The sequence below is a fragment of the Chitinilyticum aquatile DSM 21506 genome (assembly GCF_000430805.1).
In the GTDB taxonomy this organism is placed as follows: domain Bacteria; phylum Pseudomonadota; class Gammaproteobacteria; order Burkholderiales; family Chitinibacteraceae; genus Chitinilyticum; species Chitinilyticum aquatile.
Genome location: NZ_AUMS01000004.1, coordinates 168,169 through 279,984, shown reverse-complemented (window position 1 = coordinate 279,984; position 111,816 = coordinate 168,169). Strand labels below are relative to the sequence as shown.

At 61.4% G+C, this 111,816-nt stretch carries 112 protein-coding genes and 1 other RNA gene (2 of these 113 cut by a window edge); 64 read left to right on the top strand and 49 right to left on the bottom strand.

Going from position 1 to position 111,816, the window contains the following annotated elements; genetic code table 11:
• A protein-coding gene (locus tag H559_RS0104100) for a helix-turn-helix domain-containing protein (protein ID WP_028451642.1) crosses the window boundary here: on the bottom strand, positions 1-26 show its 5' portion. The gene continues 352 nt to the left of window position 1, outside the view; the window shows 26 of its 378 coding nt (coding positions 1-26); the start codon lies at positions 24-26; its stop codon lies off the left edge, out of view.
• A gap of 194 nt (positions 27-220) precedes the next feature.
• Between H559_RS0104100 and H559_RS0104095 the strand changes: the two genes are divergently transcribed.
• The 4 genes from H559_RS0104095 (at position 221) to H559_RS0104080 (ending at position 3,855) form a co-directional block, all read left to right on the top strand.
• A complete protein-coding gene (locus tag H559_RS0104095; RefSeq protein ID WP_028451641.1) occupies positions 221-916 on the top strand; it encodes a response regulator in 696 nt (231 codons plus the stop codon).
• Positions 916-2,208, top strand: a complete 1,293-nt coding sequence (locus H559_RS18865; RefSeq protein ID WP_051278913.1) for an ATP-binding protein — start codon at positions 916-918, stop codon at positions 2,206-2,208. The genes H559_RS0104095 and H559_RS18865 overlap by 1 nt, the downstream gene beginning before the upstream one ends.
• A gap of 156 nt (positions 2,209-2,364) precedes the next feature.
• Positions 2,365-3,213, top strand: coding sequence for a MipA/OmpV family protein (locus tag H559_RS0104085; RefSeq protein ID WP_028451640.1), 849 nt, complete (start codon positions 2,365-2,367; stop codon positions 3,211-3,213).
• 18 nt (positions 3,214-3,231) lie between these two features.
• Positions 3,232-3,855: a hypothetical protein gene (locus H559_RS0104080; protein ID WP_155845283.1), complete on the top strand. Its 624-nt coding sequence runs from the start codon at positions 3,232-3,234 to the stop codon at positions 3,853-3,855.
• A gap of 43 nt (positions 3,856-3,898) precedes the next feature.
• On the opposite strand, the gene queE is transcribed toward H559_RS0104080, so the two are convergent.
• The 11 genes from queE to H559_RS0104025 all read right to left on the bottom strand — a co-directional run bounded on the left by queE (position 3,899) and on the right by H559_RS0104025 (position 13,091).
• On the bottom strand, positions 3,899-4,543 hold the full coding sequence (queE, locus tag H559_RS0104075; protein ID WP_034639616.1) for a 7-carboxy-7-deazaguanine synthase QueE: 645 nt from the start codon (positions 4,541-4,543) through the stop codon (positions 3,899-3,901).
• Positions 4,544-4,677: 134 nt separating this feature from the next.
• Complete coding sequence (gene ybgF, locus H559_RS18860) at positions 4,678-5,403, bottom strand: tol-pal system protein YbgF (RefSeq protein ID WP_051278912.1); 726 nt, start codon at positions 5,401-5,403, stop codon at positions 4,678-4,680.
• A 221-nt stretch (positions 5,404-5,624) separates the two neighbouring features.
• Positions 5,625-6,164, bottom strand: a complete 540-nt coding sequence (gene pal / locus H559_RS0104065) for a peptidoglycan-associated lipoprotein Pal (protein ID WP_028451637.1) — start codon at positions 6,162-6,164, stop codon at positions 5,625-5,627.
• Between the two features lie 125 nt (positions 6,165-6,289).
• Positions 6,290-7,558, bottom strand: coding sequence for a Tol-Pal system beta propeller repeat protein TolB (tolB, locus tag H559_RS0104060; RefSeq protein ID WP_028451636.1), 1,269 nt, complete (start codon positions 7,556-7,558; stop codon positions 6,290-6,292).
• 20 nt (positions 7,559-7,578) lie between these two features.
• Positions 7,579-8,460, bottom strand: a complete 882-nt coding sequence (locus H559_RS21405) for an energy transducer TonB (RefSeq protein WP_051278911.1) — start codon at positions 8,458-8,460, stop codon at positions 7,579-7,581.
• Between the two features lie 3 nt (positions 8,461-8,463).
• On the bottom strand, positions 8,464-8,886 hold the full coding sequence (tolR, locus tag H559_RS0104050; RefSeq protein WP_028451635.1) for a protein TolR: 423 nt from the start codon (positions 8,884-8,886) through the stop codon (positions 8,464-8,466).
• A 12-nt stretch (positions 8,887-8,898) separates the two neighbouring features.
• Positions 8,899-9,576, bottom strand: a complete 678-nt coding sequence (tolQ, locus tag H559_RS0104045; protein WP_028451634.1) for a protein TolQ — start codon at positions 9,574-9,576, stop codon at positions 8,899-8,901.
• A 130-nt stretch (positions 9,577-9,706) separates the two neighbouring features.
• The gene (gene ruvB / locus H559_RS0104040; protein ID WP_028451633.1) at positions 9,707-10,753 is read right to left on the bottom strand and encodes a Holliday junction branch migration DNA helicase RuvB; all 1,047 of its coding nucleotides are present in this window, start codon (positions 10,751-10,753) and stop codon (positions 9,707-9,709) included.
• A 53-nt stretch (positions 10,754-10,806) separates the two neighbouring features.
• Positions 10,807-11,421 (bottom strand): phosphatase PAP2 family protein, encoded by a 615-nt coding sequence (locus H559_RS21400; protein WP_051278910.1) that lies wholly within the window; start codon positions 11,419-11,421, stop codon positions 10,807-10,809.
• Between the two features lie 381 nt (positions 11,422-11,802).
• Positions 11,803-12,399, bottom strand: coding sequence for a Holliday junction branch migration protein RuvA (ruvA, locus tag H559_RS0104030; RefSeq protein ID WP_028451632.1), 597 nt, complete (start codon positions 12,397-12,399; stop codon positions 11,803-11,805).
• Positions 12,400-12,596: 197 nt separating this feature from the next.
• Positions 12,597-13,091, bottom strand: a complete 495-nt coding sequence (locus H559_RS0104025; protein WP_028451631.1) for a TlpA family protein disulfide reductase — start codon at positions 13,089-13,091, stop codon at positions 12,597-12,599.
• 355 nt (positions 13,092-13,446) lie between these two features.
• Here H559_RS0104025 and ylqF point away from each other — a divergent pair, with 355 nt between their 5' ends.
• From ylqF to H559_RS18840, 10 genes are all read left to right on the top strand, one after another.
• Positions 13,447-14,358 carry a ribosome biogenesis GTPase YlqF gene (gene ylqF, locus H559_RS0104020; protein ID WP_028451630.1) on the top strand — a complete coding sequence of 304 codons (912 nt, stop codon included), beginning with the start codon at positions 13,447-13,449 and terminating at the stop codon, positions 14,356-14,358.
• Positions 14,359-14,448: 90 nt separating this feature from the next.
• Complete coding sequence (locus H559_RS0104015) at positions 14,449-14,652, top strand: hypothetical protein (RefSeq protein ID WP_028451629.1); 204 nt, start codon at positions 14,449-14,451, stop codon at positions 14,650-14,652.
• Positions 14,645-14,959, top strand: a complete 315-nt coding sequence (locus H559_RS0104010) for a cell division protein ZapA (protein ID WP_028451628.1) — start codon at positions 14,645-14,647, stop codon at positions 14,957-14,959. The genes H559_RS0104015 and H559_RS0104010 overlap by 8 nt, the downstream gene beginning before the upstream one ends.
• A 21-nt stretch (positions 14,960-14,980) precedes the next feature.
• Positions 14,981-15,159, top strand: a non-coding RNA gene (gene ssrS, locus H559_RS22120) — 6S RNA.
• 31 nt (positions 15,160-15,190) lie between these two features.
• Positions 15,191-15,802 (top strand): 5-formyltetrahydrofolate cyclo-ligase, encoded by a 612-nt coding sequence (locus H559_RS0104005; protein ID WP_028451627.1) that lies wholly within the window; start codon positions 15,191-15,193, stop codon positions 15,800-15,802.
• A 166-nt stretch (positions 15,803-15,968) separates the two neighbouring features.
• Entirely contained in the window at positions 15,969-16,241 is a 273-nt protein-coding gene (locus H559_RS0104000) for an HPr family phosphocarrier protein (RefSeq protein ID WP_028451626.1), read from the top strand.
• Between the two features lie 302 nt (positions 16,242-16,543).
• Positions 16,544-19,087 (top strand): phosphoenolpyruvate--protein phosphotransferase, encoded by a 2,544-nt coding sequence (gene ptsP / locus H559_RS0103990; RefSeq protein WP_028451625.1) that lies wholly within the window; start codon positions 16,544-16,546, stop codon positions 19,085-19,087.
• A gap of 125 nt (positions 19,088-19,212) precedes the next feature.
• Entirely contained in the window at positions 19,213-19,515 is a 303-nt protein-coding gene (locus H559_RS18845; RefSeq protein ID WP_051278909.1) for a PTS sugar transporter subunit IIB, read from the top strand.
• A gap of 334 nt (positions 19,516-19,849) precedes the next feature.
• A complete protein-coding gene (gene ptsG / locus H559_RS0103980; RefSeq protein ID WP_028451624.1) occupies positions 19,850-21,568 on the top strand; it encodes a PTS glucose transporter subunit IIBC in 1,719 nt (572 codons plus the stop codon).
• A gap of 298 nt (positions 21,569-21,866) precedes the next feature.
• A complete protein-coding gene (locus H559_RS18840) occupies positions 21,867-22,466 on the top strand; it encodes a cell wall hydrolase (protein WP_034639612.1) in 600 nt (199 codons plus the stop codon).
• Between the two features lie 19 nt (positions 22,467-22,485).
• Here H559_RS18840 and H559_RS0103970 read toward each other — a convergent pair whose 3' ends face one another.
• On the bottom strand, positions 22,486-23,430 hold the full coding sequence (locus H559_RS0103970) for a LysR family transcriptional regulator (protein ID WP_051278908.1): 945 nt from the start codon (positions 23,428-23,430) through the stop codon (positions 22,486-22,488).
• A gap of 108 nt (positions 23,431-23,538) precedes the next feature.
• Here H559_RS0103970 and H559_RS0103965 point away from each other — a divergent pair, with 108 nt between their 5' ends.
• Positions 23,539-24,138: a short chain dehydrogenase gene (locus H559_RS0103965; protein ID WP_028451622.1), complete on the top strand. Its 600-nt coding sequence runs from the start codon at positions 23,539-23,541 to the stop codon at positions 24,136-24,138.
• A 205-nt stretch (positions 24,139-24,343) separates the two neighbouring features.
• Here H559_RS0103965 and H559_RS0103960 read toward each other — a convergent pair whose 3' ends face one another.
• From H559_RS0103960 to H559_RS0103945, 4 genes are all read right to left on the bottom strand, one after another.
• Entirely contained in the window at positions 24,344-24,802 is a 459-nt protein-coding gene (locus H559_RS0103960) for a GNAT family N-acetyltransferase (protein WP_034639608.1), read from the bottom strand.
• Positions 24,803-24,834: 32 nt separating this feature from the next.
• A complete protein-coding gene (locus H559_RS0103955; RefSeq protein ID WP_028451620.1) occupies positions 24,835-25,092 on the bottom strand; it encodes a hypothetical protein in 258 nt (85 codons plus the stop codon).
• Between the two features lie 62 nt (positions 25,093-25,154).
• Positions 25,155-26,885 (bottom strand): AmpG family muropeptide MFS transporter, encoded by a 1,731-nt coding sequence (locus H559_RS0103950; protein WP_245579329.1) that lies wholly within the window; start codon positions 26,883-26,885, stop codon positions 25,155-25,157.
• Positions 26,886-27,089: 204 nt separating this feature from the next.
• Entirely contained in the window at positions 27,090-27,863 is a 774-nt protein-coding gene (locus H559_RS0103945; RefSeq protein ID WP_028451618.1) for an exodeoxyribonuclease III, read from the bottom strand.
• Positions 27,864-27,933: 70 nt separating this feature from the next.
• Between H559_RS0103945 and pyrE the strand changes: the two genes are divergently transcribed.
• The 19 genes from pyrE to H559_RS21395 all read left to right on the top strand — a co-directional run bounded on the left by pyrE (position 27,934) and on the right by H559_RS21395 (position 45,437).
• Positions 27,934-28,581 (top strand): orotate phosphoribosyltransferase, encoded by a 648-nt coding sequence (gene pyrE, locus H559_RS0103940; RefSeq protein ID WP_028451617.1) that lies wholly within the window; start codon positions 27,934-27,936, stop codon positions 28,579-28,581.
• Between the two features lie 19 nt (positions 28,582-28,600).
• On the top strand, positions 28,601-29,194 hold the full coding sequence (locus H559_RS0103935) for a DUF4124 domain-containing protein (RefSeq protein ID WP_028451616.1): 594 nt from the start codon (positions 28,601-28,603) through the stop codon (positions 29,192-29,194).
• Positions 29,195-29,421: 227 nt separating this feature from the next.
• Positions 29,422-30,189 carry a polyphosphate--glucose phosphotransferase gene (gene ppgK, locus H559_RS0103930; protein WP_034639604.1) on the top strand — a complete coding sequence of 256 codons (768 nt, stop codon included), beginning with the start codon at positions 29,422-29,424 and terminating at the stop codon, positions 30,187-30,189.
• Between the two features lie 161 nt (positions 30,190-30,350).
• Positions 30,351-32,258, top strand: coding sequence for a tRNA uridine-5-carboxymethylaminomethyl(34) synthesis enzyme MnmG (gene mnmG, locus H559_RS0103925; protein WP_028451614.1), 1,908 nt, complete (start codon positions 30,351-30,353; stop codon positions 32,256-32,258).
• 114 nt (positions 32,259-32,372) lie between these two features.
• A complete protein-coding gene (gene rsmG / locus H559_RS0103920) occupies positions 32,373-33,011 on the top strand; it encodes a 16S rRNA (guanine(527)-N(7))-methyltransferase RsmG (RefSeq protein ID WP_028451613.1) in 639 nt (212 codons plus the stop codon).
• 14 nt (positions 33,012-33,025) lie between these two features.
• A complete protein-coding gene (locus H559_RS0103915) occupies positions 33,026-33,811 on the top strand; it encodes a ParA family protein (RefSeq protein ID WP_028451612.1) in 786 nt (261 codons plus the stop codon).
• 8 nt (positions 33,812-33,819) lie between these two features.
• Positions 33,820-34,656, top strand: coding sequence for a ParB/RepB/Spo0J family partition protein (locus H559_RS0103910; protein ID WP_028451611.1), 837 nt, complete (start codon positions 33,820-33,822; stop codon positions 34,654-34,656).
• 87 nt (positions 34,657-34,743) lie between these two features.
• Positions 34,744-35,208, top strand: coding sequence for an ATP synthase subunit I (locus H559_RS0103905; RefSeq protein ID WP_155845281.1), 465 nt, complete (start codon positions 34,744-34,746; stop codon positions 35,206-35,208).
• Between the two features lies 1 nt (position 35,209).
• A complete protein-coding gene (gene atpB / locus H559_RS0103900; protein ID WP_028451609.1) occupies positions 35,210-36,082 on the top strand; it encodes a F0F1 ATP synthase subunit A in 873 nt (290 codons plus the stop codon).
• 101 nt (positions 36,083-36,183) lie between these two features.
• Positions 36,184-36,456, top strand: a complete 273-nt coding sequence (gene atpE, locus H559_RS0103895) for a F0F1 ATP synthase subunit C (RefSeq protein ID WP_028451608.1) — start codon at positions 36,184-36,186, stop codon at positions 36,454-36,456.
• 39 nt (positions 36,457-36,495) lie between these two features.
• The gene (locus tag H559_RS0103890) at positions 36,496-36,966 is read left to right on the top strand and encodes a F0F1 ATP synthase subunit B (RefSeq protein ID WP_028451607.1); all 471 of its coding nucleotides are present in this window, start codon (positions 36,496-36,498) and stop codon (positions 36,964-36,966) included.
• An 8-nt stretch (positions 36,967-36,974) separates the two neighbouring features.
• Positions 36,975-37,511, top strand: coding sequence for a F0F1 ATP synthase subunit delta (locus tag H559_RS0103885; protein WP_028451606.1), 537 nt, complete (start codon positions 36,975-36,977; stop codon positions 37,509-37,511).
• An 11-nt stretch (positions 37,512-37,522) separates the two neighbouring features.
• Positions 37,523-39,064, top strand: coding sequence for a F0F1 ATP synthase subunit alpha (gene atpA / locus H559_RS0103880; protein ID WP_028451605.1), 1,542 nt, complete (start codon positions 37,523-37,525; stop codon positions 39,062-39,064).
• Between the two features lie 25 nt (positions 39,065-39,089).
• On the top strand, positions 39,090-39,959 hold the full coding sequence (gene atpG / locus H559_RS0103875; RefSeq protein ID WP_028451604.1) for a F0F1 ATP synthase subunit gamma: 870 nt from the start codon (positions 39,090-39,092) through the stop codon (positions 39,957-39,959).
• Between the two features lie 41 nt (positions 39,960-40,000).
• Complete coding sequence (gene atpD / locus H559_RS0103870; protein WP_028451603.1) at positions 40,001-41,380, top strand: F0F1 ATP synthase subunit beta; 1,380 nt, start codon at positions 40,001-40,003, stop codon at positions 41,378-41,380.
• Between the two features lie 11 nt (positions 41,381-41,391).
• The gene (locus H559_RS0103865; protein ID WP_028451602.1) at positions 41,392-41,823 is read left to right on the top strand and encodes a F0F1 ATP synthase subunit epsilon; all 432 of its coding nucleotides are present in this window, start codon (positions 41,392-41,394) and stop codon (positions 41,821-41,823) included.
• A gap of 145 nt (positions 41,824-41,968) precedes the next feature.
• A complete protein-coding gene (locus H559_RS22540; RefSeq protein ID WP_155845280.1) occupies positions 41,969-42,139 on the top strand; it encodes a hypothetical protein in 171 nt (56 codons plus the stop codon).
• Positions 42,140-42,306: 167 nt separating this feature from the next.
• Positions 42,307-43,572 carry a nitronate monooxygenase gene (locus tag H559_RS0103855; protein ID WP_028451601.1) on the top strand — a complete coding sequence of 422 codons (1,266 nt, stop codon included), beginning with the start codon at positions 42,307-42,309 and terminating at the stop codon, positions 43,570-43,572.
• 155 nt (positions 43,573-43,727) lie between these two features.
• Positions 43,728-45,437: a helix-turn-helix domain-containing protein gene (locus tag H559_RS21395; protein ID WP_028451600.1), complete on the top strand. Its 1,710-nt coding sequence runs from the start codon at positions 43,728-43,730 to the stop codon at positions 45,435-45,437.
• A 231-nt stretch (positions 45,438-45,668) separates the two neighbouring features.
• On the opposite strand, the gene H559_RS0103845 is transcribed toward H559_RS21395, so the two are convergent.
• Both H559_RS0103845 and H559_RS18815 read right to left on the bottom strand, forming a co-directional pair.
• Positions 45,669-45,872, bottom strand: coding sequence for a hypothetical protein (locus H559_RS0103845; RefSeq protein WP_028451599.1), 204 nt, complete (start codon positions 45,870-45,872; stop codon positions 45,669-45,671).
• 326 nt (positions 45,873-46,198) lie between these two features.
• Complete coding sequence (locus H559_RS18815; RefSeq protein ID WP_155845279.1) at positions 46,199-48,805, bottom strand: ImpA family metalloprotease; 2,607 nt, start codon at positions 48,803-48,805, stop codon at positions 46,199-46,201.
• Between the two features lie 812 nt (positions 48,806-49,617).
• Here H559_RS18815 and H559_RS0103835 point away from each other — a divergent pair.
• From H559_RS0103835 to H559_RS18810, 6 genes are all read left to right on the top strand, one after another.
• The gene (locus H559_RS0103835; RefSeq protein WP_028451598.1) at positions 49,618-50,376 is read left to right on the top strand and encodes a sulfite exporter TauE/SafE family protein; all 759 of its coding nucleotides are present in this window, start codon (positions 49,618-49,620) and stop codon (positions 50,374-50,376) included.
• An 89-nt stretch (positions 50,377-50,465) separates the two neighbouring features.
• Positions 50,466-51,263, top strand: coding sequence for a DUF6630 family protein (locus H559_RS0103830; RefSeq protein ID WP_028451597.1), 798 nt, complete (start codon positions 50,466-50,468; stop codon positions 51,261-51,263).
• 26 nt (positions 51,264-51,289) lie between these two features.
• Complete coding sequence (locus H559_RS0103825) at positions 51,290-51,745, top strand: EVE domain-containing protein (RefSeq protein ID WP_028451596.1); 456 nt, start codon at positions 51,290-51,292, stop codon at positions 51,743-51,745.
• A complete protein-coding gene (locus tag H559_RS0103820) occupies positions 51,739-52,536 on the top strand; it encodes a sulfite exporter TauE/SafE family protein (protein ID WP_028451595.1) in 798 nt (265 codons plus the stop codon). Before H559_RS0103825 ends, H559_RS0103820 begins: the two co-directional genes overlap by 7 nt.
• Positions 52,523-52,927 carry a hypothetical protein gene (locus H559_RS0103815; protein WP_028451594.1) on the top strand — a complete coding sequence of 135 codons (405 nt, stop codon included), beginning with the start codon at positions 52,523-52,525 and terminating at the stop codon, positions 52,925-52,927. The genes H559_RS0103820 and H559_RS0103815 overlap by 14 nt, the downstream gene beginning before the upstream one ends.
• A gap of 152 nt (positions 52,928-53,079) precedes the next feature.
• Positions 53,080-53,676 (top strand): chloramphenicol phosphotransferase CPT family protein, encoded by a 597-nt coding sequence (locus H559_RS18810; protein ID WP_051278905.1) that lies wholly within the window; start codon positions 53,080-53,082, stop codon positions 53,674-53,676.
• Positions 53,677-53,680: 4 nt separating this feature from the next.
• Here the strand turns inward: H559_RS18810 and H559_RS21390 are convergent, their stop codons facing one another.
• Positions 53,681-54,073, bottom strand: coding sequence for an ASCH domain-containing protein (locus tag H559_RS21390; RefSeq protein WP_051278904.1), 393 nt, complete (start codon positions 54,071-54,073; stop codon positions 53,681-53,683).
• A gap of 285 nt (positions 54,074-54,358) precedes the next feature.
• Between H559_RS21390 and H559_RS0103800 the strand changes: the two genes are divergently transcribed.
• On the top strand, positions 54,359-54,574 hold the full coding sequence (locus H559_RS0103800; protein ID WP_028451593.1) for a hypothetical protein: 216 nt from the start codon (positions 54,359-54,361) through the stop codon (positions 54,572-54,574).
• 396 nt (positions 54,575-54,970) lie between these two features.
• Entirely contained in the window at positions 54,971-56,278 is a 1,308-nt protein-coding gene (locus H559_RS0103795) for an NAD(P)/FAD-dependent oxidoreductase (protein WP_034639590.1), read from the top strand.
• Between the two features lie 4 nt (positions 56,279-56,282).
• Here H559_RS0103795 and H559_RS0103790 read toward each other — a convergent pair whose 3' ends face one another.
• Positions 56,283-56,525 carry a hypothetical protein gene (locus H559_RS0103790; RefSeq protein WP_155845278.1) on the bottom strand — a complete coding sequence of 81 codons (243 nt, stop codon included), beginning with the start codon at positions 56,523-56,525 and terminating at the stop codon, positions 56,283-56,285.
• Between the two features lie 152 nt (positions 56,526-56,677).
• Complete coding sequence (gene trhA / locus H559_RS0103785) at positions 56,678-57,295, bottom strand: PAQR family membrane homeostasis protein TrhA (protein WP_028451590.1); 618 nt, start codon at positions 57,293-57,295, stop codon at positions 56,678-56,680.
• 218 nt (positions 57,296-57,513) lie between these two features.
• On the opposite strand from trhA, the gene H559_RS0103780 reads away from it, so the two are divergent.
• Positions 57,514-57,762 carry a hypothetical protein gene (locus H559_RS0103780; protein ID WP_028451589.1) on the top strand — a complete coding sequence of 83 codons (249 nt, stop codon included), beginning with the start codon at positions 57,514-57,516 and terminating at the stop codon, positions 57,760-57,762.
• Between the two features lie 225 nt (positions 57,763-57,987).
• Here H559_RS0103780 and H559_RS23340 read toward each other — a convergent pair whose 3' ends face one another.
• Entirely contained in the window at positions 57,988-59,358 is a 1,371-nt protein-coding gene (locus H559_RS23340) for a carbohydrate-binding protein (RefSeq protein WP_051278903.1), read from the bottom strand.
• A gap of 142 nt (positions 59,359-59,500) precedes the next feature.
• Here H559_RS23340 and H559_RS21380 point away from each other — a divergent pair, with 142 nt between their 5' ends.
• The gene (locus H559_RS21380) at positions 59,501-60,370 is read left to right on the top strand and encodes a helix-turn-helix transcriptional regulator (RefSeq protein ID WP_028451588.1); all 870 of its coding nucleotides are present in this window, start codon (positions 59,501-59,503) and stop codon (positions 60,368-60,370) included.
• Between the two features lie 77 nt (positions 60,371-60,447).
• Here H559_RS21380 and H559_RS0103765 read toward each other — a convergent pair whose 3' ends face one another.
• Positions 60,448-61,803 (bottom strand): DUF2314 domain-containing protein, encoded by a 1,356-nt coding sequence (locus tag H559_RS0103765; protein ID WP_051278902.1) that lies wholly within the window; start codon positions 61,801-61,803, stop codon positions 60,448-60,450.
• Positions 61,804-62,017: 214 nt separating this feature from the next.
• Between H559_RS0103765 and H559_RS0103760 the strand changes: the two genes are divergently transcribed.
• The 3 genes from H559_RS0103760 (at position 62,018) to H559_RS0103750 (ending at position 63,995) form a co-directional block, all read left to right on the top strand.
• Entirely contained in the window at positions 62,018-62,599 is a 582-nt protein-coding gene (locus tag H559_RS0103760; RefSeq protein WP_028451586.1) for an SRPBCC family protein, read from the top strand.
• A 91-nt stretch (positions 62,600-62,690) separates the two neighbouring features.
• Complete coding sequence (gene speG, locus H559_RS0103755) at positions 62,691-63,218, top strand: spermidine N1-acetyltransferase (protein ID WP_028451585.1); 528 nt, start codon at positions 62,691-62,693, stop codon at positions 63,216-63,218.
• 60 nt (positions 63,219-63,278) lie between these two features.
• Positions 63,279-63,995, top strand: coding sequence for an MgtC/SapB family protein (locus H559_RS0103750; RefSeq protein ID WP_028451584.1), 717 nt, complete (start codon positions 63,279-63,281; stop codon positions 63,993-63,995).
• A gap of 51 nt (positions 63,996-64,046) precedes the next feature.
• Here H559_RS0103750 and H559_RS21375 read toward each other — a convergent pair whose 3' ends face one another.
• Complete coding sequence (locus H559_RS21375; RefSeq protein WP_051278901.1) at positions 64,047-64,634, bottom strand: GNAT family N-acetyltransferase; 588 nt, start codon at positions 64,632-64,634, stop codon at positions 64,047-64,049.
• Positions 64,635-64,742: 108 nt separating this feature from the next.
• On the opposite strand from H559_RS21375, the gene H559_RS0103740 reads away from it, so the two are divergent.
• Entirely contained in the window at positions 64,743-65,162 is a 420-nt protein-coding gene (locus tag H559_RS0103740; protein WP_028451583.1) for a DUF1810 domain-containing protein, read from the top strand.
• On the opposite strand, the gene H559_RS0103735 is transcribed toward H559_RS0103740, so the two are convergent.
• From H559_RS0103735 to dinB, 3 genes are all read right to left on the bottom strand, one after another.
• Positions 65,159-66,778: a methyl-accepting chemotaxis protein gene (locus tag H559_RS0103735; RefSeq protein WP_028451582.1), complete on the bottom strand. Its 1,620-nt coding sequence runs from the start codon at positions 66,776-66,778 to the stop codon at positions 65,159-65,161. The genes H559_RS0103740 and H559_RS0103735 overlap by 4 nt on opposite strands.
• Positions 66,779-66,996: 218 nt before the next feature.
• Positions 66,997-68,622, bottom strand: coding sequence for a methyl-accepting chemotaxis protein (locus H559_RS21370; protein WP_051278900.1), 1,626 nt, complete (start codon positions 68,620-68,622; stop codon positions 66,997-66,999).
• 150 nt (positions 68,623-68,772) lie between these two features.
• A complete protein-coding gene (gene dinB, locus H559_RS18775; protein WP_051278899.1) occupies positions 68,773-69,888 on the bottom strand; it encodes a DNA polymerase IV in 1,116 nt (371 codons plus the stop codon).
• 391 nt (positions 69,889-70,279) lie between these two features.
• On the opposite strand from dinB, the gene H559_RS0103720 reads away from it, so the two are divergent.
• A complete protein-coding gene (locus tag H559_RS0103720) occupies positions 70,280-70,807 on the top strand; it encodes a DUF2062 domain-containing protein (protein WP_028451581.1) in 528 nt (175 codons plus the stop codon).
• Here H559_RS0103720 and H559_RS18770 read toward each other — a convergent pair whose 3' ends face one another.
• Positions 70,808-71,467, bottom strand: coding sequence for a FecR family protein (locus H559_RS18770; RefSeq protein WP_051278898.1), 660 nt, complete (start codon positions 71,465-71,467; stop codon positions 70,808-70,810).
• Complete coding sequence (locus H559_RS18765) at positions 71,464-73,611, bottom strand: CHASE2 domain-containing protein (RefSeq protein WP_051278897.1); 2,148 nt, start codon at positions 73,609-73,611, stop codon at positions 71,464-71,466. The genes H559_RS18770 and H559_RS18765 overlap by 4 nt, the downstream gene beginning before the upstream one ends.
• A 140-nt stretch (positions 73,612-73,751) precedes the next feature.
• On the opposite strand from H559_RS18765, the gene H559_RS21365 reads away from it, so the two are divergent.
• The 3 genes from H559_RS21365 to H559_RS0103695 all read left to right on the top strand — a co-directional run bounded on the left by H559_RS21365 (position 73,752) and on the right by H559_RS0103695 (position 76,400).
• Positions 73,752-74,732, top strand: coding sequence for an AraC family transcriptional regulator (locus tag H559_RS21365; RefSeq protein WP_051278896.1), 981 nt, complete (start codon positions 73,752-73,754; stop codon positions 74,730-74,732).
• 72 nt (positions 74,733-74,804) lie between these two features.
• A complete protein-coding gene (locus H559_RS0103700; RefSeq protein WP_028451580.1) occupies positions 74,805-75,002 on the top strand; it encodes a hypothetical protein in 198 nt (65 codons plus the stop codon).
• Between the two features lie 666 nt (positions 75,003-75,668).
• Positions 75,669-76,400, top strand: a complete 732-nt coding sequence (locus tag H559_RS0103695) for a substrate-binding periplasmic protein (protein ID WP_028451579.1) — start codon at positions 75,669-75,671, stop codon at positions 76,398-76,400.
• Between the two features lie 30 nt (positions 76,401-76,430).
• Here the strand turns inward: H559_RS0103695 and H559_RS0103690 are convergent, their stop codons facing one another.
• Both H559_RS0103690 and H559_RS0103685 read right to left on the bottom strand, forming a co-directional pair.
• Positions 76,431-76,823 carry a diacylglycerol kinase gene (locus H559_RS0103690; RefSeq protein ID WP_028451578.1) on the bottom strand — a complete coding sequence of 131 codons (393 nt, stop codon included), beginning with the start codon at positions 76,821-76,823 and terminating at the stop codon, positions 76,431-76,433.
• Positions 76,814-77,605 carry a hypothetical protein gene (locus H559_RS0103685; RefSeq protein WP_028451577.1) on the bottom strand — a complete coding sequence of 264 codons (792 nt, stop codon included), beginning with the start codon at positions 77,603-77,605 and terminating at the stop codon, positions 76,814-76,816. The genes H559_RS0103690 and H559_RS0103685 overlap by 10 nt, the downstream gene beginning before the upstream one ends.
• A 120-nt stretch (positions 77,606-77,725) precedes the next feature.
• Between H559_RS0103685 and H559_RS0103680 the strand changes: the two genes are divergently transcribed.
• The 5 genes from H559_RS0103680 (at position 77,726) to H559_RS0103655 (ending at position 82,185) form a co-directional block, all read left to right on the top strand.
• On the top strand, positions 77,726-78,157 hold the full coding sequence (locus H559_RS0103680; RefSeq protein ID WP_155845277.1) for a hypothetical protein: 432 nt from the start codon (positions 77,726-77,728) through the stop codon (positions 78,155-78,157).
• Between the two features lie 184 nt (positions 78,158-78,341).
• Positions 78,342-79,499 (top strand): TolC family protein, encoded by a 1,158-nt coding sequence (locus H559_RS0103675; RefSeq protein WP_155845276.1) that lies wholly within the window; start codon positions 78,342-78,344, stop codon positions 79,497-79,499.
• Positions 79,486-80,787 (top strand): multicopper oxidase family protein, encoded by a 1,302-nt coding sequence (locus H559_RS0103670; RefSeq protein WP_028451574.1) that lies wholly within the window; start codon positions 79,486-79,488, stop codon positions 80,785-80,787. The genes H559_RS0103675 and H559_RS0103670 overlap by 14 nt, the downstream gene beginning before the upstream one ends.
• 47 nt (positions 80,788-80,834) lie before the next feature.
• Positions 80,835-81,329: a cupredoxin domain-containing protein gene (locus H559_RS0103665; protein ID WP_028451573.1), complete on the top strand. Its 495-nt coding sequence runs from the start codon at positions 80,835-80,837 to the stop codon at positions 81,327-81,329.
• A 433-nt stretch (positions 81,330-81,762) separates the two neighbouring features.
• A complete protein-coding gene (locus H559_RS0103655; protein ID WP_028451571.1) occupies positions 81,763-82,185 on the top strand; it encodes a DUF411 domain-containing protein in 423 nt (140 codons plus the stop codon).
• Between the two features lie 6 nt (positions 82,186-82,191).
• On the opposite strand, the gene H559_RS0103650 is transcribed toward H559_RS0103655, so the two are convergent.
• The 3 genes from H559_RS0103650 to H559_RS22535 form a co-directional block, all read right to left on the bottom strand.
• Positions 82,192-83,175: a WG repeat-containing protein gene (locus H559_RS0103650; RefSeq protein WP_028451570.1), complete on the bottom strand. Its 984-nt coding sequence runs from the start codon at positions 83,173-83,175 to the stop codon at positions 82,192-82,194.
• A gap of 268 nt (positions 83,176-83,443) precedes the next feature.
• Positions 83,444-85,738 (bottom strand): DUF4034 domain-containing protein, encoded by a 2,295-nt coding sequence (locus H559_RS0103645; protein ID WP_081412857.1) that lies wholly within the window; start codon positions 85,736-85,738, stop codon positions 83,444-83,446.
• A gap of 15 nt (positions 85,739-85,753) precedes the next feature.
• Positions 85,754-85,939, bottom strand: a complete 186-nt coding sequence (locus H559_RS22535; protein WP_028451568.1) for a hypothetical protein — start codon at positions 85,937-85,939, stop codon at positions 85,754-85,756.
• A gap of 104 nt (positions 85,940-86,043) precedes the next feature.
• Here H559_RS22535 and H559_RS0103630 point away from each other — a divergent pair, with 104 nt between their 5' ends.
• From H559_RS0103630 to H559_RS0103620, 3 genes are read left to right on the top strand one after another with little or no spacing between them, the layout of a single operon-like run.
• Positions 86,044-86,742, top strand: a complete 699-nt coding sequence (locus H559_RS0103630; RefSeq protein WP_028451567.1) for a DUF6620 family protein — start codon at positions 86,044-86,046, stop codon at positions 86,740-86,742.
• Between the two features lie 10 nt (positions 86,743-86,752).
• Entirely contained in the window at positions 86,753-87,214 is a 462-nt protein-coding gene (locus H559_RS0103625) for a hypothetical protein (protein WP_028451566.1), read from the top strand.
• Complete coding sequence (locus H559_RS0103620) at positions 87,211-87,876, top strand: zinc ribbon domain-containing protein (protein WP_028451565.1); 666 nt, start codon at positions 87,211-87,213, stop codon at positions 87,874-87,876. Before H559_RS0103625 ends, H559_RS0103620 begins: the two co-directional genes overlap by 4 nt.
• Here H559_RS0103620 and H559_RS0103615 read toward each other — a convergent pair.
• From H559_RS0103615 to H559_RS0103605, 3 genes are all read right to left on the bottom strand, one after another.
• Positions 87,863-88,651, bottom strand: coding sequence for an EI24 domain-containing protein (locus H559_RS0103615; protein WP_028451564.1), 789 nt, complete (start codon positions 88,649-88,651; stop codon positions 87,863-87,865). The genes H559_RS0103620 and H559_RS0103615 overlap by 14 nt on opposite strands.
• 10 nt (positions 88,652-88,661) lie before the next feature.
• Positions 88,662-89,720 (bottom strand): putative signal transducing protein, encoded by a 1,059-nt coding sequence (locus H559_RS21360; protein WP_051278894.1) that lies wholly within the window; start codon positions 89,718-89,720, stop codon positions 88,662-88,664.
• A 206-nt stretch (positions 89,721-89,926) separates the two neighbouring features.
• Positions 89,927-91,321 carry a WD40 repeat domain-containing protein gene (locus tag H559_RS0103605; protein WP_051278893.1) on the bottom strand — a complete coding sequence of 465 codons (1,395 nt, stop codon included), beginning with the start codon at positions 91,319-91,321 and terminating at the stop codon, positions 89,927-89,929.
• A 192-nt stretch (positions 91,322-91,513) separates the two neighbouring features.
• Here H559_RS0103605 and H559_RS0103600 point away from each other — a divergent pair, with 192 nt between their 5' ends.
• The 3 genes from H559_RS0103600 (at position 91,514) to H559_RS0103590 (ending at position 95,212) form a co-directional block, all read left to right on the top strand.
• On the top strand, positions 91,514-92,152 hold the full coding sequence (locus H559_RS0103600; RefSeq protein ID WP_028451562.1) for a TetR/AcrR family transcriptional regulator: 639 nt from the start codon (positions 91,514-91,516) through the stop codon (positions 92,150-92,152).
• A 64-nt stretch (positions 92,153-92,216) separates the two neighbouring features.
• The gene (locus H559_RS0103595) at positions 92,217-93,326 is read left to right on the top strand and encodes an HlyD family secretion protein (protein ID WP_051278892.1); all 1,110 of its coding nucleotides are present in this window, start codon (positions 92,217-92,219) and stop codon (positions 93,324-93,326) included.
• 305 nt (positions 93,327-93,631) lie between these two features.
• On the top strand, positions 93,632-95,212 hold the full coding sequence (locus H559_RS0103590) for a DHA2 family efflux MFS transporter permease subunit (RefSeq protein WP_051278891.1): 1,581 nt from the start codon (positions 93,632-93,634) through the stop codon (positions 95,210-95,212).
• Positions 95,213-95,315: 103 nt separating this feature from the next.
• Here the strand turns inward: H559_RS0103590 and H559_RS0103585 are convergent, their stop codons facing one another.
• The 6 genes from H559_RS0103585 to H559_RS18740 all read right to left on the bottom strand — a co-directional run bounded on the left by H559_RS0103585 (position 95,316) and on the right by H559_RS18740 (position 105,819).
• The gene (locus tag H559_RS0103585) at positions 95,316-95,936 is read right to left on the bottom strand and encodes a CBS domain-containing protein (RefSeq protein ID WP_028451559.1); all 621 of its coding nucleotides are present in this window, start codon (positions 95,934-95,936) and stop codon (positions 95,316-95,318) included.
• Positions 95,936-98,629, bottom strand: coding sequence for a cation-translocating P-type ATPase (locus H559_RS0103580; protein ID WP_028451558.1), 2,694 nt, complete (start codon positions 98,627-98,629; stop codon positions 95,936-95,938). The genes H559_RS0103585 and H559_RS0103580 overlap by 1 nt, the downstream gene beginning before the upstream one ends.
• Positions 98,630-98,712: 83 nt before the next feature.
• Positions 98,713-100,860: a glycosyl transferase family protein gene (locus tag H559_RS18745; protein WP_051278890.1), complete on the bottom strand. Its 2,148-nt coding sequence runs from the start codon at positions 100,858-100,860 to the stop codon at positions 98,713-98,715.
• Positions 100,860-103,061 carry a cellulose biosynthesis cyclic di-GMP-binding regulatory protein BcsB gene (locus H559_RS0103570; RefSeq protein ID WP_034639582.1) on the bottom strand — a complete coding sequence of 734 codons (2,202 nt, stop codon included), beginning with the start codon at positions 103,059-103,061 and terminating at the stop codon, positions 100,860-100,862. Before H559_RS0103570 ends, H559_RS18745 begins: the two co-directional genes overlap by 1 nt.
• A 196-nt stretch (positions 103,062-103,257) precedes the next feature.
• The gene (locus H559_RS0103565; protein ID WP_028451556.1) at positions 103,258-104,460 is read right to left on the bottom strand and encodes an acetate/propionate family kinase; all 1,203 of its coding nucleotides are present in this window, start codon (positions 104,458-104,460) and stop codon (positions 103,258-103,260) included.
• Between the two features lie 3 nt (positions 104,461-104,463).
• A complete protein-coding gene (locus H559_RS18740) occupies positions 104,464-105,819 on the bottom strand; it encodes a bifunctional enoyl-CoA hydratase/phosphate acetyltransferase (protein ID WP_034639580.1) in 1,356 nt (451 codons plus the stop codon).
• Positions 105,820-106,026: 207 nt separating this feature from the next.
• On the opposite strand from H559_RS18740, the gene H559_RS0103555 reads away from it, so the two are divergent.
• A complete protein-coding gene (locus H559_RS0103555; RefSeq protein WP_028451555.1) occupies positions 106,027-106,512 on the top strand; it encodes a biotin/lipoyl-containing protein in 486 nt (161 codons plus the stop codon).
• A gap of 18 nt (positions 106,513-106,530) precedes the next feature.
• Here the strand turns inward: H559_RS0103555 and H559_RS18735 are convergent, their stop codons facing one another.
• The 5 genes from H559_RS18735 to H559_RS0103530 form a co-directional block, all read right to left on the bottom strand.
• Positions 106,531-107,076, bottom strand: coding sequence for a chemotaxis protein CheW (locus H559_RS18735; RefSeq protein ID WP_051278889.1), 546 nt, complete (start codon positions 107,074-107,076; stop codon positions 106,531-106,533).
• A 10-nt stretch (positions 107,077-107,086) separates the two neighbouring features.
• Entirely contained in the window at positions 107,087-108,718 is a 1,632-nt protein-coding gene (locus H559_RS0103545; protein ID WP_028451554.1) for a methyl-accepting chemotaxis protein, read from the bottom strand.
• Positions 108,719-108,980: 262 nt separating this feature from the next.
• Positions 108,981-110,222, bottom strand: a complete 1,242-nt coding sequence (locus H559_RS0103540) for an EAL domain-containing response regulator (RefSeq protein ID WP_028451553.1) — start codon at positions 110,220-110,222, stop codon at positions 108,981-108,983.
• Positions 110,223-110,224: 2 nt separating this feature from the next.
• On the bottom strand, positions 110,225-111,325 hold the full coding sequence (locus H559_RS0103535) for a protein-glutamate methylesterase/protein-glutamine glutaminase (protein WP_028451552.1): 1,101 nt from the start codon (positions 111,323-111,325) through the stop codon (positions 110,225-110,227).
• Between the two features lie 22 nt (positions 111,326-111,347).
• Positions 111,348-111,816: the 3' portion of a CheR family methyltransferase gene (locus H559_RS0103530; protein WP_051278888.1), read on the bottom strand. Its footprint extends 365 nt past the window's final position; the window shows 469 of its 834 coding nt (coding positions 366-834); the start codon falls outside the window, past its right edge; it ends in the stop codon at positions 111,348-111,350.

Here is a 111,816-nt window from a genome sequence, read left to right as displayed (position 1 = left end):
GCCACTGTGCTGGCAGGACTTGGCATCGGCTCCTCCGCAACGGGAACGGACATGGGTTGATGCGGCCGATTCTAGGAAGGCAATGGGGAACAGGCTGTGTAAAAACGTCAGCAGTTGTAAAAATCTGTGAACGGAAAAAAAGCGTCCGGCATGCCGACTTGACGCTGGCATGGCAGCAGAGAACCATTAGGCATCCTGCAACCGCCCCGACGCCTGCGCCATGAACAAGATCCTGATCGTCGAAGATGACCGCAAGCTGGCGGCACTGACCGCCGAATTCCTGCAGCAGCATGCTTTCGAAGTCAGCACGCTGGCGCGCGGCGATACCGTACTGCCCTGGCTGGACAAGCACCCGGTCGATCTGGTGATTCTCGACCTGATGCTGCCCGGGCGCGACGGCTTTGAAATCTGCAAGGACATCCGTCGCCAGAACGATCTGCCCATCCTGATGCTCACCGCCCGCAGCGACAATATCGACCAGATCATCGGCCTGGAAAACGGCGCTGACGATTATGTGATCAAGCCGGTGGAACCACGCCTGCTGCTGGCGCGCATCAAGGCGCTGCTGCGGCGCAATCACAAGGAAAGCCGCGAGCAGCGCGACGTGATCGAGCTGGCACAGCTCGTCATCCGCCGCTCGACCCGCAGCGCAGAGCTGGGCGGCAGCGAGCTGGGTCTCACCTCCAGCGAATTCGAGCTGCTGTGGCTGCTGTGCGAACACGCCGGAGAAGTGGTCAGCCGCGACGACATCCTGCTGCACCTGCGTGGCATCGATTTCGACGGTTTCGACCGCTCGGCCGACGTGATCATTTCGCGCCTGCGCCGCAAGCTGGGCGAACTCGGCGAGCATGCGCACCGCATCAAGACCGTGTGGTCCAGGGGCTATCTGCTGACTACCCAGGCGGAGCAGCACTGATGTGGGCCATCTTTCTGCGGCAATTCATTCCGCTCATCGTCACCATCGCACTGACGCTGTTCGGCGTCTCGCACCTCTCCGGCAAACTGCTCGACAGCTACTTCCAGAATTTTGCCCAGGATGCCTACAAGGGCCCGTTCAATGTGCTGGAGGAATCCCTGCTGCCGCAGGGGCCAGCCACCAGCGAAGCGCAGATGCTGCACAACGCGGCACAGCTCAAACACGCCATGGGCAAATTCGGCGTGAATCTGCGCCCGCTATCCAGTTTCGAGCCCGAAATCCGCGAGCGCCTCAATAACGGCAAGGTCTGGTTCAATATGGACGACGAGTTTTTCTATCGTCGCGTTGCCGACCGTCCCTGGGTGTTCAGCATCGAGCCGCCCGATCCACCCAATATCCTGACCATCAACCTGATGGTGTATCTGCTCATGATCATCGCGATGGCCATCGTCTATTTCGGCGGTTTCGTGCGGCCCTTCTGGCGCGATCTGCAAACCCTGCGGCAGGCCGCGCAGGCAATGGGCGAAGGCAGGCTGGAAACGCGCATTGCGCTGAAAACCGGCTCCAGCCTGGCACCGCTGGGCACGCGGATGAACGAGATGGCCGCCCGCATCGAGCTGCTGGTGAAAAACCAGAACGAGCTGCTGAACGCGGTGGCACATGAGCTGCGCACGCCACTGGCGCGCACGCGCTTTGCCATCACCATGCAGGAAACGGCCGCCGCCGAGCGCCAGCAAAGCCTGCGGCAAAGCGCACTCGATGATCTCGACGAAATGGAAACGCTGATCCGCGAACTGCTGGGCTATGGCCGGCTGGATGCGCGCAACGGCCCGCCCGAGTGCAGCACGATTCCGGCGGTGGTCTGGCTCAGTGAACTGGGCCGGCGGCCCGATTACCGCATTCCCGTCACGCTCGATCTGGCTGCGGCACCGGCCACGCTGCACGCCGACCCGGCGCTGCTGGAATACGCGCTGGCCAACATCCTGCGCAATGCCCAGCGCTACGCCACAGAGCACATCACGCTCGCCTGCCGGCAGACGAATGCGGGCCAGATCGAAATCAGCATCGAAGATGACGGCCCGGGCATCGCCGCCGCCGATGCCGCCCGCGTGTTCGAACCCTTCATCCGGCTGGACGACAGCCGCAGCCGCGATACCGGCGGCATCGGCCTGGGGCTGGCCATCGTGAAACGCATCTGCGAACGCCACGGCGGGCGGGTGTGGGTGGAAGCCGCCCGCCAGCACCCGCACGGCGCGCGCTTCGTGATCAGCCTGCCCGGCAGAAATCCGTGATCCGCTTCCGGTTTGTTGGCACTGCGCCACATGCCGTTTTCATACTTTTTCACATCTGCACACAGTTTTGAGATTTTTCACTTACGCCTTGCCCCTACAGTCAGCAGCGTTGCCCTTCCGGGCCTACCGCGCACCTGCGCTGATTCAAGGAGCATCATGCAATCTTCACGGCTTACCCTGATCCTGCTGCTGTCGCTGGGCAGCCCGCTCGCCTTCGCTGCCGGTGACACCACCCAGCAGAACGAGCAGTGGCAATACCGCATCTGGGATTCGGCCATGGGCGCCTGGGACGAGGCCACCGACGGCAAGAACTGGCTGCTGACCCTCTCGGCCGGTGCCATTGCCGGCCCGGCCTATTCCGGCAGCAAAAAAACCGAATTTGGTCCGCTGGGCGATCTGACCGTATCGCATCGCAGCGGCGTGTTTCTGAGCAGCTCGCAGGGCATCGGCTACCGCTACGGCAACGATGACTGGTATCTGAACGGCAGTATCGGCATGAGCGCCGGCCGCAAGGAAAAAGACGGCAAGGACGGCAACCGCAACCCGCTGCAGGGCATGGGTGACATCGACGGTGGTGCGCAATTCGTATTCGGCGGTGGCTACCAGATCGAAAAATTGAGCCTCTCTGCCGTCTGGCAAACCGGGCTGGCCGAACGCAACCGCGGCAACACGCTCAATCTGGCGGCCAGCTACCCGCTCTATGACAGCGAGCAGGCCAGCGTAAGCATGAACGGCAGCGTACTGTTTGCCGACAGCCGCTACCAGCAGCGCTGGTATGGCGTAAGCAGCAGCCAGGCCGCACGCAGCGGCCACCACAGCTACGAGGCCGGTGCGGGCCTGTCCGAGGCAAGCGCCGGGCTGAGCCTGAGCGTGCCCATCCTGCAGAATTTGAGCTGGGTCAGCAGCGTGCAGTACACGCAATTGTTGGGCAGCGCCGCCGACAGCCCGCTGACCGAACGCAAGGGCTATGTGAGCGGCGGCACCGGCTTCCAGTTTGTCTGGTAAAGCGCAATGGAGCAGGCCGTGTCCGCAACAGGCTGCAGCACAAGGAAGCCAAGGGAAGCCGGCACCCGCCGGCATCAGCGGTGGCCGGACAGGCTGGCCGCAACGCTGCGGGCCGCCCTGTGCCGGCAGGCCGAAAACGCGCTGCTGCTGCTGTGCGGGCAGCCTGATGCCAGCCACGAACAGGCTGAAATAGCCTCGCTGCTTGATCTGGGACGCTGCCGGCGCATTCTGCTGATCTCGCCCGATGCAGCTGGCCTGCAGCTGCAGTTGCAGCACAGCGCCGGGTTGTCCGGCAAGAATGTGGTGTTCACGAAGCTGGAGGAACTGGCACCAGAAGCGCTGCAGTGCTTTGCCGCAGGCAGTTTCGATGCCGTGCTGCTGCATCACCTGCCACCGGGACCTGCCGCAGCCGGAACTTTGCAGCGTGTACTGCCACTGCTTGCCAGCCGTGGTGTGCTGGCCTGGAGCAATCGCCAGCTTGGCGGACAGCTCAGGCCAGGTCTATTGCGCCTTGTGCTACCGTGGCTGGATCGTGGCTGGCTGCACAGACCTCCTGCAATGCCGCAGGCGCTGGGTGATCTGCGTTGGCACGCGACCCGGCGCGGCCTTGCTTACGTGATGGTTGCCAGCCGCAGAACATGAATGGGTATATCAATGCAGCCATTTTATTCAAATGGCTGCATCCTCATACCCCCTGTTTTTCACCCCAGAGGATTTTGTGCAGCTGCACCTGCATGCGCACCGGCAGACGGTCTTCCAGCACCCAGGCCGCCAGTTGCTGCGGCGGCAGGCTTTCCCATACCGGCGAGAACAGCACCGGCGCGCGCTGGTCGAGCTGCTTCTCCCGCAACAGATCGCGCGCCCATTCGTAATCAGCACGGTTGACCAGCACGAACTTGATCTCGTCGTTCGCATTGACCTCGTCCAGATTCGGCCAGTGCATGTTCTGCATTTCATTCGACGCCGGCGTTTTCACGTCCAGAATGCGCGACACACGCGGATCAACACCGGCAATCGGCTCGCCGCCACCGGTTTCCACGCTGACCGAATAGCCGGCATCACACAGTCTTGCAAACAGCAGGTGGACGCCCTTCTGCACCAGTGGCTCGCCGCCGGTCACACAGACCGTCTTGCAGCCAAATGCAGCGATTTTCGCCATGATGTCGTCAAGATGCAGCGTTTCACCGCCAGTAAACGCATAGGCGCTATCGCAATAGGAGCAACGCATCGGACAGCCGGTAAGCCGCACAAAAACGGTGGGCAAACCCATGCGGCTGGTTTCGCCCTGCAGGGAATGGAAAATCTCGGTAATTCGCAGCGTTTCACGCATGATGGTCTCCTGGCCGGAAAACAGTCCGGGGGATGGGCTGGCGGCAAAAAAGAAACGGCACCGGTCAAACCGGTGCCGCGGCAAATTCTAATCGGATCAGCGGCTTGCGTCGAGCCAGCCGGTCATGAACGGCATCAGTTCACCGCCGTCAGCGCCTTTTTCGCCGTTTCGGCAGCGCCGCTCTGCGGGAAGCGTTCGAGAATCTCGACCAGATACTTGCGCGAGGTTTTCTTGTCGCCACTGGCGGCAGCAACAGAAGCCAGCCCCAGCAGGGCGTCCGGCGCATTGCTGGCTTCCGGATTATTGGCAACCGCAGCAAAGGCCGCATTGGCAGCCTTGTAGTTCTTGGTCGCGGCATAGCTCACGCCCTGCCAGTACTGCGCGGTGCTGGTGAGCTTGCTGTCGGAAAAATCGGTGCGGAATTTCTCGAAGGTGGCAATCGCCTCCTTGTGCTTGCCGGCTTTCACCTGTGCCACACCCGCATCAAAGAGCTGCTGCTCGGTCATCGATTCCGGACCGGCCGGCTTGGCGGTTTCCAGTGTGCGCAGGCGGTTGTCCAGATCGATGTAGAGATCCTTCTGCCGCTTGGCGGCTTCTTCCTGGTTGAACTGCAGCACTTCGACAAGCCCACGCAGCTGGGCGATTTCTTCCTTCTGGCGGTCGATCTGGCGTACCAGCTCGAGCACCTGCTTGTTGCCTGCTTCCAGCATCTGCAGGCGCTGCTGGTTATCCGCCTGCAGCTGTTTCACCTTGGCAGTCAGATCGGCAACCTGCTGGCGGGCGACATCATCATCAAACAGGCCGGCGTGCGCCAGACCGGCGCTGGCCATCAGGCAAACGGAAACCAACAACTTGCGCATGACTTATCCTCGAACTGGGCAAGAAAACAGGCCCTGCGGCGGGCCTGTCAGATGGCAAAACAATACGGAATCACCTGACACAGGGCAAGTGATACTGGCCCGGATCATTCTGGCGACAGGGAACCGGGCCAGGCCCGGTACCTGTCATTGCATGAAAAATCAGCCCTTTCGCGTTGATTTTCATGTGTTTTCCAGGCATTACCCGGAAAAACGGGGCCAGATTATTTCGGCATTTCGCCCTGGTACACGATTTCGGCACGACGGTTGCGCGCCCAGGCTTCTTCGGTATCGCCGATTTCGATCGGCTTTTCTTCACCGAAGCTCACCGACTCGATCTGTGCATCCTGCACGCCCAGCGCGTTCATCATCTTCTTCACGGCATCGGCGCGCTTCTGACCCAGAGCGAGGTTGTACTCGGCGGTACCACGGTTATCGGTATTGCCCTGCAGGATGACCTTGGCATCCTTGTTGCTCATCAGGTATTTGGCATGTGCTTCGATCACTTCGTTGTAATCGCTGCTGACCACGTAGGAGTCATAGTCGAAGTAGACACGACGAGTCGAAAGGATGTTGTTCGGGTCGGTCAGCACGCTGTAGCCCTTGGTGCCGGTTCCGGACACATCGACCGGCTTGACTGCAACGCCGTCACCCTGGCCAGCGGCACCATCCTTGCCACCATTCTTGTTCGCATCCGGGGCCGGGGTGCTTGCACACGCAGCCAGCAGGGCAGTCAGAATCAGGCTCAGACCAATCTTTTTCATCGGAATACTCCTTTGCAATTTGCAGAAATTTGAAACTCGCATCCGGAAAAGAGCGACAAATTTGCCATCAGTTCCCCGGAATTCCCCGAAAATGCAGCATCAGGCCGCATCTTCATGTCTTGCCCTTACGGCAGCATCGGCCCCCAGGCCGGCTGACGGACGTCGCCATTCTGCGATTTCAGGCGCTGCTTCACGCGACCATCCACCGACACAACCGCCAGCGAACCGCGTGCACCGGTTTCATACAGAATCATCTGGCCATTCGGGGCAAACGTCGGCGAATCATCCAGACCGGAATCGGTCAGCGTCATCGCCTGGCGGGTAGCCAGATCCATCACGGCGACACGATAGCCACCATCACGGGTCACGTAGGTCATGCTCTTGCCGTCGGGCGAGAACTTCGCGCCGGCGTTGTAGGCGCCGCCAAACGTCACGCGCTCGACGCTGTTGCCTTCGCGGGTCATGCGGTAGATCTGCGGGCTGCCACCACGATCGGACGTGAAATAGATGCGACCATCCGGGCCGAATACCGGCTCGGTATTGATTTCACCACTGGTGGTCAGGCGCTTCAGATTGCTGCCATCGGTATTGACCAGGTAAATGTGACTGCCACCATCCTTGGTCAGCACCACGGCCAGCTGTCGCCCATCCGGCGACCAGGCCGGCGCCGAGTTGCTGCCCTTGAAGTTCGCTGCCGCCCAGCGTTTGCCGGTGGCAAGTTCATGAATGAACACCGTGGGTTTCTGCTGTTCGAACGACACATATGCGAGCTTGCCGCCATCGGGCGACCATTTCGGCGACATGATCGGCAGCTTGGAAGTCAGCACACTCTGCGCGCCGTAGCCATCGGCATCGGCCACCTGCAGCTCGAAGCGGTTTGGTGCAGTTTTCAGCACATAGGCGATGCGGGAAGCAAAGGCGCCCTTCTTGCCGGTGATCTTTTCATAAATCATGTCGGCAATCTGGTGTGCCATGCGGCGCGCCAGCGCAGGGGAACCGCGCTTTTCCAGATTCAGCAGTTCCTTCTTGCTGGCCAGATCAATCAGCCAGAAGCGGATCACCAGCTCATTGCCCTGCATTTCGGTGCGACCGATCAATGCGGTCTGCGCACCACGCTGCAGCAGTGGGGCTGCATTCAGGTCTGCTGGCGCAAACGGTACCGGCGAGAGATCGCCGGCACTGCTGACCTTGAACAGGCCGGAGAGCGTCAGATCATTGCTGATGACCGGCGTAATCGGCTGTTTCAGCCCCACCTCGTTCTGGAATGGTGCAATTGCGATCGGGTATTGCTGGCTGCCATAGCCATACACCTCCACCACCATATCAGCCTGTGCATTCCCGACCATCAATAGCAATGCTGCCAAGGAGAATAGAATCTGTTTCATCCATTTCATAAATCAGTATCTCCTTTTAATTAGTTATACGAGTTGAATTTCCAGACAACGCCTGAGAACTCACTAAACGATGCACCACCAGGTGGTTTTGGGAAAGGAGTCGTTCTGCGAATGGCAGACTCCACCGCTTTATCCCATTCAGGATCATTGCTTGCCTTGACCAGAATGACGTCACGAATTTCGCCAGTCGGGAAGAGCAGTATCTTGTAATGAACCGTTGAGTCCGGTTTTGGTGTCCCAGGGTAATTGATTTTGGGTCTGATCAATGCCCCAACACTGTCAACATAACCCTTGCCCAGCCCGCTGCCGGCACCCGCACCCGGGCCATTGCCCGTCGCCTTCGGATTGCTGCCCGTACCACCGGGCTTGCCACCCGGCTGGGGCTTGGCATTCGGATCGGCCTTCACCAAATTGTCCAGCGACAGCGCATTGGCGAGATCACTGTCGTCATTCTGTTTCTTCGGTTTTTCCTTAGCCGGAGTCGGTTTGACAACCGGGCTTGGCTTGACCGGCACAGGCGTAGCCTTGACCGGAGCCGGACTAGGTTTGGCCGTTGGTGTCGGCGTCGGTCTGGGTGTCGGAGTCGGGCGCGGCGTCGGCGTTGCCTTGGGTGCCGGCGTGGGTGTCGGTTTCACCTTTTCGGCAATGTCCGCCGGCTTGCTTTCCGTTTCCGGCTGCGGTTTCACCACCGGTTTTACCACTTCGGGTTCGACCACGGTTTTTTCCGGCACCGGTGCCGGCGGCGGCCCGCCCCACAGCTCGACCTGTACCGGCTTGGGCTGCTGGGTTTTCCACTGCACTGACAGCAGCAGAGCCAGCGCCAGCAGCACGTGCATGGCAAGTGTCAACGCAAAAGCCAGGCCCTTGCGTTCGTCACGGTCGAATAATTCTTCCCTGCGCATCACTTATCTGGCCTGCACCTGCAGGCCGACGCGCTCGATTTCAGCCTGCTTGAGGCCATCCATCACGTTCATCACCTGCTCGTAGCGCACATTCTTGTCTGCCGAAATCACGACCGGGCGCGCGTCAGTTCCCTGCCCGGCCATTCCTTTCACTGCGGCAATCAGCGCAGCGGCGTCCGGATACGATTCGCCTTTCTGTTCCTGCTTTTCCTGCAATTGCAGCGCACCATCCTTGTCGATGATGACGAAAAGCGGCGGTTTCTGGTTTGGCTGGTTGGCGGTCTTGCCGACACTGGGCAGCTCGACCGTGCCCTGCTGCATCATGGGTGCAGCCACCATGAAGATCACCAGCAGTACCAGCATCACGTCGATATAGGGAACGACGTTGATTTCGCTCTTGGCGCGACGCGGACGACGACGATTCATGGCCGTCTCTCCTTAGCGCACACTTTGGCGTTGCAGGATGTTGCTGAATTCTTCGATGAAGGTGTCGAAGCGGTTGGCCAGGCGGTCGGCATCGGCCGCAAAGCGGTTGTAGGCTACGACTGCCGGAATTGCGGCAAACAGGCCGATGGCGGTGGCAACCAGCGCTTCGGCAATGTGCGGGGCGACGGTGGCCAGCGTGGCGGCACCGACATTACCCAGGCCCTTGAAGGCATACATGATGCCCCAGACGGTGCCGAACAGGCCGATGTAGGGCGATACCGAACCGACAGACGCCAGGAAGGACGTGTGCTTGTCGAGATAATCGAGTTCGCGCTGGCAGGCGGCGCGCATCGCGCGGCGGGTGCCTTCCATCACGTCGGACAATTCCATGCCGGCCTTCTGGCGCAGTTTCAGGAATTCGGCAAAACCGGCCTCGAAGATGTTTTCCATGCCGACGCCGTGTTCGCGGCGTACCTGTTCATACAGCGCCGACACATCGGAGCCGCCCCAGAACCGTTCCTCGAACTGGTCGGTTTTCTTTTTCGCTGCCGAAATCGTGAAATGCTTGCTGAAGATGTACCACCAGGACAGGAAGGACAACACCAGCAGAATCACCATGACGGCCTGCACGACAAAACTGGCCTGCAGTACCAGTGAAATGATGGACATGTCTTCAACGGGAGCGTTCATGACGCACGGTTCTCCTCGGAATGCGTGGTTTGTTTCAGGCTTGGCTGGGGCAATGCTGCAAAAATGGGCAGAACAGCCGCATTTTCACCGCATTCCCGTGCAATTGTCATTGTTCTCTTGTCACAAAACGTCATCGGCCCGTTTCATTGCGCGGCTCAGGCAGGCCGAAATGCTGGTAAGCAGACAAAGTGGCCATGCGCCCGCGCGGCGTACGCTGCAGCAGACCCTGCTGGATCAGATAAGGTTCCAGCACATCCTCGATGGTGTCGGGTGATTCGCCGATGGCTGCGGCCACATTGTCGAGCCCGACCGGGCCACCGCCGAATTTCTCGATGACGGCCGAGAGGAGCTTGCGGTCCATGACATCAAGCCCGGCGTGATCGACGTCGAGCATCTGCAGGGCAAGGTCGGCTACTTCGCGCGTCACCATGCCGTCGTGTTTCACTTCGGCGTAATCACGCACGCGGCGCAGCAGGCGGTTGGCAATGCGCGGCGTGCCGCGCGAGCGGCGCGCTACTTCATACGCCCCCTCAGTATCCATCTTCACACCCAATAAATCCGAGGATCGTACGACGATACGTGCCAATTCTTCTGCCGTGTAAAACTCCAGCCGGGCAACAATGCCGAAACGGTCGCGCAGCGGATTGGTCAGCATGCCCGCACGCGTCGTGGCACCCACGAGCGTGAACGGTGGCAGATCGAGTTTCACCGAGCGTGCGGCCGGCCCTTCGCCGATCATGATGTCGAGCTGGAAATCTTCCAGCGCCGGATAGAGGATTTCTTCGACCACCGGTGACAGGCGGTGGATCTCGTCGATGAACAGCACATCGTGCGGCTCAAGATTGGTCAGTATTGCCGCCAGATCACCGGCGCGTTCCAGCACCGGTCCGGAAGTCTGGCGCAAATTCACGCCCAGCTCGCGCGCGATGATGTGCGCCAGCGTGGTCTTGCCCAGCCCCGGCGGACCGAAGAGCAGCACATGATCGAGTGCTTCGCCGCGTTTTTTGGCGGCTTCGATGAAAATTTCCAGCTGCCCGCGTGCCTTGAGCTGGCCAACGTATTCATCGAGCAGCTTGGGACGCAGCGCACGCTCAAGCTGTTCTTCCTGCTGCGATAGCGTTTTGGCTGTCACCATGCGCTCGGCAGGCAGGGCAGAAAGGGTATCGGTTTCGATCATGTTGGCCGATGTCGATGGGCAATAAAAGAACGATCGTACACCATTTTGCAGACCTAGCTCTGCGTGCAGCAGCCAGATGGCGCGGTTCTGCGCGAATACCAGTGCAATAGCAGACAGCACCAGACTCCAGCGAGCAGATAGGCCGCCAGAATGTCGGTCAGGTAATGAACTCCGAGCACCAGGCGCGCGATTCCCGACAGCAGCACCCAGATTCCCGCCAGCGCGAGCCAGAGTAATTGCAGCCTCGGGTAATGCCGGATGAGTACGCTGGCGAGCAACACGCCCAGTGACAGTGCAGCCATCGCATGTCCACTGGGAAACGAGCTGCTGTCTACCTGCATCAGATGTTCCCAGTGTGGCCTTGGGCGTGCAATCAGGCTCTTGGCCAGATAGTTCAGGCCCCAGCTGCCAAGCAATCCCGCCGGTATGAGCAAGGCAGCAAAGCGGTCCTGTTTGGCGAATGCAAACCAGCAAGCGAGCACGATGGCCAGCAAGAGTGTCACAACGCCACTGCCAATCAGACCAATCAGCTGGCTGAACAACACCAGCCAGTCACTGCGTGCATACCACCAGCGGCCTGCAAAAGTATCCAGATCTGCCAATGCCGGAAAAGCCTGCAGCAAGAACACGAATCCCAGCAGCAGTGTAAAGCCAAGAATCAGGCGCATGGACGTTGGGATGTGTGTTTCGATACGCTCAAGACTGCCAAAGCGCGGCCAGGTTCAGGCTACTGACTGTAAGTTTTGCACTTGGCAAAATTCTGAATCAATGCCATCTGCCATGAAAACACGGCATCGTCACGTTTTCACAGCTGCTTCCTAAATCTTTGAATAAGAAAAGATAGGAATAATGGATAAGTCTGGCCGAGGGTTGTGGATAAACCGGTTTTTCCATTGCCAATCAAGCCACTGGGATGCTTCCCAAGCTGGGAACAACATACCATTTTGGCTGTTGGGAAACTGGCGATAAGAATCGTCCACCATCGCTCTGGTGGCACTTATTCACGTCAGCAAACCGTTTATCCCCAGCCGGGCTGTGAACAAGCCGGCTTATCTGGCTAGGGCCTTGAGCGCCATGCGGATGCCATTGCTGACATCGGTATCCGCCGGCAGCGTCTTGACTGCCGCAGTGGCTTCGCGCTCGTTGTAACCCAGCGCCAGCAAGGCCTGCAGTACGTCATCCCTGGCCGGTGTTTCGGTGGTGAGCTTGCCGGCAGCTTCGAATAGCGGTCCGGCACTGACCAGTTTTCCGAGCTTGCCACGCAGTTCCAGTACCAGCCGTTCTGCGGTTTTCTTGCCAATACCGGGGATTTTGGATAGCCGCACGATGTCTTCACCGGCCAATGCCTGGGCAAATTCCTCGCTGTTCATGCCGGAAAGGATCGCCAGACCGATTTTTGGCCCGATGCCGGTGACCTTGATCAGCTCGCGAAAGGTGTCACGTTCCTGCCGGGTGGCAAAACCGTACAACTGGTGCGCGTCTTCACGGATGACCAGATGCGTGTACAGCATGCAGCGTTCACCGGAATGTGGCAGCACATAGAAGGTGCTCATCGGCACATCCAGCTCGTAGCCGGTGCCGTTGACGTCCAGCAGCAGGTGAGGAGGCTGTTTTTCGGCTATCAGCCCGGTGAGTCGACCGATCATGACGGATCCGTGCAATGCAGAGGTGCGCCAGTATACGTTGGATGCACAACAGCCCGCAGCAAATGTCGCTGCAGCGGGAACCATCTGCATCCTGCAAGCCGGCCCTGTTTGATTGCTCGCAGCAGATCATTAGATACCAGCAAGCGTATATGCATGAAACCTTTTGGATTAAAGGGTTTCATGCATATACATGCCAATTAACTGCGTAGCGCGGTTTGTATGCGGCTTTGCAGCTCTTCCATGTCCGGTGTTCCGATGTACTTCTGCAGGATTTCGCCGTTTTTCCCGATCAGGAAGGTCGTTGGTGTCAGCGTCACGCCACCGAATGCATCTGCAGCCCTGTTTTCCGTATCGTGGCTGATCAGGAAAGGCATTTGTGTTTTCTGCTGATAGGTGTCGATGTAGCTGCGCTGGTCATAGGCCATTGCAATGGCAACGGTCTGGTAGCCCTCTTTCCCGAAGCGCTGCTGGATGCGAATCAGATCCGGCATTTCTGCCATGCAGCCAGAGCAGCTTGTAGCCCAGAAATTGACCAGGACCACTTTGCCCTTCAGCTGACCGAGGCTCATCGACTGGTTGTCTAACGTTTTGAAAGTCAGCTTGGGTGCTTGCGGTGCAGAGCGCAGCAGAAAGACTGCGCTTGCAGTCACGATGGCAATGCCTGCCAGTATCGGTATCAGGTGTTTTTTCACGGTTCATGCTTCCAGTGTCCGCCCATTCTACTGCAGGGCGGCCGTTCAGACTGCTGCTGCTGATGAATGTTCCGCTTATCTACACAGTTGGATGAGAAAGGATAGGAACAGATAATAGTGTCGTCGTTTTCCTGTGGATAACTCGATTTCACCTTTTCTTTCATCGACTTGCAGTTTGGCAAGCTGTGGGGTTAACTTGGCCTGAGGCTGTGGATGAATTGGCGATGAAAATCCGCAGCGCCACTCTTGCCGGCTTCTCCACAGCGTCGCCCCGCTTTTTCCACAAGCCAAGTGATTGATTTGATTTGCGCTTTGTGAACAAGATGTATAATCCGCCGTTTTGTGGGGAAGCACGATGGCGATTCAATGGTTTCCCGGGCACATGCACTCGGCCCGGAAGAAAGTGGCGGAAACCATGGCGAAGGTCGACATGGTGATCGAAGTAGTCGACGCGCGCCTGCCGGTATCGAGCTGCAATCCCATGATCAACCAGCTGCGCCGTCATCGTCAGCGCCCGTCGCTTGTCATCATCAACAAGACCGACATGGCGGATCCGCAGCTCAACCAGGCCTGGCTGGCGTGGTTCCGCAAGCAGCCCGATACGTCTGCGATGCTGCTCGGTGAGGAAAGTCGTTCTTCCGCCGGCAGCAAGATTGCCGAGATGTGCCGCCAGGTTGTGCCGCACCGCACCGGAGCCGAAAAGCCGATCCGGGCGCTGATCCTCGGCATTCCGAACGTGGGCAAATCAACGCTGATGAATGCGCTGATGAAGCGCCGCATCGCCAATGTGGCTGATACACCGGGTGTGACGAAAAGCCAGCAGCGTGTCGAGCTGCCTGACGGCACCATCCTGTATGACACACCTGGCCTTTTGTGGCCCAAGCTCGAAAGCGAGCTGACCGGCTACCGCCTGGCGCTGGGTGGTTCGATCGGGCGCAATGCCTATGACGAAGTTGATGTGTCGTGGTTTGCCATTCAGACCCTGCGCGAGCGTTATCCCGATGCACTGATGCAGCGTTACAAGCTGAAAGATCTCGACGGCGAAGTCGAAGATGTCTTCAACCGTATTGCCCGTCAGCGTGGCGCGGTGATGAGTGGCGGGCGCATCGACGAGCAGAAGGCTGCCGAAATCATCATCACGGATTTCCGCAACGGCAATCTGGGCCGTCTGACTCTCGAGCGTCCGGACGAATTCACGGCCTTGCCGACATTCAGCATGAAACTCGACGATTTGCCGGAAGTCGGTGCGGAAGAAGACGAAGACTGAGTGCCGTATGCGACAGCATGGTGCCAGTTCGCTGCGTCATGCTGAAAATGGCATACAATCGTAAACGGTCTAACCCCAACGGAAAGCCTCATGGAAGCAGAACTTGCCAGTCTGGAAGACAAAGTGATCCAGCTTGTGCGCCTGGCCAGCAGCCTGCGCAATGAAAACCGCAGCCTGCGCCAGCAGGTACTGGCACTGCGCGAGGAAAATGTGCGGCTCGGTGAAAAACTCGAGGGCAGCAAGCACCGTGTGGCGGCGATTCTGGCCAAACTGCCGGAGAACAGCGATGAGTGAGCAAACCGTCAAGCAGCTCGATGTGAGCATCATGGGGCGTGAATTCCGCGTGGCCTGCCCGGCAGACGAGGAGCAGACCTTGCTGCAGGCTGTCCAGCTTCTTGATCAGCGCATGCATGAAATCCGGAACGCCGGAAAGGTAATCGGAATCGAGAAAATCGCCATCATGGCGGCACTCAATCTGACCCATGAATACCTGCATACGCGTGTCGGCGACGGCTTTGACATCGGCACGATACAGCGTAGAATTGGCGATATGAATTCGACGATTGATGCCGTGCTTGCTGAACAACAGCAACTTTTCTAGCAGGCCTCAGTCGCACGGTTCGCTTTCCTGCGGTGTTCGAAACGGCTCAGATTCTTTGACCGATTCACATACCACGGTTGCCAGCCACTCATTGCCTGTTGTGAGCATTCCTTAGTCGAATGCACCTGATGGCACAGGCCGGCGACCCCTTGAACCTCATGGTTCAAGATGCGAGTCGGATCGGCACTCGCGGGAAAGCCCCTCCTTTTTGTCCCAGGCATGCAGCGCCGCGTGACAGCACTTGATACCCTCAAAATCCAGCTTCGCCGCGAAGCCCGCCAGAAACGGCAGGCCGTTTCCGCGTTGGCCCGCCATGCCGCAGCATTCAGCCTGATCCGTGAAGCCCGCCAGCGAGGCTTGCTGAAACGCGGCAGGAAAATCGCTGCCTATGTACCGCAAGGCAGCGAATTTCCGGTCTGGCCTCTGGTGCTTGCTGCACTTCAGGCAGGCTGTGCAGTGTATCTGCCGGTGGTTCCGCGATCAGGCAGACAACTCTCGTTTGTCCGCTTTGATGAACACACCCGCTGGCAGAGCGGAACTTATGGCATTCCAGAACCGCGTCACCCCGAAATCATCAGTGCCCGAGCACTTGACCTGGTATTGCTGCCCTTGCTTGCTTTCGATGCCAGCCTTTACCGACTCGGCCAAGGGGGCGGATTTTATGACACGAGTTTTGCCTTCCGCCGGCATCGCAGCCACTGGCGCAAGCCCTTGCTGATCGGCGTGGCGTATAGCTGCCAGGAAATTCCCCTGGTGCCGGCAGCAAAATGGGATTTGCAGCTCGATGGCATGCTGACCGAAAAGGGATTTTTCGGGCGTAATGGCACCCGACGAAATGATTAGTATTTGCTGATTATCCGCAAGGATTGCACCATACTGTTTTGGCAGAATCGTCGCGACGGTTAGGAAAACGCCTGACAGACGATGGCTTCCTGATGTTGCACCATCTGCAAATCGCACCAGTCAAAATAACGCCGTTTCCAGTTAATCAGCCAACAAGAGGCACACAATGACTGCACTTTCTTCTCCGGTAACCATCGTCAATGCCACAGGCCTGCATGCGCGCCCTGCTGCTAATCTGGTCAATGTTGCCAAGCAGTTCCAGTCGGACGTGAAACTGGTGTTCAAGGGCACCGAAGCCAATGCCAAATCGGTGGTTGGTGTAATGGGGCTTGACGTATCCAAGGGTGACCAGGTTCAGGTCAAGGCGACCGGCAGTGACGAGGATGCAGCCATGAAGGCAGTGTCTGCAGCAATCGCCGGAGGATGCGGCGAAAAATAAGCGTACAGCGTCTTACGTTTGCAAAGGGGTGGCCGATGGCCGCCCCTTTTTACTAAGGGCTGCGAAATGTTGCGAAACCTTGCAAATCCGGTACTTGCGTAGCATTAGCCCCCTGCAACAGTCCCGATTGCCCTGTCCGTTAAAAAGTACCATGACAAGGCAATAAAAAATTACTGTGTAGTAAATCGTGGCAGAACTACACTACCAAACATGAAAAACCATGATTCCGGCGAGCTGCTGGAAAACATGGAAAAGACAAGCCAGTCGATAAACGAATTCCAGAGCACGTAACGAGGTTATCCATGACCAGCCCTACTTCCCAGCTTGAATTGCTTGCACCGATTTCCGGTGTGATGTTTCCGATCGAACAGGTACCGGATCCGGTATTTGCGCAGAAAATGGTCGGTGACGGTATTTCGATTGACCCGATTTCCAATGTGCTGTGCGCGCCACTGACCGGCAAGGTAACGCAACTGCATTCCTCCAAGCACGCAGTGACCGTGACGGCGGCCAATGGTCTGGAAGTGCTGATGCACATTGGTCTCGATACCGTGATGATGAAAGGCCAGGGTTTCAATGCACTGGTGAAGGAAGGCGATATTGTCGACGCCGGCCAGCCACTCATCGAGTTCGAAATGGACAAGGTGGCCATGAAGGCCGTCAGCCTGCTGACCCAGATCGTGATTACCAATGGCGAAATGGTCAGCAAATACCAGCCGGCTACCGGCATGGTCGAAGCCGGCAAGACAGTTGCACTGACTCTGACGCTGGCTGAAGGCGTTGAAAACGTGACTGCTGCCAGTGCGGGTGGCGAAGCGTGGTCCGATCCGGTGCGCATTCCCAACCCGACCGGCCTGCATGCCCGCCCGGCAGCGGTGCTTTCCAATGCAGCCAAGGCGCACAAGTCTGACGTGAAGCTGGTGCGCCAGGGCGAAGAAGCCAATGCCAAATCCGTCGTGGCCATCATGGGCCTCGAAGTCAAGAATGGCGATGAAATCCGCGTACGTGCCCAGGGGCCAGATGCCCAGGATGCTGTGAAGGCTCTTGTTGATTTGCTCAAATCCGGTTGTGGCGAAGATGTCGGCGTGATTCCGGTGGCCAAGCACAAGCCGGCACCGCTTGATACCATCAAGCCGGCGAAAGCCAAACCGAAATCGGAGGACCCGAATGTGCTGACCGGTGTTTCCGCATCGCCGGGCCTTGCCGTAGGTCAGGTATTCCAGATCAAGCTGGAAGAAATCGAGGTTGCCGAACACGCTGACAACCAGCAGGTCGAGCGCCGCCGCCTGGATGATGCGCTGAAAGAAGCACACGGCCAGCTGGAAGCCCTGAAGGGTGAAATTTCCGATGCCTCCAAGGCTGAAATCTTCGCTGCGCACCAGGAATTGCTCCAGGACCCGGATCTGCTCGACATTGCCATTGCCGCGATCAGCAACGGCAAGAGCGCCGGTTTTGCCTGGCGCGAGGCCTTCACCAAACATGCCGAACTGCTGTCCAAGCTGAAGAACGAAGTGCTGGCTGGCCGTGCCAACGATCTGCGCGATGTCGGTCGCCGCGTGCTGCGCCTGATCACCGGAACCAAGGAAGCCGAACTGCAGGTGCCGAACAACGCCATCCTGATTGCCGAAGAACTCACTCCTTCGGATACCGCCAGCATGGACCGCACCAAGGTGCTGGGTTTCTGCACTACCGGTGGCGGTGCCACCAGCCACGTTGCCATTCTGGCGCGCTCGCTGGGCATCCCGGCCATTTGTGGCATCGATGAAGACGTGCTGGCGCTGGCCAATGGTACGCCGGTCATCCTGGATGGCAGCAAGGGCACGCTGCGCAAGAATCCGAGCGATACGGAAATTGCCGATATCGTCGAGCGTCAGGCCAAGCTGGCCGGCAAGCGCGCGCAGGAACTCGCGGCAGCCTTCCAGCCGGCAGTAACCACCGATGGTCATCACGTCGAGGTGGTTGCCAATATTGGCGGACTCGAAGATGCAGAAGAATCGGTGAAGATGGGTGGCGAAGGTGTCGGTCTGCTGCGCAGTGAATTCCTGTATCTGGAACGCACCGATGCGCCTTCCGAAGCCGAGCAGGACAAGATTTACGGCGATATTGCCAAGGCACTCGGCAATGACCGCACTCTGGTAGTGCGTACGCTGGATGTTGGTGGTGACAAGCCACTGCCCTATCTGCCGATGCCGGTGGAAGAAAACCCCTTCCTCGGCGTACGCGGTGTCCGCCTGTGCCTGGAAGAGCCGGAAATCCTGCACACGCAAGTTCGTGCCATTCTGCGTGCTGCCGGCGATGTGAAACTCGCGATCATGTTCCCGATGATCACCAGCCTGGAAGAAGTCCGCGAAGTGAAGCGCATCGTTGCCGAAGAAAAGGCTGCGCTGGGCATCACCAGCGACGTACAGGTCGGCATCATGGTCGAAGTACCAGCCACCGCCGTCATGGCCGAACAGTTTGCCCGCGAAGTCGATTTCTTCTCGATCGGCACCAACGACCTCACCCAGTACACACTGGCGATGGACCGTGGTCATCCGAAGCTCGCGAAGCTGGCTGATGCCATGCATCCGGGCGTGCTGAACCTGATCAACATGACGGTCAAGGGCGCCCATGCTCACGGCAAGTGGGTCGGCGTATGCGGTGGCATTGCCTCCGATCCGCTGGCTGTACCGCTGCTGCTGGGCATTGGTGTGGATGAACTGTCGGTTTCTGTTCCGACCATCCCGTCAATCAAGGCCCTGGTGCGCAAGCTGTCGAAGGCCGATTGTGAAAAGCTGGCTGCCGAAGTGCTGCAGCTGGGTACGGCCAGCGAAGTGCGCGAGCGGCTTTCCGCACTGGCTGATTAAAACAGCAGCAAAAAAGCCGGTGCCATGTGCGCCGGCTTTTTTCTGAAAAACACTGATTATTCAGAGCCTTCCATCAATAAATTGGCGGAAAGGAATTCTGTATCCGGATTGTGTCAGGAGGAATGATGTTCGGATCACTTTTCAAGAAAAAACCGGCTTCCGAAGAAGAAGCCGTTGCAGCCAGTGCGCAACCAGTCGGCAAAACCGGGGAATCAGCTTTATTGCTGGCGCTGGGTGGGCCGGACAATCTGCGTTCGGCTGGTCTGATTGCGGTAACGCGAATTCGCATCGAGCTGAAAAACCCTGCACTGGTCGACAAGAAAGCATTGCGCCAGGCCGGTGTCCTTGCCGTGGCGCTGGCCGCACCCGGTGTTTATCACCTGATTATCGGGCTGAACGCAAAGCAGCTTGCTGCCACGCTGCCCTGACACTGGCCGGGAAAATCGGTCATTTGCAGGCCGGCCAGCGGTAATCGCATTGCTGATGATTAAAAAACCCATTGTTTCAATGGGTTTTTTTATGGTCCGGCATATGGCAAAAACAATATCCATGACTATGATGAAAACACTGTTATTTCGGCGACCTTGTCTTTTTTCCCCGCTGCAATAAATACGGGAATCACACTAGGGGTTCAACCTTGGGGTGATTTCCCGATAGGCAATACCGGGAAAGCGCGGAGAATGACCAAGGCAAAATTTCGAGGATAACGCTGGCAGCTCAAGAGGTGAAAAGCCCGGGGCGCAGCGAACAGGAGTCATAACCATGTTTAAACATGCATTTGCATATCTGCAGAAGATCGGCAAAGCGCTCATGTTGCCGGTATCCGTATTGCCGGTAGCAGGTTTGCTGCTAGGGATTGGTGCTTCACATTTTTCGTTTCTCCCCGCTGTGGTCTCCCAGATCATGGAAGCGGGTGGTGGTGCCGTATTCGGACACCTGCCGCTCATTTTCGCAATTGGTGTTGCACTGGGCCTGACTGAAAACGATGGTGTGGCCGGCATTGCCGCCACGGTTGGTTTTGTGGTCATGATTGCGACCATGGGCGTGATGGCGCAGGCACTCGGTGTCGAGCCTGCCACCGTCATGGGCATGAAATCCATGGAAACCGGTGTATTTGGCGGCATCATCATCGGTGGTGTTGCCGGTGCGCTGTTCAACAAGTACTACCGCATCGAATTGCCTCCCTATCTCGGCTTCTTTGCCGGCAAGCGTTTTGTGCCGATTGCCACCGGTATCGTGGCCATTTTCGTCGGCGTGCTGCTGTCCTTCGTCTGGCCGCCGGTACAGAACGTGATCAATGCGTTCTCGCACTGGGCTGCCGTTTCCGATCCGCGTACCGCCGCTACCACTTACGGTTTCGTTGAACGGATGCTGATTCCTTTCGGTCTGCACCACATCTGGAACGTACCGTTCTTCTTCGAAATGGGCAGCTTCACCGATACCGCCGGCAAGGTTGTGCATGGCGACATCAACCGCTTCTTCGCGGGTGACCCGACTGCCGGGATTCTGTCCGGTGCCTTCCTGTTCAAGATGTTCGGTCTGCCGGCCGCTGCCATTGCCATCTGGCATACCGCCAAGCCGGAAAACCGCGTGAAGGTTGGCGGCATCATGATTTCCGCCGCGCTGACTTCCTTCCTGACCGGTATTACCGAGCCGATCGAATTTGCCTTCCTCTTCGTGGCTCCGGTGCTGTACGTGATCCACGCCGTGCTGGCCGCATCGACGCAATTCGTTGCCAACACGCTCGAGATGCACATGGGCTTTACCTTCTCGCAAGGCGGCATCGACTTCCTGCTGTTCAATGCCTTCGGCGTCCATGCCAAGAACTGGATGTATGTGCTGGTTCTGGGTCCGATCTATGCCGCGATCTACTACTTCACCTTCCGCTTCGTCATCACCAAGTTCAACCTGAAAACACCGGGTCGTGAAGACGACGAAGTTGCCGAAGAAGGTACCGCTGTTGCCGCAGGTGACAAGATGGGCAAGGCCCGCGAACTGGTGCTGGCCTTTGGCGGCGCCGACAACATCAAGAGCCTGGACGCCTGCATTACCCGTCTGCGCATCAGCGTGGGCGACATTGCCAAGGTTGACCAGCCGCGCCTGAAGGCACTCGGTGCTGCCGGCGTGATGGTGGTGGGCAATAATGCGCAGGCCATTTTCGGCACCCTGTCCGAAAACCTGAAAACCGACATGGAGCAATATCTGAAATCGGGTGGTGCCGGCAAGGCAGCGGTGGCAGCTACTGCTGGCGGCAGCTTTGACAAGCTGGCAATCCAGGCTGCGCTGGGTGGCAAGGGCAATATCCTGAATGCGGAAACCGTGGCATCGACCCGCGTTCGTGTCGAGCTGGCTGACAGTGCCGGTCTGGACGAAGCAGCGCTGAAAGCCCAGGGCATCCAGGCTGTGGTGCCGCAGGGTGCAAACGTGTTCCACCTGATCGTGGGTGCGGCCGCCGAGCAGCTTACCCAGGCCCTGCACTGAGATTCTGGTGATACAGTAATATCCATAGGCCCGTAGCCCTTTAAAAATAAGGGCTATGGGTATATACCCCTGACAAAGCCACTGCAGATGCAGTGGCTTTGTTCGTCTGGCGGTACGGCAAGCGGGCACATGCCCACGGCATGATTTGCGGAAAATTACCACTCGCCGAGGGGAAAACCTCACAGCGCCGCTGCATATTCCGTTGCGATAATGGCCGCAATTCAACAACTTATCCATGTACCGGCTGTATTTTGGGATGCAATCTGCCCCGGAGTGACGGCCGGGAGTGGCCAAAGGCATGGCAATTCGCAAGCTCGGTAATCTCTTCCTTCTTCTGCTCATGCTGGCCGGTGTCATGACTGCCGCCAGTGCTTCGTTCTCCTACCGCTGGCAGCCACGCCCGCAAGTGCAGGCAAGCGCAGTCCTGGCTTCTGCCGTTACCGCCGCACCCGCATCCGCACCCGCATCGGCTCCGGAATCCGAACCCCAGCCCTTGCTCAGTCAACAGGATCGTGACCTGCTGGTACTGAATGTGTTCAATGAAGCACGCGGCGATACGCCCGAGGGCATGCGCGCCGTTCTGGCGGTCACCATGGCACGGGTTGAATCCGCCTGCTTTCCCGATACGGTGCAGGAGGTGATCTACCAACCCCGGCAGTTTTCCTGGACGCATCAGCGCGGCACGGCTCGCACGCTGGCCGCAGCCGAGGCGCGCGAGCCCAGGGCGCTGGCCCGCGTGGAAGAAGTGGTGGATGACTTCATCGAGGATGGCGCGCCAGCCGGAGAAGAATTGCTCTATCACGCGCGCACGGTGAATCCGGTCTGGGCATCGTCATCGCAGCTCAGGCGCAGCAAGGTGATGGCCTACCACGTGTTTTACCGGCATCGTTTTTGCTGATAGTGCCAGTACGATCAGCTCAGCCCTTCTTGCCCAGCAGCCGCGCCTGCTCCGGTGCGGCGAACCAGCCCAGCAGAAATTCGACCAGCGCCTGCAGGCGTGCCGGCTGCGGCAATTGCTGTGGATACACCAGATACAGCTGCATGCCCTGCAGCGTGTAATCCGGCAGCAGGCGCTGCAGCCGGCCATCCGCCACGTCCTGCCCTACCAGATACGCTGGCAGGCGGGCAATGCCGCCGCCATTGAGTGCCAGATTGCGGATCAGGTAATAATCGTTGCAGCGTATCGGTGAGGGAATCCGCACGCTGCTGAGCTCTCCGGCGTGGCTGAATGTCCAGTCCTGTGCCTGGCTGAAGCGGCTATTGGCGATGCAGGGCAGTTCGGCCAGTGTTTCCGGTTGCGTGATGGCGGCATGGTTCTGTAGCCAGTCCGGGCTCGCCACCAGCCAGTCGTGGATTTCCGCCAGCGGCCGGCAGACCAGATGCCCGGGCGGCGCCAGATTGGCGCGGATTGCCAGATCGAAACCCTCTGCCTCCAGATCGCGGGCCGTGGTCGACAGATCCACATCAACCGTCACCAGCGGATAGCGCTCGCGAAACGCCAACAGCGCCTGCGCCATGAATACCCCGCCGAAACTGGTGGGTACCGTGATGCGCAGATGGCCGCTGACCTCCGCACGCAATTCGGCCACGGCGCTGCTGGCGGCCCGCACCCGCGCCAGCCAGTCATGGCAGTGCGACAGGTAGAGGCTGCCGGCCGGCGTGAGATTCAGCCGCCGCGTGCTGCGGAACAGCAGCTGGGTGCCCAGCGCACTTTCCAGCTGACGCAGCTGCTTGCTGAGCAAGGCCTTCGACACGCCCAGCGCCCCGGCCGCCGCCGTGAAACTGCCATGCTCAATCACGTTGACGAAACTCATCGCCCATTGCAGCTGCTGGGCATGCTGGTGCAGCTCGATTGTATCCATGAGGTTAACAATGAATTCATTTATAGGCCGATTATCGCAGAAGCCGTGCAGCGTATGATGGATTTCGTGAACAAACCGCAGCCAGTAGCGCTGCACACGGAGCCCAGCATGAAAATCCTTCTTATCGGTGCCAGCGGCACCATCGGCCGCGCAGTCCACACTGAACTGGCCGCCCGCCACGACGTCATCACCGCCGGCCGCAGCAGCGGCGACTACCGGGTTGACCTGACTGACCTCGCCAGCGTCGAGGCGCTGTTTGCCGCCACCGGCCCGCTCGACGCCGTCATCGCCACCACCGGCAGCCTGCATTTCGGCCCGCTGGCCGATTTCACTCCCGCGCAATATGCTATCGGCCTGAACGACAAGCTGATGGGCCAGGTAAACCTAGTGCTGGCAGGCCAGAAGGTGCTGAATGACGGCGGCAGTTTCACGCTGACCAGTGGCATCCTCAGTCACGACCCGATCCGCTACGGCAGCAGCGCGAGCATGGTCAACGCCGCCATCGACGGCTTCGTGCGCGGTGCCGCCATCGAACTGCCGCGCGGCCTGCGCATCAATGTGGTCAGCCCGACTGTGCTGTCCGAATCGCTGCCGTCGTATGGCCCCTACTTCCGCGGCTTTGAGTCCGTACCCGCCGCCCGCGTGGCGCTGGCCTACAGCAAGAGCGTGGAAGGTGCGCAGACCGGCCAGGTCTATCTCGTCGACTGATGTCAGGTATTGCCACGCAGCCATTGATGGAAAAGGGCTACAGGCAAATACCCAAATGAAAACCCCGGCCAGCAGGCCGGGGTTTGGTAATTGGTGCAAGGCATCTCGGACTCAGCCTCGCGCGAGTCATCCTCTGGGGATGGCGGCACTATAGCGGCCGATTGTTACACCACCATGGCAGGAAAATGGCGGCTGCCTGGCTGGATCATTCCGAATGGTCAAACTGCCTGCGGTACTTGATGAAGCCTTTCTTGGTCGTGCCGGCATAGCCGGTTTTTTCAAAAAAACGGTGGGCATCCGAGCGGGTCGAAGAACTCAGCAGCATGATTTTCGAGCAATCGGCGGCCTGGCAGAGGTGCTCGACTTCAAGCATGAGTCGCGTCCCTATGCCTGTGCTGCGGGCCGAGGCGCTGACCACCAGATTTTCGACGACGGCAAATGGCTGGTTCTGGAACATGACATCCGAACAGAGCGAAACCAGCACGGTGCCAACCACGCCGTATTCCGTCTCGGCAACCAGCAGCCTTGTCATCGGATCCCGCGCGATGGCCGCAAGGCGCGCTGGAAGCACCCGCACGTGAGGGCTGCTGACCAGTTCGCTGTACAGCTTCTCAATGGCGGCTGCGTCAGCCGCGATTGCGGTACGGACAGTGATGAGTTGCATCTGGATTAACTTGCCAATTGCAGCATGGTTTTTCAGCTCCCCTCGGGCAACTCCGGCAGAGCCTGCAGCAACTGCGCATAGCGTTCCAGATCAAAACCGCGGTCTGCCGCCAGCATGGCGTCCATTTCATTGACCAGCACCACGGCCATCAGCTCGACGGCTTCGTCGCGCGGGAGTTGGCCCAGCAGCAAGCGGTTGAGCGTCTGGCGGACGATGGGCGGGTTGCTGTCGCTGATCTGGTTTTCGATCACGGCCAGGATTTCTTCCGGGGCAACTTCGTAGGCTTTCATGCTAATCCTGTGGGTATATGGCTATAGCCAAATGAATAAAATGGCCAGGTGACAATACATGCTTATGTATTTTGTGTGCTGGCATGTTCCAGCTTGTTGATCCTGTCTTTCAGATGCCACAACAGCGCAAGACCGGGCAGGCCGACCAGCATGGAAATCTCGAAGAAATGCGCCCAGCCGACCTGTTCGACCAGATAGCCGGAGCTGGGACCGACGTAAATCCGGCCGACGGCGGCGAGTGCGGAGAGCATCGCGTAGTGCGTGGCGCTGGCTTCGCCGCGCTTGCACAGCGCCATCAGAAAGGCGACCAGTGCGGCCGTGCCCATGCCGCCGGCGAAATTGTCGATGGTCATGGCGCCGGCCAGCAGGACATCCACGCCGCCATCCCAGGCGGTGACCGTCTTGCCGTTCATGAAGATGCGCAGTGTTTCCGGTGACAGCGGCAGATGCAGGCTGCCCAGCGCACCCTTGCCGAACACAGCGAGTGACCAGAAGCCGAGGTTGGAAACAAGCTGCAGGATGCCGAACACCAGCAGCGATTTGTAAAGCCGCAAGCGCATCATCAGCAGGCCGCCGACAATGCCGCCGACAATGGTGGCGACCATGCCGACCACTTTGTTGACCACGCCGATTTCGGCCATGCTGAAGCCGATTCCCTTCTGCAGGAAGGTCACCGACAGTACGCCGGCAAAGGCGTCGCACAGCTTGTAGAGAATGATCAGCAGCAGAAAGCTCCAGGCGTTTTCGCGCGTGAAATACTGGCGCATCGGCACAAGCAGCAGGTCGAATTTCGACAGCCGTGCGGCTTTCAGCGCACAGGGAATGGCAAGCGCCAGTTCGCTCATCACGAACAACAGGCCGATCCAGTTGTTCTTGCTGTCGGGACTGAAATCGGCCCAGCCGGCGGCCAGCCCCAGCAGCACCAGTGCCTGCTGCGCGATGGCATAACCCAGCCAGGCGCCTGCCAGCATGGCGATGAAACCGGCGATCTGGCGCCATTCGGCAAACATCCGTGCGGCCAGCAGCCAGGTCGCGGCAACGGCGGCCAGCAAGGCGGCCGGGACGGCAAACGCCTGCCCCAGCAGCGGCACCAGCAGCCACAGCGTGGCAGCGACGCTGGCGGCGATCAGCAGCAGTGACAGGGCAAAGCGAAGGAATTCGCCAGTATTGTGGCGTTCGTGAAACGGCAGGCGCGGCGCGATCAGCTGGGTCAGCAGGGCAATGCCGGCCATCAGTCCGCCCAGCAGCGCGCAGGTCTGGCCCCACCCGATGGCTTCGGCTACCAGAAAGGCGAGCCCGCCCGAGGTCAGCATGGCGATGCGATAGCCGAGCACGCCGAGCGCGGCGGCAACGCCGCGTTCTTCATCCTCGCTGACATCCACGCGATAGGCATCGACGACGACGTCCTGCGAGGCCGAGAAAAAGGCCACGCCGACCGCACACAGCGCAAACAGTCCGATATTGCCAGCCGGCGAGACACCGGCCATGAAGAGCAGCAGACCCGCGAGCGCCAGCTGCGTGAGCAGCAGCCAGCCCTTGCGGCGGCCCAGCAGTGGAGGCTCGAAACGGTCCATCAGCGGCGCCCACAGGAATTTGTAGGTGTAGGGCAGGCCGACCAGGGCAAGCAGGCCGATGGTCTTGATGTCGACGTTGTCGGCGGTGAGCCAGGATTGCATGGCCTGGCCGGTGAGTGCCAGTGGCAGGCCTGAGGCGAAACCCAGCAGGAGGATGGCCGCCATGCGGCGGCTGGTGAAGACAGCCAGACAGGTCTGGAACCAGGAAGGTTTGCTCACGATGGCGGTCCGGTGCGCCGTCGCAGCGGCGCGGCAGGGGTTAGCAGGGTATTGATAAAACCGGTGTATCCACCCGCATCACGCAGCGGGCAAAGCCCGCCGCAAATCGGCAACAGTGGAATACGCGGCGTATTTCATTATTTCCATACATTTTTCCCGGCGATGCCGGAAAAAACGAATAAACAGGGTGTTTTCAACACTCTGTTAGAACGGGTAGTCATAGTCGGTGATCAGCGGCGCGTGATCAGAAAATTTCACGTCCTTGTAGATGCTGGCCGAAGTCGCGGTGGCGGCGAGCGCCGGCGTGGCGATCTGGTAGTCGATGCGCCAGCCGACATCCTTGGCATACGCCTGGCCACGGTTGCTCCACCAGGTGTAGCCGGGCGCATCGGGGTAGAGCTTGCGCCAGGTGTCGACAAAGCCCAGCTCGCCAAACACGCGGCCGATCCACGCGCGTTCTTCCGGCAGGAAGCCGGAATTTTTCAGATTGCCCTTCCAGTTTTTCAGGTCGATTTCGTTGTGCGCGATATTCCAGTCGCCCATCAGCAGAATGTCGCGGCCGGATTGTTCCAGCTGCAGCAGGTGTGGCGCAAAGACATCGAGAAAGCGGAACTTGGCCTGCTGGCGCTCATCCGAGCTGGAGCCGGAGGGAAGGTATACCGACACAACGCTCAGCTTGCCAAAGCGCAGCTCGATATACCTGCCTTCGAGATCGAATTCTTCGACACCCAGGCCGATGATGACTTCATCCGGCTTGCGGCGCGTATAGATGCCGACGCCGCTGTAGCCCTTCTTTTCGGCGTAGTGGAAATAGCCTATGTAACCGTGCGGCGCACGCATGAGATCAGAGAGGTCGTTTTCCTGCGCCTTCAGTTCCTGCAGGGCCACCACATCGGCGCCGGTTTCTGCGAGCCAGTCGAAAAACCCCTTGTTGGCAGCCGAACGGATGCCGTTCAGATTGGCGCTGATTGCCCTCACGCTAATACCCCTTGCAGAAAATGCTATCCTGTAGAGCTTGATTCTTATATTTGCTACAGGATTGTTTGCGATGTCCGATTTCCGCCGCGACTTTATCGAATTTGCCGTCGAACAGAATGTGCTGTGTTTTGGCGAGTTTATCACCAAAGCCGGGCGCAACTCCCCGTACTTCTTCAATGCGGGCCTCTTCAGCGATGGCGCTTCGGTGGGCGAACTGGCGCGTTTTTATGCGCAGGCCGCGCTGGCGTCGCACGTGAAATTCGATGTGCTGTTCGGACCGGCCTACAAGGGCATTGTGCTGGCCGCGGCTACCGCCGTTAAGCTCGCCGAAGCCGGCAGCAATGTGCCGTTCGTCTATAACCGCAAGGAAGCCAAGGACCATGGCGAAGGCGGCGTGCTGGTTGGCGCGCCGCTCAAGGGCCGCGTGCTGATCATTGACGACGTGATCTCGGCCGGCACCAGTGTGCGCGAGTCGGTGAACCTGATCCGCAATGCTGGCGCTGAGCCAGCCGGCGTACTGATCGCACTCGATCGCATGGAGCGCGGCCAGGGCACGTTGAGTGCCGTGCAGGAAGTCGAGCAGCAATTCGGTATCCCGGTGATCCCGATTGCCACGCTGAATGATCTGCTGGCTTATCTTGCCACTAATAACGGCATGGCTGACAATCTGGCGAAAGTTGCCGCGTATCGCGAGCAATATGGCATTCATCAGCCCTAACCTTTCGGAGTCGAGCTGAATGTTCAGGCTTTTTCTTCCCCTGTTGCTGTGCCTTGTTGCGCTGAACGCACACGCCAAACTCTATCGCTGGGTCGATGAGAAAGGCCAGGTGCAGTACAGCGACAAACCGCCGATCAATGCTCAGAAAGTTTCCGAGGTCGACCGCAGCGGGCGTGTACGGCAGGGCAGCGAGGCGCAGACCTTCAGCGAGGCAGAAAAAGCCAGCCAGGTAGCCGAGAAACGCAGGCAGCTCGAGCAGGAGCGCCGTGACCGGGCGCTGCTGCAAACCTACAGCCGCGTGGAAGAGCTGGATGCCCGCCGCGATCTGCAGATCGAAAGCGTGCAGGCCGGCATTACCAGCAACACCCTGCGCCGCCAGACCGTGGTCGCCCGCATGCAGAAACTGCAGGGCCAGTACGACAGCCTGCAGAAGCGCAAGCGCCCGATACCCGATGACCTGAACGCCGAAATCGAGCTGACTCGAAAGGAAATTGCCGAAATCGACCGCAACATTGCCAAGCAGAAAGACGAAATTGCCACGATCCGCCAGCGCAGCGAGGAAGACAAGCGCCGCTGGACAGAGCTGAAACATCAGCAAAGCCAGCCGCGCTGATCGTCCGGCTTTGCCCGCAGCCTGATCTTGCAGCGCAAGCCGTATTTGTTCCGCAGGGCTGGCTTGATGCAACTTAAAAATACGGTAGCGTGAAGCTGGCAAGATGCAGGGCATAGCGTGCTGCCTCGGGCCAAACAGCAATAGAGCCAAGCCCCATCTTGACTTTGTCTGGCGCAAGGGCAAATCTGTCGGCAGCAAAAAATACCGGAAACAGGCGGAGAATACGAATGAGCGAGCAGCAGGTGAATGCTGTACTGGGTATTGATATTGGCGGCACCGGCATCAAGGGTGCGCCGGTCAATGTGCTGACCGGCGAGCTGCTGGCCGAGCGGCACCGCATTGAAACACCGCAGCCGGCCACGCCGGAAGCGGTGGGCAAGGTGGTCAAGGAACTCGTTGACCACTTCAAGTGGACCGGCCCGGTCGGCTGTACCTTCCCGGCGATTGTCCACAATGGCCAGACGCTTTCGGCTGCCAATGTCGACCAGAGCTGGGTGAATGCGCCGGCACAGGAGATTCTCGCCAAGGCCTGTGGCCTGCCGCTGATTCTGCTCAATGATGCCGATGCGGCCGGGCTGGCCGAAGTGACTTTCGGCGCGGCAAAGGGCAAGAAGGGCAAGATCATTGTCATCACGCTCGGCACCGGCATCGGCAGTGCGCTGATTGTCGACGGCAAGCTGATCACCAACACCGAATTCGGCCACCTGATTTTCCCGCAGGACACCATTGCCGAGAAATACTGCTCGGCCAAGGTCAAGGAAGATGCGGACATGAAGTGGAAAGAATATAACCCGCGCCTGAATGCCTATCTGAAACACCTGCAGCTGCTGTTCTCGCCCGATCTGATCATCATTGGTGGCGGCATCAGCAAGAAGGCCGACAAGTTCATTCCCGAAATGGAAGGACTGCGCTTCCCGCTGGTCGCTGCCGAGCTGAAGAACGAAGCCGGCATTGTCGGCGCCGCACTGGAAGCTGCTGCGCTCTGCCAGTCGTGATCCTTCTGCCGCTTTTCAGCAAGACAAAGCCCGGCTGGTCCGGGCTTTGTCGTTCACGGGAAGCCGGGCGGGCAGGCCAGATGCCATGGGTGACGCAAACCCTTGTTTTGGCGTAGAATATCGCCCCTTTTGCATTGCACTCATTCAAGGCAGCGATTCCCATGCTTTATCCCACCCGATATGACGTGATTGTGGTCGGCGGCGGCCATGCCGGCACCGAAGCCGCGCTGGCGGCCGCGCGCATGGGGCGCAAGACGCTGCTGCTGACGCACAACATCGAAACGCTGGGCCAGATGAGCTGCAACCCGTCGATTGGCGGCATCGGCAAGGGCCATCTGGTGCGCGAAGTCGATGCGCTCGGCGGCGCGATGGCGCTGGCGACCGACATGAGCGGCATCCAGTTCAAGACGCTGAACGCCAGCAAGGGCCCGGCGGTGCGTGCGACACGCGCGCAGGCCGACCGTGTTCGCTACAAGGCGGCGATCCGGCACATGCTGGAAAATCAGCCCAATCTCGACATTTTCCAGCAGGAAGTCAGCGATTTGCTGCTGATTGGTGACAAAGTGGCGGGTGCGGTCACGCAGATCGGCATTCGTTTTGAGGCGAGCGCCGTAGTGCTGACCGCTGGCACCTTCCTGGGTGGCAAGATTCACGTGGGCCTCGAAAACCACGTTGGCGGGCGCGCCGGCGACCCGGCCTCGCTGACCTTGTCGCAGAAACTGCGCGAGTTGCAGCTGCCGGTTGGGCGACTGAAAACCGGTACCCCGCCGCGCATTGATGGGCGTACGATCAATTTCGCCGTGCTGGAGCGCCAGCCCGGCGATACGCCCGAGCCGGTATTTTCCGCGCGTGGCAACCGCGCGATGCACCCGCAGCAACTGCCGTGCTGGATCGCGCACACCAATACCCAGACGCACGACATCCTGCGCAGCGGCTTTGACCGCAGCCCGATGTTTACCGGCAAGATCGAGGGTGTTGGCCCGCGCTACTGTCCGTCGGTCGAGGACAAGATCAACCGCTTTGCCGACAAGGACAGCCATCAGGTCTTCCTCGAACCGGAAGGGCTGGATACGCATGAATATTATCCGGGCGGCTTTTCCACCAGCTTGCCGTTCGATATCCAGCTCGCCGCGATCCGCTCGATCCACGGGCTGGAGAATGCGCGCATCCTGCGCCCCGGCTACGCCATCGAATACGATTACTTCGATCCGCGTGCGCTGAAAGCCAGCTTCGAAACCAAATCGATTGCCGGCCTGTTTTTTGCCGGTCAGATCAACGGCACCACCGGCTACGAAGAAGCCGCCGCGCAGGGGCTGTTTGCCGGCATGAACGCGGCGCTGTACGCCCGTGATGAAGCGCCCTGGTGTCCGGGCCGTGACGAGGCGTATCTGGGGGTATTGGTCGATGACCTAACAACCTTGGGGGTTACCGAACCATACCGCATGTTCACCAGCCGTGCCGAGTTCCGCCTGCAACTGCGCGAGGACAATGCCGACCTGCGTCTGACTGAACATGGCCGGCGTCTTGGCCTGGTCGGTGACGAACAGTGGGAACTGTTCAGCCGCAAGCGCGACGCAGTGGAAAAAGAATTGCAGCGCCTGAAATTCACCTGGGTGAATCCGCGCATTCTGGAGGCTGCGGAAGCCGAGCGCGTGCTGGGCAAGGCGATCGAACGCGAGTACAACCTGGCCGATCTGCTGCGCCGGCCGGAAGTCAGCTACGCCAGCCTGATGACACTGGATTGCGCCCAGCCCAGGGAAGGGGAGGGCGTGGTGGCTGATGAGCAGGTCGCCGAGCAGGTCGAAATCCAGGTGAAATACCAGGGCTATATCGACCGCCAGCAAAGCGAAGTCGCCCAGCGCGAGCAGCTGGACCATTTCACCATGCCGGCTGATCTGGATTACACGCAGGTGGTGGGTTTGTCGAAGGAAGTGCAGCAGAAGCTGAACAAGCATCGGCCGGAAACGCTGGGGCAGGCGAGCCGGATTTCCGGCATCACGCCGGCGGCGGTGGCCCTGCTGGTCGTGCACCTCAAGAAGCGCCAGTTGGGCGCCGGCGACGCGAGCTGACTGTAATTAAAGTGCTGCATTGGGTATATTCATGCAGCCATGAAATTTATTTGGTTGCAACTGGATACATGCTTAGGTATTCAGGGGCTTTGTTGATAAGAACGGGCAAACGCAATGACAACCCTGGCAACGCAACTCGCTACCGGCCTCGCCGGCCTGTCGCAAACGCTCACGGATGCCCAGCAGCTGAAGCTGCTGGATTATGTGGCACTTCTGGCCAAGTGGAACAAAACCTACAGCCTCACCGCCATCCGCGAGCCGGAGCGCATGGTCACGCATCATCTGCTGGATTCGCTGGCACCGTTGAATGTGATGGGGTATGCCTCGGCGCGCATTCTGGATGTTGGCTCCGGCTTCGGTACCCCTGGCATTCCGTGGGCGATTGCCAGGCCGGACTGGCAACTGACGCTGCTGGATTCCAACCACAAGAAAACCACCTTCCTGCGGCAAGCCATTCTGGAATTGCAACTGGCGAATGTCACGGTGGTGACGGACCGGGTGGAGCAGTATCATCCCGAGGCACCCTTCGACTGCATCACGTCGCGCGCCTTTGCCGAGCTGAAGGATTTTGTGCAGCTCACCGGCCATCTGCTGGCTGAAAACGGCCAGTGGGCGGCGCTGAAGGGCGTGTATCCTCATGAAGAAATTGCCAATCTGCCAGCGGGTGTCACTGTCGTTCAGGTGGACGTACTGGCGGTGCCGGGGCTGGAAGCCGAGCGCCATCTGGTCAAGCTGCAGCAGCAAGGGTCTTAACACAGGTTCAAGCGATGAAAATTCTGGCGATTGCCAATCAGAAGGGCGGGGTGGGTAAAACCACTACCACGGTGAATCTGGCTGCGAGCCTGGCCCATCTGGGCCGGCGCGTGCTGCTGGTTGATCTCGACCCGCAGGGCAATGCCACCATGGGCAGCGGCATCGACAAGAGCAAGCTGAAGCACACGGTTTATACACTGCTGATCGGTGAATCCGACGTGGCGGCCACCGTGCAGACATCTGAGGCCGGCGGCTTCGATGTGCTGCCGACCAATCGCGAGCTCGCCGGCGCTGAAGTGGAGCTGGTCGATGCCGAACAGCGCGAAACCCGCCTGAAAGCTGCGCTGGAACAAGTGGCCGGCCAGTATGATTTCGTGATTCTCGACTGCCCGCCGGCCTTGAACCTGCTGACGCTCAATGCGCTGGTCGCCGCTGATTCGGTGATGATCCCGATGCAGTGCGAATATTACGCACTGGAAGGCTTGTCCGATCTGGTTGGTACGCTCAAGCGCATCAAGCAGCACCTGAACCGCAATATCGAGATCGAAGGTCTCCTGCGCACGATGTTCGATCCGCGCTCGACGCTGTCCCAGCAGGTGTCCGACCAGCTGGTCAAGCATTTCACCAGCAAGCTCTATCACACGGTGATTCCGCGCAATATCCGTCTGGCCGAGGCGCCAAGCTACGGACGGCCGATTCTGGCCTATGACAAGTCGTCCAAGGGCGCGCAAGCTTATCTGCAATTGGCCGAAGAGCTGCTGGCAAGGCATAATCCGCAGCACTCAGTGCAACCGGTTTGATAAGCAAAATGGTCAGCAAGAAATTCAAGGGACTGGGGCGCGGTCTGGATGCGCTCATGGGTGACAGCTCGCCGGCCGAGACGCTGCAGACGCTGCCTGTCACCGCGCTCATGCCTGGCAAATATCAGCCGCGCAGCCAGTTTGATCCGGAAGCGCTGCAGGAACTGGCCGATTCCATTCGCGCGCAGGGGTTGATGCAGCCGGTGCTGGTGCGCCCGCTGGGTGATGAACGCTATGAAATCATTGCCGGAGAGCGCCGTTGGCGTGCCGCGCAACTGGCGGGCTTGACCGAGATTGCCGCACTGGTGCGCGAGATTCCCGACGAAGCCGCACTGGCGATGGCGCTGATCGAAAACATCCAGCGCGAAAATCTCAATGCGCTGGAAGAAGCCACCGGCATCCAGCGCCTGATCGACGAATTCGGCATGACGCACGAAAGCGCGGCCGATGCCGTCGGCAAATCCCGCACCACGGTCACCAATCTGCTGCGTCTGCTGCAGCTGACCGAGCCGGTGCGCGACATGCTGATGGACGGTCAGCTTGACATGGGCCATGCGCGTGCGCTGCTGCCACTCGATACGCTGCCGCAGCTGGAAGCGGCGCGTACCGTGGTGCTGAAGGGGTTGTCGGTACGCGAAACCGAGGCGCTGGTGAAGCGTCTGCAGGAAGCGCCGCAGCAGAAGCAGGAAAAGAAGCCTGATCCCGATGTTGTGCGCCTGTGCGAGACGCTATCGGAGCGGATTGGTGCCCGCGTGACCGTAGTGCCAGGCCGCAAGGGCAGTGGCAGGCTCACTATCGAATATGGCAGTCTGGATCAGCTCGATGCGCTGATCGCCAAATTCTGACACGCCCGAGTAAGTGCTTTACCTTATGCTTGCGTGTAATTTTCTGTAACATGAGAAAATTGCACCGGAATAGTGCAATAGCATTTTGTGCCGAAAAATATCGTGTTCCGTCAATGTGCAAAATTGACGGAACTCAAGCTAGCTCCGTATAATCGCCGGGTTTCGCTGGTGGTGGGCATGGTCAAGAGAGCGCAGATTTACGGTGTGATCCGTTTGCAGATGTGGATCACCGGGGTGCTGACCCTGCTGCTGGCAGGGTTGGCTGGCAAGAATGCAGCGCTGTCCGGGCTGGCCGGAGGCGGTGTTTCGCTGCTTGGCAGTCTGGTTTATGCGCGAATCGCATTCCGCGCCGGTTTCGCACCGCCAGCCGCATTACTGAAATTACATTTTGCAGCAGAGATGGCAAAGCTGGCTTTGACGCTCGTCGTGTTTGCTGCATTGTTTGTTTTCTACCGGCAGGTAGCAGCGCTGTGGGTATTCGCAGGATACCTCGCAGCTGCCAGCGCCTACTGGTTCGGGCTTTTATTTAATTTCACGGCAAGAAAAAACTGACATGTCTGCAGAAAACAAAGAAGCACCAAGCGCTACGGATTACATCCTCCACCACCTGACCTTCGGCAAGATTCATCTCGGCAAGACCTCCGAAGAAACGCAGGTTCCGGAAGGCGCCAAAGCCGAGCACAAGGGCAATTTCCACCTCGATACATTCAGCGTTGCCATGGTTCTGGGCCTGCTGTTTGTCGGCCTGTTCGCAATGGTTGCCCGCAAGGCGACTCCCGGCGTGCCGGGCAAGCTGCAGAATTTCGTCGAGCTGATTGTCGAAATGGTCGACAAGCAGGTCAAAGAAACCTTCCACGGCAAGAGCAAGGTGATCGGCCCCCTGTCGCTGACCATCTTCTGCTGGGTGTTCCTGATGAACGCCATGGATTTCTTGCCCGTCGACCTGCTGCCGACCATCGCCCAGTGGATCGGTTACACCTTCTTCGGCGCTGATCCGCATCACGTTTATCTGCGCGTCGTTCCTACTGCCGACGTGAACCAGACTTTCGCCATGTCGCTGACCGTTGTGCTCTTCATCATCGGTTTTTCCATCAAGGCCAAGGGCCTGGGTGGCTGGATCAAGGAGCTCTTCACCGCACCGTTCCACGCCGAATCGACCGGCATGAAGATTGCACTGCTGATCCCCAACTTCCTGATGCAGATGGTCGAGCTGATTGCCAAGCCGATTTCGCTGTCGCTGCGTTTGTTCGGCAACATGTACGCCGGTGAGCTGATTTTCATCCTGATCGCACTCCTGCCGTGGTGGATCAACTGGACGCTGGGTGCGCCGTGGGCCATCTTCCACATTCTGGTTGTAACCCTGCAGGCCTTCGTATTCATGATGCTGACCATCGTTTACCTGAGCCTCGCGGTCGAAGACCACTGATTTCGCTTGTTCGCATGTGTCGGTTGGGTGCATGCGGCAGGCCAGTTTTACCCAACCGTCCTTGTTTCATTCAGTACTTACCAACTTAGGAGTTACACAAAATGGCTGCACCAGAAGTAATTGCTCACGTTCAAGGCATGACCGTTATCGCCGCAGCGATCATCATTGGTCTGGCTGCTATCGGTACCGCTCTGGGCTTTGCAATCCTCGGTGGCAAGTTCCTCGAGTCCTCCGCTCGCCAGCCGGAAATGATCCCGGTTCTGCAAACCAAGCTGTTCATTATTGCCGGTCTGCTGGATGCGATCTCCATGATCGGTGTTGGTGTTGCCATGCTGTACACCTTCGCAAACCCGTTCCTGGGCGCCCTGCAATAACCGCTTGCCCATTAAACGTCGTTTAGGAGGACATTCAGCGTGGAATTCAACTGGACGCTGGTAGGACAGATGATCTCTTTTGGTCTTCTGATCCTTTTCACGATGAAATTTGTTTGGCCTCCGCTGACCCAGATGATGGAAGAGCGTGCCAAGCGCATCGCTGACGGTCTGGCTTCGGCCGACCGCGCGAAGCAGGATCTGGCCAATGCCGAAAAGGCATCGGCCGACAAGCTGCGCGAAGCGAAGCAGCAAGCCGCAGAGATTATCGCTCAGGCAGAAAAACGTGCCGCCCAGCTGGTGGAAGAAGCCAAGGACAATGCCAAGGCAGAAGGCGAGCGCCTTCTGGCTGGTGCCCAGGCTGAAGTCGACCAGCAAGTACACCAGGCCAAGGAGTCCCTGCGTCAGCAGGTCGCCGATCTGGCTCTGGCTGGTGCCGAAAAGATTCTGCGCAGCGAAATCGACGCGAACAAGCACGGCCAATTGTTGGCATCTATCAAAGCGGAACTGTAAGAACAGTCATGGCAGAAAACATCACCGTCGCAAGACCCTATGCCGAGGCTGTCTTTCGTCTGGCGAAGTCATCCGGCACGCTGACCCAATGGTCGGACGCGCTGGGTTCGCTCGCACTGGTAGCCCAGAACGAGCAAGCGCTGGACGTGGTGGCCAATCCCAAGTTTTCCGCTGCTCAGGCGCAAGCCCTGCTGACGGATATCCTGGGTGGTGCGGCAACTGCTGAAGTGAACAACTTCATTGCCGTACTGCTGGAAAACCGTCGCTTTGCCATCCTGCCGGCAATTGCCGAGCTGTTTGAGACCTACAAGGCAGCCGATGCCGGTGAAGTGGAGGCGGATATCGAAACCGCTTTTGCTTTGTCCGACGCCCAGCTCTCCGAGCTGACTGCTGCACTGAAGCAACACCTCAATCGCTCGGTAACTGCGCGCGTGAGTGTCAATCCGGATCTGATCGGCGGCGTAAAAGTCACGGTTGGCGATCTGGTGATTGATGCTTCGGTTCGCGGCAAGCTGGCAGAATTGGCAACAAGCCTGAAGAGCTAGGAGATTTATTAATGCAACTCAATCCGTCCGAAATCAGTGAACTGATTAAAGCTCGGATCCAGAATCTGTCGGAAGGCGCACAGTCCAGCACTACTGGTACCGTTGTGTCCGTCACTGACGGTATCGTTCGCGTACACGGCCTGTCCGATGTCATGCAGGGCGAAATGCTGGAATTCCCGGGCAATACCTATGGCCTGGCGCTCAACCTCGAGCGTGATTCCGTGGGTGCCGTAGTGCTGGGTGAATACAAGCACATCGTCGAAGGCGACGTTGTGAAGTGTACCGGCCGCATTCTGGAAGTACCGGTAGGTCGCGAACTGGTTGGCCGCGTCGTGAACGCGCTGGGTCAGCCGATCGACGGCAAGGGCCCGCTGGGTACTACCCTCACCAGCCCGATCGAAAAGATTGCTCCGGGTGTAATTGCCCGTCAATCCGTATCCCAGCCGCTGCAAACCGGTATCAAGTCCATCGACACCATGGTGCCGATCGGCCGTGGCCAGCGCGAGCTGATCATTGGTGACCGTCAGACTGGCAAGACCGCCGTTGCGCTGGACGCGATCATCAACCAGAAGGGCACTGGCGTAACGTGTATCTACGTCGCCATCGGCCAGAAGGCGTCGTCGATTGCCAACGTGGTACGCAAGCTGGAAGAACACGGCGCCATGGGTCACACCATCGTTGTAGCCGCTTCCGCTTCCGAATCCGCCGCGCTGCAATACATCGCTGCCTACTCCGGTTGCACCATGGGCGAATTCTTCCGTGACAACGGTGAAGATGCCCTGATCGTTTACGATGACCTGTCCAAGCAAGCTGTTGCTTACCGTCAGATCTCCCTGCTGCTGCGCCGCCCGCCGGGCCGTGAAGCATTCCCGGGCGACGTGTTCTATCTCCACTCCCGTCTGCTGGAACGCGCTGCGCGTATCAACGAAGTGGAAGTCGAGAAGCTGACCAACGGTGCTGTGAAGGGCAAGACTGGTTCGTTGACCGCTCTGCCGATCATCGAAACCCAGGCTGGTGACGTTTCCGCCTTCGTTCCGACCAACGTGATCTCGATTACCGATGGCCAGATCTTCCTGGAAACCGACCTGTTCAACGCCGGTATCCGTCCGGCCATGAACGCCGGTATTTCGGTTTCCCGCGTCGGCGGTGCAGCCCAGACCAAGGTGATCAAGAAGCTGGGTGGTGGTGTGCGTCTGGCTCTGGCTCAGTATCGTGAACTGGCTGCGTTTGCGCAGTTTGCTTCCGACCTGGACGAAGCAACCCGCAAGCAGCTGGAACGCGGCAAGCTGGTGACCGAGCTGATGAAGCAGGCCCAGTACAGCCCGCTGAAGGTTTCCGAACTCGGTGTGACCCTGCTGTTGATCAACAAGGGTTCCTACGACGACGTTTCGGTCGACAAGGCTCTGGCTTTCGAAGCCGCCTTCCTGTCCAACCTCAAGGCCAACCATGCTGAACTGCTGGCCCGCGTTGACGCGAAGGGCGAACTGTCCGGTGACGACGAAGCTGCCATCATGAAGGCACTGGAAAGCTTCAAGTCCAGCGCTGCCTACTGATCGACGATAAGACGAGGATCAGAACATGGCAAGCGGTAAGGAAATTCGCACCAAGATCAAAAGCGTGAAGAATACGCAGAAGATCACCCGCGCCATGGAAATGGTTGCCACGTCGAAAATGCGCAAGTCTCAGGAACGTATGAAGGCAGCCCGTCCTTACGGTGAAAAAATCCGTAATGTGGCTGCCCACCTGAGCGCTGCGCTGGTCGACTATGCGCACCCTTTTCTTGTTAAGCGCGATACCGTCAAGAAGGTCGGTGTGATTGTGGTTTCGTCCGACAAGGGCTTGTGTGGTGGCTTGAACACCAACATGCTGCGTCTGGCCGTAAGCCGCATGAAGGAACTGGACCAGAAAGGTATCGGTTGTGCGGTGACTGCGATCGGCAGCAAGGGTCTGGGCTTCATGAACCGTAGCCGCGCGAATGTGATTTCGCGCGTAATCGGTCTCGGTGACACCCCGCACCTCGAGCAGCTGATCGGCCCGATCAAGGTGATGGTGGATGCCTATATCGCCGGTGATGTGGACGAAGTACATATCGTCTACACCAAGTTCATCAACACGATGAAGCAGGAACCGGTGATCGAGCAACTGCTGCCCCTGTCGGGCGAGTCCTTCGGCCAGCCCGATCACGGCTACAACTGGGAATACCTGTTCGAACCGGATGCCAAGACCGTCATTGACGATCTGATGAACCGCTATCTGGAAGCACTGGTTTACCAGGCGGTCGCGGAAAACATGGCGTCCGAAAACGCAGCCCGGATGGTGGCAATGAAGGCCGCAACCGATAACGCCGACAAGGTGATCGGCAACCTGCAACTGCTGTACAACAAGACCCGCCAGGCGGCGATTACGAAAGAACTTTCGGAAATCGTCGGCGGTGCCGCAGCGGTGTAATGGTTAGCCAACCCGAATTGATGAGAATTTAGGAAACGACGATGAGCCAAGGTAAAATCGTGCAAATCATCGGCCCGGTAGTCGACGTGGAATTTCCGCGTGACTCCCTGCCCAAGGTGTATGACGCACTCAAGCTCGTTGACCAGGATCTGACGCTGGAAGTCCAGCAGCAGCTTGGCGACGGCGTAGTGCGTTCCATTGCCATGGGTACGACCGATGGTCTGAAGCGCGGCATGCAAGTAGGCAACACCGGTGCACCGATTTCGGTGCCGGTCGGTAACGCCACACTGGGCCGTATCATGGACGTGCTGGGTAACCCGATCGACGAAGCCGGTCCGGTTAACGCAGACACGGTCCGCGCCATTCACCAACCCGCCCCGAAGTTCGATGAGCTGAACCAGACCATCGACCTGCTGGAAACCGGTATCAAGGTTATTGACCTGATTTGTCCGTTTGCCAAGGGTGGTAAGGTTGGTCTGTTCGGTGGTGCCGGTGTAGGCAAGACCGTAAACATGATGGAACTGATCAACAACATCGCGAAGGCCCACTCCGGTCTGTCCGTATTCGCAGGTGTTGGTGAGCGTACCCGTGAAGGTAACGACTTCTACCACGAAATGAAGGACTCCAACGTTCTTGATAAAGTGGCAATGGTCTATGGCCAGATGAACGAGCCGCCGGGCAACCGTCTGCGCGTGGCCCTGACCGGTCTGTCGATCGCGGAACACTTCCGTGATGAAGGTCGTGACATCCTGTTCTTCGTGGACAACATCTATCGCTACACCCTGGCCGGTACCGAAGTATCCGCACTGCTGGGTCGTATGCCGTCTGCCGTAGGCTATCAGCCGACACTGGCGGAAGAAATGGGTGCCCTGCAAGAGCGTATTACTTCCACCAAGACCGGTTCCATTACGTCCATCCAGGCCGTATATGTTCCGGCGGATGACTTGACTGACCCGTCCCCGGCGACCACCTTCGCCCACCTGGACGCGACCGTCGTTCTGTCCCGTGACATCGCCTCGCTGGGTATCTACCCGGCAGTTGATCCGCTGGATTCGACTTCCCGTCAGCTGGATCCGCAAGTCGTTGGTGAAGAGCACTACAACGTCGCCCGCGGCGTGCAGTCCACACTGCAAAAGTACAAGGAACTGCAGGACATCATCGCGATTCTGGGTATGGACGAACTGTCGGCCGAAGACAAGCTGACCGTTTCCCGCGCTCGTAAGATTCAGCGTTTCCTGTCGCAGCCGTTCCACGTTGCTGAAGTCTTTACCGGTTCCCCGGGCAAGTATGTACCGCTCAAGGAAACGCTGAAGGGCTTCAAGGGCATTCTCAACGGCGATTACGACCACCTCCCCGAACAAGCCTTCTACATGGTAGGCGGCATCGAGGAAGCAATCGAAAAAGCCAAGACCTTGCAATAAGGGGGTAGGCCATGGCGATGACCATGCATGTGGACGTCGTGAGCGCCGAGGAACTGATCTTTTCCGGCACCGCCGAGTTTATCTCGGCGCCTGCCGACAAAGGCGAAATCGGTATCCTGCCGCGGCACGCGCCGTTGCTCACCCGTATCCGCCCCGGTGCACTGCGCATCAAGCGAGCCGAGAACACCGGCGAAGAGGATGTCATCCTCTTTGTTTCCGGCGGCATGCTGGAAGTGCAGCCGCACGTGGTGACCGTACTGGCCGACACCGCGATTCGCGGTGCCGACATTGACGAAGCCAAGGCCGTCGAGGCCAAGCGCAAGGCAGAAGAAGCGCTGAAGAACCACTCCGGTTCGATGGAATTCGCAATGGCCCAGGCCGAGCTGATCGAAGCAGTCGCCAAACTGGGCGTGCTGTCGAAGATGAAGCATCGCGGTCACTGAGCGGTTCGATGCAGTATATTGCAGCAAGCAAACGGGCAGCCTTCGGGCTGCCCGTTTGTGTTTCACGTGAATCATCCGGGTATGTGTCTGTGGCGCTTTAGCAGAAAGGGTCTCGGGTTGATACGTCGCTATGTACGGAGCCCTCATGAGTAACGTCATCCCATTTCGCAAGCGTGCGCACAGGTGCCCGCCGCAGTTGCCGGTGGATGAAACCGCCGCAGCGTTGCCCGCAGCCTCGCGCTGGCGCGGAGTTCTGATCTGGCTGCTGCTGGCCAGCATGGCGGGGAGTTCCCTGCTGTTTCTGGCCACACTCTGAGCCCATTGCCGGCTTTGTCCCATGCTGCCGGATGGCCTTGGTATTGTTACCCGTCAGTTCGTGAATTACTTCCTCGCACGGACCGGGGTATTTCAGGATATGATTCGTCCTTTCTATTTTTAAGCTCGGTGCCGCACGCCTGCGTGCCGGGTCAAGCAGACAGCTGAATGAAGTGTGTTGATGATTTTCGTCTGAAGTTTGGCGACCGCGAATACGTGCCGATCATGATTGGCGGTATGGGTGTCGACATTTCCACCGCCGATCTGGCGCTTGAAGCCTGCCGGCTTGGCGGCATTGGCCATATCTCGGATGCCATGGTCAAGACGGTGACCGATCGGCGCTATCAGACCAAATACGTCAAGGAAAAGCTGGCGAAATATAAATTCAACGTGAACAACCCGGACAAATCCGTGGTGCAGTTCGATCTGGACCAGCTGGCCGACGCTACCCGGATGCATGTTGAATCGACCATGAAGCGCAAAACCGGCGATGGCATGGTGTTTGTGAATGTCATGGAAAAGCTGACGATGAACGCGCCGAAAGAGACGCTGCGCGTGCGTCTGCATGCTGCGCTGGATGCCGGCATCGACGGCATCACGCTGGCCGCAGGCCTGCATCTCGGTTCCTTCGCGCTGATGGAAGATCACCCGCGCTTCCGCGATGCCAAGCTTGGCATCATCGTGTCCTCGGTGCGCGCGCTGCAACTGTTCCTGAAAAAATCATCCCGCACCGGCCGTCTGCCCGATTATGTGGTGGTGGAAGGCCCGCTCGCCGGCGGCCACCTCGGCTTCGGCATGGATTGGGCGGAATATGACCTCGAGACCATCGTCAAGGAAGTGCTCGAGTGGCTGAAGGCTGAAAACCTGGCCATTCCGGTGATTCCGGCCGGCGGTATTTTCACCGGTAGCGATGCGGTCAAGTTCCTCGAAATGGGCTGTGGCGCCGTGCAGGTTGCTACCCGCTTCACCGTCACGAAAGAATGTGGTCTGCCCGACAAGGTCAAGCAGGAATACTTCAAGGCCAGCGAAGACCAGATTGAGGTCAATGAAATTTCGCCGACCGGCTACCCGATGCGCATGATCACCAGCAGCCCGGCCATTGGCTCGGGCCTGAAGCCGAATTGCGAGGCGTATGGCTATCTGCTGGATGCCAAGGGAAACTGTGCCTACGTCACCGCCTACAACAAGGTGCTGGCCGACAATCCGGGCGTGAAGAAGATTTCCGAAATCCACGTCTATGAAAAAACCTGCCTGTGCACGCACATGCGCAACTTCGACTGCTGGACCTGTGGCCACTACACCTATCGCCTGAAGGACACGACGAATGTCCTGCCGGATGGCAGCTACCAGCTGCTGACGGCCGAGCATGTCTTCAGGGACTATCAGTTCAGCAAGGGCAATACAATTGCATTACCGCCGGTCGACAATGACTGAAGACTGAACGCAGCAGAATGCAAAGTACAACGCCCGCATACGCGGGCGTTGTACTTTGCAACTGCAGATACGTTGGCAGCCGCGCTGGCATATAATCAAACCCTGTTTCAGTTTCCCTGTGCCACCCACCAGTGGCTTGCCCAAGCCCTGTACCCATGTCCGAGCAAGACCATTCCCCTGAACTGCGCCACCTGCAGCCTCTATATCAGCGTTACGCCGCCAGGCCCGAGCTGTTGTTCCAGCTTGAACAGCAATTCGGCCTGCGCCGTGTTGCTGCGAACGACCCGGCCAAGCTGCCAGCACAGGCCGCATTGCAACTGAGCGAATATCTCTACCAGCAGGGGAATCCTCATGCGATGGCCTGGATTGCCAGCCAGCTGGATATGGCCGCCGGTGATGGCATTGTTTATTACCTGCGTAGCGCCATGACCTTGCGTCAGGCGCTCGGCGAATTGCATCGTCTTGGCCCAACCCTGTTTCCCGATGGCAACCTGGCGCTGGAAATCGGGCGTGACCGTTTCCAGATCCGGGTGCAGGCTGGCGACGGTGATAGCACGGGGCCCGTACGCTTGGGGCGTGCGTTGCGCTACGAGGCGGTACTGGTCTGGCTAAAGCGGGTTGTCGACTATATAACAGGCCAGCCGGTAGTCCCGCTGTCTGCCGCACTGCAGCAACCTTTATCGGCTGCAGGCAGTGAGCTGGTTGAATGTCTGGGAGTTGTCCCCGAAACCGGCTTGCCGCACTTTGCGCTGGCCTACCCGCTGATCATGCTCGACAGTGCACTTCCGGGTAGCAGTATGGCACTGCACCTTGGTTTGCGTGCTGCGCTTGATCAGCGTCTGAGTGTGTTGCGCCGCTCGGCCAGCGTCATCAGTGAAGTTCTGGGCTGGCTGGACAGTCAGCCAAACCTGCAGGAGGCAAGTCTGGCCAATGCTGCAGCGGCTCAGCATGTGGCAAGCAGTACCCTGCGCAGGCAACTGGCACAGGAGGGGACACATTTTACCCAGTTGCTGAACGCATACCGCAAGGCCTATGCGGTCAGGACCCTTATCAATACTGATGAAAAACCGGATACCATTGCCCATTATCTTGGATATGCCGAACGCAGCATATTCGAGCGAGCCTTCCGACAATGGTGCGGCCTTAGCCCGATGCGCTGTCGGCGACTGGCTCGCGAACTGGGGGCTGCAGGCAGCTGGGATGCACTCAGCGCGGTTGCGACCCTGGGAGGCACCTGGCAGCAGTCATCACTGCAAACGCTGCTGCAGGGGCAGGAAAGCCCCGATCCTTCGTTACTGCTGGCATTGCTGCGCCAGGATCCGGTTTTGCATCCCTATCTGCTTGGCATGCTGTGCCTGCCCCGTTTTGGCGGCCAGGAACCGGATGTGCTGGATGATGCCGCCATGACCCGGCTGGGGTTGCCCCTGCTGCGTGATGTGGTACACGGCCGGCCATCGGTGCCTTCTTCTTCCCGGATGCTGTCCTTGCAGCAGGCTGGCCGTACCCTCGCGAGCCGGTATGGCCCTACTGGCGGTCGCGATGGCCTGCTGCTGGCAGCGGAATGGCAATGGCTTGGGCTGGCACTCTGTGATGCCAATGACATCGTTGCGGTACGCCGCGCCAGCCTTCTGCTGCTGGTGTACTGGGGCGTGCCCGCCAGTTTGCTGCAGCCGCTCAATGACGAAGGGCGCTCGAGCGATGAAGCCCGCTTTTTGCGGGATTGTGGTGCTGCACTGCTGCAATTGCAGCAAAAACCTAGCGAGCTTGCAGAAGTAAGCCGGATGCTGGGGGCTCATTTTCCGGGACTGGCACTGACGGCTCTGGAGGAGCGGCTGCGTTTGTTGTTGGCCGAGCTGACACTTTGAGCCTCATGCCTTATTGGTGCTGCTTTTCCTGAGGTTGTCCCTACTTCAGGGGACCACGTGCCGGAATCAGCAGAGCGGTGCTGACTTCATGGGCTCCAGCAGAAGCCGAGCATCCACATTCAGCGGAACCCAGTTTCAAAAGTATCTGTCACTGGCGGAAGTCACTGCATACTACGGCACTGAAGGGCAGTGCGGGTTGGCACTGAGTGCGTGCTGGCCGGATGACTTTGTCTACCCACTTGCGCGCATGCCATGGCGCAACTTGACCACTTGTCGCCCGAACAGGCCCCGGCGGATTTGCTCAAGCTGCAAGTACAAGCGCAAGCGATAGGCTGTCTGATACAACTGCGATTGGGGCTTGGCAGCCTCCAGCATCACATCGGTCTGCATCTCAATCAGCACCAGTTCCTGATCACTCAACAGTTTGGGATTCATGGGCATACCTCCGTTTGATGAATCCTGATTTCCTTCAGGAAGGAAGGTTATTAGCACCTACCGCGCGATATTTTGATACTGGGTGTGCCCGGTGGCAGGTCGGGGGCTTGCCTTGCCAAGCCCCCGACACCCCCAGGGCGCGCCCTGTCAGCCGCCCCGCAGGAAATCCTCCTGCGGGGAAAACTGTACTTCTAAGCCGCTATCAGTGCAGAACGTACTAATCAGCGTCTTTGTTACCTGGCCTTCCTGAAGCCGCGAAAGATTCAGCCTGGAAGTAGTGCTTTTACGGCCGGAAATGAGCGGGTTTTCTCAAGTCCGGCTGGCTGTCAGAACGGGTATGCGGGTGTGGTCGCGGACAGATCAAGCCACTGGCCGGTCGACACCTGATTGAACTTGCTGCGTTCCAGAGCGTAGAACTGTTCCGGGAGTACCGGCAGATTCAGGTCCGCCACGGAATCCAGCGCCGTCTGCGACAGGGTGATGCCGTACATGGCGAAGATATTGCGCAGATCCCTGCCGATGATCTTCGAACTCAGCACAAATAGCAGATCCGGGTTGCTGATCGTGTTGTCAGTAAAGCGCCCCATTCCGTACTTGTCCTTATTGTTGGCATCCCAGGCTCTTGCCACTAGGCGGTCACCCTTGGTCAGCAGGGTGAAGTAATCCATGCTGGCCTCCATGCTCGGGATGGCTTCGTTGGCACGGTAGCGGCTGAACAGGAAGGCGAGCTGGAAGTGCACGGCACGCATCGGATCCTGGGCATTCATTGTCCATAGCCGGTGTTGCATATCCAGCACCTTGTCATTGCCAGTCAGGCCGCTCGCTCGATTGGCAACAATGTACTGATACAACGCAGGATGATTGGTCACATGCCCGGTATCGACCCCAATCAGCTTGTATTGCCGCATCATGTGTGCGCTGGCCAGAATGTTGTTGTTGCATTCGGTCACGCAGCCTTCGCCATTGAAGGATATCGACATGACGCGCTGGACGGTGTTATGACCGAGTTCGTGCGACCAGCCCCAGCCGGTACCGCCGACGGCAGCAGAGCCATCCGAAGGATTGCCCGAGCAGAGGAAGCCGCAAGCGGCCAGCCAGCCGACAAAGTGCTGCACATTCGGTGCCCGATGCAGCGGGCCGTCGCAGGTCCAGCCGAATGCGGAACAGACTGCGGCCACATTCGCGCTCATTGGCATATTGCTGTAGCCATTGGTGATGTGGTTCGAGTCGAACAGCATGCCTTTCAGCTCGGTCTGCACATACCGTTCAGGATCGGCATTGGCATTGATGAACTTGGCAACTTGCTGGACCTCGCCACCGACCAGTTTGATGGTTTGCCAGCCGAAGTCCTTGCGCTGTGCTGCCGCGCGCGCTTCGCTCAGTTCCGTGGCGCTCATTGTTCGGGTGAAGTCAAAGTGGCTGTACTTGACCACGCCCTTGACGCGCAGTTTCACGACCGAGCCGGCTTGCGCACCGTTGTAGTTCAGAAAAAGTGGGCCACCGAACGGCGTGGTAAAGATGCGGGTTCCGCTAGTCGGCAGCGGCACGACGCCGGAAGTCGGATAGCGGGGGCGCTCGTAGTTGTCGCTCAGCGGATTGCCCTGCGTACGCAGATAATTGGTGCGAACGCCGAGTGAACTCGCGCCGGCGGCATCGACAATTTCGATTTCCACCGGCTTGCCCGGAATCGCTCCGCGACCAATTGCCGTATTGCCCGATCCCTGAGCGATGGTGACTTCGATGATTTCAGCCGTCGAGCTGGGGGCCAGGGTTTGTGCGATCGCCGGCATGTAATCACCCTGATCCGCCGAGGTCTTGGTGTAGCGGCGGGCAAAGGCAACCCATGAATCGGACGCCATTGCACGGAGGAAATCGATCGCAGGGCCGGTTTTGTTCAGCGGGCCATAGTGTACATTCGGACGCCAGACGTCGGCCCAAAGCAATAGCAAGCGGTGCAGTTCGGTATTGGGCTGGGTGAAGATATCGAGGCCCCGATTGTCAAATCCTCGAATTTCTGCCCGCAGATCATCGATCGGGCCAATCGGGGTGGTATCGCTCCAGTCATGCACCAGTTGATCGTTCTGCAGCATGGCCAGCGTGTCGGCCAGCGAACCCATTTGATCGAGGCGTTTCAGGTGATCGGCGAGGGTCAGCCCGGCGGCGATATTGATCCCATTCCCCGCAAAATAGTTGCCGGGGTAGCCTCCAATAATCATGCCCATGCTGGTAAGCACATGTTGCCCGTTGCCCGCACTCCAACTGTTGTGGACATATAGTACCGGCTTGCCTGCAGAGAGATAGCGGCTGGTTAGTGTGCTTACTATCGGATTATCGGGAACCCCACGGCCAAACACGATCAGATCGCTGTTTTGCCAGCAGGTATTTTCCTCGGCCACATTGCAACTGACTGCTTCGGCATTCCAACCCATGGCCTTAAGTGTGGTAACTACTGGGGTGGCTGAGTAACCTGATGCTGCAACCCGGATCGTAGACCCTATTGCTGTATTGGCTTTACCAGTCAGTTGCCAGGCAAGAACTCGCTTTAGGATAGGCAAGTGCTGTTTAAGATAGGTAGCCGGCGCAGGGGCTGCGAGTGCCGAGAAAATATCATTCCCATAGGCTACAGCCTTCCCAGACCCTTGCTGCGACCAAGCTGCAAGCACCTCGCCGCTATCGCTGACGAGTAATGGCGAGGCTGATGTGCTGATAAAAGGTGTGATGGTCACACTGTGCTGGCCCGGTGCATAACTGAAATCCTGAATACCATTAAAGACATCAGCGGTAATAGCTTGTTGTTGTTGCTTGTACTGCTGGGCTAGTAACTGGGCGCGCCGCAAAATTGACTTGTGATCAGTTAGTGCTGCCGGGTTTCCGCTTTTCAGAGCTGAATCAAGCAGGACGTTCCCTGTCAACGTTGGTGTTGGGGAGGGCACTGGGGAAGGCGTAGGGCTTGGCTTGGGGGGCGTCGTGGGTACCAAGCTTGGTTTAGGCGTAGTGGTACTAACCGACGTAGGAGTAGGGCGCAGCGTCGGGGTTGAAGTGGGCACTGAGCTGGGCGTAGCAGTACTAACTGGTGTGGGTGTGGGACGCAGCGTCGGAGTGACAGTTGGGGCTAAGCTTGGCTTGGGTGTGGCAGTACTAACCGGCGTAGCAGTGGGCACCTTCGTCGGGGTACTGACCGGTTTGCTTGTTTCCAACCATACGGCGAGCTCACTTCGATAGTTTTGCCATGCAGATTTTTGCTGCTGCCATTGCGTATGGCATACCAAAAGATGGTTTTCCCAGAGTTGTTCAGCAAGTTGTATCTCCTGTGCGCACTCTCTCGTATTACACGCAAACGTTAAACGAGTCGGCTTAGGGTGTTGCAACAAGCATGTTGTTTGTGCAGATGATCCGGTTGGTTCTGGAAAACGGGGTGGCAAAGGTTTTGGAACAGACATGGCTTGCGGGATATCCATGGAAGCGGACATGGCTGCCGAGTCATTCGCCGAAGCTGTGCCATAGCTTGCCAGCAAGGCAAGCACCATCAGCTGTACTCGTTCGATTTTTAACATTTGCATGGAATGGGTGCTGCTGAAAAGGAGACGTCCTCAGCTTATTAAAAATAAGCAAATGGTAATATTGCGGAATCGCTCATTCTTATGACAAACGGGTTTATGCCGATAGACGGGCCATGGAAAACACGGATGGCCTTGCGTGCAGACTAAGGGCATAGTAATTCCACCCAAATTCTGTTGATTCGCTGATGGCTGAACTGTATCTCCTTCTTCCTTTGGCGTTCCTTGCCGGCCTGATCGATGCCGCCGTCGGCGGCGGTGGTCTGATCCAGTTGCCCGGCCTGTTCGGTGTACTGCCACGCGAATTGCCAGCCGCTCTGCTGGGAACCAACAAGTTTGCATCGATCTGGGGTACTGCTTCGGCAACGGTAAGCTACCTGAAGCGCATTCGTATACCCTGGGGTGTCATCCTGCCGGCCGCCGTCTGCGCCTTTGCTGGCAGCTTTGCCGGGGCCCGGATTGTGCACTGGTTGCCTGCCGACTGGGTTCGCCCGCTGGTCATCGCACTCCTGGCTGTCATGCTGATTTACACTTGGCTGCGTCCGTCGTTTGGCGCTGACGACGCCGGTCGCAAACTGACTCGCCGCGATGTATTGACCGGCATGCTGCTGGGCGGAGTGATCGGTTTCTACGACGGCATTTTCGGGCCCGGCACCGGCACCTTTCTGGTATTTCTGTTCGTGCGCTTTTTTCACTTCGACTTTTTGCGCGCCACCGCCTGCGCCAAGGTCGTCAATCTGGCGACCAATGCTGCCGCGCTGGTGTTTTTCATTCCCGCCAAACTGGTGCTGTTCGGCTATGCCATTCCAATGGCGCTGGCCAATATCGCCGGGGCGCAGGTGGGTTCCAGGCTGGCGCTGCGGGGGGGGAACGTCTGGATCCGGCGCCTTTTCCTGTTGCTGGCGATCATCCTGCTCGCGCGCCTGTCATGGCAGCAGTGGGCTTAGCGCCATAGCATCCTGCGGCTGTAACGATGCGGCTTGGCGCATGGCAGCGGACGAGGCATGATAAGCAGATTGGTCAATTGGAACGCCGCATGCCCGCTTTCCCCTCCTATTCCCAAGTCGAGCCCGCCGATCTGGCCGCATTGCTGGCCTGCAGCCAGCCTGACGGCCGCAGCTGGCACGATGGACAGTTTGCCACCGCCCATACGCTCTATTCCGATGTGCTGATTATTGATCCAGGGTATAGCGATGAACGTGAATTAAAGATTTGGCTTGAAGGCGATAGGGTTGAGGGTATCTGTGCCGTTCCGGATGATGGCGAAGCGGGCGGGCAGGCTTACTATCTGCTGGACGAAGAAGACGAGCTGCTCGTTACTGGCGTACTGCAGCGCATGGCCGCCGATCTGCTGCCCCGCTACCGGCCACAGCGCAGCGACGCCCACGCCTTTCTGGCCTGGTGTATCGGCGAGGATGCTGCCACCCGCCTGCTGGACGAACGCATCGGCGAACTGCCGGCTGATGGTCCGCGTCGCTGGGCACTGCTTGCCGATGTACTCGACGAAGCCGGCCAACTGGTCGCATTCGAATGGCAGGCGTGGCACGACGAAGGCGTCGTTGAGCTCAATGCACTGCCCATCCTGCAGCAGCGCGGCATCGCCATCCCCATGCCCGACGCGGCAACCCGGCGCGAGGTGCTTGGTGCCGACGATTTCAACTCTGCCATGTTTGACTACTTCCGCACCTATCTGGATGAGGGGGAGCTGATGCTGGTCGCACTCGGCCATGCGTTCAGCGATTACCAGACCTTTGTCGTGCTGCCGCTTGACGACTACCGCGCCGCCCGCGCCATTGCCATGACAGCATCGCTGGGTCTGGCGGCGCAGTGGTAGACATCAGCGCGATCTCCGGAGCTGCAATGAACTACTGGTTGATGAAATCCGAACCCGACGATGTGAGCATCGCCGATCTGGCCCGGCTGGGGCAGGTGGGCTGGTATGGCGTGCGCAATTATCAGGCGCGCAATTTCATGCGCGATGCGATGCAGATTGGCGACGGCGTGCTCTTTTATCACTCGAGCTGCGCCGAGCCGGGCGTCGCCGGCTTGGCCGAGGTCAGCTCAAACGCCTATCCCGACCCGACGCAATTCGACCCCGCGAGCAAGTATTTCGACGCCAAATCTTCTTCCGATGCACCGCGCTGGCAGCAGGTTGACGTGCGCTTTGTCGCGCAGACCCGCCTCCTGGGGCTGGAGGAAATGCGCAGCTACCCCGAGCTGGCACAGATGCAGGTGCTCAAGCGCGGCAATCGCCTGTCGATCACGCCGGTCAGTGCGGTCGAGTGGTCCTTCATCCGCGAGCTGCTGGCATGCTGACGCTGATTCTGGCCTGCCTCGCGGTGGGGATGGTGGCAGGCCTGCTGGCTGGCCTGTTTGGCGTGGGCGGTGGCACGGTGATTGTGCCGGGCCTTTTGCTGGTGTTTCCACTGGTCGGCGTGCCGGCCGTACAGGCGCAGCATGTGGCGCTGGGCACGTCGCTGGCCAGTATCGTGTTTACCGGCATGGCGAGCGCCTATGCGCATCATCGGCGCGGCGCGGTGAACTGGGCTGCCGTGCGGCGGCTGGTGCCGGGTATCCTGCTCGGCACCGTGCTGGGCGCGCTGATTGCCGGGCGGATGTCGGGCCTGCTGCTGCAGTGGATTTTCGTCGTATTCATGTATGCAATGGCCGTGCAGATTCTGCTCGATCTGAAACCCGCGCCTGGCAATGCCTTGCCGGGCTATGGCGGCAATGGTGCCGTGGGAGGCATCATCGGCGTGCTGTCTAGCTGGATCGGCATCGGCGGCGGCTCGCTCACCGTACCCTGGCTGCTGCGCTGCAATCTGCCGGTGAAAGAAGCCATTGCCAGCTCGGCGGCGGTGGGCGTGCCGCTGGCGCTGGCCGGCTGCATCGGCTACACGGTGTCGGGCTGGGCGGTCGCCGGTCTGCCGGCAGGCTCGCTGGGCTTCGTGTACTGGCCGGCGGTGCTGGCCATCGTGCTCGCCAGTTTTCCCATGGCGAAGCAGGGCGCCGCGCTGGCACACCGCTTGCCTGCCGCAAAACTGAAAAAGGCGTTTGCCGTGCTGTTGATCGCGGTTGCCAGCAAGATGCTGTATGGCCTCGTATAAATTCCTCCTGCCGGCGCTGTTGCTGGTGTGTGCCCCCCTGCTACAGGCGGCGGAAGAAACCCCGCTGCAGCCAAGTGAGGAATGCCGTGCCGCGCTGCAGGCCTTTGCCACGCATGTGAGCCGCCAGCAGGGTTACGCGCAGCATGCCGAACTGGAAAGCGCGCCCGCCGGGGATCAGGTCCGGCTGGCCTGCGATGGCAGCACTGAAGCCTACAGCCGTTCCCTTGCCGAAATCATGCAGCCCTATCAGGCCGCCCTGCGTGCCGAGCTTCCTGCCGGAACGGACAGTGCGTTGGCGGATAATGTCGGCACGCTCTTGGTGCTGATTGCCATCGGCGCTGCCATTGCGGGTCACCCGATATCGTGGAATGGTGTGATCACCATTCCCTGACGCGCGAATGGCCACTGCTGCACCCGGTCTGGCTGGCGCTTGCAAGGGCTGGTTTCTGTCTGCCAGCGCGTTCCGGTGTGAAGTCGACAAGCGCAGCAAAGTAAGTGCCGTGTGCAAACGCCTACACTGCGGCTTTCGACAGGAGAGCCGCCATGCTGCCGCAAGTCATTATTCTGAACGGCACGGGCAGTGCCGGTAAAACCAGCATCGCCAAAATCCTGCAGGAAATCTTGCCGGTCCAGTATCTGAACTTCAGCATCGATAGCGTGCTGTACGCCCTGCCGCCCTCGGATCTGCAAAAAATGATGCGTGGCGAAACCATAGACCGGGAGGGCTATCATTTCCCGGATCTGGTAACCGGCTTTCACCGTTGTCTGCCGGCATTGCTGGGCGCGGGATGCCGGCTGCTGATCGACAATGCCTGGGTTGAAGATGGCGAAAAGCAGGAACTGCTGCGTGAGCTTGCTCCGTATGATGTCTTTCTGGTCGGAGTGCATTGCGATCTGGATGTTGCCTGCGCGCGCGAACGTGCGCGGGGTGATCGCGCAATCGGCCTTGCCCGCTGGCAGCACCCGCTGGTCCATCGCGCCATGCATTACGATCTGGTCGTCGATACTTCCGCACAGTCTCCAGCTGCTGCAGCCCGGCAGATTTGCACGGCCTTGCCGAACGCACGCAAGCAAAACGGCGCATTGCACGCCTCGCTTTCTGCGATTACCGCAGCCCGTAGCCAGGGCGAAGCGCAATAAATCCTCATTGATCTGAATACTGCTCCAGCAGCCGGAAGTGGGTGGCCGTCATCAGGAAATCGTCCGTGATGTCCTCGTCGGGCCAGCAGTAGCGGTGTGCCTCGCGGAAATGCTCCGCATCCCGGCAGTATTCTTCCTGCCACAGCCGGTCGGGGAAGCTGTCCCAGCGCGTGGTATAGACATCGGTGATTTCGATCAGGCAGCGCAGGCGGCCGTGCAGGTCGTACACCTCCACCACGTCGCCCGTTGCCCAGCCCCCGCTGTCGAAGTCGCCTTCGGGCAGGTGATAGCTGGCCGCCGGGCAGGCGGTGGCCGTTTTCTGGCCGGCGAGCACCTCGCGCACGAGGCTGTCGTCATCGGCGTTTTCCCCCCAGAACTGCATGCGTTTGCGGATCATGACTGCTTTCCCGGCAAATGGTGAAGGCGCCAGTATGCCGTGTGCTGCCCGGCGTGTTTGCCATTGCTTGCGCTTTTGCCATGGAAAACGAGGGGTATGGGTATATGGCCACAGCCATTTTAATAAAAGGGCTGTGGAGGTATACATTGAGGTGTTTTCTTGCAGGACAAGGCGCGCTGCTGCGGCGGTAATGCCGTGTGCATATTCACACAATATGTAGTTGAGTTACTTTTTGTTAAGAGTAATATATGTAGCAATACTACATAAAACACCAAGGAGACCATCATGCTGAATCTGCTCAACTCCCTGCTCGAATCGGTATCCGGCCGTCAGTACCTGATTCCGGTGAATGCCCGTGTCAACCGCGCTGCCGGCGTACTGGCGACTGAAAAAATCGATGGCCGTGTCCTGAAGATCGAAGGCGACAGTGCTCAGGTGTGCTGGCCCAGGGGTGAAAAGACCCGCGAAAACCTCAGCGATCTGGTGCTGATCGCCGAATAAGCTGCGGCTCGATCTGCCTGCTGGCGTGAACGATGCCAGCCCCCCGTTTTCTGCCCGGCCATCCCGATGCGCCGGGCTTCCTGCGTCAAATGCAGCCAGGTTCTGTTGATGTTTTGTTTGCGCTGCCCGTTTGTGCTTTTTTGGCCTGAAACAAGGCGCGAAGTCCGCCGCATAGTCGTTCTATGCAAGGGCTTTGCAACGCCGTGTCAGGCCAAAAACAGCCAAACCCGGGGGCTGGGCGCTTTTTGCGCCGACTCTGCGTTGTTGCTTCGCTGACATAACCCATTATGCGGCGCTCACAACGCCTTGATTCGGCGCAAAAATCGCTCCAGCGGGAACGCAAAAAAAACATCAACAGAACCTACACTGTGAGCAGTGCTACCACGGAGTATGACCATGAGCAGCAAGCCTTTGCACCGGATCGTGATTGTCGGCGGTGGCGCCGGCGGACTGGAACTCGCCACGCGGCTGGGCCGCACGCTCGGCAGCCGCAAACGCGCCGAAATCGTGCTGGTCGACGGCTCGCCCACCCACATCTGGAAACCGCTGCTGCACGAAGTGGCCACCGGTGCGCTCAATACCGGCGAGGACGAGGTCAACTACTTCGGCCATGCCTGGCGCAATGGCTACCGCTTCGAATTCGGCTGGCTGACCGGGCTGGATCGCAGCCGCAAGGTGCTACAGATCGCGCCGGTGCTGGATGCCGAGGGGCGCGAGCTGGCCGCCGCGCGTGAAATCGGTTACGACACCGTCGTGCTGGCACTGGGCGCGATTGCCAACGATTTCGGCACGCCGGGCGCGCAAGCGCACTGCATGTTCCTCAATACGCCGACCGACGCCGAACGGCTGCGCCGCCGCATTCTCGACCTGAGCTTTGCCGTTGCCTCCAGTGGCGACCCGGTGCAGAAGCTGACGATCGGCATCGTCGGCGCCGGCCCCACCGGTGTCGAGCTGGCCGCCGAGATCGACCACACCATCCGCGAAATGCACAACCTCGGCGCCAGCCTCAGCCCCGCGCAGCTGGAAATCACCATCATCGAAGGTGCGCCGCGCATCCTCTCCGGCGCGCCCGAATCACTGTCTGAATACGCCACCGCCGCACTGGCCGAACGCGGAATTCTGGTCGCCTGCAACAGCCGGGTGGCTGCGGTGACGGAGGAAGGCTTCGAGCTGGCCGACGGGCGCCGCATTGCCGCTGCCATCCGTGTGTGGGCCGCCGGCGTGAAAGCCGCCGACTGGCTCACCACGCTGGGGCTGGCCACCAATCGCCTCAACCAGATCGAGGTCACTACCACGCTGCAGACGCTGACCGACCCGAACGTGTTTGCCATTGGCGACTGCGCTGCCGCTCCGGATGGCGAAGGCGGCCCGCTGCTGCCGGCCACCGCGCAGGTCGCCCACCAGCAGGCCAGCTGGCTGGCCGGCGCGCTGAACGACCGCCTCGCCGGCCGCGAGGTGAAGCCCTTCGTCTTCAAACCGCAGGGCATCATGGTGTCGCTGGGCAAGCACACCGCGGTCGGCAGCCTCGCCGCCATCGTCGGCCCGCAGCGCAATTACTATGTGGAAGGGCGCGGCGCCAAGCTGATCTACGCCTCGCTCTACCGCCTGCATCAGGCTGCGGTGCACGGCTGGATCCTCGCCGGCCTGCTCTACGTGGGCGACAAGCTGCGCCGCGTCGCGCAGCCGACGCTGAAGCTGCACTGAGTTTTCAGCGTGCCACAAGCAAAAGCCCGGCCTTATCAGCCGGGCTTTTGCTTGTGGCAGATTGCGGTTTGGCTTTCTTCGAGCGCGCATCGAACCAGCGCAGGGCCGACGTGGCAAGGCCGGCGATCAGCAGGGAAAACGCACCACCGAGATAGTGGTCTTGCGTCGCAGCTGCCTGCCTGGCCTTGGCGGCATGATCGGGATTCGTCGTGGATTTGCTTGCGCTGGCTGGCATGAGTGACTTCATGGAAAGGAGTTCAATATTAGCCATCATACCGATGCGGCTGTGTGGTGGACGGAGTGTGCGCAGTGATAACCATCGCGCATTCTCCATTCAAATTACTAGGTAGTGTATTGCTGCGCAGCCCTTTGAAATAAAAGGCTACATACCTATACCCATCAGTTCACATAGAAAATGATGCTGATGAACTGGCAGATGCTGCCGGCCAGCACGAACAGGTGCCAGATGCCGTGGCCGTGGCGGATGCGTTCGTCGTTCAGGAAGAAGTAGATGCCGGCGCTGTAGATCACGCCGCCGGCGGCCAGCCAGGCGAGGCCCGCAGTTTCCAGCCCGGTGATCAGCGGGCCGGCGGCAAACACGATCAGCCAGCCCATCACCACATAGATCAGCATGGAAAACAGCCGCGTGCGCTGGCCGATCAGCAGCTCCTGCACGATGCCGATCACCGCCAGCGCCCAGTTGATGCCGAACAGCGTCCAGCCCCAGGGGCCGCGCAGCGTCACCAGCGTGAACGGCGTGTAGCTGCCGGCGATCAGCAGGTAGATCGCGCAATGGTCGAGGCGCTGGAACACGGCCTTGGCACGTCCGGACAGCGCGTGGTACAGCGTCGAGGTGAGGTAGAGCAGCAGCAGCGTGCAGCCGTAGATGCTGAAGCTCACCACCTGCCACACGTCGCCATGCAGGCTGGCGTAGGTCACCAGCGCGGCCAGGCCGGCGGCGGCCAGCACGGTACCACTGAGGTGACTGAAGAAATTGAAACGTTCGCCGTAGTGCATCGGATCCTCCGCGGGTCGTGACCCATGATGCGCCCTTGCCCCGGCGATTGCATGGCAGTATTCACACCGCATGGTGCGCTGCAAGCTGACAGCGTGCTCAAGTATCGTCAGAATGGGCCGATACTAAGGTAAATACCTGATATGCAAGACATAATTTTATGAGGCTAACCAGATTATTTCGCCAATACCCACGTACATTGGCGAGCGATGTAAGAAACGTGGCTGCCAGCGGCGATGATGGCTTTTCCGTGGCCGATTTGCTGCCGGATGGCCCGCCGGCCAGCACCGCCGTGCGGCTTGGCTGGAACGGCATCGAGCGACGTTCCGGCACCGAGCGCCGCCGCGAGGATCGCCGGCAGGATCAGGCCGAGGCCCTGCTCGATACGCGCGCCGGGCTTGACCGCCGCCGTCGGGGCCGGCGCAGCAATGACCAGCCGGCCTTGCGCGGTTTTCTGCTCAAGGCCTGACGCCTTTTCCGCTCCTGATAACCCCGGGCCGGCAGCCAGCGCTGCCGGCCTTGTTGCGTGCGGCTGGCGCTGGCCGGCCAGATCGGGCAGACAAAAAAAAGCGGCAGGGGGAAACCCTGCCGCACAAGGAAGCTCAGGGGTGATCGCCCTGCAGGCCGAAGAGAGGAGCGGCCTGTTCCGGGGCCGAGCCCGCCCCGAAATCGCTGGCACCAAAGACGGTGCGTGTCAGTTCTGCCAGAGTGCCGGCACCACAAGCGGCGTCCAGCCGCCGCCCACCGGCGGGGTGTGGGCAATGCTGCAGCGGTACACCTTGCCCTGATAGCTGACGCAACTGCCCACGCTGTAGACACTGCCTTCCTGCCAGGCCGGGCAGCTGCCAGCCGGTGTCGGCGTGATGGTCGGCTGCGGGGTTGCCGTTGGTACCGGGGTGGGGGTCGGTGTTGCGCTTGGCACGGGCGTGATTGCCGGAGTGGGTGTGGCTGTTGGCGTACTGCTGCCGCAGGGGCCCAGATCCTTCCAGACGCCCCATTCGCCGCTCCTGCCCGGCATGTCATTGCCCTCGGCCCACCACTTTGCCTCGTAATTGCGCCCGTTGTAGCTCACCTTGCTGCCGCCGGTGTAAGAGCGGGCGCTCCAGACGCTGTAGCAGCCCGCGCCCGGCGTGGGTGTCAGCACGGGGGTCGGCGTAACTGTCGGGGTGGCTGTGGGAGCAGGCGTGGCAGTGGGCTTTGGCGTCGGGGTCGGGGTCGGCACTGCGGTCGGTGTGGCCGTTGGGGTTGGTGTGCTGCCATCCGGCAGCTTGCCGTTGGGTGCGTAGCTGAAGCCGGCGAGGACGATTTCGACATCCTTGCCGTCAGCCGGAGCCTTGCCCTGGAATTGCCACAGATTGATCAGAAACTGCTGCGGCTGTTGCGAAATGCACGGTGCGGGGTCGGTGCCGGGACAGCTGAAGCGCGTATTGCCGGCACTGCTGCCGGCGCGGTCAGCCGGCATGAAGCGCCAGGCGGCCAGCTGCCTGCCGGTGTTGCCGGCATCGACGTGCCCGGCGAGCGACTGATAATCCACCCGGTCGGCCTGCCAGCTGAAGCGGTGGGTGGTCTTGCCGCTGGTTTCGCTGAATTCGAAACCATGCCAGCTGTTGGCCGCGCCGCTGACAGTGGGCCAGACGGTGTAGTTGCCGACCGGGGCGCTGTCATAACCCCAGCGCGCGAATTCGATGTCGATTTCATGCGTGGCATCGCCGCCGACATCGGCGCTCGGATAGGTGAAGAAGCCGAACACTACATTCTTGTCGAAGAGCTCGGGGCGGGCTTCGATCTGGAACTGGTAGAGGCCGAAATGCGTGCGTGCCGGGTTCAGCAGGCGGATTTCCGCCGATGACCACACGCCATTGCGGTTGGCGATTTTCAGGTGCAGCTTGCCATCGGCATCGACCCAGGCATTGCGCTCGTCCCAGTTGTTCGGGCCGGGACCGCCGCCGCCGCTGCGGACATCCCACTGATAGCCCGCCCAGTTCAGCGTGGCGGCCTGACTGTTCGCCAGCAGCAGCGCCAGTGGCAGCGCGAGCAGCAGGCCTGCTTTGTGCATGTGTTGCATTGAATCCTCCGGATGATGTTTTTATGTGCACGGCCTTGTGTCATGCCGTGTGCATGCAACGCTAAGCCATTGACAGCGTGGGGTAAATGTCGCAATTTGCTGCTAATCTTGTTCAAATTCGTCACGACTCGGCAAATCCGGCATGGCCACCATCTATTACGAGTATTTCGACGTCGCGCCCGAATCCGAGCAGCGCAGCGTGGGCGGGCGGGTGTTCTACCACCAGTATGTGCAGGCGCTGCGCGAGCGTGGCGTGCTGATGGCCGGGGTATCCACACTGCGCAGGCAGCATCATGTCGAGCGTATCGAGGCACCCTTTCATGTGCTGCTTTTCGCGCTGGAAGGCGCGGGCGAGGTGATCGATGGCGAGGCGCGGCTGCCGCTGGCACCGGGCCGGATTGCCGTGCTGCCGGCGCGCGGGCGGCGCGGTTTCTGCTTTGCCGGCGAGTCATGGCGGCTGTGCTGGTTTCTGCTGGAAGACCGCGAGGAATGGGATTTCCTCGCCGGCCCGGCAACGCGCCTGCTCGACAGTACGGGCGCTGAAAGCCTCTATCATGCGGTGGCCACGCTGCACCACGAAGCGAATCTGCCGCGCGGCGGGCTGACCGGCAGCGCGGTCCACCTGATGCTTGACCTGCTGCAGCGCGAACTGGCACCGCTGCACGACAGCCGTACCGCCGGCCTGCAGCAGGCGCTGCGCAGCCTGCTGGCCGACATTCACGCCGCACCGGATCGCGACTGGAGCGTGGCCGGGCTGGCCGACCGCCTCGGCATCAGCATCGCCACGCTGGCGCGGCTGTGCCAGCGGCACTATCACGCCACGCCGCAGCAGCTCATCATCAACGAGCGCATGGCGCGGGCGCGCGAACTGCTGCTGGCCGGGCAGGGCAATGTGGCGCAGGTGGCCGAAGCCACCGGCTACCAGGAGGTGGCCAGTTTCTGCCGGCGCTTTGCCCGCCACTACGGCGTTTCACCCGGGCAGGTGCAACTGGAAATGAAAAACCGGCTTTGATGCTTTTGGGTATTGCCATGCAGCCATTATTTTCAAATGGCTGTGGCAGCATGGGTAGTAATGTATGTTGACTGCCCTCAGCGTGCCTGCATCTGCTCGATGATCTTGCTGGTCGTGTTGCCGGTGCGCGTGCCATCGGGCAGCTGACGCAGGTAATCGAAGACCTCATCCTGCCGGATGGTGACCATCTGGCCGCTCTGCAGCTCCGGCACATGCACCGGCTCGTTGTTCAGCACACCCTTGATGGTCTTGCCCTGCCAGCTCGTCACCTCGACCCACATCCACTCGCGCCCACCATCGGGGGTGGCAAACGGCGCCTTCAGCAGGATGAATTCGCCCGGCTTCAGCCCGGCAGCAAAGGCACGCTGCAGCGCCGGGAGTTCGGCCCGCGCTTTGGCACTGGCCGCCTTCAGCGCGGCGTTGTGCTTGATGTAGCTGACCGAATCTTCCGAGCCGAACAGGGCGGACAGCATCTTTTCCTGCCGCGCCTGGGTATCGGGGCCGGCATAACGCGCGGCACTGATCTGCAGCAGGCGATTGTCCGGGTCACCCTCGGCCGGCGCAGCCTTCAGCAGGGTCAGCCGCGCAAGGGACTCGCCCTTCTTGCCCTGTGCGGCCAGTGCGGCTTCGCGCCTGCTCTTGCTGCGGATTGCCCTGATGTCGAGATCAAGCTGGCCATTTTTGCCAACCACCGCGCCCTCGGCCATGGTCTGGCAGACAAGGTTGATCAGCAGGCCGGCACTGTCATTCTGCGCCCAGCCGAGGTCTTCCATCACCACATCCGGCAGTCCCGTCTTGCTCATGCCCAGAGTGATGGCACGCACCAGCTCGGTATCCCGGTAGGCGTGGATCACCGTCTGCGTGGCGACATCCGGCACCGGCTCGCTCCAGCGGGCCAGCCGCTTCGCATGCCAGGCATCGGGGGTGTAGATTTCGCGGGTTTCCTCGTCCCAGACCAGCCCGCCGGTTTCGCGCGCGATCTGTTCGACCAGCAGATTGGCATTGCGCAGCCCGCTCCACACCTGTGCCTTGCCGTGCGAGAAATCCAGAATCAGCGCCTGCGCCGGGCCCTGCAGGGCCTGTGCCTGCGCTTTCGAGAGGCTCTGGCCGAAGTACTGCAGCATCTCCGGGCCGGGCGGACGGTAGTTCTGCCGCGCATCCTTCTCCAGCCGCGCCCGCACCTGCGGGCTCGCCGGCGCCTTGTCCAGCGCCGGGACGATCTGCAAGTTCCTGTCGATGCGCGGCGCCAGCTGCTGCAGGGCGGCCAGCGGCGGTCTGGCCGGTGCCGGCGCGTAATACACGGCAAACTGGAAGCGGATGGTTTCCGCCATCGGATCGCCAGCCGGCGTACGAGCGGCCAGTGCCGCAAAGGCCTGCCCGCCCGGCAGGCAGAGAACGAGCAGGGCAAGGCAGGAAATCAGGCGGTGTGTCATGGAACGAACCTGTTGTTAGAAAGGTTTTTGTCAGAAAAGCAGATTCTAACAGGCAAGGCGGGGAAAACAGGAAGGACTGGCAGGAGGTGTTGTCTGTCATTGGTGCGCCAGATGCTTGCCGGGAAAAATAGCCAATGAGCCACACCCCGCCTTGCCGTCATCGTTCTGTCACGCCCTGCCGCTTAGCATGGGGCGATATCATGCGGAGAACACGATGCGTTTCGGGCTTTTCCTGCTCTTGCTGCTGGCCGGGCCCTTGCTGGGAGCCGAAGCCGTGCCTTCGCGGGTGCACGTCGAGGCCAGCCAGGACAAGGGCGTGATTGTCGTGAGCGCGCGCTACACGCCGCCGGTAAGCCGGGCGCTGGCCTTCGAGGTGCTGACCGATTACGAGCGCATGAGCGAATTCGTGCCGGGCATGCGCATGAGCCGCATCACCGGGCGCGAGGGCCGCACGCTGCGGGTCAGCCAGCAGGGCAGCTATCAGTATGGCGTGATCAGCCTGACCATCGATTCGCGCCACCTGATCGAGCTGCGCGCGCCCGACGAGATTGTCAGCCGCGCGCTGGATACCAGCAACGGCGATTACCAGAGCACCACGCGGCTGCAGCAGCTGGATGACGCCACGGCCATCGAATTCCGCGCGGTCTGGCAGCCGACTAATGCGCTGCTGGCGAGCCTGGGCAGTGCGGCGGTGCGCGAGCAGGTGCGTTCGCAGCTGGAAGGGCTACAGTTGGAAATGCTGCGGCGCGCACAGCGTGCAGCCAGCCTGAAGGCCGAGGCGCAGGCGGCGCGGTAATAAGTCACGCCGCGGGAACCGCGCTGCTGCCGCGGCAGTCCCTCAGGCATCGCCTCCGCCGCTGGCGGAGCCGCATTACCGGAGTAGAACCATGACACACAGCCCATTGAAACTGCGCCCGCTGGAGCGCGAGGACCTGCGTTTTGTCCACGAGCTCGACAACAACGAATCGGTGATGCACTACTGGTTCGAAGAGCCCTACGAAGCCTTTGTCGAGCTGTGCGATCTCTACGACAAGCACATCCACGATCAGAGCGAGCGCCGCTTCGTGCTCGAATGCGAGCACCAGCGCGCGGGGCTGGTCGAGCTGGTGGAGATCAACCACATCCACCGCCGCGCCGAGTTCCAGATCATCATCGCGCCGGAATTCCAGGGCAAGGGCTATGCCTCGATCGCCACCGCGCTGGCGCAGGATTACGCCTTCACCACGCTCAACCTCTACAAGCTGTCGCTGATCGTCGATTGCGAGAATGCCCCGGCCATCCACATCTACAAGAAGCTGGGTTTCCAGGAGGAAGGCATCCTGCGGCACGAGTTTTTCGTCAACGGCGAATACCGTGACGTGATCCGCATGTGCATCTTCCAGCCCGATTACCTGGCACGACGCAAGGCCGGCTGAAACGCTTTGCCCCATGACAACAGACCGGCCGCATAAGGCCCGGCACACAGGGAGAACACCATGCAGGCTATCCAGAACATCAGTCTCATTTCGCTGCTCGATACGCTCTTCAGCCTCAGCACGGCCTTCGTGCTGGGCGGGCTGATCGGCTACGAGCGGCAATACCGCCAGCGCACCGCCGGCCTGCGCACCAATGTGCTCGTTGCCGTCGGCGCGGCGGTGTTTGTCGACATTGCCAACCGCCTGGGCGGCGGCGACGGCGCGATCCGCGTGATTGCCTATGTGGTGTCCGGCGTCGGCTTTCTTGGCGCCGGCGTGATCATGCGCGGCGAGGGCAATGTGCGCGGGCTGAACACCGCCGCCACGCTGTGGGGCTCGGCGGCGGTCGGCGCGGCGGCCGGTTCCGATCTGATCGTCGAGGCTCTGCTGGCGACGCTGTTCGTGCTGGCGGCCAACACGCTGCTGCGCCCCATCGTCAACCGCATGAACCGCGAGCCGCTCGACAGCGCCGCTGTCGAAGTCACCAACACCGTGCACCTGATCGTGCCGCGCGAGCACCAGAAAACCGCCCGCGCGTTGCTGGAAGCCGAACTCGACGCCAGCAACTACCCCGCTGCCGATCTCGACATCCGCCCCTACGGCGAGCACGAGGTGGAAATCGAAGCCACGCTGGCCGCCACCTCGGTCGAAGGACCGGAGCTGGATGCGCTGGTACAGCGCCTCGGCGGCTCCGCGCTGGTCAGCCAGGCATACTGGAACCCGAGTACGGAAGAGTAGGGTATAGCCACACAGCCATTTATGGTGAATGGCCGTGTTGTCATACCATAGCTAGTATTGTTGTGGCAGCGCGTATTCCAGCTGCAGGTCGCAGGGCTCCTTCTCGACCTGATCGGTGCGCGGCTCGGCGGCGGGTACCCAGCCGGTCGCAAAGTAGAAGGCGGCCGATTCGCGCGACGAGTGTGCCGAGGCGTAGAGATGGCTGGCGCCCCATTCGCGCGCCTGGTCGACCGCCGCCGCCAGCAGGCGCCGCCCCAGCCCCTGCCCGCGCCAGGGCTGGCTGACATGCAGCTGCATCAGCTGCACATACTGCTGCCGGCTGCCGAAGCGCGGACGGCATAGCGCCGCGAAGGCCTGCACGCCGCCTTCATCCCGCAGCAGCCATACTGCGCCATCGCCTTCCAGGCAGGGGCGGAAATCGGACGCGACGATGTCGGCCAGTGTGGCGTCATCCCACTCTTCGGTAAACGTCGCGGGCTGCAGCCGCCAGTCCGCATGCTCGCCGCGCCAGGCCTCAGTCACCGGCTGGTGGCGGACAAAACCGGCGAGCAGTTGCGGGTGCAGGCCGGCCGGGGTGATTGATTCGAGCTTGAGCATGGTGGTCGTGCGGGTACGGGATGCCAGCCATTGTGCAGCCACTGCAGTTGGCCGACTTGGCGCGGCTTGCTGTTCCGCATGGTTTTCCGCATTGAGGCAGCACGCCTTAGCCGGCTAGACTGAACTGGTCCTGTCAAATCAGCCGGCATCATGAATGATCCTTTCGACCTCCAGCGTTTCATTACCGCCCAGGAATACTGCTACGCCGGCGCACTGGCCGAACTGCGCGCGGGCAGGAAACGTACGCACTGGATGTGGTTCGTATTTCCACAGCTGGTTGGCCTGGGCCGAAGCGAAACGGCGCGCTTTTATGCACTTTCGGGGCGGGAGGAGGCGCAGGCCTTTCTGGCGCATCCCCTGCTGGGTACGCGCTTGCTGGAATGTACTGCCGGGGTGCTGGCGCTGCCCGCGCCGGATCTGCTGCAGTTGTTTGGCAGGCCGGACGACCTGAAATTCGTCTCCTCGATGACGCTGTTTGCAGCGATCAGCCCGCCCGGCTCGGTGTTCGGGCAGGCTCTGCAGCATTGCCGGGCCTGCCCCGATGCGCGCACGCTGGCGCTGCTGGCTTAGGCGCGGAACTGGCTGATCAGCGCCTGCAGGCGGTCAGTCTGGCCGCGCAGCTGCTGGCTGAGCTGTTTGGCATTGGCTGCTGCTGCCGCATTGCTTTCCGAGGCCGCCGAGATACGGTCTACCTGCTCGGTGACCATCTGGTTGGCCTGTGATTGCTCGTGCAGTGCCGAGGCAATGCTTTCGATCATGGCCATGGATTGTTGTGCCGACTGTTCGATGCCTTCAACAGCCTGACCACCATCGCGGGTAAGAGTAACCCCTTGCCCGACGCGGCTGACGGCTGTCTGCATGTGGTTCATCGACGCATCGGACTCCTGCTGAATCTGGCCAATCATGCCGGCGATTTCTGCCGTAGCCCGTGTCGTGCGTTCGGCCAGCTTGCGCACCTCGTCGGCCACTACGGCAAAGCCGCGCCCCTGTTCGCCGGCACGTGCCGCTTCAATCGCGGCATTCAATGCGAGCAGATTGGTCTGGTCTGCCACATCCTTGATGGTCTGCATGATGCTGGAAATGCTGGCGGTTTTGTTGACCAGGCTGTTGATGACGGTAGATGTATCTGCAACCGAGACGTTGATTTCTTCCATTTCCAGAACGGCTTTGCCCAGCAGGGTCCGCCCTGCCCGTGATTGCTCGGCGGACTGGCGTGAGTGCACGTTGGCCGATTCGGCACTTGCGGCTATCTGATGCACGCTTTCGGTCAGCTCGGTGATGGCGGCAGCCATGGCCGCGGCGGCCTCATGCTGGCGGAAGGAGCCGGATTCGACCTGTTCGGCATCACTGGCCAGCTGCTGGCTCATGCGGTTGACCCCGCCTGCCACGCCCCCCAGTTCGCTGACCAGCGTGCGCAATGAGGACTGCATCCGCGCCAGATCGTGCATCAGACTGCCATCGTAATGGCGGGCAACCGGAATGGGGCTTTGCAGGTCACCATTGGCAATCGCGCGCATGGCGCCGGCGGCAAGAGCCGGTTCACCGCCCAGCTGGCGATAGAGCGAGCGGGTAATCAGCAGCGCGATGCTGACCAGGATGGTGGTGATTACGGCAACAATCAGCAGTTCCTTGATCAGGGTCTGCCAGAATTGTGCCTGAATGTCGGAAACATAGACGCCGGTACCGATCACCCAGCCCCAGGGGGCGAAGCCCTGGACGTGGGAGAGCTTGGGTTGCGGCTGGTCGCTGCCCGGTTTTGGCCACTGATAGGCGACAAAGCCTTTACCCTGCTGCGTAACGACAGCCACCATATCGTTAAACAGCAGCTTGCCATCGGGGTCCTTGATGGCAGAAAGGTCCTTGCCATCCAGCTCGGGTTTGATGGCATGCATGACCATGCGCGGCTGCATGTCGTTGATCCAGAAATATTCGCTGCCGTTGTAGCGCAGCGCCTTGATCGCGGCCTTGGCCTCGGCTTGTGCCGCTTCGCGGCTCAATTGCCCGGCCTGTTCGCGGGTATGGGCCTGCGCGGCCAGCTGAACCGCGACTTCGACCAGATTGCGCAGCTTGTCCTCGCGGTCGGTCTGCATCTGGGCGCGCAGCATCAGACAGCCAACGAGGGCGACGATGCTCACTCCGATGAGCGCCAGGGCAATCAACCCGAGCAAACGATTGCGTACCGACATCCTGTTCTCCCTTTGTAGGTCTATTTATTAGGGAGATCTTATATTGATCTAGCGCAAATTCTGAATGCTTCTTTGGATCTGTGTCAGTTTTATGCTGCTTATGTCGATACGATTGAATCGGGAGCCAACGGTAAGCGGTGGCCAGCATGGCGGTCCTTACACCCCCCTCCCAGGCAGTCAATATCTGCCTGGGGGCGGGACGTGAGCGGGCTGCCGCCTCAGACCTTGTAGCGGGAAATGGCGGCGTCGAGTTCCTGGCTCAGCTGCCGCAGGTGTGTTCCCTCGCTGGCGGTGTTGCGTGCAAGCGCACTGCTTTCTTCCGACATCTGTGCCACGCGTTCGACCTGCTGCGCCATCATCGAACTGGCGGCACTCTGCTCGCGCATCGAATTGGTGATTTCGCTGACCTGTTCGACCACGCGGTCGGCGTTCTGGCGGATGTGGTGAATGGCGTCGCTGGCCTGCTGCGCCTGCTGCACGCCTTGATTCACCTGCTCGACCGCCAGCTGCATGGCCTCGACGGTGGTGTTGGCTTCGTTCTGGATGGCGCTGATGGTGCTGGTGATTTCCCGCGTCGAGCTGCCGGTGCGTTCGGCCAGCTTGCGCACTTCGTCGGCCACGACGGCAAAGCCGCGTCCCTGTTCGCCAGCGCGTGCCGCCTCGATGGCTGCGTTGAGAGCCAGCAGATTGGTCTGGTCGGCAATTTCCTTGATGACATTCACCACCGTACTGATGCTGGCGGTGCGTTCCTTCAGCGTTTCGATCTGGCTGGCCGAGGCGCGGACATCCTCGGCAATGCGGTTGATGCCCCGGATGGTACTTTCAATGACTTCGCCGCCGCTGCTGGCCATCTTGCCGGCGTCGCGCGCGGTGCTGTCGCATTCCTGCGCGCGGTCGGCGACATGGTTGATGCTGACGGTGACTTCCTCGACGCCCGCAGCCATGCTGGATGCGGCGCTGCTGACCTGCTGCGAGGTGCCGGACAGTTCGCTGCTGGCCGTCGACAGGCTGCCGGCCGTTGCGGTCACGGTACGGCCGATTTGCCCGAGCTGCCGCAGGCTGGCCTGCAGCGTATCGAGCAGGCTGTTGAGTGATTGCAGCGACAGGCCGATTTCATCGTGCCGGGTCACCGGGATGCGCTGGGTAAAGTCGTAATGCTCGCTCAGGCCGCCGATGAAACGCTGCAGCTGGTTCAGCGGCTGTGTGATGCTGCGGCTGATCAGCCAGGCCAGCGTCAGGCAGGCCAGCAGCACGGCAATGGTCAGGCCCATCAGCCAGTGCTGGGCAGATACCCTGGCTTGGTGATTTTCAGTCGCTTTGGCGTCGCTCAGTTTCTTCTGCAGCTGCACCAGCTCGGTGACCCGGGTGTTGAATTTGCCGAGCACGCCCTTGTTGTTGCTGATCGCGCCGGCGCGGTCGCCCTGTTTGACGAGGTCGAAGGTCTTCTGCGTGTTGTCGAGCACTTCCGGCAGCATCGCCCGGATTTCCTGCAGCAGCTTGCTTTCCTCGGCGCTGGCCGGCCAGCGGGGGTCGGTCAGCAGTTTTTCCAGCGAGGCAAGCTGCTGGCCCAGATTCGTGCGCGCGGTGGTGAACTGCTCGGAAGTTTTGGCGGCATCGTCCGGCGAGTTGTCGAGGATGATCTGCCGGGTGAGCATGCGGATGCCCTGAACTTCGTTCATCAGCTCCGCGCCCGCCAGCAGCTGCGCCGAATTGCCTTCGACGATTTCATCGATGTCCCGCCCCATCTTGCCGAACAGCGTGAACACGTACACGTTGTTGAGCACGATCAGCAGCAGGATGCTGAGAAAGCCCAGAAAAAGGCGATTGGCAACCGAGAGCTTCATGTTCTTCTCCGCAATGAGCAGTTTGGGCTGGCGTGCGGCAGTGGCCTCATCGCCCCGCGTGCAGCCTGTCTGCTTCTGATATTAGTTCCGGGCGCCGGGAGATGCGCCCTGTTTTAGTGCGGTGCAGCAAAAAAAGCTGCGCCTTGCCGTTCACGCCGAGGCTGGCCGGCCGATCTCCAGCTCCTGCCACAGCGGCAGCGTGTAGGGGCGCCGGAGTGGCGCGGGCTTGCTGGCGGCGGGGACATCGGCGAAGCGCACGCCGACGCCGAGCAGGCGCACCGGTTTGGCGCCGCGCTGCCAGGCCTGTTTCAGTAGCTTGCTGAACAGTGCCATGTCGGCGTGGCTGGCACGGCACTCCATCGTCGTTTGTGTGAAATCGTGGAACTTGATTTTCACGAAGGCTTTGTTGGGTTGGGTATCAAGCTGCTGCCTTTGCAGACGCTGGCTCAGGTCGGCATACAGGGTGGGGGTTTGGGCAAGGCAGGCGGCGAGGTCGGGCAGGTCTTTGGGGTAGGTGTGCTCGACCGACAGCGATTTGCGCTGCCATTCGGTTTCCACCGGGCGTTCGTCGATGCCGCGGCACTGGCGATACAGCGAGCGCCCGAGCCGGCCGAATTGTGCGTCGAGCTCGGCCAGCGTCCAGCGTTGCGCGTCGCCGCAGGTGACGAGGCCATGGCGCGCCAGCCGTGCGGCGGTGACCTTGCCGATGCCCCACAGCTTGCCGATGGGCAGCGCCGGCATGAAGGCGTCGATGTCAGCAGGGGTGAGGACGAACTGGCCGTCGGGCTTGTTCCAGTCGCTGGCGATTTTTGCCAATAATTTGTTCGGCGCGATGCCGGCGCTGGCGGTAATGCCGACTTCCGCGCGGATGCGCGCGCGGATTTCCTCGGCCATTCTTGTAGCGCTGCCCTGGCAGTGCGGTAGTCCGCTGACATCCAGATAGGCTTCGTCCAGCGACAGCGGCTCGATCAGCGTGGTGTAGTCGCGAAAGATTGCGTGCACACGGCGCGAGGCGTCCTTGTAGCGGGCGAAATCATGCGGCAGCAGAACCAGATCCGGGCACTGGCGCAGCGCCCAGCCGGTGGGCATGGCCGAATGGATGCCGATCCGGCGCGCAACATAATTGCAGGTGGAAATCACGCCGCGCTGGCCGGGCGAGCCGCCGATGGCAATCGGCAGTTCGCGCAGCTCGGGGCGGTCGCGCATTTCCACGGCAGCATAGAAGCAGTCGCAGTCGATGTGGATGATCTTGCGCTGGGGGGACATGGCTGTGTGTGGGAAAAACCGTTACTGATATTGTACGATCGTTCTACAGAATGGTCATCCCGTATTGCGACTATGCCGCCAACGCAACAACAGCCTTTGCTGAGCGATAAGGTGTAACCCTGATGCGCTAAAGTGTCAGCTTTGCAAGGCAAGCAGGACATCGAACGGCCTCGTTGCGCGCAACCGCCAGAAAATCAGACAAGACCATGGCGGGACACCGAAAAAAAGCCGCAGCTTGCCGGTCTGCCTCAAGCCACCTTCGGTGGCTTTTTTTCTGCCTTCTCCAGCGGTTCTGCCTGTTGCTGGCGGTATTATTTCCGTCCCACGGCTGGCTGGCCGGCAGCAGTGGCTGGTGTAAAGTCAGGCGCTGAGACATCTTGCGGATCATGCCATGCAAATTCTGCTTACCTATCTGCGCAAGAAGCTGCCTTCTCGCGAGCAGCTGCGCAACAACCGTTTCCTGCGCTGGCTGGGACCGGGGCTGTTCTGTCCGGGGCTCTGGTGCTTCCGCCCGCGCACCGTGGCGCTGGGCGTGGCCATCGGCATCTTTTTCGGCATGCTGGTGCCGCTGGGGCAGAGCCCGCTGGCTGCCGCCTGTGCCCTGCTCCTGCGCGCCAATCTGCCGGTGGCCATCACCAGTACGCTGGTTAGCAATCCGCTGACCTTTGCGCCGATCTATTATCTGGCCCACCAGCTGGGCATCACGCTGGCACCCGGGCTGGAGCAGCTCAGCCTGCCGGCCGTCGTCACCCCGGGCTGGCTGGACAGTGTGCTCGCACTGGGCTTGCCGCTGCTGCTTGGCCTGCTGGTGTTTGCCCTGGTATTCAGCCCGCTTAGTTATCTGCTGACGCTGCGGCTGTGGGCGTGGAAGATACGCTGGCGCCGGCGTCAGCGGGTGCTGCGCCATGCTGCCGCCTGATCAATAGCCGCCACCGCCCTTGATGACGCGCTCTTCCTGATAGAAGGGCGGTCTGCGGTTCTGCAGTGCTTCAAGCATGATCAGCTCGTCGTCGGTGTGATTGATGACTTCCTTGGCCGGAATCACCTTTTTGCCATCGATCCAGTAGGGCGAGTCGTGGTGGGTGGTGCTGTATTCCATCTTCTGCTGCGGAGCTGCCGTTGGCACCAGAACGACGCTGCCATAACACAGGCAAACGTAGCTGCGCCTGCCATGCGCTTCCAGATAGCAGCCGGTGCCACGGATTCCCAGCGTCACCGCCTGTGTGCTGATGGTTTTCGGCCCCGGCCCGAATACTGACAGCATCTTGCCGCTCTGCAGCTTGATGAAGTGCTCGGCGGCGGCTACGCCCAGTGTCACCGTGCTGTTGGCGCGCAGCAGGTAGGCATCGCTTTCCAGCGTGAATACCGCCTCGCTGTTGGCCCCGGTGCTGACCTCGTCACCCCAGCTCACCGGCTGCCCCTCGACGGCGGGCTTGCCGTTGATGCGCACCGTGCCCTTCACCTTCTGCAGCCCCGGCTTGGGCAGGAAAAACGCACCGGCGACCGCGCGGTTGCCGACGATCAGCAGGCTGCCGGCCAGCCATTGCAGCAGCGTGCGGCGGGAGATTGGCGTACTCATGGGGTGCCTCCTATGGCTGTATGGCCCTTGTCCTGCAAGGCTTGCCGGTAGATACGGTAGATTTTTCGCTCCGGTGCCCGGCTTTCCAGCACTTCCAGCAGTTCCAGCGCGGCGTTGTGGCTGCCGCTGGCGAGCGCATGTTGCAGCTCGTCCCAGCCTAGCTGTTCTTCCGCGCTTAGCCAGGGCAATTCGGGGTCGAGCGGGAGGCAGAGGCCGACGGGCTGTTGTCGCCCCTTGACCTGCACGGTGTCGATGACAAGGCAGCGGATGCCCGGCGTGACGGCCTGCGCCAGTTCACTGCTGATCAGCACCGGCACATCGTAGTTGCGCGTCTGCGCCTCCAGCCTTGCGGCGACGTTCACCGCGTCGCCCATCACCGTATAGGCGCGGCGAAAACGCGAGCCCATATTGCCCACGCGCATTTCGCCGCAATGCAGGCCGATGCCCATTGCCAGCTGCGGCCAGCCGCGCGCGGCGAAGTCTCGGTTCAGCAGTGCCATGCGCCGCTGCATCGCCAGCGCGGCGGCCACGGCGTGGCGCGCGTGATCCGTGTCGGGCAGCGGCGCGCCCCAGAAGGCCATCACCGCGTCGCCGATGTATTTGTCGATGGTGCCCTGGTGCGCATGGATTTCCTCGGTCATGGCGGTGAGGTAGGCGTTGACCAGCTCGGCCAGCGCGTCCGGCGGCAGCGCCTCGGCCACGGCGGTGAAGTTGCGCAGGTCGGCAAACAGCACGGTCAGCTCGCGGTTTTCCGCCTTCATGTCGAACTGCTCCGGGTCGACCTGCATGCGCGCGACCAGCTCGGGCGGCACGTATTCGCCGAACAGCTTCATCAGCTGCCGGCGCTGGCGGCCTTCCAGCCAGCGCGCGGCAAGCACGAACCACAGATAGGGCAGCGCGATGGCCAAAAGCGGCGCGACCAGCGGCAGCAGCAGGCGCTGCGCGAACCACGCCCAGCCCACAGCGAGCAGCAGCAGCGCCAGCGCGCCGCCGGCCCAGGCCTGGCTGGCGGCAAAGCCGGCGGCAGGCAGACGCCAGACCATCAGCGCGCCCAAGAGCAGCGTCGCCAGCGCACCGAACAGCGGCGCCCAGGCCGGCTCCTGCGGCAGCGTGTCGGTAAGCAGCCCCAGCAGCGTGGCAGCCTGCGCCTCGACGCCGGGAAAGAGCGGCGACACCGGCGTGGCGCGGATGTCCTGCAGGCCCGGCGCGGTCGCGCCAATGATCACGATTTTCTCTTTAAGGGTATTGCTTGGTAGCCTTTTCTCGATAATGGCTGCGGCCGAATAGGTGGGCAGGGTATTGGGCGGGCCATAGAAGGGAATGCGGATGCGGCCGTGCGCGTCGGTGGCGATGCGCCGCTCGTCCAGCCGCACGCCGTCGAGCCGGCCGCTATCGCCCAGCCAGACGGGGCTGATCGTGTCGCGGCTGGCGAGCCGCGCGGCGAGGCTGGCGTAGAGTGTGTCATCGAGCCGGATCAGGAGCGGCAGGCGGCGCACGATGCCATCGTCGTCGATCTCCGGGTTGAGAAAGCCGGCGTTTGGCAGGCCGCCGGCCAGTGCGGCGTGCGTGCTGCCGTAGCCCTGCGCGCTCACGAACCAGGCCAGCTGTGCGGGCGGGCCGCGCCAGTCCGGCTGCGGCAGCACGCCACTGCGGGCCGCATCCGGCGTGAAATAGTAGCCGGCGACCACGTCCAGCCGGCGCGCGCGCTCGGCAAAGGCGGCGTCCGGTGCCAACGCATCCCGCCATTCGCTGGCCAGCGCCGTGCAGTCGGCTGCGGGCAGGCGCTGGCACAGTGCATCCCAGCGCTGCTGTAGCGGATTGTGTTCGGTTTCGGCCAATACGATGTCGAGCCCGCTGCGCGCCACGCCGTAATGGCCGTGCAGCGTATCGAGCAGTGTGGCGAGCGTCGCGCGCGGCCAGGGCCAGCGGCCGACGCTGGCGAGGCTGGCCTCGTCGATCGCAATGATGGCAACGCGATCGGCCGGCAGCTGCCCGGTGGCGGCAGCGCGGATGCGCGCATCCTCGCTCCAGCGTTCCAGCTGCGTGACGGGTGCCAGCGCCAGCCAGCCCAGCGCATGCAGCACCAGCACGGCAAGCAGCGCACAGACCAGCAGACGGCTAAGCGGAAGGGGAGGCAGACGCATGACGGTCACCGCAAAGGCATGACTGCAGTGAAGGCTACCGCCTCGGCGATTGCAAGGCCTTGTAAAAACGCTCTGATGACGCTGGATAAACGAGGTACTTTGGCGCAAGCTACGCCTCGATTCCAGCTGACTGATTCCGTATGAATGCTCCCGATCACCTGCGTTACCAGAAACGCCTGCTGCGCGTGCTGCAGCATGTCGAGGCACACCTGAACGACGCGATGGAGCTGTCCGATCTGGCGGCGGTGGCCAATTTCTCGCCCTTCCACTTCCAGCGCATCTTCACCGCATTCATGGGCGAAAGCCCGCAGGACTACATCCGGCGGCTCAGGCTGGAGCGCGCGGCCAACCAGCTGCTCGTGCACAGGCGCCGCAGCGTGCTCGACATTGCGCTGGCCAACGGTTTCGAAACGCAGCACGGCTTTGCCAAGGCGTTTCGCAAGCATTTCGGCATGAACGCCACGCAATGGCGCAGCGACAAGAGCTTCTGGCGCTGGAACGGCTATCACTGGGAATGGCGCCCCGAGAGCAAGGCTGGACAAATCCCCCGCATGCCGCGACCCGAAACGCCGCCAGCCCTGCTTTATGCTCCGGAACGGCTTGCCGCCCTGCATGCAGCACATCAGGGCGAACGGCCGGAATGCATTGTGTCGATGACGGTTTGCCAGCTGCCGAGCTATCACGTGGCGTCGTTTCGCCGCCGCGGCATCGAGCTGGAGAGGCCGCTGGCGCACTGGCATGAAGTGCTGCAGTGGGCTGCGCTGCACGGCCTTGCCGGCAGCGACGGCATCGGGATCTGCATCGTGCATGACAACATCAACATCACGCCGGACAGCATGCTGCGCATCGACACCGGCCTTGTGGTGCCGGCGGATTTCCCGCCCGATGGTGTCACCACGCGTGTGGATACCGCCGCCGGGCGCTATCTGGTGGTGAGCTTTGCCGGCAGGCTCGACGAGGAAGCGGTGGCGAATGCCTACCTGTGGCAGCACTGGTTCGATGACAATCACTACGAACCGGATGACAGGCCGCTGATCTATCGCGCGCCCTACCAGCCGCTGCACACGGACGCCGACGCCCGCTACCGCTTCGACATCTGCATTCCGGTGCGTTTGCGCTGAGTGTTTGCCCGGCCCGGGTTCTGTTCCGCACCCTGGCCCGCACAGCGGCACGCCACTACCGGAGATGCCGCCATGCCTGAACTGAGCCGTACCGATGTCCTGATCCTGCTGGCGCTGGCCGCCGGCAGCCTTGCCGTGTGGTTGGCAACGCCAGCCCGGCCAGCTTCATCGTCTGAACCGCCCGCTGTCCCCGGCGTGATCGAGCCGGCCTGCGGCAGCGCCATGCATTACCGCAGCGGCCGGGCCGAGTGCGCGGGGTGGCTGGCGTGAAGGGGGGTATTGGCGCCTGCGGCGCGGTGTTTTGATGCCGGGGGTGCCCGGCGACACGTCAGGGGGCTTGTCTTGCCAAGCCCCCCGACACCCCCAAGGCGCGCCCGATCCGCCGGCCCTTCGGGCTGCCCTGCGATGCTCGCAGGCCACAGCGCGGGTTCGAAACTCGGGCTTCGCCCTCAAACATCTCACCCGCGAAACCCTGTGGCCTGCTGCGCTTCTCGGCGGCTTCAGGGCGGAGCGTGCTAATTGCTTGTGGTGATAATTCGTAGGTCGGAAAAGCAAAGCGCCTTCCGACGGATTTGGATGATGGGTATACGTCTGTAGCCTTTTTCCAGGTTTGGCTGTGGGCTTATGGTTGCATGGATATATCGCCGTGCTGATTAGGCCCAGTAGGTTGGGTTGAGCGCAGCGAAGCCCAACAGGTGAAACATTCGTCATCGTGTTGGGCTTTCCCCCAAGGGGACTTCCTGTGGGGCGCGCAAGCTCAACTCAACCTATTGATCGGGCCCTCTGATGTTTTAAGTCGTAGGAGCGAGCTTGCTCGCGATCAACAAGGCTTCGCGAGCAAGCTCGCTCCTACAAAAGTTCATGCTTCAGAAGGCCGGATTAATAAGTGCTGACGGCTATACTGCGGATCAGCACTTTGTTCTGCAAGAGTCCGCCATGAAGCGATTTCTGTCTGCTCTACTGTTGATCGTTTGCAGTGGCGGGCTAGCCGCCAGCGATCTGACGATGATGGTCGGCGATAATCCGCCGTTCAATTCCTTTCGTGGTAGTCGCCCCGAAGGCGTGGCTGTGCTAATTGTCGATGTGATGCTGCATCGCGCCGGCCTGTCGGTGAGCTACGTTGAATACCCGTGGGCGCGAGCCTTCATTCTTGCTCAGACCGAGAAAGACCACTGCGTGTATACCCTGGGCCGCTTGCCCGAGCGCGAAGCGCTGTACGAATGGATAGGCCCGATTTCGGTGAATCAGTGGGTTTTTTTTGGCTTGCGCGAACGCAGTCTGGAGCTGCGAAACCTCGACGAAGCTCGCCCCTACACCATTACCGGCCAGCGCAAGGACGCGAAGGCAACCTGGCTGGAGTCGCAGGGTTTCAGCATTGATTACGCGACCACTGAAAGCCAGTCACTCAAGAAAGTCGCAAGCGGGCGTATCGACCTTTACCCTGCCGGCTTGTACAGCTTGCCCGAGCTGGCTGCCAAGGCTGAAGTTGACCCCGCGTTGTTTGAACCGCTGCTGGTATTCAACCGCATCGACAATTACCTCGGCTGCAGCAAGAGCACCGACCCCGACAAGCTGCGCCGCCTGCGCGCCGCCCTGACCAGCATGAAGGCCGACAAGACCTTCGAGCGCATCACCGCTCGCGGGCTGGCCGGTTTCCGCAAACCCTGATCGGCGTGCTGAGCCAGACGTCGCCGCTCCTCACTTTCCCCCATACACCTGCCACAGCACCAGTGCCCACATCCCAAACAGGTTGACGAGGCAGACGAGCTGGGCGGCGCTGCCGAGGTCCTTGGCGCGCTTGGCGAGCGCGTGGTGTTCCAGCGAGGTGTGGTCCACCGCCGCTTCCACGGCGGAATTGAGCAGCTCGACGATTACGCTGGCGACATGGCAGCCGATCAGCACGGCGGTGCCCCAGCCAGGCAGCGGCAGCGCCAGCGCGACGATGACGCCGACGATGGCCAGCAGCGACACCTGGCGGAAGGCGGCCTCGTTGTCCCAGCCGGCCTTCAGGCCGTCCAGCGAGTAACCCAGTGCATTCAATACACGACGTATGCCTGTCTTGCCTTTGAAGGGGCTTTCGTTCACGCGGATACTCCAGTGGGTTTATGTGGGGTGAAAATGCTGCTGTAAACCGCATGGTTGGTCAGCAGAATGAAGGGCAGCAGGAGCAGCAGGCCGAGCAGCCACAGCAGGCTGGCCAGCAGGAAACACAGGCCCAGCAGCAGGGTGAGGGCGGTGAGCGGCAGCAGGTTGCGCCACAGCGCAACAAAACCGAGCCGGAGCGCATCGACGCTGCTGAGCGGCTGTTGCGCCAGCAGCGGGGCGGCAAAGGTGTTGGCAACCAGCCAGCTGACGATCATCAGCCCGAAGCAGGCAAACACGAAGGGCATGAAGCCCATCAGCTGTTCAAGCTGGCGGGCGCTTTCTTCCGGTGATGGCGTGGTAACGACGCTGAGCTGGGTGAACATCTGGTTCAGCTGTTCCAGCTGCGCGGTGCTGATCATCAGCGAGGCGATGACTTGTGACGCGATCAGCATCAGCAGCGTGGTGATCACGCCCAGGCGGATGAAGCGGCCCCGGAAGGCAAACTGGAACAATGCCGTGATGCGCGGCTTGCTGCCATCCTGTACCTGTTCGTCCGCCATGACGACAAATGACGCCATCACGCCGGGCATTGCCACCATGGCCAGGATGCCGATCATCGGGATGACCGAGAGAAACATCAGCACCAGCAGCACCATGGCAATACCCAGCCACGCCAGCGGCGCGCCGCGATAGAGCAGGAACGCCGAGCGCAGCCAGCCCAGGCAGCCCAGCACGGGAATGCGGCGCGGTTCGGGCTGTGTATCGATGATGGTGTCCTGATCGGTCATGGGAATCATGCTTGGGCAAAAAAACGCATCGTAACAGTCTTGGGTGCATGCCGGCGCATTCTGCGGTGCTTGTATGAAGGCGGGATGAAGCGGTATCGTAAAAAGCACTGTGAACTTTTCATGCCCGTGACGCTCTGTTTCCCCATGCTGCGCCGCTACCTGCTCCTTCTGCTGATCGCCCTGCTGCCCCTGCAGGCGCTGGCGGCTGCGCGCATGATGCACTGCACCCCGCCTGCGGCGGCGGCTGGCGCGGCTGAAAGCGCGGCCGCAGGGCCGCATGCCCATGCAACAGGGACCGCTGCGCACGAGCATGGCGCTGCCGCTGCGCCGGAATCCGATTTCGCCGCCGGCACCACGCAGGATGCCCCGGCCTTCAAGGGGCGGCTGGCCGGCTGCAGCGATTGCGGCCACTGTGCCGTGTGCTACCCCGCCTTGCCTCCGGCGCTGCCGCATGCCCCGCCTGCGGCGGATTCCGCCTATCTGCCTGCGCCGGTCGCGCTCGCGCCCGACGCCGAATATCAGCCTCTCTTGCGCCCTCCGCGCGCCGCCTGATCCCCGCCTGAAGCCGTCACCTGCCCGCTGCCGCTGAGCCGCGCGGCCGGTGGCGAGCTGCGGAGCAAGCCGTGACCATCCGGTTGCGGCGTGCATTTCTCGCCCGTTTTTCCGCCGCTGGCGGAGAACAGGGGCGCAGCCGGCAGGCTTGGTCCTGCCCGCCCGCCCCGCTGGAGATCAGAACATGACTAGAACAATACCGTTATACGGTGGCATGGCTGCGGCCATGTTGCTGCTGGCCGGCCTGGCGCCGGCTGCCGCCCCGCCTTTAGAGCCGGTTCCCGCGCTCTGGCTGGGGCAGGCGCCGCTGCGCGCCAGCGAGCTGGCATCGATGCCGCTGGATGCCGATCGCGTGGCGCGGATTGCCATCCTGAATGCCCCCGCGCTGCGGCCGGCGCTGCGCGAACATGGCATCAGCCCGGCACAGCTGGCCGTTTTGCCGCTGTGGCAGCAGACGGCCGCGGTCGACATTGGCCGCGATGTACTGGGGCTGGCGCAGGCCCCGCAGGGACGCACGGTGCTGGCGCAAGCCGTGCTGGATAGCGTGCGCGAGGCGCGGCTGGCCTGGCTGCAGCTGGCGCTGGCCAGCCAGACGCTGCAAGTGTGCGAACAGCAGGCGCGCGCGGCCGATGCCGCGCTGACCCTGATGGAGGCGCAGGTACAGGCCGGCAACGCGGCCGAGGAAAAGCGCCTGCCGCTCAGACAGGCGGCACGCGCCGCCGCTCGCGAACGCCTGCACTGTGCCGCTGCGCTGGCCAAGGCGCAGCGCCGGCTGGCCAGTGTGCTCGATTTGCCGGATGCCACGACTCTGCGCACGGCCCCCTTGCCCGCACTGCCGGCCAGCCTGCCGCAGGCCGACCTGCCGCAATGGCTGGCAGCCAGCCCGACAGGCCGGCAACTGCAGCAGCAGCAGGCCATCGAGGCGGCGGCACTGCTGCCGCGTGCGGCCAGCCGCAGCCTCCGTCTGCCGCTGACTGGCGCACTGGATCCGGAAGGCATGCCGGCCGTGTCGGCCGCCCAGCTGGAGCTGGGCCTGCAGCAAGCCGGGCTGCGTGCGCAGCTGGCGGACGACTGGGCGGCGCTTGAGCTGGCCTTTCAGGAGTATCGCTCGCTAAGCGAGCAGTTACCTGATGCCCAGAGCTATACCCGGGTAATGCTCACCCATTACAACGGCATGCTCGGCAGTGTGTACGAGCTGATCGACGCCCGCGCCGCCGAATTCGCCCTGCAGCGCGAGTTGCTGGAAAAACAGGCCGCCTTCTGGGAACACGCCTACACGCTGGAAGCGCGCCTGGGCGCGCCGGTCATCATCAACAAGGAGGTGCGTCATGCAGCGCCGTGATTTTCTGGGAGCCAGTGCGGGTGCGCTGGCCGGGCTGGGCTTGCTGGGTATTGGTCGTGAGGCCAGCGCTGCGGCTGTCAGTGTGGCAAACCCCCTTGGTGTATCTGGCGGTCGCACCCCGGTGACGACGCTGAACACCCGCACGCTGGGTTTTCGCATGAACAATGGCGTGAAGGAATACCACCTGGTCGCCGAACCCGTCGAACAGGAAGTTGCCCCCGGCATGACGGCGCTGTTCTGGGGCTATAACGGCAGCAGCCCGGGCCCGACCATCGAGGCCATCGAGGGCGACCGCGTGCGAATTTTTGTCACCAACAAGCTGCCCGAGCACACCACCATCCACTGGCACGGCATCCTGCTGCCGGCCGGTATGGACGGCGTGGGCGGGCTGACGCAGCCGCAGATCAAGCCGGGCGAAACCTATGTCTACGAGTTCACCCTCGGCAAATCCGGCACCTTCATGTACCACCCGCACGCCGACGAAATGGTGCAGATGGCGCAGGGCATGATGGGCATGTTCATCGTGCATCCGAAAAACCCTGCCGAGCGCCGTGTCGACCGCGATTACGCCTTCATGCTGGCCAGCTACAAGATCGACCCCGGCACCCGCCGGCCCGATCCTTCGGAAATGCTCGATTTCAACCTGTGGACCTTCAACAGCCGTACCTTCCCGGCGATTGCCCCGCTGGTGGCGCGCACCGGTGAACGGGTGCGCATCCGCGTGGCCAACCTGACGATGACCAATCATCCGGTGCATGTGCATGGCGTGGATTTCCGCGTCACCGGCACCGACGGCGGCTGGGTTCCGGAGGCCGGGCAATGGCCGGAAGTGACGACCGACGTCGCCGTCGGGCAGATCCGCGTGATCGAGTTCGTCGCCAAGGCGCCGGGCGACTGGGCGCTGCACTGCCACAAATCGCACCACACCATGGGGCCGATGGGGCATGGCGTGCCGAATATGCTGGGGGTCGACCAGGCCGCCGCCACCGCGAAAATCGAAGCATTGCTGCCTGGCCAGCACTATATGGAAATGGGCAGCAACGGCATGGCCGATATGCAGGACATGGCGGCCATGGCGGCGATGATGCCGCTGCCGCCCAACACCCTGCCGATGATGACCGGTGAAGGGCCGTTCGGGCCGATTGAAATGGGTGGCATGTTCACGCTGCTGAAGGTGCGCGACGCGCAGAAGCCGGGTGATTACAGCGACCCGGGCTGGTACGAACACCCGCCGGGTACCGTCGCCAGGCCAGCAGACAGCAAGGCCTTCAGTGGCATACCCACCTGATACGCCAGCAGTTCCACAAGTTCACAACGCATTGAAAGGATTCACCCATGAAAACCACCCTGATCATCACCTCCTTCCTGCTGGCACTGGCTGCGCCCGCGAGCTTTGCCGCCGGTAGCGGCGAGCACGACCACGGCAGCATGCACGGCGAGGGCTACAGCTTTGGCGAGCCGGGCAAGGCTACTGAAGTGACCCGCACCATCAAGGTCAGCGCCGGCGATGACATGAAATTCGTCTTCGACCCGCCGATCGGCAGCATCAAGCGCGGCGAAACCATCCGCTTCGACATCACCAATACCGGCAAAACCGTGCACGAATTCTCGGTGGGCGATGCCGCCAGCCAGCGCGCGCATGCCCTGATGATGAAAAAGATGCCCGATATGAAGCACGATGCCGATCCGAGTGCGGTGACGCTGGAGCCGGGCCAGAGTGGCAGCGTGATCTGGAAATTCAACAAGACCCCGCAGGGCGACATCGTGTTTGCCTGCCAGAAACCCGGCCACTACGACGCCGGGATGGTGCACAAGGCCAGGCTGAAGTAACGGACAAACGTAGCCTGTATGAACACCTGTGTTTGTTCAGCGCCGGTGGCGCGGTGTTTGATGCCGGGTGTGCCCGGCGGCACGTCAGGGGGCTTGTCTTGCCAAGCCCCCCGACACCCCCAAGGCGCGCCCGTTCCGCAGCCCGCCTGCGGCGGGTCCCCTGCGATGCTCGTTGCAGCCAGCGGCGCGCCGAAACTCGCCCTTCGGGCTCAAACACTCGTCACGCCGAAACCCTGGCGCAACTGCGCTTCTTGGCTGCTGCAAGGGCAGGGTGTTCTTGCAAGCGGCTGCGTATTTCCACAAGAAAGCCCTGCACAAGCGCTCTCTGGCAGGGCGCGCGGCCGATGTTGTGACCTGCTTGAATACCCATAAGCCCATAACCATACAGCCATCAATTACAAAGGCCTTCCAACCTATACCCAAGGATATGACCATGAAAACCCGCATCCTGGCCGTACTGGCCGCGCTTGTTTCCGCCTCCGTGCTCGCCGCCCCGGCGGGGACGATGTACAAGGACCCGAACTGCGGCTGCTGCGGCGAGCACACCAAGCACCTGCGCGCGGCCGGCTACAGCATCAAGGAAGAAGGCCGCAGCGACATGCCGGCGATCAAGCAGCAATACGGTACCGACAAGGCGCCAAGCTGCCACACGCTGGTGATCGGCGGTTACGCCGTCGAAGGCCATGTTCCGGCCGCCGCCATCGCCAAACTGCTGAAGGAGAAGCCCGCCGCCAAAGGCATCGCCGTGCCCGGCATGCCGGCCAATTCCCCGGGTATGGGCGAGTACAAGCCCGGCACCATCGAGGTGGTCCTGCTGACCAAAGACGGCAGCGTGAAGCCCTACGGCAAGTTCTAGCGGCCCTTAAGCGTCGATCTGCCGGTCAAACAGCCAGTTGCCGGCCAGATCGATGTAGCCATCGCGCCCGTCGCGGCGGACGTCCAGTACATCTGGATAGAGGTCTAAATCGATGTCATCAAAGGTGCAGGGGATGACCAGTTCGCCGCTGCGGTCGATGCAGCCTTGCCGGCCTGTGGCATCGCAGACCACCACCGCCAGCCCGCAGGGCATGAAGCTGCTGGCGTCCGCAAAGCGGGCGGCAATCACCAGCTCGCCCGCGCGGTTGATGAAGCCGTAGCGGCCGTCGATCTCGACGTGCGCCAGCCCCTGCTTCAGGTCGGCCATATCATCGTACTGCGGTGTAACGGCCAGCTCGCCCTGACTGTCGATCAGCCCGTAGCGCCCGTCCTGCACCACCATTGCCAGCCCTTCCGGACCGAACTGGAAAACGCTGTCGAAGTCCGGCGTCAGCACGGTGTCGCCATTGCGGTTGATGAACAGTACCCGTTCATCCTCGTCGCGCGCGCGCGCCAGCCCGTTGGCCGCGAACGGATGCAGTTGGTCATAGCGGGGCGGAATCAGCCAGGCGCCGCTGGTGTCGATCATGCCCAGCAGGCCTTGATCTGCTACTTTGGCCATGCCGTGTTCGTCAAATTCATAGGCCTTGTCGAACTGTGCGGCAATCGCCAGCTCGCCGTTGCGGTTGCAGTAACCGTAACCGCTGAGGCAGCCCTCATCCGCCACGCTGACCGCTGCCAGCCCGCAGGCGGCAAAGTCGTCGGCGTCATAGAAGCGCGGCGAGATCTGCCACTGGCCGTCTATTCCCAGATACCCCAGCGAGTCGTCGCGGTGGGGAACGATGATGGCGGCGGCCAGCCCGAAGCAGAACCGACCGAGGTCGTAATAGCGCGGCGCAATCAGGATACTGCCGTCGCGGTCGGCATAGCCCTGCTGGCCGCCGGCGTTTTCGATGGGTAGCCAGTGATAAGGATCGGTGATGATGGGCATGGATGATTTTCCGGTTAATTGAACGGGGTGCCGTTTATACCCGGCAGTCTATGGCTCTGATGCCATTTATTGCCAAGAAGTTCAGGGCAATACCCTGCTTGTTATTTAGCGGACTGTTGAAAACAGCCCGCGATCCGATTTTTCCGGCAAAGCCGGGAAAAATGTATGAAAAGCAAAATAGTCAATCATTGATTTTCAGAAGCCGATTTGCGCCGGGCTTGGCCCGGTGCTTGCTGTCGTTGGATAAACCGACTTTCTCAACAACCTGCTAGGCGAAGGGTAATTCCTCCGGGGAAATCTCCGCGCGGGTGCTGGCAAGCCGCGCGCGCGCATCCGCATCACATTCGAAGACGGCAGCGAGTACGGCGGAATATTCCGGTGTGTCGCACAGCGCCGCATCGCAGGCTTCCGCCGCCAGCAGCCAGCGCACCCCGTCGCGGTAGTCATGCTGCGACCCGCTACGCACATTGCCACGGATCGCTGCGATGGCCAGCATGGCGGGCGCGCAGTCCTCGCTTTCCGCCTCCAGTTCGCCCAGCATCTCCTCTAGCAGTGTTTCATCGTCCAGCCGGGGCAGTAGCGGCAGAAGGCGGCGCAGCGTTTTGCCGCGGCGGTCGACCAGATCGGCATTTTCGATCAGCACGTGCACGAGTTCAGCCACGCTGGCCAGCAGGGTGGCGCGTTGCGCCGCATCGTCCGTGCTGGCGAAGGCTTCGCTATAGCACTGCAGCAGCTCGCGGGCATTGCCGGCCCGATCACTTTCCAGCCAGCGGATGACGTCCTCGCGGCTGCCGCTGGCGCGCCCGGCCAGCACGCGGCGCGCCAGGAAACTGGCGCACTGCGGGTTGCCCAAATCAGCGCCGATGCGGCAAAAGGTTTCAGCGTCTGCATCCGCAAGGATCTGCGCGATCCAGTCCCAGTCGTCCGTGTGCGGCGCAAGCCGGGCGACTTCGGCGTACCAGTGCTCGGCAACAACGGCATCGGCGCAAAAACCGCCGCGACCGGTCTGCGCCAGCCACGCATACAGCAGCATGGCGGTGGTATTGGCGCGTTCACGCACGGCCAACTCCAGTGTGGCCGGTAGCCAGTCGCAGTCGTGCGCCAGCGCGAACTGGTACAGCCAGCACTGCGCCATCGCGATGCGGGTAGCGCTCAGGCCATGGCGGATCGGGCCTGTGCTGATCAGCGCTTCGGCAAAGTCGCGATGATCTGGGTTGTCCGGTGACATCTCATCGAGAATCTGCAGCAGCAAAAATTGCCGCTGCCCCGGGCGCAGGGGCTTGTCCAGCTCGTGATTCAGCCGCTCGAAGACGGTATCGGAGTCGGCCTGGGCATCCGGGTCGTAGCTGATGCCGGTGTTGGCATCCAGCCAGCGGCAGCTGAGTGGAAAGGCAACGATATGGCGCTGCTCCGGATTGAGCCCTGCCAACTCGCGGCTATCCAGCCAGGATTGCAGTGCCGCGTCGTCCAGATGCCAGGCTCGCGCAGGCAACACGCAGAAGATTTGCGGATGCACAGACTGTGCAACGTGCAGCCAGTAATCCAGCTGCCAGCTGTTGCTGCCATCGAGATGAACTTGCAACACGCTCGGGCTTTTAGCGCCCAGGCTTTGCCGCAGTTTCTGCCACAGGCCTTGTGGCTCGGGTGCTGTGATGACGGGCGCAGCGTGCTGCTGATCGGCTTCGACATCGTCGTCGGCAACGCCGCCGTCGTCGTAGACACTGCTGGCAATCTCAACCGCAGGTAGCGCAGCGGGCCGCAGACGTGGGAAAGCGAGCTCCGCATCGGCGGGCAGGCCAATCTGCGCCAGCAGGCGTGCGACACCGGCGCACTCGGCTGCATCATCGGCAAGCTGATCGTTGTACGGGCTGCTGCGCTGCGGTTCCTCTGTGCGCCCGGCCAGCAACTCGGCCAGCCACAAGTCGAAATACGGTTCGGCGGGGTGGTATTCGCCGATGTGAAATAGCGCCAGCGCCGGGGCGATCCACAGCCCTGGATCACGCTCCAGTGCCGCGAGGACGGCTACCAGCAGCAGATCGCTGCAAAAGTGGGCAACACTCGCCGCCGCCTGGCGTGATGACAGCTGCGCCTGCGGTGAGCCTTGGTCGGGTGTGACAGTGAGGCGGTGGTAGCAGTACTGCCAGTAGGCCGCTTCCAGCAGGCAGGCCTGCGCGGATTGGGGAAAGGCATCGCGCCAAGCACGCAAGCGCTGGTAACTGGCCGCGCCATCGGCAAACAGCGTGTCCCCATCGCGCACCAGCAGATGAAAGAACGCCTCTTCATCCTGCGCATACCTGCGGCCCGCGCTGGTTGCCGCGGCGAGCAGCTTTTCGAGTTGAGGGTATTGCCCTGCATGCAGCAGTTCATGGATGCTGCTGGCTAATGCAGGGGTATGGCAGTGCCACGGGCCCTTGTGGCGTGTACGGCAAACGTACTTTCGGCAGTTCGGTTGCGGCAGGTGCGTAGAGTTTCCAGTTGCTTTGCTGTTTGTCGATCCACATGGCAGAGGGGTCTGACTGGTTGGGTTGGGCAGGATGTTAGCGCAAGCCGATAGGGCTGGCATGCCGGCATCATTGGTTCAGGCGATTGTGATGCTGTTGCCATGTGTCAGTGAATTGCTGGGCAGTGGCAGTGTGAATTGCGTAACAAAAATCGACAAAAGAAAGCTCAATGAAAGCATTTGACTGATTTTCGTGGTACTTTCTGTCGCCGCATCGCCGGGAGCTGCCGCTTCCCGGGCGTTTATTTGCCAACCGTTCAACATGCCTGCTGCTGTTGATGTTCTGTTTTCGCTGTTATTCCGCGTCCCATCTGTCCGGATTCCGCTAAACAGGACAACTGCAGCCTCGGGCTGCAAGGGATACTGATATGGGTCTGTTCGATACGCTGAAAGCCGTTCTGTCCGGAGGCGACACCACTGCGCCGCGAGCCGAGCCTGCACCACGGCTGGATACCGAGGCCATGCTGCAGGAAGCGGTCGTGGCTGAAGAGGCGGAAAGGGCCGAAGCCGCTGCATACAGCGAATATGCCCAACCCGCCATCGACCATTCCTCGCCGCTGCTGCAGCCGGTGGAAGGCTTCACGCTGCAGCAGTACGGCGAGATTGTCGGCCGCCAGATGGCCGGTGAGGATGTCGATGCCATCGTGGCTGAATACGGACTGGATCGCGCCCGCTACGATCGCCTTTCCGCGGTCTGGAACGAGCGCATGGCGGAGGACACCGAATTCGTCGTGGCGCGTGTGTACAGCGATGCGCTGACTGCGGCCTCGACCCGTGTACGCGGTACCGGTGACGAGCCTGCGCTGTCGCACGAGCAGTATCTGGATACGATGTATGCGGTGGAAGCCGGCACCAAAGCCGGCCGCGACCCGCAGGCCGTGATTGCCGCGCAGGGTATCAACTTTGCCGATTATGTGAACGCCGGTGCTTACTGGAGCAAGCAGGTGCAGCACTGGCTGGAGCAGGAAGGTCCGGACAGCCCGCGCCTGGCCGAGTTCCACGAGTTGCACGAGCATTACTCCGCCAAGCACGCGGTGGCCCGGCAGGATCAGGACCTCGTGTTCTGAGGCGATCGGAATGACAAGCCAGCCCCGTCTGCGCGGCAAGGCGCCAGCAAGCAGCCCGCCCTTTGAGCGTCTGCGTGCCGATTTCGACCAAGCCGCTGCCGCATTGCTGGCACGTGCCGTCGGGCAGGCGCTGCCGCTGGATGAGTTCCGCCGCGAGGCCGAAGCGCTGGCGGCCTGCTTCGAGGAGACCGCCTGGACCCTGCAGCGCAGCGATCCTGCGCTCGCCGGATTTGCCGCATTTCGCCGCCACCTGCGGGCGGGTGTCGCCGCGCTCCAGGAGGAGTATCTGGCGCATCTGCGCCCGGCCACGCCGCTGGCGGCGGTGTTTGCCAATGCGGCGGCCAGCAGTCCGCGCCATCTGGCCGGCGGTGTACCAGCCCGTGCGACTACGATACGCTGCCGCAGTTGCGGCTCGCCACGCGCGGCGGAAACCGAGACGCTTTGCCGCTATTGCGGACAGGCTGTGTTATGAGTGAAGACCTGCTGGCGCTGATCCGGCGCTGGGACGATTTTCTGGCGCGCATCCGCACGCGGGCCGATGCGGTGCTGGATGAAGCACGTGAGGGTTGTCTGGCGCTCTTTCACCAGCACGATGGCGAGCCAACCGCCATGAGCAATGCGCTGCCGGCAGTGCGCCAGCGCCTGCTTGATCTGGCGGAAAAAGCTGACGCCGCCTGGCTGCATCAGGTGTCGGCGGCGTTTGATGCTGCCGGCGCCAGCGCGCAGCAGGAGGCGCGGGAATTTGCCAAGGCCCGTGCGCTGCGCGACGGACTGGATGCCGCCTTTGAAGAATTCGAAGTGCGCCTGCATGCCGATGCCAGCCGCATGATATGGGCCCGGCTCGCGCCGCGCCTGCCGCGCCAGATCTTCTGCACCCAGTGCGGCACGCCCTTGCCACTGCCGCTGCTGTTTTGTGCCAGCAATCTGTCTTGCCCGTCATGCACCGCCGTGGTGACGTATGAGCCCGGCGATGGCCGCATCGCGCAAGCTTACATCATCCCCAAACTGGCGCACGAGGCGGCCTGGGAGGTGCATGCCGGCGCAGAAACGCTGCCGCGCCCGCCCGAGCTGGTCGCCCATGCCGATTTCGGCCGCGAACTTGCACAGTGGCAGCGGCGCCTCAGCCCGCCATGACGGCCTGCTGTTCCTGATCTGGTGCCCGGCGCAGGTGTTCCAGCGCCAGCAGCGAAAAATGCACGGTCCACAGCGCGGTGAACATCGGGACGACAAACTGCACCAGCGGGATCGTCATCAGGATGGCACTGCTGCCACCGATCCACCAGTAAGCCGGGCGATGCCGGGCCAGTATCTCCCGGTATTCCTCGGGTGTCGCGTGATGGGCCAGCGCTTCATAGCGGAACATGCGCTGGTTGATGTAGGCGGAAAGGCCGATCCACAGCAGCATCCACACCAGGCCGAAAATCAGGAAGAGCGGTACGGCGGCGACAAACAGCAGTGCGGCCAGCAGCAGCGTGACAGTGGCGTGCAGCAGCGAATACGCCAGCGAGCCACCCTGCCGTGCTGCCAGCTGCGGCAGGTGGCGCTTTCCCGCCCGCTGCGCCAGCCCGCGCGTCGTGCACAGTGCCAGCAGCAGCTGGCAGGCATACAGCAGCACATACCAGCTCAGCATGACGATGCCGATGATCTTGCCCCATTCGATGATGGGCACCAGCACGTAGTGGTAGAAGGCATTGTTTTCCAGCGCAGCGACCTGTGCGGGTGCCAGTGCGCGCAGCGGCAGCAGCAGGTGCAGATGCGTGAGTTCGTGCATTACCTGCGCGGCATACCAGCCGATGAGGCCGGCACCGACTGCTGCCAGGGCAAAGGCCAGCAGCAGCGCCATGATGACGCGGCCGCTGAAGAATTGGACAAAGGCGCGGCCGAAGGCGGTTGTGAGGGCAGAATCCATGCGGGGTGGCCTAGCTGTCGTCACCGGAATGACAGTTGTCTAGCGTGATGTAATGACGTTGTACCGGATTGTGCTGGCCGTCGACGATCAGGATTTCGTTGATCATGCCCTGATTCAAGAGCTCCCGTGAGACGTCATCCTGACAAACCTCTGCCTGGCGGAACGCCAGAAAGTTGCTGATCGCTTCGGTCGCCAGCGCATCACCCTGCAACTCGAAGGTATCGGTCAGAATTTTGCCGCTGGCACTGACGGCAATGTGGCGGGTATTCGCATCAATACTGTAGGGCAGGCCGTTTTTGACATCCTCGCGCGCCACTTCGACGAGCAGCCGGCTGAGCGGATCGTTGCTGATGCCATGAAGGATGCCCAGCGCAAACCCGGAGCCGAGCAGGACGAGGGTGCCCAGCAGCATCGCCAGCCCCATCGGCCGGCGCGGATAAGTCCAGCCCAGCATCGTCTGCGCCTGCTTGCGCCCTGCGCAGAAATACCAGAGCACCAGCACCGGAAAGGACAGCAGCATGAAAATGCCCATGCCACTGTGCAGATCGCGGGCAATCCACAGCATATAGGCGCTGATGCCCAGTACGCCGCTCAGCGTTGCCAGCAGCCAGGTCAGGCTGCGGCGGCGGGCAGCATGGTCGCCAATGCGGCACCAGTTCTGGTAATGCAGCAGCATCGGAAACAGCGGACCCAGCAGCAGGCCGATCGCGGCGGCCCAGTCCGGGTGCCACAGCGCGGGCATCGGGTCGGGCGCGGCCGGGCTGGCGGCAGGCACGGCCTCGTCCTCATCGTCCAGCGCCAGCGTGCCGGCGCGGTAGTCGGCCAGCAGCGCCGTGGCTTCCGGCAAATCGCGCTCCTGCACCAGCAGGCGGATTCCGCCCAGCGCATTGCCCAGCACGCCATAGGCATTGACCGTATTCAGGTCGGCCAGCTGCGCCGGTATGCCGGCGCTGGCGAGCAGGCTTCTGACCATTTCGGCATCGATGGCCAGCTCGAAACGCGTGAGGGTAACCAGCTCGGCCGGGTCGGGCGGCGGCAAGGCGGACGGGGCAGATGGTGTTTCGCTCATTGCGGGATCTTGGCTGCAAAGTTAGGGATGATACGCGATAGCGCACAATAATGACGATTCTTGTCAGAAAGCGGGGGCGTCATGTCTGATTTCAGCCGGCCGGACTGGCGACCCTGCCTCAGCGTATCGTGCTGTTCATTGTTGATAGGGTGGGTATATACATGTAGCCATTCATGATAAAAGGTTTCGTCGATATACCCTTGTATTTACCAGCGCAGCGGTGTGGCTTCCTGCTGCCAGAACAGCCAGCGTTCACGCTCGCGATGCGGGCCGGTGCCGATCTGCCAGGCATCGCGTTCACCGCTGTCCAGCGCGATCAGGCTGATTGCGCCGCCATAGCTGCCGACTGCCAGCGTTTTGCCGTCGCCGGACAGTGCCATGCTGCTGATGGTCGAGCCGACGAAGTGCGTCCAGTGCGGCGTGCCATCATGGCCGAAGGCGCGCAGATAGCCGTGGGCATCGCCGACGATGTATTCGCTGGCGCGGCTGACGGCGGCATAGACGCGTGCGCCCTCCTGCAGCGTGGTGATGGCCGGATGGGTGTCGTCGTAGTAATCGGTATCCAGTCCGATCCAGTGTTCGCGATTCACGCCGATGCTGCAGCCGTTGTAGAGATGGCAGGCATTCAGCAGAACCTGGCGGCTGTCTGCCGCAAACACGGCGTAGTGCGGGTACTCGCTGTGCGGGCCGATGTGGCCGACGGGCTTGAGTGCGGCATCAAACAGGACGTGCACGCTGCACTGGTCACCGGCGGCAATCCATTGTCCGTCCGCTGACAGTGCGGCATGCACCATGTCGAGGTCGATTTCCAGTGGCATGCCACTGCGCTTGCTGCCACTGTCGCGCGCCAGCTCGTGCAAGCGTCCGGCATCGGGATGCAGCCGGGTCGCTCCGCCTGCAGCCAGTACATACACGCCGCTGCGGCAGGCCAGCAGCACGCGCTGGCCGTCGGGGAAGGGCTGCAGCGCCTCGATTTCAAAGTTGCGCGGGTTCTCTGCCAGCGCCAGCCCGTAGGGCAGGCCCTCGGCGCCAGTGGGCCACGCCAGCATGGCTAGCCGTTCCCCCTGCCAGCCGGCGTGAATGGCAATGCCCTCGATGGTTGCCAGGGCCAGCAGCCGGCCGTCGCCGGATAGGCCGAAGCCGAGCAGGGCGGAATCCAGCTGCTCGCACTGGCCTTGCCGGAGTCGTACGCAGCGGGGTGTTTCATAGCTGGCGCCGATGCGTGCCAGTACGCTGCCATCGGCCAGTACGGCCAGTTGGGAAATGGCCTGGGCATTGCCCTCAAGCAGGCCGGCATACAGATCGGGGCTGGGTGGCCAGTCCTCGCGCAATTGGCGGATCGCTGCGTCACCGCCGGCATTGGCGGCACGCAGTGCTTCCAGCAGCGCAGGGTAGAGGGGTTGCATCCCGGGCAACTCCGGCTGCTCACCGGCCACATCCCAGCCGTAGTCGTTGCCGATGCGGACATAGTCATTGATGGCGGCGCCCCAGGCCTGCGCGAGGCGTTGCCAGTTCTGCCGGGCACTGTCGTTCAAGTGCAGGGTCATCGCCTGGCGGTGGCGGGCCATGGCAAGTTTCTGTTCGGGATGGGCGATGGGCATGGCAAGGGTGTCCGGGTGATGAAGATGCAAAGCCGGGGGGATTTTGTCAGATTGATGAAATGAATGGCGGAAATTGTGTGTGACGGTGGTGACAGCACTGCCGTTTGCACATCCCGTTGCACTCACGCGCTTGCCGCATTCGCTCCGCTCCGGTTTAATAACTGACCAGTCAGTCATTAAGTGTGTGTCATCATGGACGAACACCGCGATCAGCCTTCCCGCCGGCAACGGCGCAAGGACGCCAGACCCTCGGAAATCACCGCTGCCGCCTTGCGTTTGTTTCACGAACGCGGCTTTGCCGCGACCAAGCTGGACGATGTCGCCGCGGCGGCCGGCGTGACCAAGGGCACGCTCTACCTCTATTTCCCGAGCAAGGAAGCCTTGTTCAAGGCCGTGGTGCAGGAAAGCGTCATTCCGAACATCGACCGGCTGGCGCAGACCGTGGCTGCGTGCCCGGATGGGCCCGTTGCCAGGCTGCAACTGGTGCTGCGCCTGCTGGCACAGGGGCTCAACGAAAGCGACGGCTGCATTTCCAAGCTGGTGCTTTCTGAAGCCGGCAATTTCCCCGAGCTGGCGCAGTTTTATGCCACTGAAGTTGTCTACCGCTTGCATGACGTGGTGCGCGCCATCCTGAGCGAAGGCATTGCCGCGCAGGTTTTCCGGGAAGTGGATCTGGTGCATACGCCGCGCCAGCTGCTGGCACCGCTGCTGCTGGCCAATATCTGGCGCAACACCTACGGCGATTACGACGGCCGGCCGGTTGACCCGGCGCATTACGCGGAGCTGCAGATTGCCATGCTGCAGCACGGCCTGCTGCGCCCGCTCGTTTGAAGAATACGGGCTGGCGGTGCGCCAGCCTGTCTGCCCGGCCTGACCGGCAACAAGGAAACGGATTATGAGTGAACAAGAGAAAACAGTGACGCCTCCGCCGCGCCAGAACAGGGCCCGCAAGATTCTCGGCGGCATCCTGCTGGTGGTCGCCGCCGTGATCGGCTGGCGCCTCTGGTGGGCGCACGGCCATGTCGGCACCGACAATGCGCAGGTCGAAGGCCACATCATTCCGGTCTCGGCGCGTGTCGGTGGCTATGTGCTGCAGGTGCCGGTGGAAGACAACACGGCGGTGACGCGCGGGCAGGCGCTGGTCGAAATCGACCCGCGCGACTACATCGCGAAAGTGGCGCAGGCCGAGGCCGACTGGCGCAACGCGTTGGCGTCGTCCGGGCAGAGCGGTCAGCCTGGCGAGGCACTGGCGAAAATCGGTGCGGCCAATGCCGCCGCCGCTGCCGCCGCTGCACAGGGGCAGGCGGCCGAAACGGCGATTGCCGAGGCGCGGGCGACGGCCGCCAAGGCACGCAATGACCTGCAACGCTCGCGCGAACTGGCTGCGCAGAAAATGGTCAGCCAGGCGCAGCTCGATGCAGCCGAGACCAGCGTGCAGGTGGCCGAAGCGCGTGTGCAGAGCCTGATTGCGCAGAAAAACGCCGTGATGGAGCAGGCCGTTGCCGCACGCCAGCAGGTGGCGGTGTCCGGCGCCGGGCTGAAATCGGCCGAAGCGAAGACGCTGGCTGCGGAAGCGGCGCTGGCACTGGCGAAGAACCAGCTGGCGGATACCCGTGTCGTGGCGCCGGCCAGCGGTGTGGTGAGCAAACGCACGGTCGAGCCCGGCCAGATGATCCAGGCCGGCCAGACGCTGATGTATCTGGTCGACACCCGCAATCTGTGGGTAACCGCGAACCTGAAGGAAACCGAAGTTGCCGAGGTGAAACCGGGCCAGAAAGCCGAAGTGCGCGTCGATGCGCTGCCCGGCATCACGCTCACCGGCCGGGTCGATTCCTTCAGCCCGGCCACCGGCGCGCGTTTCACGCTCCTGCCGCCTGACAATGCCACTGGCAATTTCACCAAGGTGGTGCAGCGCATGCCGGTGAAGATCCGCCTTGATCCGCTGCCCGCCGGTGTGACACTGCGGCCGGGGTTGTCGGTTGACGTGACTATCCTGACGCGCTGAATGCGTTTGCAAGGCTGGATATCCAGTGCCCTTTTTAGTAAGAGATCGCCCTTAAGGCTGCCGAGAAGCACAGTAATCAACAGGGTTTCGCGGGTGAGATGTTTGAGCCCGAAGGACGAGTTTCGAACCCGCGCTGTTGATTGCGAGCATCGCAGGGAACCCTGCGCAGCAGGGCAGCCGGCCGGGCGCGCCTTGGGGGTGTCGGGGGGCTTGGCAAGACAAGTCCCCTGACGTGCAGCCGGGCACCCCCGGCATCAAAACACCATGCCGTAGGCATCAAACATAATGAAGTCGAAAGTGAAGCCATGAAGCCTGTCCTCCCCGGCCTGTCGCGCTCGCAGGACGACGCCAGCATCTACGCCAACCGCTACATCATCGCGATGACGGTAACGCTGGCCTGCGTGCTGGAATTGCTCGACACCAGCATCGTCAATGTCGCCATCCCCCACATGATGGGCACGCTGGGCGCGACGCTGGATGAAATCACCTGGGTGTCGATCGGTTATGTGGTCGCCAACGTGATCGTGCTGCCGATTTCCGGCTTTCTTGGCAATCTCTTTGGCCGCCGCAATTATCTGCTGCTGTCGGTCGCCCTCTTTATTGTCGCGTCGATTGCCTGCGGCAATGCCAGCACGTTGCCGGAAATGGTGTTCTGGCGCATCGTGCAGGGCCTGGGTGGCGGCGGGCTGATCGCCACCGCACAATCGACGATGTTCGAGGTGTTTCCGGCCAGGGAAATGGGCGCGGCGATGGCGATTTTCGGCATGGGCATCATGCTCGGGCCGATGCTGGGGCCGACCGTGGGCGGCTGGCTCACCGACCAGTACAGCTGGCCGTGGATTTTCTACATCAACCTGCCGCTGGGCCTGTTGGCCCTGCTGCTGGTGCTGCTGTATGTGCCGGAATCGCGGCTGCGGCAGAAGGTGTCGCACATCGATTTCACGGGCCTGCTGCTGATGGCGGCCGGCATTGGCGCGCTGCAGCTGATGCTGGAGCGCGGCGAGCGGCTGGACTGGTTCGATTCCTGGGAAGTGGTGAGCTACGCCGTCATCAGCATTGCCGCGCTGGGTGCCTTCATCATCCGCCAGCTCGAGCACCTGCATCCGCTGGTTGACCTGCGCGTGTGCAAGGACACGCAGTTCGCCACCGGCCTCGTCATCACCTTTTTCCTCGGCGCCTCGCTGTTTGCCACGGTATTCATCTTTCCGGTGTATCTGCAGACGCTGATGGGTTATTCGGCCTGGCAGACGGGTCTCCTGATCCTGCCTTCGGCGCTCGCGTCCGGCCTCATCATGCCGGTTTCGGCCCGCCTGATCAGCAAGGGCTTCCCGGCGCGTCTGCTGATCGTCTGCGGGGCCACGCTTTTCGTGTATTCGATGTGGCTGCATTACCACTTCACCACGCAATCGGGTACCTGGGATTTCATGCTGCCACTGGTGATCCGTGGCATCGGCCTCGGCATGATCTTCATGCCGCTGAACAACCTGAGCATGGCCAATCTGCAGCCGCTGCAGATCGGCAGTGCGACGGGGCTGTACAACCTCACGCGCCAGCTGGGCGGCAGCGTCGGCATTGCGCTGTCGGCGACGTTTTCGACCAAGCTGTCGCACATGAAGAACGACGTGCTGCTCGAACACCTCAGCGGCTCCTTTGCTGCGGAACGGCTGGCGCTGCTGAAGGCACGCCTGCTGGCCAGCGGCCTGCCCGGCCCCGGCGCGGATCATGCCGCGCACGCCTTGCTGGCCCAGCAGGTGCAGAAACAGGCGCTGATGCTGGCCTACGACCACCTCTTCATGCTGTTCGGCCTGGCAATGCTGCTGACTCTGCCGCTGCTGGTGCTGATGAAGAAACAGCAGGTGGCGGCTTCAGCAGACGTTGCGCATTAGCGTGCTGCCGGTGCTTGCTGTTTCAAGGTGATTTCATGGGTATATTGCCATAACCATTTAAATTTAATGGCTATGAAAATATACCCAGTGACGTACTGAGAGCCTAGCCCCACAGGCTCAGTGCCGGCTCGGTGCTGACCGCCCGCAGGATATCGGTTTTGGAAACAAAGCCGAGCAGCGTTTCATCGCTGCCGAGAATCGGGATGCCATCCAGATGCTGGGTCAGCAGCAACGCGGTCAGGTGGCGGACATCCGTACCCGGGTCGGCGCTGAGCACCGGCGTGCGCATCACGTCGGCGACCTGCCGCTGCAGTACTTCGCGCGCAACGCCATCGGCAATCACCAGCGCGGTCAGCAGGTCGCGGTCGCTGACGAGGCCGACCAGCCGGCCATCCTGCAGCACGGGGCACTGGTGGATGCCGTGCTGCTGCAGGATCTGCCACGCCGCCTGCACGCTCTGGCCGGCAGCGACGGTAATGACCGGGCTGCGCATGATCTGGCGGCACTCGAACACCGGGCCACGTTCGTGATCCAGCTGCTGCTGTGCCGCATACTTTGCCTGTGCCACCTTGCCCTGCAGCGGCAGCTGGAAGGTATTGGCGGATTCGTTGTTCTGCTGGCCGACCGGAGCAATGCGCCGCCCCGGCCACAGCGCCGGCACGGCATCCAGCTCGCCGGGTGTGCCGTGAAAGACGCGACCGGTAATGCCGTAAACAGAAAACACTAGCGCCCCCTTGCCTTCTGCCACAGCAGCAGCCCGAGCTTGCGGGCTTCTTCCAGCAGCAGCGTGGTCGAAGCAATGCCGAAGGCCAGCAGCCAGTCGCCCAGGCCGAGGTCGGTGGTGCTGAAAATCGTCTGCGCGGGTGCCCAGTGCACGGCCAGCACCTGCATGGCCAGCACGCCGGCCAGTGCCAGCCACAGCTTGCCATTGCTGAAAAACTGCGCATTGAAGGCGCTGCCGAATTCGCAGCGGGCGTTGAAGATATTGAAGAACTGGAACAGCACGAAGGTGGTGAAGGCCAGTGTCGTCGCGTAGGTCTGGCCGCCGCTCTGTTCACCGATCAGGTAGGCCGCCAGTGTGCCGGTGGCCATCGTGATGCCGTACAGCGCGATGCGCAGCAGGCGCGTGCCGGTGAGGATGTGCGCATCGCTGGCGCGCGGCGGGGTCTGCATGATGCCGTTGCGGGCCGGCTCGACGCCCAGCGTCATGGCCGGCGGGCCGTCCATGATGATGTTGACCCACAGGATCTGGATGGCGGTGAATGGCGTGGGCAACCCGAGTAGCGGAGCGCCGAGCACGGTGAATATCGCGCCGAGGTTGGTCGAGAGCTGGAAACGCACGAATTTGACGATATTGTCGTAGATCGTGCGGCCTTCTTTCACCGCATGCACGATGCTGGCGAAATTGTCGTCGGTGAGCACCATCGCTGCCGCTTCACGGGTGACGGCTGTGCCGCCCTGGCCCATGGCGATGCCGATATCGGCCACTTTCAGCGCCGGTGCATCGTTCACGCCGTCGCCGGTCATGGCGACGACATGGCCGTGCGTCTGTAGCGCAGCAATGATGCGCATCTTGTGTTCCGGCGCGACGCGGGCAAAAACGGCGCAGCCGGCCACGATACGGGCCAGCGCGGCATCGTCGAGCCGGTCGAGTTCGCTGCCCTCGCACACCTCGCCATGGATGCCGAGCTCGCGCGCGATGGCGGCCGCAGTGATGCGATGGTCGCCGGTGATCATTTTCACCGCGATGCCGGCCTGCTGGCAGGTGGCAATGGCGGCGGCGGCTTCCGGGCGGGGCGGGTCGATCATGCCGACCAGCCCGGTGATGGTCAGGCAGTTGGCCCATTGCATCAGATCGGCGGCCGGGTCGAAGTCGGCGGCCGGAATGTCGCGTGTTGCCAGTGCCAGCACCCGCATCGCATCATTGGCCATCTCACGGGTATTGCTCTGCAGCCCTTTTATGTCAAGGTCTGATAGTGTCATGGGCTGGTATGTATGGCTGTGCCAGCGGCTTGATCTGGCCAGCAGGACATCGGGCGCGCCCTTGAGCCACATGCGCACGCGCTCGCCATCGTGGTGGAAGGTCGCCATGAACTTGTGCGCCGAATCGAAAGGGATTTCGGCAATGCGCGGATGCCTGGCGAGCGCTTCATCAAGGTCGATGCCGCCGCGCGTGGCGAGTGCCAGCAAGGCGCCTTCGGTCGGGTCGCCGATCAGTTCGCCGTCGTGGATGCGTGCATCGTTGCAGAGCGCGGCCGGCAGGAGCAGTGCGCGCAGGTCGGGCAGGGGATCGCCACTGGGAGCGCGGATGCCGCCGCCGCCCGCGTAACCATCACCGCTGACCTGGTAGCGCTGGCCGGCGAAATGTAGCTGGCGCACCGTCATGCGGTTCTGCGTGAGCGTGCCGGTCTTGTCCGAGCAGATGACGGTGGTGCAGCCCAGCGTTTCAACGGCGGCGAGCTTTTTCACGATGGCGTGCTGGCTGGCCATGCGGTGCATCCCCAGCGCCAGCGTGACGGTGACCACCGCCGGCAGCCCTTCCGGAATGGCGGCCACCGCCAGGGCGATGGCGGTCATGATGGTGCTGGCCAGATCGTCACCGCGCATGACGCCCAGCACGAAAATCAGCGTGACCACCAGCCCGGCGATCAGCGCGAGCCTCTTGCCGAGCTGGTCGAGCTGGATCTGCAGCGGCGTGGCGCCCTCGGCCGTGTCGGCCAGCAGATTGGCGAGCCGTCCCATTTCGGTGTGCATGCCGGTGGCGGTGACGATGGCCTCGATCCGGCCGTGAGTCAGCACCGTGTTCATGTAGACCATATTGCTGCGCTCGGCGAGCAGGGTGTCCGCAGTCAGCGTGTCCGGCGTCTTGGGGACGGGGTGCGATTCGCCGGTCAGCGCTGCTTCGGCCATTTCGGCACTGTGGGCGACCAGCACGCGGGCGTCGGCGGGGGCGCGGTCGCCGGCTTCCAGCAGCAGGATGTCGCCGGGAACCAGCTCGTGCGCCGGAATCAGGCTGTTCTGCCCGTCGCGGCGTACGCGCGCCGTCTGTGCCAGCATCGCTTTCAGCGCGGCAAGCGCGGCTTCGGCGCGGTTTTCCTGGATGAAACCCAGCGTGGCGTTGATCAGCGTGACGGCGACGATCACGGCAGCGTCTTTCAGGTCACCGACGACGGCTGCGAGCACGCCGGCGGCCAGCAGCACGATGACCAGCAGGTTGCGGAACTGGTCGGCAAAGCGCCGCCAGGCGGGGCGTGGTGTTTTCTCCCGCAACTGGTTCGGGCCATGACTGGCCAGGCGCTCTGCACACTCGTCCGGGCCCAGCCCTGCCGGGCTGCTGCCAAGGCGTGCAAACACCTCGTCGGCGGGCAGCGCGTGCCAGCGGGGATCAGTACCGGATGGGTCGGAATTGGCAGGCAAGGGGCACCTCCTCCCTCCATTGTAGGTGCAGGAAAAGGTGTCCCGGCAAGCAATCGGTCAGGAATGCGGCCTTGCGGGAGGGTTTACTGCCCTTCTGCTGCATCGGGATCCGCGTGCCCGACATGCTGCTTCGGAATTTGCCTGTGCTGCAATTCCTTCACTGCAGCGTAGTTTTCGCGGGTGAAAACGCCCTTGGCAATCATGTAGTCGGCCAGGTTGCCGTGCCGGTCAAGATCGAAACCGGTGAGCGCCTGATCGAACGCGGCACGGTCGACTAGCCCCTGCGTGATCATCAGATCGGTCAGCGAGGCCTTGCCGTCGGCGATGAACTCATCCGTGATGCCGCTCAGCAGGCGCAGACCGGCGGCAATTTCACTTTCCCGTGCGATGTACTGGCGCACCGGTTCACCCAGCAGTTCTTCCATATGCAGGCGCGACTCCTCGTCCAGCGGCGCCGCGACGGCCAGTTGCGTCAGTCCGTCCTGCTGGCCGAAGGGGAAGGCGCGGCGGCGCATGCACCACTCGAAGGGAATGCGCCGATGCTGTGCCAGGATGGCGTCGCGGGTGAGCACCGCGCGGCCCAGGTCATACTGCGCGGAGATGGCTTCGGCGAGTGTTTCGTCATCCAGTGCGCCCTGGGTCAGCAGCAGGCGGCCGACGGGCAGCTTGAACTCGGTCTGCCGGTCGAGTGCCGCTTCGAGCTGTTCGGGTTCGATGGCCTGCCAGCTCAGCAGCAGCTCGCCCAGCCGTTTGCGCTGCTTGGCCAGTTTGGCGGCGGACGGAAAATGGTGCTGGGTCTTGTCCCAGACCAGTCGCGTGCCCATGAACAGGTGGTTCAGGAACATTTTCCAGGCACGCAGCGTGGCGAGGAAGTTGATCAGGTTGCTGACCACCATGCGCGGGATGGACATCAGCCCCTGTTCCCAACCGTAGAGTTTGTTGACGAAGTAAAAGCGCTGCACGACACGGCTGATCATGATCAGCCCGGTGAAGGTGGCGATCTGCAGGGGCCAGCTGCCCGGCGCGAAAATCGGCGGAAAGTGCAGTGTCCACAGGCCGGTCTTGGCGGCGATGTAGAAGCCGAGAAACTGGAAGAACACCAGATAGGCCAGCACATTGAGCAGCGAGGTCACGATGCCCTTGCGGTCGCGAAACAGCAGGTAGCGGTCGGCCAGCGAACCCTGCCAGCCGAGATGCATCCAGCCCTGCATGCTGATGCCCAGTACCCAGCGCGCGCGTTGCCGGTAGGCGGTGTAGAGCGTGTCCGGGAAATACTCGCGCACGCACAGCGGCATGTCGATGACGAGGTCGCGGTCGGGACCCAAGCCGAAGCCGCTTTTGCGGTGTACGCGGAACTGCACCGGGAAGCGGGCAAAGATCGCCGACATGTCGCTGGCGGCGAGCCGTGCGCCGACGTCGTAATCCTCGGTCAGGCTTGCGGTATTGAAGGGCTGGTTCTGCGTATCGGCGCACAGGGTCAGCAGGGCGCGGCGCGAGAAGCAGGTGCCGACGCCGGCGGAAGGCACCATGCCGGAAATGCTTTCGCGTACGACCAGATCCTTGCCGTGCCATTCGGCAAATTCATCCATATAGGTGCCGGCCACCAGCTCGAACCATTCGCGTTCCAGCGAGGTGACCGGCAGCTGGATCATGTCCTTGCGCGGCAGCAGGTAATTGAAGAAACGCAGTTCGAGCGGGTGCAACACGTCTTCGGCATCGTGCATCACGACACCGGCAAATTCGATGCCGTGTTCGGCCTCGTGCTTGAAAATGGCCTGGATGATCCAGTTCAGGCAATCCGCCTTGCAGGTCGGGCCCGCATGCGGCACCTCTACCCGGATCAGGTGGCGGAAATGCTTGCGCACGCGCTCGACCTCATCGATGGTGGCCTGGTCGTTGCAATAGGTGCCGACAAAGACCACATAGCGGCGATAGTCGAGCACGCTCATCATGTTCTCGACCATCTGCGCGATGACGTCGTATTCCTGCCAGGCCGGCACCATGATGGCGATGTACTGCTCGTCCCGATTTTTCAGCTGCGCGGCGGTCAGTGGCTGGTATTCGGCGCTGCGCTTGATGGTCAGCTTGCGCCACAGTTCACGCCCCCAATACCAGAGATCGATGAACACATCATCGAGGCTGGAAATCAGGATGAGCACGGTCAGCACCACGGCCAGCTTTTCCAGCCAGCCGTAGTACGCCGCGAAATAGACCGCCGTGCTGTAGGACATCAGAGCTGCGTGTCACCCTTGTTGCGGCGGCGCACCTGGGTGATGCGTGCGGCCAGCAGGGCAAGGACAATGATGCCGATCAGCGTGGACCAAGCCCACCAGTAGCGGTCCCAGATGGACTGGGGGTTGGCGTCACGGGCCAGTTTTTCGCCGGTCGGGTCGTTGCGGTCAATTGTCAGCAGAATGCCCTCGGGGCCGATGGCGGCCAGGTTGCCCTTGCCCAACAGGGGCATTCGACCGGCCATGGCTGGCAGAGCGGGCAGGGACTGCTTGCTGCCGTGGTAAATGATGCCGGCCTGTGTACCGGAGCTGACTACTTCGGCAATGGCAACATCCTGCAATTCGGCAACATCCAGAAGTGGCCCCTGATTGCTCAGCAGCAACTGGCCGCCCTTGAATTGTGCGACCGGATTGGTTCCGGCCGGGATCACTCCGACAGCCAGAAAATTGCCGTTGACTGCCGGACGCTGGCCCGCTGCGGCAAACTGGCTGATCGTGCGCTGCGGTGAAATACCGGCAGCAAAGGCAATATTGATCAGTCCCGGCAGCGAATCCCGCGGGCTGGCGAGCAGTGCTTCCGACATCAGCAGGGTGCCGCCGTTGCTCAGGCGGGTGCTCACGCCCAGGAAATCGTCACCCAGCTCGCCCTTGCCCAGGCGGATATGGCTGCTGGGCAGGATGGAAACCGGATAGGCGGCAGGAATGTCGTGGCAGTGCGGCACCGAGGGCTGGCGGGTGAAACGGATGGTGACCGTATTGCGGCTTTGCAGCAGGTAGGGCGGAATGGCGACTTCGATGCGCTGGATCGTGCCGCTGGTCTGCAGATGGCTGGCACCGATCAGCATGTCGTTGAACAGGACCGACACCACCGGTTTTTCCTTGGAGGCATTCGGTGCGGCAGACAGATCGAGCACCAGCTTTTGCGGCAGCTGGCCTGCGCCGGCCAGCCTGTGCAGCTCGAAACTGACTTGTCGCTCGCTCTGGGCCAGCACATCCATGCTGCCGGACAGTGGGCCGAACTCATCCAGCAGCGTACCACGGGCTTCTGCCATGGCATCGCTGGCGACAGGAACGGTCAGCTTCAGGTTGCGCGCCAGCGCCTGCCAGGGCGGGGTCAGCAGGGTTGCCGCCTGGCGCCCCTTGTCGGCGGCTATCAGGATCGCCGGCTGGCCGGCAAACTGTGTGACGGCAACATCCTGGCCAGCAGGCAGTGCGAAGCGCTTGTTGCGCCAGAGGGTGAACTGCTCGGCCGCATCGGCGGATGCAGCCCTGATCTGGGCTTCCAGCGCATCCAGTGCTTCCTTGATCGCCTGCCGCAAGGCCGGTTCATCCAGCAGCACATCGGCGTGTACCGGGCCAAGCTCGCCGAGAGCGAGCAGTGCACCAACCTCAGCTTCATTCTGAAGGGTATAGTATCCAGAGCCCTTTGAAATCGAGGCGAATGCGGGAATACCTTTTAGTGTATCTGGCACCCTGACGGTGGCGAGATCGATGCTGCTGCCCACTTTCGGCAGGCTGGCAACCTGCACTTTCTTGCCGCCCTGCTGCAGCTGGACACCAATGCGCCAGGTGCTGTCATAACTTTCCCGGCTCATGGCGGCGCCGGACACCAGCAGCGTGACTCTGGGCGGCAGCGCCTGCCAGGCCGAGGCGACGGTGGTGATGGCATCCGGGTTGAACTGGTAGCGCAGAGCGGTATCCGGCACGATATTCAGTACATTGCCGGGAGTCTGTTCGTTCGAGCAGATCTGTTCGGACAGCTGCGAGGCCCAGTTCACGCGCAGCTGGACGAAGCCATTGCGGCGCGGGGTGTTGCCCACCGCGAGTGCCTGGCTGGCATCGCCGGCATCGCTGTCGAGCTTGCGGCTGCTGATTGGAGTGCCGTCAATGGCCAGCAGCAAATTGGTGCGCCCGCCGTCGCCGCGCAGATAGTGGCCGGCAAAGTGCAGCTCGGCGTTCTGCAGCGGGATACCGGCAGGAACCGGGAAGAAGAATTCCTGTGTACTGTTGCGCCCCTTGAGTACGATGGTCTGGCTGGTGGCGAGCTGGGCCAGTGAAATGCTGCGGCTGATGAGCGGCTGTTCCCGCCACGCTGCAAACTGGCTCCCTGCCGGGCCGCTGGCTGCCCGGGCCGGAACAATGGCGAGGAAGAGTGCGGCACTGCAGGCCAGCAATGTGCGGGAATAGTTCTGTACAGTCATGAATGGCCTCTGCTGGAGAGATCGGCGATACGTGCAAACGGCATCCAGTCCGATGAATACTTGCGGGATATTTACTGCATGGTACAGAAAAAGTCCGGAAAAGACAGTGAACTATCTCCACGGGCATTGGCAAATCAGCCAGCCAGAAACAAAAAGCGCCCCGCAGGGCGCTTTTGAGTTTGCTGCGGCTAGAGGCTTAGCCGAGGCAGGCTTCGGACTGGCGGGCAATCATCAGCTCTTCATTGGTCGGAATCACGTAAACGGCAACCTTGCTGTCTACCGTCGAGATACGGCGCGGCTCGCCCGAACGCACCGCGTTGGCAGCCGGGTCGATGGCTACGCCCAGCCAGCCCAGCTGTGCGCAGACGGCAGCGCGGGTCTGTGCGTCGTTTTCGCCGATGCCGGCGGTGAATACCAGTGCGTCAAAGCCTTGCAGTGCAGCGGCCAGCGAGCCGGTTTCGCGTACGATGCGGGAAACGAAATAATCGATGGCCAGCTTGGCGCGCGGCGAGTCGGAGGCTTCCAGATCACGCATGTCGCTGGAAATGCCGGACATGCCCAGCAAACCGGATTTCTTGTACAGCAGATCTTCAATCTGCTTGGCATCCATCTTCAGGTGATTCAGCAGATGCAGAACGACGCCGGCATCAATCGAGCCGGTGCGGGTACCCATCGGCAGGCCTTCCAGCGCGGTAAAGCCCATGGTCGACGCAATGCCCCGGCAGGCTTCCAGCGCAGCCATCGACGAACCGTTACCCAGGTGAGCGACGACAGTCTTGCCGGCGGCAGCCTTGGCATCAATCTGCGGCAGCACGCTGGCGATGTACTCGTAGGACAGGCCGTGGAAGCCGTAGCGACGGATGCCTTCCTGCTGGCTGAATTCATACGGCAGGCCGTAGAGCTGGTTCAGTTCCGGCTGGTTGGCGTGGAAGGCGGTATCGAAGCAGACGACCTGCGGTACGTCCGGCAGCAGGCCTTGCAGGATCTTGATCGGGGTGATGTTGTGCGGCTCGTGCAGCGGCGCCAGCGGGATCAGCTTTTCCAGCTCGGTGATGACGTCATTGGTCACGACAACGGGCTTGGAGAATTTCACGCCACCATGCACGACGCGATGGCCGATCACGGCAATCTTGCGGCCGTTGATGACGCCATTGATCCACGCCAGCATGTGGCGCAGGGCTTCATCATGGTTCTTGGCCGTGCCGGGAATGCTTTCCGACGAAACGAGCTTGGCGTCACCGGCGTCTTTCGCGGTGAACTTCGGGTCAACATAGATGCCTTCGGCCAGACCCTTGTACAGCAGCACGGGATCAGCGGCCGCGTTCTCGAACAGCGAGAACTTGATGCTGCTGGAACCGGCGTTGATGACAAGAATCAGGTCGTTCTGGTGGGCGGTCATGGATTATTTACTCCGTTTGTGATGGGCCACCAGCGCCATGACAGCGCAGGAGGCCAGACGAACCTTGGCGTCGTCCGCACGCGAGGTCAGTACGATGGGAACCCTTGCCCCCAGTACAATCCCCGCCGAGTCGGCGCCGGCGAAATAGGACATCTGCTTGGCCAGCATGTTGCCAGCCTCGATATCGGGAACCACCAGGATGTCGGCCTGGCCGGCAACCGGTGAAACAATTTTCTTGGCCTTGGCGGCCGTCATGGAAATGGCGTTGTCAAATGCCAGCGGGCCATCGAGCAGGCCACCGGTGATCTGGCCGCGATCGGCCATCTTGCACAGCAGCGCCGCATCCAGCGTCGATGGCATCTTCGAATAGACAGTTTCAACCGCCGAGAGGATGGCGACCTTGGGTAGCTCGTTGCCGAGCACATGCGCCAGATTGATCGCATTCTGCGTAATGTCGATCTTGTCTTCCAGTGTCGGTGCGATATTGATCGCGGCATCGGTCACCAGCAGCGGGCGCTCGTAAGCCGGCACGTCCATCACGAACACGTGGGACAGGCGGCGGCCGGCGCGCAGACCCGTGCCGGATGCCATGACGGCACGCATCATTTCATCGGTGTGCAGCGAGCCTTTCATCAGTGCTTCCGCCTCACCGGTACGCGCGAGTTCCACGGCCTTTTCGGCAGCGGCAACGCTGTGCTCGGTGTGCACGATGCGGTAATTGGCCAGCGCTATGCCTTCTTTCTCGGCAACGGCGCGAATCTTGGCTTCCGGGCCGACGAGAATGGGAATGATGAGGCCGGCTTCGGCGGCATCAATGGCGCCCAGCAGTGATTCACGGTCGCAGGGATGGATGACCGCCGTGGGAATCGGTGACAGCTGAGCTGCCTTGTTCTGCAATTCGGCAAACACGCGGTGCTGGCGCAGCGTGAGTTGTGGTGGTTCGCTCTGCACCGATACACGTTTTTCGACCGGTGCGATGACCACGATCGGGCCATTCATCAGGACTTCGCCGCGCTGATTGGTACAGTGGCCTTCCATGACCACTTCTTTCGTGGCCGGGCGCTTTTCCTGCACGAACAGTTCGATGTTCAGCACATCGCCTTCCTCGATCCAGCCGTGTGACTTCAGTGCATGGCTGGAGAGGATGGAGCCATTGCCGGGGAAGAAATTGACGGTCGAAGAAGTCAGGGCAATGAAGGCGCCCACGGCGGGAACGCGATCGCGGCCTTCCTCATCCTGCCGGCCGCCCAGCATGGCGAACAGGGCGAAATCGTTGCCGGTAACGACGTGCGTGCGCTGATAGCGCATACCGGGTGCGATATCGTCAAACAGGACGTTTTCAATGTTTTCGATCGCCATGACAGCTCCAGAAGCCCCGCCGAGCCATCAAAGGCTGATGCCGGGAGTGGTTGAATGATGTCCCCATCATAGCAGTGCAATGTTGCACCGCAATATAACAATGACAGCATCCACCCCTGCGCGGGTTAAGCGCATGTCCGGTATGATAAAGGCGTAACCAGGCTGCACCTTGGTCAATATCAAAGCTTGCCCGTGAATAATGCACAAATGAACCCCGGCACCACTACACATCTGATCTGTGCCCCGCAACTGGACGAGCCTGCGCTGGTTCTGCGCATCGGCCCGCAGAGCGGACATGACGTCGCGGCCAATGCGGCGCTGGTCCATCTGCTGTGTGCCGGCGAAGAGGTGCTGATCCAGGCGCCGGATGCCGGGCAGGTCGGGCAGATCATGGTCAGCGTCGGCGACGCCGTGCATGCGGGTGACTTGCTGCTGATGATGGAGATCGCCGAGGCCGATACCCAGCTGTATCCGCTGCAGGTGGATGACGTGGTGTTCGCTCCGGCCTGCCAGCTGCCGCCGGCAAGACCCGCCCCGGTTGCCGCCGACGAGTTCGTGGTGACGCGTGCAGCGGCACGCCTTGCGGCGCGCATGGGCGTTGATCTGGGTATGGTGGCAGACGTCGCCGGCCGCATCGACGAAGAGCAGGTCTTCGATTATGTGCGGCAGCAACTGCAGAATCCGCCCCGCTGAAGCCGGGGCGGATGTCGTTCAGCCGACGGTTTCGCCCTGCGGTTCCTGATTCACGAGGCAGATCAGTTCGGCCATCTCCTCGACCGAGAGTACCTGTCGGATATTGAGCGCAATCACGAAGCGCTCGGCAATGTTGATCATCCCTTCGATGAAGTCGGCACGCAGCTTGGCGCCGAAATTCGGCGCGGCTTCGATCTGGCTGTCTTCGACATCCAGCACCTCGTTGACCGCATCGACCATGATGCCGAGAGCATGCACCTGCTCGTCCTGCTCCAGCTCGACAATGACGATGCAGGTGCGCTTGCCGATGCTGGTCGGTGCCCGGCCGAAGCGGGCCGACAGATCGATGACCGGGACAACCGCGCCGCGCAGATTGATTACCCCGCGCAGGAAAGGCGGCATCATCGGAATTTCAGTGATGCTGCTGAATTCGATGATTTCGCGGATGTTGCCGATCGGAATGGCAAACAGTTCCTGCTCCAGCCGGAAGGTCAGAAACTGGCGGGGTGCCCGGATTGCCGCACTGGCGGCAAGCGGGCTGCCAAGAGTATCGATTTTCGCCATGGCCCGCTCCTCAGAAGCGGGTAAAGGAAGAGTCTTCCGGCATGTCGTTACTGCTATTGCCGCCCCGTCCGCCGCGTTTCACGCTGGCGGCTGCCGCAGGGCGGCGTCCGCCACCGCGTTGCGGATTCTCGCTCACCCGGAAGAAACTCACCATTTCCTGCAGCTGGATCGCCTGGGCGCTCATTTCCTCGGCGGTGGATGACAGCTCCTCGGAAGACGAGGCGTTCATCTGCGTGGTTTGCGCCAGCTGGCTGACGGCGGTATTGATCTGGTCAAGGCCGCCGCTCTGTTCGCGCGATGCCGCCGAGATTTCCTGCACCAGATCGGCTGTCTTGCGGATGGCCGGAACCATCTGGTCCAGCAGCGAGCCAGCGCTTTCGGCCATCACCACGCTATTGCTGGCCACCGAGCTGATTTCCTGCGCGGCGACCTGGCTGCGTTCGGCCAGCTTGCGCACTTCGGCGGCCACCACGGCAAAACCCTTGCCGTGTTCGCCGGCCCGGGCCGCTTCAATGGCGGCGTTCAGGGCCAGCAGGTTGGTTTGATAGGCGATGTCGTCGATGATGCCGATCTTGCCGGCGATCTGGCGCATGGCCTGCACGGTTTCGCGCACGGCCTGTCCGCCCTCGTTGGCATCGCTGGCCGATTTGCTGGCCATGCTGTCGGTGATGCGGGCGTTTTCGGCATTCTGCGAAACGGTCGAGGTGATTTCCTCGACGGCCGCGCTGGTTTCCTCGACATTGGCGGCCTGTTCCGACGCATTCTGGCTGAGCGCCTGCGCCGAGGCGCTGACCTCTTCGGAAGCGGAGGCCAGCGCGTTGGCCGAACTGGAAACATCGGTAATGACGCTGGTGAGCTTGTCGATCATCTGTTTCAGGCTGAAGAGCATCGACGAGGTGTCGCCGGCGCGCAGCTTGACATCAACGGTCAGGTCGCCTTCGGCCACGCGCTGCAGGATGGTAACGGCATCGCCGGGTTCGCCGCCGACCTGGCGCATGATCATGCGGGTAATGAGCAGGCCGATCACCATCGCCAGCACAAAGCCGCCGATCATCAGGCCGATCATCAGGGTGCTGATCTGGTTGGCAATGACCGTCGATTCCTTGTTGACCTTGTCAGCCGTGTCAGAGTTGACCTTGATGAGCTGGTTGATGGTGGTTGACAGGGCTTCATAAGCCGGGCGCAGTTCGCTGTTGTTGATATTCAGGGCTTCGGATGCCTGGCCACTGTTGAGTGTGTCCAGCACTTTTTTAGCCGCTGCGCGATACACCGGCATTTGTTTGTCATATTCGGCAATCAGGCGCTCTTCTTCGGCAACCAGTTGCGTGTTGCGGTAAGTCTTGAACAGATCATCGATTTCCTGCTCGGTTTTGGCATTCTGGTTGAGCAGGTCGACAGTTTTTGTGCTGTCGTTATAGGCCAGTGCAACATAGATTCGGCGGTAATGGGTGATTGTGTTGCTTTCGATTTCGCTGAGATCACGGATCGGAACCAGCCGGTCGGCATACATGCTGGACATCATGTCGTCGACTTTCTTGATGTTGATGACACCCATGCCGCCAATGATCAGGGCGACCGTGGCTACGAGCAAAAAGGTAATGGTCAGCTTGGTGACCAGGCGCAAATTGGTAAACCACGACATCGCAGGAACTCCCTTTCATCCGGTTTTATTAGGTACTTCTGATATACAAATCTAGAAGCGGGTCAGTTAAATGCCAAGCTCAATTACTCGAAGATTGCGTGAATGTCGTCCGACTCTCGATGTGAGCAGAATCTCGCGCGCCACCTTCTGTCAGGCGGTTTTTTGCGGTTGCTTATGTATATGGGTATTGATCTGTAGCCATTTACTGTGAATGGCTTTGTGTATATACATTGCCATGTATAAAGAATAATAACTGCCTCCGTTAGCCTGCCGGGACATGGCTGCCGTGTTTGGCCTCCTGTGCCAGATGCCGCAGGCGTTCGCTGTTTTCGCGCATCCAGCCAACCACATCATCGCCATCGAGCAGCGGGCTGATCAGCGGGCCGGTGGCGTAATCGCAGCCCAGCGCGAGCAGCTGCTGCCAGCGCTCCGGTGTGGCCAGACCCGGCCCCAGCGTTTTCAGCTCCAGCCGGTGCGCGAGCTGGATCATGCTTTCCAGGATGATGCGCGTCAGCGCGCGCGAATCGGCGCGCAGCAGGAAGGCTTCGTCGAGATGGAATTCGTTGAAGGGCACACTGCCGAGTTCGTCCAGCCACGCAAAGCCGTTGCCACGATCACTGATGGCGATGCCAAAGCCCATCAGCCGCAGTTGTCCGAGAATGCCGGCAATGCTCGCGCCATCCTGTGCCGGGTCCCAGTCCTTGAGCTTGATGATGAGCATTTCCGGGTGCAGGCCGAATTGCTCCAGCCTTTCCTGCAGCAGATTGGCAAAGAGGCGCTGCCGGAACAGGCGGGCAGGCAGGCGCAGAACGATGCCGAGTTTCAGTCCGCGCTGCAGCCAGTGCTGGGCACGCTGCAGAACCGTATCGAGCAGGAAACGGTAGAGATCGTCGTCGCGGATGCTGTCCGGCAGGAGGGGCATGAACTGGCGTGCCAGCAGCAGTCCGTGCTCGGGGTGCTGCCAGCAGGGCTGGACGTCGAGCCCCTGGATCAGGCCGTTGCCGAGGTGTACGCGTGGCAGGTAGCGCATCCGGATCTGCCCGCCGGCCAGCGCCGCGCTGAATTCGGCGGCACTGAAGTCCGGCCGGATTTCTTCGGTAGCCGGCGCCACCGCCCGGGCTTCGAGCACTTCCTGCAGGCGCCTGGCGCTGACGGGTTTTTGCAGCGCGGCGAGGATTTGCAGCGCGCTTTCCTTGCCCATCTGCTCGACGGCGGCCAGCAGCGGATTTTCCCGCGTGCTCATCACGACCACGCGCATCGGCAGCTTCAGGCGCACCAGTTCATGCAGCAGGCCGATGCCGTCGAGCCCCGGCATTTCCAGATCCAGCAGCAGCAGATCCGGTTTGACCGCGCCGCTCTTGAGGGCCAGCAGTGCTTCCAGCCCGTCGCTGGCGAGTGCGATCACGTCCAGTCCCAGCTCCTGGCACAGGCTGGCGGCGTGCGCCCGCTGGACGGAAGAGTCGTCGACGATGTAGACCTTGCAGTGCAGTGCTCCGGCATGCATGGTCAGCCTCTCCCGATCTGTTCGATGATGGCGGGAATGCGTGCAAGGCTGACGACGTCGTCGGCCGCACCCAGCTTGATTGCTTCCTTGGGCATGCCGAAGACCACGCAGCTTTCCTCGTCTTGCGCATAGGTACGTGCACCGGCATCGTGCATTTCCTTCAGGCCGCGCGCGCCGTCGTCGCCCATGCCGGTCATGATGAAGCCCACCGCGTTGCGGCCGGCAAACTTGGCGCCGGAGCGGAACAGCACGTCGACCGAGGGGCGGTGCCGGCTGACCAGCGGGCCGTCAACCACGTCGACCAGATACTGTGCCCCGCTGCGCCTGATCATCAGGTGTTTGCCACCCGGCGCGATCAGCGCGCGCCCCGGCCCCATGCGGTCGCCGTGTTTGGCTTCGCGGACTTCGATTTCGCTGAGCTCGTTGAGACGCTTGGCAAAGGAAGCGGTAAATGCTTCGGGCATGTGCTGGACGATGGCGATCGGCGGGCAGGTGCGCGAGAGGCGTGTCAGCACGGCTTCCAGCGCCTGCGTGCCGCCGGTGGACGTGCCGATCAGCACGATGCGCTCGGTGGTCTGCACCATGGCCGACCCGCTGGGCGGGGCGATGACCGCATCGGCGCTGAGCTTGGGCCGGTTGAGCGCGTGATGCTCGCTGCTGCCATTGCTGCCTGCCGCTGTCAGGGCCGCCGGCCGCAGCAGTCCGACGCGCGCACGCGCCGCAGCACGCACGGCACCGACCAGATCGCCGGCTTCATCCTGCAATTGCTGGCGGACGCCGAGCGAGGGTTTGGCCAGCACCTGCACGGCGCCGGCACGCAGCGCTTCAATGGCGGTGGCCGAGCCCTTCGTGGTGAGTGTGGACAGAATGATGACCGGCGTCGGTCGCTCGCTCATCAGCTGCCGGAGGAAGGAAATGCCGTCCATGCGCGGCATTTCCACGTCGAGCACGACAACATCGGGCCAGTCGCGGTTCATTTTCTCGCGGGCATAGATCGGGTCGCTGGCGGCGCCGATCACGCTGATACCGCTGGCGCTGCCCAGAATGTCACTGACGACCTGGCGAACCACGGCCGAATCGTCGACCACCATGACTTTGATCATCTGCGTCCTCCTTGCATGCGGCTTAGCGCTCTTTCTTGTAGTAGACACCGGGCTGGATGGGGCGCAGTCCGTTATGAATGCCATGCAGGCTTTCCGAGTGGCTGACCACCAGAAAGCCACCGGGCGCGAGCCGTCCCAGAATGCGGTCGATGATCTGCTGCTTGCCGGGCAGATCGAAATAGATCAGTACATTGCGCAGGAATATCACCTGGAAAGGCCCGAGCGCCGGCAGGCTATTGGCCAGGTTCACCTGCTGGAACGCGACTTTCGGGCGCAGTACCGGATCGATCAGCAGCGTGCCTTCCTGTGGCCCGATGCCCTTGAGGCAGAAGCGCTTGAGGTAGGGCTGGGGAATGCCCTCGGCCCGGCTGAGCCGGTAGTGTCCGCGCGTGGCCGCCTGCAATGAGGGCTGGCTGATATCGCTGCCGAGAATGCTCCAGTCGGCGTGTTCCCCGAGCTGCTCGGCACACAGCATGGCCAGGCTCCAGACT

Coding starts and splice junctions, on each gene's coding strand:
- H559_RS0104000 (WP_028451626.1), top strand. CDS start 15,969: ATGACTGCACTTTCTTCTCCGGTAACCATCGTCAATGCCACAGGCCTG.
- H559_RS0103910 (WP_028451611.1), top strand. CDS start 33,820: ATGGTCAGCAAGAAATTCAAGGGACTGGGGCGCGGTCTGGATGCGCTC.
- H559_RS23340 (WP_051278903.1), bottom strand. CDS start 59,358: ATGCAACACATGCACAAAGCAGGCCTGCTGCTCGCGCTGCCACTGGCG.
- H559_RS0104095 (WP_028451641.1), top strand. CDS start 221: ATGAACAAGATCCTGATCGTCGAAGATGACCGCAAGCTGGCGGCACTG.
- H559_RS0103655 (WP_028451571.1), top strand. CDS start 81,763: ATGAAAACCCGCATCCTGGCCGTACTGGCCGCGCTTGTTTCCGCCTCC.
- H559_RS0103590 (WP_051278891.1), top strand. CDS start 93,632: ATGAAGCCTGTCCTCCCCGGCCTGTCGCGCTCGCAGGACGACGCCAGC.
- H559_RS0103700 (WP_028451580.1), top strand. CDS start 74,805: ATGCCTGAACTGAGCCGTACCGATGTCCTGATCCTGCTGGCGCTGGCC.
- H559_RS18845 (WP_051278909.1), top strand. CDS start 19,213: ATGTTCGGATCACTTTTCAAGAAAAAACCGGCTTCCGAAGAAGAAGCC.
- H559_RS0103675 (WP_155845276.1), top strand. CDS start 78,342: ATGACTAGAACAATACCGTTATACGGTGGCATGGCTGCGGCCATGTTG.
- H559_RS0104010 (WP_028451628.1), top strand. CDS start 14,645: ATGAGTGAGCAAACCGTCAAGCAGCTCGATGTGAGCATCATGGGGCGT.
- H559_RS21370 (WP_051278900.1), bottom strand. CDS start 68,622: ATGAAGCTCTCGGTTGCCAATCGCCTTTTTCTGGGCTTTCTCAGCATC.
- H559_RS0103960 (WP_034639608.1), bottom strand. CDS start 24,802: ATGCAACTCATCACTGTCCGTACCGCAATCGCGGCTGACGCAGCCGCC.
- H559_RS18740 (WP_034639580.1), bottom strand. CDS start 105,819: ATGGCGATCGAAAACATTGAAAACGTCCTGTTTGACGATATCGCACCC.
- H559_RS22540 (WP_155845280.1), top strand. CDS start 41,969: ATGAGTAACGTCATCCCATTTCGCAAGCGTGCGCACAGGTGCCCGCCG.
- H559_RS0103735 (WP_028451582.1), bottom strand. CDS start 66,778: ATGTCGGTACGCAATCGTTTGCTCGGGTTGATTGCCCTGGCGCTCATC.
- H559_RS0103545 (WP_028451554.1), bottom strand. CDS start 108,718: ATGTCGTGGTTTACCAATTTGCGCCTGGTCACCAAGCTGACCATTACC.
- H559_RS0103620 (WP_028451565.1), top strand. CDS start 87,211: ATGAGTGAAGACCTGCTGGCGCTGATCCGGCGCTGGGACGATTTTCTG.
- H559_RS0103765 (WP_051278902.1), bottom strand. CDS start 61,803: ATGACACACCGCCTGATTTCCTGCCTTGCCCTGCTCGTTCTCTGCCTG.
- ybgF (WP_051278912.1), bottom strand. CDS start 5,403: ATGCGCAAGTTGTTGGTTTCCGTTTGCCTGATGGCCAGCGCCGGTCTG.
- ptsP (WP_028451625.1), top strand. CDS start 16,544: ATGACCAGCCCTACTTCCCAGCTTGAATTGCTTGCACCGATTTCCGGT.
- atpA (WP_028451605.1), top strand. CDS start 37,523: ATGCAACTCAATCCGTCCGAAATCAGTGAACTGATTAAAGCTCGGATC.
- H559_RS18770 (WP_051278898.1), bottom strand. CDS start 71,467: ATGAGTACGCCAATCTCCCGCCGCACGCTGCTGCAATGGCTGGCCGGC.
- H559_RS0103625 (WP_028451566.1), top strand. CDS start 86,753: ATGACAAGCCAGCCCCGTCTGCGCGGCAAGGCGCCAGCAAGCAGCCCG.
- H559_RS21365 (WP_051278896.1), top strand. CDS start 73,752: ATGAATGCTCCCGATCACCTGCGTTACCAGAAACGCCTGCTGCGCGTG.
- atpG (WP_028451604.1), top strand. CDS start 39,090: ATGGCAAGCGGTAAGGAAATTCGCACCAAGATCAAAAGCGTGAAGAAT.
- H559_RS0103815 (WP_028451594.1), top strand. CDS start 52,523: ATGGCCTCGTATAAATTCCTCCTGCCGGCGCTGTTGCTGGTGTGTGCC.
- ylqF (WP_028451630.1), top strand. CDS start 13,447: ATGGCGATTCAATGGTTTCCCGGGCACATGCACTCGGCCCGGAAGAAA.
- atpE (WP_028451608.1), top strand. CDS start 36,184: ATGGCTGCACCAGAAGTAATTGCTCACGTTCAAGGCATGACCGTTATC.
- H559_RS0103820 (WP_028451595.1), top strand. CDS start 51,739: ATGCTGACGCTGATTCTGGCCTGCCTCGCGGTGGGGATGGTGGCAGGC.
- H559_RS0103970 (WP_051278908.1), bottom strand. CDS start 23,430: ATGGATACAATCGAGCTGCACCAGCATGCCCAGCAGCTGCAATGGGCG.
- H559_RS0103645 (WP_081412857.1), bottom strand. CDS start 85,738: ATGCCAGCCCTATCGGCTTGCGCTAACATCCTGCCCAACCCAACCAGT.
- tolB (WP_028451636.1), bottom strand. CDS start 7,558: ATGAAATGGATGAAACAGATTCTATTCTCCTTGGCAGCATTGCTATTG.
- H559_RS0103955 (WP_028451620.1), bottom strand. CDS start 25,092: ATGAAAGCCTACGAAGTTGCCCCGGAAGAAATCCTGGCCGTGATCGAA.
- H559_RS0103830 (WP_028451597.1), top strand. CDS start 50,466: ATGCCCGCTTTCCCCTCCTATTCCCAAGTCGAGCCCGCCGATCTGGCC.
- H559_RS21380 (WP_028451588.1), top strand. CDS start 59,501: ATGGCCACCATCTATTACGAGTATTTCGACGTCGCGCCCGAATCCGAG.
- H559_RS21360 (WP_051278894.1), bottom strand. CDS start 89,720: ATGAGCGAAACACCATCTGCCCCGTCCGCCTTGCCGCCGCCCGACCCG.
- H559_RS18735 (WP_051278889.1), bottom strand. CDS start 107,076: ATGGCGAAAATCGATACTCTTGGCAGCCCGCTTGCCGCCAGTGCGGCA.
- H559_RS0103670 (WP_028451574.1), top strand. CDS start 79,486: ATGCAGCGCCGTGATTTTCTGGGAGCCAGTGCGGGTGCGCTGGCCGGG.
- H559_RS0103915 (WP_028451612.1), top strand. CDS start 33,026: ATGAAAATTCTGGCGATTGCCAATCAGAAGGGCGGGGTGGGTAAAACC.
- H559_RS0103825 (WP_028451596.1), top strand. CDS start 51,290: ATGAACTACTGGTTGATGAAATCCGAACCCGACGATGTGAGCATCGCC.
- H559_RS0103540 (WP_028451553.1), bottom strand. CDS start 110,222: ATGCATGCCGGAGCACTGCACTGCAAGGTCTACATCGTCGACGACTCT.
- H559_RS0103790 (WP_155845278.1), bottom strand. CDS start 56,525: ATGAAGTCACTCATGCCAGCCAGCGCAAGCAAATCCACGACGAATCCC.
- dinB (WP_051278899.1), bottom strand. CDS start 69,888: ATGTCCCCCCAGCGCAAGATCATCCACATCGACTGCGACTGCTTCTAT.
- H559_RS0103740 (WP_028451583.1), top strand. CDS start 64,743: ATGAATGATCCTTTCGACCTCCAGCGTTTCATTACCGCCCAGGAATAC.
- H559_RS0103865 (WP_028451602.1), top strand. CDS start 41,392: ATGGCGATGACCATGCATGTGGACGTCGTGAGCGCCGAGGAACTGATC.
- H559_RS0103695 (WP_028451579.1), top strand. CDS start 75,669: ATGAAGCGATTTCTGTCTGCTCTACTGTTGATCGTTTGCAGTGGCGGG.
- H559_RS0104085 (WP_028451640.1), top strand. CDS start 2,365: ATGCAATCTTCACGGCTTACCCTGATCCTGCTGCTGTCGCTGGGCAGC.
- tolQ (WP_028451634.1), bottom strand. CDS start 9,576: ATGAACGCTCCCGTTGAAGACATGTCCATCATTTCACTGGTACTGCAG.
- pyrE (WP_028451617.1), top strand. CDS start 27,934: ATGTCCGATTTCCGCCGCGACTTTATCGAATTTGCCGTCGAACAGAAT.
- atpD (WP_028451603.1), top strand. CDS start 40,001: ATGAGCCAAGGTAAAATCGTGCAAATCATCGGCCCGGTAGTCGACGTG.
- rsmG (WP_028451613.1), top strand. CDS start 32,373: ATGACAACCCTGGCAACGCAACTCGCTACCGGCCTCGCCGGCCTGTCG.
- H559_RS18765 (WP_051278897.1), bottom strand. CDS start 73,611: ATGCGTCTGCCTCCCCTTCCGCTTAGCCGTCTGCTGGTCTGTGCGCTG.
- H559_RS0103720 (WP_028451581.1), top strand. CDS start 70,280: ATGCAAATTCTGCTTACCTATCTGCGCAAGAAGCTGCCTTCTCGCGAG.
- ruvA (WP_028451632.1), bottom strand. CDS start 12,399: ATGATCGGTCGACTCACCGGGCTGATAGCCGAAAAACAGCCTCCTCAC.
- H559_RS0103795 (WP_034639590.1), top strand. CDS start 54,971: ATGAGCAGCAAGCCTTTGCACCGGATCGTGATTGTCGGCGGTGGCGCC.
- speG (WP_028451585.1), top strand. CDS start 62,691: ATGACACACAGCCCATTGAAACTGCGCCCGCTGGAGCGCGAGGACCTG.
- H559_RS18810 (WP_051278905.1), top strand. CDS start 53,080: ATGCTGCCGCAAGTCATTATTCTGAACGGCACGGGCAGTGCCGGTAAA.
- mnmG (WP_028451614.1), top strand. CDS start 30,351: ATGCTTTATCCCACCCGATATGACGTGATTGTGGTCGGCGGCGGCCAT.
- ptsG (WP_028451624.1), top strand. CDS start 19,850: ATGTTTAAACATGCATTTGCATATCTGCAGAAGATCGGCAAAGCGCTC.
- H559_RS0103650 (WP_028451570.1), bottom strand. CDS start 83,175: ATGCCCATCATCACCGATCCTTATCACTGGCTACCCATCGAAAACGCC.
- H559_RS0103565 (WP_028451556.1), bottom strand. CDS start 104,460: ATGACCGCCCACCAGAACGACCTGATTCTTGTCATCAACGCCGGTTCC.
- H559_RS0103935 (WP_028451616.1), top strand. CDS start 28,601: ATGTTCAGGCTTTTTCTTCCCCTGTTGCTGTGCCTTGTTGCGCTGAAC.
- H559_RS21390 (WP_051278904.1), bottom strand. CDS start 54,073: ATGATCCGCAAACGCATGCAGTTCTGGGGGGAAAACGCCGATGACGAC.
- H559_RS0103760 (WP_028451586.1), top strand. CDS start 62,018: ATGCGTTTCGGGCTTTTCCTGCTCTTGCTGCTGGCCGGGCCCTTGCTG.
- H559_RS0103665 (WP_028451573.1), top strand. CDS start 80,835: ATGAAAACCACCCTGATCATCACCTCCTTCCTGCTGGCACTGGCTGCG.
- H559_RS22535 (WP_028451568.1), bottom strand. CDS start 85,939: ATGTTGAACGGTTGGCAAATAAACGCCCGGGAAGCGGCAGCTCCCGGC.
- H559_RS0103965 (WP_028451622.1), top strand. CDS start 23,539: ATGAAAATCCTTCTTATCGGTGCCAGCGGCACCATCGGCCGCGCAGTC.
- H559_RS0103885 (WP_028451606.1), top strand. CDS start 36,975: ATGGCAGAAAACATCACCGTCGCAAGACCCTATGCCGAGGCTGTCTTT.
- H559_RS0103845 (WP_028451599.1), bottom strand. CDS start 45,872: ATGAATCCCAAACTGTTGAGTGATCAGGAACTGGTGCTGATTGAGATG.
- trhA (WP_028451590.1), bottom strand. CDS start 57,295: ATGCACTACGGCGAACGTTTCAATTTCTTCAGTCACCTCAGTGGTACC.
- H559_RS0104015 (WP_028451629.1), top strand. CDS start 14,449: ATGGAAGCAGAACTTGCCAGTCTGGAAGACAAAGTGATCCAGCTTGTG.
- H559_RS0103630 (WP_028451567.1), top strand. CDS start 86,044: ATGGGTCTGTTCGATACGCTGAAAGCCGTTCTGTCCGGAGGCGACACC.
- tolR (WP_028451635.1), bottom strand. CDS start 8,886: ATGAATCGTCGTCGTCCGCGTCGCGCCAAGAGCGAAATCAACGTCGTT.
- H559_RS0103595 (WP_051278892.1), top strand. CDS start 92,217: ATGAGTGAACAAGAGAAAACAGTGACGCCTCCGCCGCGCCAGAACAGG.
- H559_RS0103615 (WP_028451564.1), bottom strand. CDS start 88,651: ATGGATTCTGCCCTCACAACCGCCTTCGGCCGCGCCTTTGTCCAATTC.
- H559_RS0103835 (WP_028451598.1), top strand. CDS start 49,618: ATGGCTGAACTGTATCTCCTTCTTCCTTTGGCGTTCCTTGCCGGCCTG.
- H559_RS0103680 (WP_155845277.1), top strand. CDS start 77,726: ATGCCCGTGACGCTCTGTTTCCCCATGCTGCGCCGCTACCTGCTCCTT.
- H559_RS0103570 (WP_034639582.1), bottom strand. CDS start 103,061: ATGACTGTACAGAACTATTCCCGCACATTGCTGGCCTGCAGTGCCGCA.
- H559_RS0103750 (WP_028451584.1), top strand. CDS start 63,279: ATGCAGGCTATCCAGAACATCAGTCTCATTTCGCTGCTCGATACGCTC.
- H559_RS21400 (WP_051278910.1), bottom strand. CDS start 11,421: ATGCGCCTGATTCTTGGCTTTACACTGCTGCTGGGATTCGTGTTCTTG.
- H559_RS0103800 (WP_028451593.1), top strand. CDS start 54,359: ATGCTGAATCTGCTCAACTCCCTGCTCGAATCGGTATCCGGCCGTCAG.
- H559_RS0103605 (WP_051278893.1), bottom strand. CDS start 91,321: ATGCCCATCGCCCATCCCGAACAGAAACTTGCCATGGCCCGCCACCGC.
- H559_RS0103685 (WP_028451577.1), bottom strand. CDS start 77,605: ATGACCGATCAGGACACCATCATCGATACACAGCCCGAACCGCGCCGC.
- ppgK (WP_034639604.1), top strand. CDS start 29,422: ATGAGCGAGCAGCAGGTGAATGCTGTACTGGGTATTGATATTGGCGGC.
- queE (WP_034639616.1), bottom strand. CDS start 4,543: ATGCGTGAAACGCTGCGAATTACCGAGATTTTCCATTCCCTGCAGGGC.
- atpB (WP_028451609.1), top strand. CDS start 35,210: ATGTCTGCAGAAAACAAAGAAGCACCAAGCGCTACGGATTACATCCTC.
- H559_RS0103855 (WP_028451601.1), top strand. CDS start 42,307: ATGAAGTGTGTTGATGATTTTCGTCTGAAGTTTGGCGACCGCGAATAC.
- H559_RS21395 (WP_028451600.1), top strand. CDS start 43,728: ATGTCCGAGCAAGACCATTCCCCTGAACTGCGCCACCTGCAGCCTCTA.
- H559_RS0103535 (WP_028451552.1), bottom strand. CDS start 111,325: ATGATCAAAGTCATGGTGGTCGACGATTCGGCCGTGGTTCGCCAGGTC.
- H559_RS0103600 (WP_028451562.1), top strand. CDS start 91,514: ATGGACGAACACCGCGATCAGCCTTCCCGCCGGCAACGGCGCAAGGAC.
- pal (WP_028451637.1), bottom strand. CDS start 6,164: ATGAAAAAGATTGGTCTGAGCCTGATTCTGACTGCCCTGCTGGCTGCG.
- H559_RS18745 (WP_051278890.1), bottom strand. CDS start 100,860: ATGTCCTACAGCACGGCGGTCTATTTCGCGGCGTACTACGGCTGGCTG.
- ruvB (WP_028451633.1), bottom strand. CDS start 10,753: ATGATCGAAACCGATACCCTTTCTGCCCTGCCTGCCGAGCGCATGGTG.
- H559_RS21405 (WP_051278911.1), bottom strand. CDS start 8,460: ATGCGCAGGGAAGAATTATTCGACCGTGACGAACGCAAGGGCCTGGCT.
- H559_RS18865 (WP_051278913.1), top strand. CDS start 916: ATGTGGGCCATCTTTCTGCGGCAATTCATTCCGCTCATCGTCACCATC.
- H559_RS18840 (WP_034639612.1), top strand. CDS start 21,867: ATGGCAATTCGCAAGCTCGGTAATCTCTTCCTTCTTCTGCTCATGCTG.
- H559_RS0103555 (WP_028451555.1), top strand. CDS start 106,027: ATGAACCCCGGCACCACTACACATCTGATCTGTGCCCCGCAACTGGAC.